The following is a 94,333-nucleotide window of genomic DNA, read 5'->3' on the forward strand; positions in this document are numbered from 1 at the left end:
CCAGCACGACGGCGACCGGGTCGCCCAGGGCGGGGTTGAACTCTGTCCGCGCCGCGGAGTCGACGAGGTCGCCGATGGCGCCGCGCCAGGATGCCTCGGCGATGAAGCTGGTGTCGGTCGCCGGCACTTCGAGAGAAACGGTTCCGTCGGCGCCCGTGACGCCGGTGGCGATTACCTGCTCGGGGTCGTCTGCGGGGTGCACGCTCACGGTCGTGCCGCCCAGCGGTGCCGAGACCACGTCGTCCGAGATCGTCGTCGTGACGAGCACACTTTCGGCTTCAGCGGCGTTGGCGGTCAACGGCAGCGTCATGAGGACGAGTCCGGTGATCGCTGACAGCGCGCCGAGGGTGCGCACCCGTGGCATCCGGTCGCGACGACGTGGTTCGGTGAGGCGGGGCATGGCGATCCCTTCTGATCGTTCTCCGCCAAGTATGGACTGAGTCCAACCTTGCACACAAGCCAAGTATTGACGAACGTAGGATGGCATCGAGATCGAGGGGCGAGTGATGACCGAAGGGCTCAGAGAGCGCAAGATGCGTATCGCGCGTCGCGCGATGGAAGAAGCGGCGGTCGGGCTCGCCTACGACGAGGGCGTGCAAGCGGTGACGGTCGACCGCGTCTGCGCGATCGCGATGGTCTCGCGCAGCACGTTCTTCAACTACTTCCCGTCGCTCGAACACGCGATCTTCGGGCCCGCGTTGACATACGACCTCGCTCTTACAGAGCGCATCCTCGCGGCTCACGGGGACGATCTCGTGGTCGCGGCCTCATTGATCGTGATGGAGTCCGTACGCGGGCAAGGGGATGACGAACTCCTGCGCAAACGATTCGCGCTCTTCGCGCGTGAGCCGGGAACGACGACGACGGTGTCGTGGGCAGCGGGGACGAGTCGCGCCGGCCTGCAGGACGTGATCAGGAGCTGGCTCGATGAGCATCCGGCATCCGCTCGTCTGGTGGACGCCGATCACGCCACTGAGGCGCGGATGATCGTGAACTTCTCCGTCACGCTCGGCGACGAGGTCATGCGCCTGGTCGGCGAGGACGGAGGGGACTTCCCGTTCGACCCTGCCGTGTTCCGCACCGTGCGAGAGCGGATGCAGGCGCTCAGCGTCCCCGCACGGTGAACGCCCCGCACCGCGAGTAGCGGCACGGGGCGTTCGAAGACCTCGGCTACTTGACCTGCGCCGAGATGATACTCATCACCGCGGTGTCCGCGAGCGTGGTCGTGTCGCCGACCTCGCGGCCCTCGGCCACATCGCGCAGCAGGCGGCGCATGATCTTGCCCGAGCGGGTCTTGGGCAGCTCGCCGACGATGTAGACGTCCCGCGGACGGGCGATCGCCCCGATCTGCTCGCCGACCCACTGCCGCAGCTGAGTGGCGAGGCCGGCGGGGTCGTGTTCGGCGAGGTAGCTCTCCTTGATGATCACGAACGCCACCACCGCCTGGCCGGTGGTCTCGTCGGATGCTCCGACCACAGCCGCCTCGGCGGTCGCCTCGTGCGCGACCAGTGAGGATTCGATCTCAGCGGTGGACAGGCGGTGACCGGAGACGTTCATCACGTCATCCACGCGTCCGAGCAGCCAGAGATCGCCGTCGGCATCCAAGCGGGCGCCGTCGCCGGCGAAGTAGTACCCCTGGTCCTCGAACTTCTCCCAGTAGGTCTCCTTGTAGCGTTCCGGGTCGCCCCAGATGCCGCGGAGCATGGCGGGCCACGGCTCGGTGATCACGAGCAGGCCTCCGTTGCCGTTGCCCACCTCGCTGCCGGTCTCGTCGACCACGTCGATCGAGATGCCGGGCAGTGGCACCTGCGCGGAACCGGGCTTGGCCGCTGTCACGCCGGGCAGCGCGGAGACCATGATCGCGCCGGTCTCGGTCTGCCACCAGGTGTCGACGATGGGCGTCTCACCGGCGCCGATCACCTCGCGGTACCACATCCACGCCTCGGGGTTGATGGGCTCTCCCACCGACCCAAGGAGGCGGATGGATGACAGATCGAACTTCTGCGGCACCGCGCGGCCGGTCTTCATGAACGAGCGGATCGCCGTCGGCGCGGTGTAGAAGATCGTCACGCCGTACTTCTGGATGATCTCCCACCAGCGGCCGGGATGCGGGGTGTCCGGGGTGCCCTCGTACAGCACCTGCGTTGCACCGTTCGCGAGCGGACCGTAGGTGACGTAGCTGTGCCCGGTGACCCAGCCGATGTCGGCCGTGCACCAGAACACGTCCGATTCGGGCTTGAGGTCGAACACGTTCCTGTGCGTGTAGGCGGCCTGCGTCAGGTAGCCGCCGGAGGTGTGCAGGATGCCCTTGGGCTTTCCCGTGGTCCCGGAGGTGTACAGGATGAACAGCGGGTTCTCGGCGGGGAACGCCTGCGCTTCGTGATCGGCGGATGCCGCCGGCACGGCCTCGTGCCACCAGTGGTCGCGTCCCTCCACCCAGTCGACCTCGTTCTCGCCGCGCTTGACGACGAGAACGTGCTCGACGGTCTGCTGTTCTCCGTCGCCGCGGTCGCTGAGCGCCTGATCGACGGCGGGCTTGAGCGCGGAGACGCGGCCCTTTCGGTAGCCGCCGTCCGCCGTGATGACCACCTTGGCGCCCGCGTCGTCGATGCGCGAACGCAGACTGTCGGCGCTGAAACCGCCGAAGACGACCGAGTGGATGGCGCCGAGGCGAGCCACTGCGAGCATCGAGGCCACGGCCTCGGGGATCATCGGCAGGTAGATGGCGACGCGGTCGCCGTGGCCGACGCCGTAGCCGGCCAGGACGTTGGCAACGCGCTTGACCTCGTCGGTGAGCTCGGCGTAGGTGATGCGGCGCTCGTCTCCGGGCTCGCCCTCCCACAGCAGTGCCACACGGTCGCCGTTGCCGGCTTCGACGTGGCGGTCAAGGCAGTTGTACGCCACGTTGAGCTCGCCGTCGTCGAACCACTTCGCGAACGGCGGGGCTGACCAGTCCAGGACATTCGTGAACGGCTTGTGCCAGTGCAGCAGCTCGCGGGCCTGTTCGCCCCAGAATCCCTCGCGGTCGGCGGCTGCGCGCTCGTACAGTTCAGGCTTTGCGACCGCGGAGGCGGCGAAGTCCGCGGACGGCGGGAAGCTCCGGGTCTCGTCGAGGAGATGGTCGATCTGGCTGCTCATGGCACGCGCTCCTTTGCGGTGAACGGGGTCGTGCGCATGACACGACCGTGACACGGTGAATCTAGTCTCGCGCGAAAACGTCAGATACCGCCGAAAGTGAGTAGATCAGTCGTTCTGCACCGTCGCTCCGCGGAGCGACTTGCGCACAGAGCGCGGATTTCTGGCTACGTGACGGATGCTGCTGCGCATAGCTTCGGGGCATGCCACAGCCGTTCATCATCGAGCCGCGCGGGTCCATGACCGTGCTCGACGTCCGCGGTGCGCTGCCGGAAGGTGCGGATGCCGTCCTCGGGCCGCTCGCGGAGCACTGCGCCGACCCGCGTGTGACCGATGTCTTCGTCAACGGCGCGGATGGGCTCTTCGTCGACCGCGGCGACGGGGCCGAGCACGTGTCGGGCTGGGCGGCATCCGAACGCGAGGTGCGCGACCTCGCCGTCGCGCTCGTCGGCGCCGGCGGACGCCATCTCGACGATCAGTCCCCGTGCGTCGATGTGCGGCTGGCGTCCGGCATCCGGGTGCACGCCGTCCTCTCTCCGGTGTCGACCTCGGGAACCGCCGTGTCGGTCCGCATCCCGCGGGTCGGTGCCGCCGATCTCGACGCCCTCGCGGCGCTCGGCGCCTTCGACGCCCGTCGTCGCGCGTGGCTGGAGCAACTCGTCGCCGACCGGGCGAACATCCTCATCACCGGCGGCACCGGCACGGGCAAGACGACGCTGCTGTCGGCGCTGCTCCACGCCGTCCCCTCGCGCGAGCGGATCGTCACGATCGAGGACGTCGCGGAGCTGCGCCCGGGCCACCCGCACCACGTCGCGCTCGAGGCGCGTCAGTCGAATCTGGAGGGCGCCGGTTCCATCACCCTTGCACGGCTGGTCAGGGAGTCGCTGCGCATGCGCCCCGACCGGCTGATCGTGGGGGAGTGCCGCGGTGAGGAGGTGCGGGAGCTGCTGTCGGCGCTGAACACCGGGCACGACGGCGGGGCGGGCACGCTGCACGCCAGTGGTCTGGTCGATGTCCCCGCACGCCTCGAGGCGCTCGGCGCGCTGGCGGGGATGGATGCCACGGCGCTCGCGAGGCAGGCCGTCAGCGCCTTCACCGTGGTCGTGCACCTCGCGCGGAACGCCGACGGCGTGCGGCGGATGGCCCAGGCCGGGCGCTTCCTGCTGCGCGATGAGCGGCTCGATATAGAGGAGGTGCAGCCGTGGTGATCCTCCGACGCCCCGAGACCTCGCATGACGGTGCCGAGGCGGCGGCATCCTCTGTCCGCACACTGGCCGTTTTACTGCAGGCGGGAGCCGCTCCGCTGAACGCGTGGCGTCACCTCGCCGACTCGGGCAACGCGCACGCCGAACGCGTCATCGCGCGCTGCGACGACGGCGTTCCGCTGATCGAGGCGATCGAGGCGGAGGGTGGCGCGTGGAGCGACGTCGCCGCGGCCTGGGATGTCGCCACGGTCGTCGGCGCCCCGCTCGCCGTCGTGCTGAAATCCCTCGCCGAGACCATGCGCGACGCCGCGACGGCCGCCGACGACGTGCGCATCGCGCTCGCTGAACCCGCCGGGACGGCACGGCTGCTGCTGTGGATGCCGCTGGCAGGACTGCTGCTCGGATTCGCGCTCGGGTTCGACACCGTGAGCGTCCTCATCGGCAACCCGATCGGAACCGCGTGCCTGATCGCCGGGCTGCTGCTCGTGCTGGCCGCCCGGCTGTGGACGCGGCGGCTGCTGCGGCGCGCGCAGCCTGACGCCGGGTCACCTGGACTGCACGCCGAGCTCGTCGCGGTCGCGCTCTCGGGAGGCGCATCCATCGCTCGCTCTCTGCAGCTCGTCGAAGACAGCCCCGCCAGGGAGCGCGTGCACGCCGCGCGCACGACCGGGGTGCTCGAGCTGTCTCGTGCGGCTGGCGTTCCGGCCGGTGAACTGCTCCGCGCCGTGGCCGCGCAGGACCGCCACGACGCCAGGGTGCGCGGCAGGCTGCGTGCGGCGAAGCTCTCGTCGCAGCTGCTGATCCCGCTCGGCGTGTGCACGCTGCCCGCGTTCCTGCTGCTCGGCGTCGCGCCGCTGATCCTGTCGGTCCTCTCATCCACCCCGCTGCCGATCTGACGGTGGCACCAGAGAAAGAAGGAACACCATGAACACCCTCCCCGCCCTGACCAGGAGACGCGCCGCGTCCCTGTTCACCGATGAGTCCGGCGCGGCCACTGCCGAATACGCCATCACGACGATGGCCGCAGTCGCCTTCGCCGGCTTGCTGGTCGTCATCATGAGATCGGACGAGGTGCGCGGCATCCTCACCGATCTCGTGCGCCGGGCGTTGACCGTGTCGTGACGACATGACCCGGTCGAGACACGACGCCGAGCGCGGCTCCGTCGCGGCCGAGCTCGCCCTCGCCCTGCCCGCAGTGGCGATCACGCTGCTGCTCGGGGCGGGGGCGCTCGGCGCGGCGGCCCAGCAGGTGTCCCTGCAGGATGCCGCGGCCGACGCCGCACGGCTGCTCGGGCGAGGAGAGAGCGAGGCGACCGCACACGCGACAGTCGCGGCCGCGGTCGACGGGGCGCGTGCGTCCAGCGCATCCCGGGGCGATCTCGTCTGTGTGAGCGCGCGGATCGACGCGCAGATCGGGCGGCTGATCAGCATCCCGCTCTCCGCGTCCAGCTGCGCTCTCAGCGGTGGCCTCTGATGGCCGGCACCGCACTGTCCGCGAGCGTCCTCGCCGTCGCCGCCACCCTGTCAATCGGGCTCGCGGCCGTGGGAGGTGCGGCCGTCACGGCCCAGCGCGCCGCTGGAGCCGCGGATGCCGCGGCGCTCGCCGCAGCGGATGCCGCATCCGGCGCAATCATCACCGACGAGGAGCCGTGCGCGCTCGCCGCCAGGGTGGCCGCGGCATCCGGAGCGACGCTCGTCGCATGCGCGCTGGATGGTCCTCTGGCGACCGTGCGGGTCGAAGCGGCGTACGCTGGTCTTGCTGCCGTCTCCCGAGCCCGTGCAGGGCCACCCGAGGGATTCTGACGGCGACACTCCCAAGATTCCACTCACGGCTCCGCTGTGAACGCGCCACGACAGTGGTGTGTATGGTGTGCTTCGAAGAAAGGACGCACCCTTGGCTGAAGGCAAGAAGCTCGTCATCGTCGAGTCTCCGACGAAGATGCGGTCGATTCAGGGGTACCTCGGCGATGACTACGAGGTGCTCAGCTCCGTCGGCCACATCCGCGACCTGGCAGACAAGAAGGACATCCCCGCGGGCGACAAGGCCGCATACGGGAAGTACTCGATCGACGTGGATAACGGCTTCGACCCGTACTACGTGGTCTCCGATCGCAAGACGAAGACCGTAGCCGAGCTCAAGCGCGCCCTGAAGAACGCCGACGAACTCCTGCTCGCCACTGATGAGGACCGCGAGGGGGAGGCCATCGCCTGGCACCTGCTCGAGACTCTCAAGCCCAAGGTGCCCGTCAAGCGGATGGTGTTCCACGAGATCACCAAGGACGCCATCCAGGCCGCCGTCGGCAACACGCGTGAGCTCGACCTCGCACTCGTCGACGCGCAGGAGACCCGCCGCATCCTCGACCGCCTGTACGGCTGGGACGTCTCGCCCGTGCTCTGGTACAAGGTCAAGACCGGGCTGTCCGCGGGCCGCGTGCAGTCCGCCGCGACGCGCATGATCGTAGAGCGGGAACGCGAGCGCATGGCGTTCGTCTCCGCCGACTACTGGGACGTCGAGGCTTCCGCCGCGTCTGGCAGCGCGTTCAAGGTGCGCCTGGTGCGCGTCGACGGCGGTCAGCTCGCGCGCGGCACCGACTTCGACGACACCGGAAGGCTGAAGAAGGCTGTCGTCGTCCTCTCCGAGAAGGACGCCACCGCACTCGCCGACGCCGTCGACGCCGCAGGCGCCGGCACCGTCACCAAGGTCGAGGCGAAGCCCGGAACCCGCAGCCCGTACGCGCCCTTCACCACCTCCACCCTGCAGCAGGAGGCCGGCCGCAAGCTCTCGATGAGCGCGAAGCAGGCGATGAGCGTCGCACAGCGCCTGTACGAAAAGGGCTTCATCACCTATATGCGTACGGACTCGGTCGCGCTGAGCACCCAGGCGGTGCAGGCGGCGCGCAGCCAGGCCGTCGCACTGTACGGTGACAACGCCGTGCCTCTGAAGCCTCGTGTGTACAAGTCCAAGAGCAAGAACGCGCAGGAGGCGCACGAGGCCATCCGTCCCTCGGGCGAGAACTTCCGCAAGCCGGCATCCGTGTCGGCCGAGCTCGACCGCGAAGAGCTGCGCCTCTACGACCTCATCTGGAAGCGCACCGTCGCCAGCCAGATGGCCGACGCCAAGTACGAGACCACCACCGTGACCATCGCGGTCGACACCGCGGTGGAGCTCAGCGCGAGCGCCGGAAAGCTCGCCGAATTCACGGCATCCGGCACCGTCTACACGTTCAAGGGCTTCCTCGAGGCATACGAGGAGGGCAAGGACGAGAAGCGCGGCGACACCGACGCGGACTCGAACCAGTCCCTGCCCGCCGTCGCCGTCGGCGACGAGCTCGGAATGTCGGATGCCGAGGCGAAGGGCCACAAGACCACACCCAAGCCCCGCTACACCGAGGCTTCTCTGGTCAAGGCGCTCGAGGAGCACGGCATCGGCCGCCCCTCGACGTTCGCCAGCATCATCGGCACCGTGATCGACCGCGGCTATGCGACCAAGCGCGGCCAGGCGCTGGTGCCGACCTGGATGGCGTTCAGTGTCGTCCGGCTGTTGGAGGAGCACTTCGCCGACCTCATCGACTACGACTTCACGGCGGCGCTCGAAGACGACCTCGATGCGATCGCACGCGGTGAGCAGAAGCGCGTCGAATGGCTCAAGTCGTTCTACTTCGGCTCGGATGCTCAGGTCGGGCTCCGCCAGGTCGTCGACAACGTCGGCGAGATCGACGCACGCGCACTGAACTCCACGCGCATCACCGACACCGCCACCCTGCGATTCGGCAAGTACGGCCCGTACCTCGAGGTCATCGATCCGGCAAAGCCGGACGAGCGCGGACGCATCGTCAACGTCCCCGAAGACCTCGCACCGGACGAGCTCACCGCCGAGAAGGCCCAGGAGCTCATCGACGCCCCGGTCGCCGGCGACCGCGTCCTCGGCGAGAACCCCGAGAACGGGCGCGTCATCGTCGTCAAGGACGGCCGCTACGGCCCGTACGTCCAGGAGAACCTGCCGGAGGAGGACCCCGTCATCGACGAGGCCACCGGCGAGGTCGTCGAGACGAAGAAGAAGACCGCGAAGAAGGATGCGCCCAAGCCGCGCACCGGATCGCTGTTCCGCTCCATGTCGGTCGAGGACATCGATCTGGACACCGCGCTGAAGCTGCTCAGCCTTCCTCGCGTCGTCGGTACGGACCCCGAGAGCGGCGACGAGATCACGGCGCAGAACGGCCGGTACGGGCCCTACCTGAAGAAGGGCACCGACTCGCGCTCGCTCGAGAGCGAGCAGCAGATCTTCGACGTCACGCTCGAGCAGGCGCTGGAGATCTACGCGCAGCCGAAGTACGGAGCAGGATCGCGCCGCGCCTCGAGCGCGCTCGCGGAGTTCGAGGCCGACCCGGTCAGCGGCAAGCCGATCCGCGTGCGCGACGGCCGCTTCGGCCCGTACGTCACCGACGGCGAGACCAACGTGACGATCCCGCGCGGGCAGAAGCCCGAAGACATCACCTTCGAGATCGCGGTGCAGATGCTCGCCGACAAGCGCGCGAAGGGCCCGGCCCCGAAGCGCGGAGCGAAGAAGGCCCCTGCCAAGAAGGCGGCTGCGAAGAAGGCTCCGGCGAAGACCGCGGCCAAGAAGGCACCTGCGAAGAAGGCGGCCGCGACGTCGGATGCCGACAAGGCGGCCGCCCGCTCGGCAGCCGCGAAGAAGGCCGCCGCGACCCGGGCCGCCAACGCCAAGAAGAAAGCGAACGCGTGACCGCACGCCCCGCGCTCTGGATCACCCTCGAGGGCGGCGACGGCTCGGGAAAGACCACGCAGGCGGAACTCCTCGAGAGCTGGCTGCGTGACTCCGGTCGCACCGTGCTGCGCACGCGCGAACCTGGCGGCAGCGAGGTCGGTCAGTTGATCCGCGACATCGTGCTGCATCACCGGGGCGACATCGCGCCCCGCGCCGAGGCACTGCTGTACGCGGCCGACCGCGCGCATCACGTCGAGACCGTCGTGCTGCCGGCTCTGGAGCGCGGCGAGATCGTCCTGCAGGATCGCTATCTAGACTCGTCCGTGGCCTACCAGGGGGCCGGGCGGGTGCTCGACGGCGCCCAGGTGCGCGACCTCTCGCTGTGGGCGACGAACGGCGCGCTGCCCGACATCACGGTGCTGCTCGACCTGGATCCCGTGACAGCGCGACAGCGTCTGGACTCGGCGGACAAGCCGTTCGACCGGCTCGAGGCGGAGAAGCAGGACTTCCACGTCAGGGTGCGCGAGGCGTATCTCGCGCTGGCGGATGCCGAGCCCGGCCGTTTCGTGGTGCTGGATGCCGCGGCATCCCCTGACGAGATCGCCGAGGCGATCCGCACGCGCATCGCGCCCCTCCTCTGACCCGCGCCCCGCCTCCCGCTCCGCCCCACCGCGCTCTTCGAGATTGCATTCCGCGGCTGAGATCGCGCGCAATGCGGAGGATCTCGGCCGCGGAATGCAATCTCACGGGCGGAGGAGAGCTGAGCGGGCGTGTCGGCGCCGACGGTTAGGCTGAGTGCATGACCGCGACCCTCGCCCCGTTCCCGTGGACGGACGTGTGGGGACAGGACGATGCGGTGGACGCGCTGCGATCCGCGGCATCCGATCCCGCCTCGCTCTCGCACGCCTGGTTGATCACCGGACCTCCCGGATCAGGGCGCTCCACGCTCGCGTACGCCTTCGCGGCGGCGTTGATCGCGGAGGGACCCGACGACGAGCAGACGATGCGGCAGGTGCTCGCGGGCACCCACCCCGACGTCACGGCGCTGCGCACCGACAAGGTCATCATCACGATCAAAGAGGCGCGGGCGCTCGTCGAGCGGTCCTACTTCGCCCCGTCGGCGGGTCGCTACCGGGTGATCGTGGTCGAGGATGCCGATCGCATGGTCGAGCGCACCTCGAACGTCCTCCTCAAAGCGCTCGAGGAGCCGCCAGAGAAGACCGTCTGGGTGCTCTGCGCGCCCAGCGAGGCCGATCTGCTGCCGACGATCCGCTCCCGCGTGCGTCCGCTGCGACTGCGCGAGCCCGATGTCGACGATGTCGCCCGGCTTATCGTGGAACGCACGGGTGCGGAGCCGTCAGTGGCCGAGCAGGCCGCCCGTCACTCGCAGCGGCATATCGGCATGGCCCAGCGGCTGGCTACCGACGAGTCCGCACGCAGCCGCCGCGACGGCACGCTGCGTTCGGTGCTGTCAGTGCGCGGAGTCGGCAGCGCGGTCGAGGTCGCCGACGAGATCATCCAGGCGGCCACTGACGATGCGAAGGCGCTCACCGCTGAACGCGACGCCGCCGAGCGCGCTTCGCTGCTGCGCACGGTCGGCATCGCAGAAGGACAGGCGGTGCCCCCGGCGCTGCGCGCGCAGATCTCAGCTCTCGAGGACGATCAGAAGAAGCGCGCCACCCGCAGCCTGCGCGACGGCATCGACCGGGTCCTCACCGACTTGCAGTCGATGTTCCGCGATGTCGTCATGCTGCAGTACGGCAGGGCGGGCGACCTGATCAACCGCGAGCTGGGCGAGGAGCTCGGCGCGCTCGCGACCGCATGGCCGGTGGAACGTACGCTGGTGGTGCTCGATCACCTTGCCGAGACCAGGGAGTCACTGGAGCGCAACGTCGCTCCGACGCTGGCCCTGGAGAGTTTGCTCGTGACCGTCGCGAGCGGGAGGAAACCGTGAACACTCGACAGACGTCTCGCCTGCGGCGGGGTGCGGCGATCGTTGCGGGGCTCGCCGCGGCATCCATGATGCTGAGCGGATGCCTGTACGCGATGATCCCGGAGGGGGCAGAGCCGCGCCCCTCCACGACGAACGCCCCTGACACGGAGGGCGTCTCCGCCGAGCTTCTGCCGTTCTACGAGCAGACGCTCGAGTGGGCGGCGTGCGACCGCGGGGGAGCGATGTTCGACTGCACGTCCGTCACGGCCCCGCTGGACTGGGAGAACCCCGCGGCTGGTGAGATCGAACTCGCCGTGGTGCGTCACCAGGCGACCGGCCAGCCGGTGGGATCCCTGCTGACCAACCCCGGCGGGCCCGGAGCCAGCGGACGAGACTTCATCCTCGACAGCGTCGACTACGCCGTCGGCGCCGACCTCATCGAGAGCTACGACGTGATCGGCTTCGACCCGCGCGGTGTCGGCGCATCCACTGCCGTCACCTGCTTCGATGCGGCCGACATGGACTCCTACCTCTACGACATCCCCGCGTCGGCGCGCGGGACGGCGGAGTGGGAAGCCGAGCTCACCGAACGCAACGCGCAGTTCGCCGACGCGTGCGAGGCGAACAGCACCGGCATCCTGCCGCACGTCACGACCGTGAATTCCGCACGCGACATGGACCTGATCCGTGCCGTCCTGGGAGACAAGGAGCTCAACTATCTGGGCTACTCGTACGGCACGTTCCTCGGCGCGACCTACGCGAACCTCTACCCCGAGAAGGCCGGGCGTCTCGTCCTGGACGGCGCGATCGACCCCGCCGTGTCCGGCACCGAAGTCGGCACGACGCAGGCGCTCGGGTTCGAGTCGGCACTGCGCGCCTACATGCAGGACTGCCTCGACACCGACTCCTGTCCGTTCAACGGCACGGTCGACGAGGCGATGGCCGACCTCGGAGCGCTCCTCGCCGCCGTCGACCGTACTCCGCTGAAGAACGACGACGGCCGCCTGCTCGGCGCCGACTCGCTCATGACCGCGATCATCGCCGCGCTGTACTCGGAGGGCAACTGGTCGTACCTGACGCAGGGCCTCGAGGGAGCGCTGCAGGGGGACCCGTACGTCGCCTTCGTCCTCGCGGACTTCTACAACGGCCGCGAGGACGGCGTGTACCTCGACAACTCCACCGAGGCGTTCCGTGCCTACAACTGCATGGACTACCCGGTCGAAGACGACCAGGCCGCACAGGCGGCCGCCGATGCGAAGCTCGCCGAAGGCGCGCCGACGATCGCGCCGTACTGGAACGGTCCGGATCCCTGCGCAGTCTGGGCGCATCCACCCACGGGCACCCGCGGTGAGATCCACGCCGAAGGCGCAGGCCCCATCCTCGTCGTCGGCACGACCAACGACCCGGCGACTCCGTACGAGTGGTCGGTGTCGCTCGCAGAGCAGCTCGAGGAGGGCGTGCTCATCACGCGCGTCGGCGAGGGGCACACCGGCTACAACAAGGGCAACACCTGCGTGGATGACGCGGTCGACGCGTTCTTCCTCGAGGACGCGGTTCCCGACGGCGACCTGAAGTGCGAGTGACCGGCTCCGGCCAGCGGTCCCGCCCGATGCTGGATGACTTCGGCGGGTTCTCCTGCGGCACAGCCGACGGAACTCATCCAGCACGCGCCGGCCGGAACTGATTTCGCGATGCCGACGCGGACAGGGTAATATCGACTCTCGTGCCCGGCACCTCAGGACACGCCCCGATAGCTCAGTGGTAGAGCATCCCACTCGTAATGGGAAGGCCGTCAGTTCAATCCTGACTCGGGGCTCCACCGGCCCGTGACGCGACCAGCGTCACGGGCTTCGTCGTTCCCCCGAAGGATCAGCCGAGGCGCTCGGCGAGGGCGACGATGATCCCTTCCGGGCCGCGGACGTAGGCCATGCGCCACTGATCCTCGTACTCGCCCACTCCACCGTCGAGCCGGTAGCCGTCTGCGGTCAACCGCGACACCATCTCTTCCAGGCCGGTGACCTCGAACGCGATGCTGCGGATCCCCAGCTCGTTCGCCATGGCGTCCGGCCGGCCCGGGCCGGGCGCGGGGCGCTCGAAGCTCGACAGCTCGACTCCGGTCCCGCCGCCGGGAGCCTGCAGCATGACGACGGTCGTCCTGGCATCCGGTATGCCGCACACCGTGTCGAGGAAATCGCCCTCCATGGCCATAGGCGGGCCCTGCAGTTCGAGCCCGAGACCGGTGAAGAACCTCGTCACCGCGTCGAGATCGGAGACGGTGATGCCGACATGGTCGAATCGCTTGATGGCAGACATGCCGCGATTCTCCTCGTCGGCCACGCGAATATCCATGTGTTCGGACTGATCTGAACGCGTACCCTCGAAGCATGAGCAGAGCACTTCTCATCGTCGACGTGCAGAACGACTTCACCGAGGGCGGTGCGCTGGCGGTCATCGGCGGGGATGCCGTGGCATCCGCCGTCTCGGAGTTCCTCGCCGCGCACGCCGCCGAGTACGACGTGATCGTCGCCTCACGCGACTGGCACGACGCCGACGGCGACAACGGCGGGCACTTCGCCGAGAAGCCGGATTTCCGAGGCACCTGGCCGGTGCACTGCGTCGCCGGCACACCCGGCGCCGAGTACGACCCGCTGCTGGCGACGGATGCCGTCACCCACCACGTCCGCAAAGGGCAGGGCGTGCCCGCCTACTCCATGTTCGAAGGCGTCGCCGAGGACGGCGTCACCGTCGCCGCCGTCCTGAGCGAACACGGCGTGCTCATGGCCGATGTCGTCGGTCTCGCGACCGACCACTGCGTACGCGCGTCCGCTCTCGACGCCGTCGCGCACGGCGTGCACGTGCGCGTGATCACCGACCTCGTCGCGGGTGTCGCCGTAGATACGAGCGAGCGCGCCCTCGCAGAGCTCGCTCACGCGGGAGCCGAACTGATCGAGAGTGCCCAGGCCTTCGGCGGCACGAACCCGTGAGCCGCAGCGTTCTGCTCCTACGAGCGGTGAACGTCAGCGGCCGCAACAGCGTCCCGATGGCGCGACTGCGCGAAGCGCTGGCATCCGACACCGACCTGCAGAACGTCTCGACGTACATCGCCAGCGGCAACATCATTTGCGACTCTCCGCCGGATGCCGCCTCCGCCTGTGCGCGGGTGCGGGAGGTGATCGCCGCCGAGTTCGGTGTGGACACCCCGGTCATAGCGCGCACGCATGACGAGCTCACGGTCGCGCTGGCCGCGTACCCGTTCGTCGGCGGTGTGGAGAAGCTGGTCCACGCGATGTTCCTGGAGGGCGAGCCGGCGGACGGAGCGCTCGATGCGCTCCACGAGCGACTGGTGCCCGGGGAGGAGCTCGCTCTCGTCGGCCGGGACCTCTGGATCAGCTACAGCGACAGCGGTGTCCATGCGACGAAGCTCACGAAGGCGGTGCTCGATCGTGCCCTCGGCGTCGCCGGTACCGCACGGAATCTGCGGACCACGCGCAAACTCGTCGAGCTCACGGCATGACCCACCCCGCCACGATCGCCCGCGCCGTGGACCACGAGCTGGTGATCAAGAAGTCGCGATTCATCGCCCACGTCGCGCCCGTCGCGTCGCCGGAGGAGGCGGATGCCGTCATCGCAGCGGTCAGGAAGCGGGCCTGGGATGCCAGGCACAACTGCTCGGCTCAGGTGACCGGCGCGCTCGGAGACCGGGCGCGCTCCTCGGACGACGGCGAGCCGTCCGGCACCGCGGGCGTCCCCATGCTCGAGGTGCTGCGGCGGCGCGAGCTCACGGATGTCGTCGCTGTCGTCACGCGGTACTTCGGCGGCATCAAGCTCGGGGCGGGCGGGCTGGTGCGGGCGTACTCCTCCGCGGTCGCCGAAGCGCTCGATCTCGCGATGGTCGTCGACCGGCACCTGCTCAGCGGTGTCGAGTTGTCGGTGATGCACGCGGATGCCGGGCGGTTCGAGAACCTGCTTCGCGAGTGGGCGCACGGACGCACCGCTGTCCTGGACGCGCCGGCCTATGCTGCACGCGCGACGTTCACCGTGTGGCTGCCGGCCGAGGACATCCCAGCGCTCGCCGCAGAGGTCGCCGCGGCATCGGCCGGAGCAGTGAGCGCCGTCCCGACGGGAGCCAAGCGCCTGATCGACGTGCCACGGGTCTGATCACGGCCGCGGGATGCTGCGGCTGATGCCGGCGGGTGGGAGCTGTGAATCCTGCTGAAGATCGACTCGTCGCGCGGCGCAGCCGGTGCAGCGCACGTAGACCACCGTGCCGTCGCTGGTGCGGTGTCGAGACTCGGCGGTCCAGGCGTGCTCGTGCGCGAGTGCAGGCGCATGGCGGGGGATCGGGCGGGTGTGCAATGCGGTCATGAGACCAGCGTGCTGTAATGGTCTTATGCATCTCAACCCTTACGGCGAGTATGCCGTTCTGCTGGCGGCATCCCTCGCGAACGACTGGCCGGCTAAGCGGCAGGGCATCGAGGAGCGCACGCTGGATCTCGGCATGACGATGACGTTTGCACCCGCCGCTGACGATCATGCGCGAGTGCGCGAGGTCATCGATGACTGGCTGCGGATCGTCGACGAGCCCGACCACCCGAAACGCGCCGAGTTGCTGAACGCGCAGCTCGCGCAGGCTGCGGCATACCCGCGACTCACGAATCACGACGGCGAAGGATGGCACCTGCACTACCGCGACGACGTGCGGTCGCTGCCCTACGTGCTGCGCGCGATCATCAGCGTCGGCACGTCACTGCACCTGGTGACGCGCGGCATGGATCGCCTCGCCCGATGCGCGGCCTCGCCGTGCACGAACGTCGTCGTCGATGTGACCCGCAACGGTCGGCAGCGATTCTGCTCCGTGCGCTGCGCGAACCGCGCCGCCGTGCGCCGTCACCGCGCGCGCTTGTGAGCGTCACACGCTCCGCGACGAAGTAGGCTTGATTGCACGGGCCTGTAGCTCAGTTGGCAGAGCATCGGACTTTTAATCCGCGGGTCGAGGGTTCGAGCCCCTCCGGGCCCACACCGTCTACTCACTCCCTGGCGCCAGCCACGCGCCCGCAGCGACGACGAGCGCGGCGGTTCCTGTCTCCAGGGTCGGCTGCATCACAGGCAGGAACAGCGGTGAGTGGTTGGCCGGAATGGTCGAGAACACGGTGCCGTCGCGCACGGCCTTCGCCCAGGCATCCGGATCCGTCCCGCCGATCGACCAGTAGGTGTACGGCACGCCGAGCGCCCGCGGCACATCGCTGAAATCCTCGCTCGCGGTCTGCAGCTCCATCGGCAGGGAGTCGGCGCCGAAGTGCTCCGCGAATGCCACAGCGACGCGCGCTGTCACGGCGCCGTCGTTCTCGGTGAGTGGAAAGCTGTCGTAGACCTCGATCTCCGGCTCCCGGGGCGATCCGCTCGCGAGGCTCTCGCCGCGCGCGATCCGCTCGATCGAAGCGAGCATGTGCCTCCTGGTCTGCTCGGTGTACGTGCGCAGATTGAGCTCCAGCACCGCTTCGTCCGGGATGATGTTGCTCTTCGACCCCGCCCGGATGCTGCCAACGGTCAGCACGGCCGGCTCGGTCGGCGCGATCTCACGGGCGACGATCGTCTGCAGCCGCACCACGATGAGCGCCGCGAGCACCACCGGATCGACGGTCTTCTGCGGCATCGATCCGTGCCCGCCGCGTCCGTGCACCGTGATCCGCACGCTGTCGGCGCTCGAGAGCACCGGCCCCGGCCGGGTGAGCACGGTTCCGGCCGCACCCGGCAGCACATGCTGGGCGAGTGCGACATCAGGCTTCGGGATGATTCCGGCCAGACCGTCGTCCAGCATCCCTCGCGCCCCGTCGCCGGTTTCTTCCGCAGGCTGGAACAGCGCGACGACGGTCCCTTGCCATGCGTCCCTATGCGACGACAGCAACCGCGCCGCGCCCAGCAGGCACGCGACATGCACGTCGTGCCCGCAGGCGTGCATCACGGCATCCACTGTGCTGGCGTACGCAGCGCCTGTCGCCTCGCCGATCGGCAGCGCATCCATATCGGCGCGCATCAGGACCGTCGCACCGTCGCCGTTGCGCAGGATGCCGACGACTCCGGTGCCGCCGACACCGACGTGCACCTCGAAGCCCCACGCCTTCAGCCGCCGCGCGACCTCGTCCGCGGTGCGGACTTCCTCGTGCGAGAGCTCGGGATGGGCATGCAGGTCGCGATAGAACGCCTCCTGATCCGCGCGGATCGTCTCGTAATCGTTCAGGATGCCGGCGACCGTGCTCATTCGGATGCCCTTCCCATCTTCGGCTGGCCTTTCGCGTGCGGGATGCGCCAGCGGAAGTGCAGCGACAGCACGCGGAACACGAACACGACGATGGCAGCGACGAAAACCGTCACCACGTTCGGGAGCGCGGTGAACCAGACTCCTGCCACGATCGCGGCACCGAGGAACGCGGGTACGGCGTACAGGTCGGACGAGTTGAACAGCTGCGGGTCGCGGTTCGCGACGACGTCCCGGAGCAGCCCGCCTCCGACACCGGTGGTCACCCCGAGCAGCATGGCCGCCACCGGATTCATCCCGGCCTCGAGGGCCTTGACCGTGCCCGTCGTGCAGAACAGGGCCAGGCCGCCGGCGTCGAAGATCAGCAGCGGTCTGGAGTATCGCTCGACACCGCTGGCGAGGAAGAACACCAGCACCGCAGCCGCGACGGGCGCCGCCAGATGCACCGGTTCGGCGAACGCCGTCGGCGGAACGCCGATGATGAGGTCGCGGATCACTCCGCCGCCGAGACCGGTCAGGCTGCCCAGCAACAGAGAGCCGACGATGTCGTAGCCGCGCTGCGCGGCCAGCAGCGAGCCGGAGATCGCGAAGAAGAACGTGCCGAGCAGGTCGAGCGTGAGCGCCCAGTTCATGCGCGCGCGCCGAAGTCTGCCGAGAACCGCATGAGGCAAGGATGCCGCACCACGAAGAGCTCACACTTGGGGCGCGCCGCGCAGCTGCTCCGGCCTGCGCGTAAGGTCTCCGGGCACACGAATGCGGCCGTCAGCTTCCCTCGAGGCTGACGACCGCATCGTGCGGTGCCGTGACTCCCCAGCCCAGCACCCGAGCCAGCCTCACTCAGCCGGCGGCATAAGGACCGAATCGATCAGGTACACCGTCGCGTTGGCAGTCTGGACGCCACCGCAGATCACGTTGGCATCGTTGACCATCCACATGTCGCCCTCGCCGGTGACCTCGAGGTCGGCGCCCTGCACAGTGGTGTGCATGCCGGCGATGTCGGCGGGCTCGATCTGACCGGGAACCACGTGGTAGGTGAGGATCGACGACAGCATCTCGGAGTCGGTCTTCAGGGTCTCGATCGTGGCCGCGTCGATCTTGGCGAAGGCGTCGTCCACCGGTGCGAACACCGTGAACTCGTCACCGTTGAGCGTGTCGACGAGGTTGACGTCGGGGTTGAGCTCACCGCTGACGGCCGAGACCAGCGTCGTGAGAATGGGGTTGTTGGATGCCGCGACCGCCACAGGATCCTGCGACATTCCCTGGATGGAACCTGCGCCGTCCGGGACCTGCTCGGCGTAGGCCTCACAGCCGGGGCCGACGAGGTTCGCGGCCGGGTCCATCGTCTCGGGCGCGGCCTCCGACGTCTCGGGCGTGCTCGGCTCGGCCGGCTCTTCGGCCGTGTCGGTGCCCATGGAGCAGCCGGCCAGCACGAGAACACTCGCGAATCCGAGCGTCAGTGCTGCGGTCATCTTCTTCTTGGTGCTGAACATCTCTACCTCCGGGGTTCGGAGCCGCGACATCTCCGCGGCGTTGACTGATGTTCGGAACCCGGCGCGGATCGGATGGGAGGAATCTCAGAATTCTTCAGGTCAATCCGGAAGCGTCCTCGCGCCGAAGAACTCGCAACAGAAGCGAGGAGCTCATGGACCTGATACTCATCGGCCTGCTGGGAGGGCTCATCACCGGCATCTCGCCGTGCATCCTGCCCGTCCTGCCGGTCATCTTCCTGACCGGAGGCGCGCAGTCCGCCCGTTTCGAGGGCGACGGGGACGTGATTCCCGCGCGGCGCAGCCGCCCGTACCTCGTCATCGCCGGCCTCGTCCTCAGCTTCACGCTGGTCACGCTCGTAGGGTCGCTCATCCTCGGACTCCTCGGCCTCCCGCAGGACGTGCTGCGCTGGGCCGGGATCGTCGTGCTGATCATCATCGGCATCGGCCTGCTCATCCCGCGGTTCGAGCAGCTGCTCGAGAAGCCGTTCCAGTGGCTGCCGCGCAAAGAGGTGAAGAACCGCGGGAGCGGCTTCGGCGTCGGCCTCGCGCTCGGCGCGGTATTCGTGCCGTGCGCCGGCCCCGTGCTCGCCGCGATCATCGTCGCGGGTTCGACCGGGCAGATCGGGCCAGGAACCGTCCTGCTGACCGTGTCGTTCTCCATCGGCGTGGCGATTCCGCTCCTCGCCTTCGCGCTCGCCGGCCGGGGCGTCGTGAACCGCATCCGTGCCTTCCGCACCCGCGAGCGCGGACTGCGCATCGCTGCGGGAATCGCGATGCTGGCGCTCGCCGTGGGTCTCGTCTTCAACGTGCCGCAGGCGTTGCAGCGGCTGCTGCCCGACTACACCGCGCCGCTGCAGCAGGAGCTCACCGAGAACGAGGCCGCAGAGGAGGCCCTCGGCCTGGGCGGTCTCGTCACGGACGAGAACCGCCAACTCGACAACTGCACGAACGGCGCTGAGGAGCTCGAATCCTGCGGCACCGCACCGTCGATCCGCGGAATCGAGCAGTGGCTGAACACCCCGGACGGCGAGGCGATCGACCTGGAAGACCTCCGGGGCCAGGTCGTGCTCATCGATTTCTGGGCGTACTCGTGCATCAACTGCCAGCGGTCGATCCCGCACGTCGTCGGCTGGGATGAGACCTATCGCGACGCAGGGCTGCAGGTCATCGGCATCCACTCGCCGGAGTACGCGTTCGAGAAGGATGCCGGAAACGTCGCGGCCGGCATCCGCGATTTCGGGATCGAGTATCCCGTGGCACTCGACAACAGCCTCTCGACCTGGACCAACTACCGGAACCGCTACTGGCCGGCGCACTACCTGATCGACGCTGAGGGGACCGTGCGGCACATCTCGTTCGGGGAGGGCAACTACGAGGCCACCGAGAAGATGATCCGCGAGCTGCTGGAGGATGCCGATCCCGATGTCCGGCTCCCCGCGGAGTCCGGTGTCGCGGACGAGACGCCGGAGCTCGGCTCCACGACGCCCGAGACGTTCCTGGGCTCATCGAAGGACGTGAACTACGGCGGCGAGGATTCTTACCGCGCAGGTCGGGCGACGTTCGAGTTCCCGCGCGAGCAGGATGCCGACACCTTTGCGCTGGAGGGCGATTGGGAGATCGCCACGCAGTACGCGACTCCCACCGCAGAGGGCGCCGAGGTCCGGCTGAGCTATCGGGCATCCGAGGTGCGGATGGTGCTCGCGGGAGCCGGCGAGATCACCGTGCACACGCCGGACGGCGAGAGCCGGACGATCGAGGTCGACGGAACGCCGCGCTCGTACCAGCTCCTGAAGGGGGCGGCGGGATCGGGCGAGCTGACGGTGGAGATCCCGCCGGGCGTGCAGGCATACTCCTTCACCTTCGGATGACCCGCCTGGCGGCGCGTGAGTGCGGATGAGGGGAGCGGATGCGGCATGCTTGTCGAGATGGTCATCGACGGTGTGGAGACGCCGGAGGACGGCACGGCGGGAGATCGCGTCGCCGAACTCCTCGTCCGCGTGGCCGGTGGAGATCAGGCGTCGTTCGCCGAACTCTACGATCTGCTCTCCTCCCGTGTCTTCGGGCTCATCCTGCGCGTGCTCGTCAATCGTTCGCAGAGCGAAGAGGTGCTCCAGGAGGTCTTCCTGGAGATCTGGCAATCCGCTTCGCGGTTCGCTCCGAACAGAGGACAGGGACGCACCTGGGTTCTCACGATCGCCCACCGCCGCGCGGTCGATCGTGTGAGGGCGTCGCAGTCCAGCACGGATCGGGACGTCCGTGCCGGGATTCGCGACATCGGCGTCGCCCACGACAGCGTCGCCGAGCAGGTGGAGCTGAGCATCGAGGGCGAACGAGTCGTGGCGGCACTGGGTACGCTGCCCGATCCGCAGCGTGAGGCGCTCGTCCTGTCGTACTACGGCGGTTACAGTCAGAGCGAGATCGCCGTGCTGATCGGCGCGCCGCTGGGAACGGTCAAGACGAGGATGCGAGACGGACTCTCGCGCCTGAGGAACGAGATGGGGGTGAACGCATGAACGAGAAGGAATTCGCCGAGCTCGCGGCAGGGCACGCCCTGGGCGCGCTGTCGGATGCCGATGAACGGCGCTTCGCGGACGCCCTCGCCGCGCACCCCGAGTGGCGCGCGCTCGCCGAGTACGACGCGGAGACCGCTTCGCTGCTCGCGGATGCCGTCGCCCCTGTCGCGCCGCCGGCAGATATCCGCGACGCCCTGCTCGCTCAGATCGCGCAGACCCCGCAGTCGGATGCTGTCGCGCCGAGCGCGCGAGGTGCCGAACGCCACGGCGAACACCACGAGGACGAACGCCACGACGGCGCTGCGGCCCGGCCGCGGCGCTGGAGCCGCGGCCTGTTCGCGCTCGCGGCATCGGTGGTGCTGATCGTCGGACTCGGCATCGGTGCGGCCATCCTCGTCCCGCAGCTCACGCAGCCGGCATCCGTCGTCGCGCTCGAGAAGATCGAAGCCGCGTCGGATGCGCAGCAGTCGACCGTGCGGCTGGACGACGGCGCGCAGGCGACGGCCCACTGGTCGGCGTCGGTCGGCAGCGCCGTATTGGTCACGGAAGGGCTCGAGGGTCTCGACGCGGACCGGACGTATCAGCTCTGGCTCGTCCGCGGGAAGGACGCACTGCCCGCCGGTCTCTTCGAGACGGAATCCGGCGAGGCGACGGCGCTCCTGGACGGCTCTATGCACGAGGGCGATGTGATCGCCGTCACGGTCGAGCAGGCGGGCGGATCTCCGACCGGACTGCCCACGACCGAGCCGATCATCGCGATCCCCACCGCCTGAGCGCGAGTACCCTGGACGGATGCCCGAGCAGTTCCACCGCCCCGTCCGCCGTCCCTCCGCGGCATTCGACAACCTCGTCGGCACCGCCGACTCGGCTGAGGCCGTCCGGGTCGCGCACGCCACGGCATCCGCTCTGCTCACGCGGGCGCGCGCCGACGAGAGCGGCGCGAGCGCCGAGCGTCTGATCGCCTTCACTGCGGAGCACGGCATCGACGACATCGCCGAGCTGTGGGCCACGGCACCCGCCGTGTCGCTGCCCGGCGCGCTGTGGCGGCTGTACCTGCTGCAGCTCGCGATCCACAGCGATCCGCAGACCTCCGCACTGCTGTACGAGCGCGGACGGATCGAGCTCGCGTCCGTGGACCCTGTCGTCGCAGGGGCGCCCGTGCCGGCGAGCCCGGAGGAGCTGGTGGCCCTGATCGACACGATCATGCGGGGAGTCTTCCGCGGCGACTTCTCGGTCGCACTCGAGCGTGCCGCGGCGTTCTGCAGGGTGCAGGTGTCGGGGGCGACGCACGTGGCGGACGACTACGAGAGCACCGAGGCGGAGCGCGCTTCGGAGCTGACGACGAGGGCTCGGCGGCTGCACGCCTATGCGAACGATCTGAGCGCGGCGGCGGGACTGTGGCGCGTCGGTGGGCTGAACTGACCTGGACGCAGGTGCGGCACGTGCCGGACATGAAAGGACCGGGCCGCAAGAACGCCTCTCGGCGGAAGGCCGCTCGCAGCGGCAGAAGTTGGAGCCCGGGGTTATGCGGCCCGGCCATTCAAGTGTAACGTCCTCGTGCCTCAGGTATTCCTGAGCATCGAGTGTCGATCGCCTGGTCGTAGGGTGATCTCATGGCACAGCGTTTCGCCCTGATCATCGACCCCGTGGAGGCCTCCGAGCAGCGCGCGGACTTCTCCGACACGTTCACGGTCGTGGATGCTGCCGCGCCGGCGCTCAGCGTCGGGGAGCTGAGCACGCAGCGCGGCGACGGCGTGTTCGAGTCGATCGGCGTGATCGATCGCCATGCGCAGGAGGTCATGCCGCACCTGGAGCGCCTGGCGAACTCCGCGCGGATCTGCGACCTCCCGGCTCCGAACCAGGAGCAGTGGCGGCAGGCGGTGGCTGTGGCTGCCGCTGAGTGCCCGGCGGGCGAGGCGGTCATCAAGCTGATCCTCAGCAGGGGAGTGGAGCACGGGCCGACACCGACCGCCTGGGTGACGGCGGCGCCGGCATCCGATTTCTCGAACGTGCGCCGGGACGGCGTGAAGGTCGTGACCCTCGACCGGGGCTACTCGCTCGACGTCGCCGAACATGCGCCCTGGCTGCTGCTGGGCGCGAAGACGCTGTCGTACGCCGTGAACATGGCGGCGCTGCGCGAGGCGCACCGCCGCGGCGCCGATGACGCGATCTTCCTCTCCAGCGACGGATTCGTGCTCGAGGCGCCGACAGCGTCGCTCATCCTCCGGTTCGGCGACCGCTTCGTCACTCCCGCACCGACCGGCGGCATCCTGCACGGCACGACCCAGTTGAGCGTGTTCGAGTATCTGTCCGAGCGGGGCCTCCAGGTGGGGTACGAGCGGATCCCGGCGACGGATCTGCCTCGCGCCGACGCCGCGTGGCTGGTGTCGAGCGTCCGCCTGGCCGTCCCCATCACCGCCGTCGACGCCCACACCCTCCCCGTCGCCCCTGCTCTGACCACCGACCTGAACCACTACCTCCTCAGCCCGCGCGACTGACCGCCCGCCGCCCCGCTGTGCACAACTTCGGATGACCGCAGCGACTCGCCGTCACCCGAGTGGCTGCAGCGGCGTGTCGGTGCTCCGGTCCGAAGTTGTGCACGGCTCACACGGCAGCGCGGCTGGTCAGAGCCGCCACGATCGCGCGCTCGACGGCCTCCCAGTCGTGGATGATCATCGCGTAGTCGAACCGCAGGGTCGTGTATCCCCACATGGCGGAGTTGGCGTCCCTGGTCAGATCCTTGTGTCTGTGGCCTTCATCGTCATGGTTGGCCTTGCCGTCGGCCTCGATGATGAGCCAGCCGTCGATGAGCAGATCGACCTTGCCGGTGCCGAAGATCCACACCTGGCATTGCACATCCCAACCTTGATGTCTGGTTCGCAGCCTGATCAACGACTCCAGTCCGCTGTCAGCATCATCGCGGGAGAAGTCGACGAGGTCGCGACCACGACGATCGATCGACCGACGCAAGCGGCGGATGGCGGCACCCGAGAGCAGTCCCTTCCGTCGAGCGGATTCCAGTGCGACGAAGAACGACTCTTCGCCGCGGCATCCGTAGATCTGGAGGAGCACTCGTTCGACGGCCGGAGGGCCGAACGCCGAGTTGCTGTCGGCGTGGTCCCAGTGCGGCGTGCAATCGCAATCCGGTTCCACGTGCGGATACTGGTGGCGGTCCGAGCGCATCCAGACGTGTACGCCGTCGACGTCATCCAGAACCCAGAGTCCCAGATGCCGTGCGGCCGTCTCACACGCGAGCGAGCCGCCGTGCGCTGCCGCATCCACGGCGTCGGGGCATGCATCGACGCCCGCATAGACGCCGCGGCGCACGCGTCGCAGGATTCCGACGGCGAACTCCGCCTCGATCTGACGACGGCTCCGGTCGGCACGCAGCTCTGCGTATGTCCAGATCGCCGGCACCGATGTCTCGCACATGACTCAGAGCCTGCGGCATCCGCCGGGACCTTCAGGCCCTCGTTCCCACGTCCTGTGGATCATCCGCCGTTCGCCGGACCTGTGGAGAGCGACTCACTCCGGGCATAACTTCGGAGCCCAACTCCGACACTCCGCGCATCGGAAGGGTTGCACGGCGTGTCGGTCGCGGCATCCGAAGTTGTGCACAGAGCGAGCGCACGCGAGCGCGCGGCTCAGCCGAAGCGGCCGGAGACGTAGTCCTCGGTCGCCTGCACCGACGGGGTGGTGAAGATGGCCGCGGTGTCGTCGTACTCGATGAGCTTGCCCGGCTTGCCGGTGCCGGCGATGTTGAAGAACGCGGTCCTGTCCGACACCCGGCTGGCCTGCTGCATGTTGTGCGTCACGATCACGACCGTGTACTCGTTCTTCAGTTCGCCGATCAGCTCCTCGATCGCGTAGGTCGAGATCGGGTCGAGCGCGGAGCACGGCTCGTCCATCAGGATGACCTGGGGCTCGACGGCGATCGCACGCGCGATGCACAGACGCTGCTGCTGTCCGCCGGAGAGTCCGGAGCCGGGGCGGTCGAGGCGATCCTTGACTTCGTTCCAGAGGTTCGCGCCGGTGAGAGCGCGTTCGACGAGAGCATCCTGATCCGAGCGCGACATGCGGGAGTTGTTCAGCTTCACGCCCGCCAGCACGTTCTCCTTGATCGACATGGTCGGGAACGGGTTCGGGCGCTGGAACACCATGCCCACCTGCCGGCGCACGAGCACCGGGTCGACGCCCGGGCCGTACAGGTCCTTGCCGTCGAGGAGCACTTCGCCCTGAACGCGTGCGCCGGGGATCACCTCGTGCATGCGGTTCAGAGTGCGCAGGAAGGTCGACTTGCCGCAGCCGGAGGGGCCGATGAACGCCGTCACGCTGCGCGGCTGGATGTCGAGGGAGACGCCCTCTACGGCGAGGAAGTCGCCGTAGTAGACGTTGAGGTCGTTGACTTCGATGCTCTTGGACATTCGGGATTCCTTCGGGTAACGGCTCAGCGGCCGGAGGTCTTCGGGGCGAACCACTTCGCGATCAGACGCGCGAGCAGGTTCAGGACCATGACGATCAGGATCAGGGTGAGCGCGGACGCCCAGGCGCGATCGAGCGCGGCCTCGGGGTTCGTGCCCTGGTTCATGTACTGGTTGTAGGCGAACACGGGCAGCGTCATCATCTGACCGTTGAAGATGTTCGTGTTCATGCTCAGCGTGAATCCGGCGGTCAGCAGCAGGGGAGCGGTCTCGCCGATGACGCGCGAGATCGACAGCATCACCGAGGTCATGATCCCGGCGATCGACGTCGGCAGCACGACCTTGAGGATCGTCAGCCACTTCGGCACGCCGAGCGCATATGCGGCCTCGCGCAGCTCGTTCGGAACGATGCGCAGCAGCTCCTCGCTGCCGCGCACGACGACCGGCGTCATGAGCACCGCCAGCGCGAGAGCACCCATGATGCCCATCGAGATGCCCGGTCGGATGAGCAGCGAGAACACGGCGTAGATGAACAGACCGGCGACGATCGAGGGGATGCCGGTCATGACGTCGACGAAGAACGTGATGCCCTTGGCGAGCTTGCCGCGGCCGTACTCCACCAGGTAGATCGAGGTCATCAGGCCGATCGGCACCGAGATGACCGCGGCCGTGAGCGTGACCAGGACGGTGCCCCAGATCGCGTGCACGATGCCGCCGCCCTCGCCGACGATGTTGCGCATCGAGAAGCTGAAGAACTCGGCGTCGAATCGGTGGATGCCGTTGACTGCGACGGTCCACAGCAGTGAGACGAGCGGCATCAGGGCGATGAGGAACGCCGTCGCCACCAGAGCCGTCATCAGCCGGTCGACGGCCTTGCGCCGGCTCTCCGCGATCGCGGAGATGACGGTGATCAGCACCATGTAGAGCAGGATGCCGACGATCGACGCCCCCACGATGTTGAAGTCGACGAGATCCTCGCCGATGCTCGTGACGGCGAAGACCGCGTACGAGATCGCGAAGGATGCCAGCAGCAGGGCCCATGGCGCCCACTTGGGCAGCTTCCCTGAGGTCAGGGACGGGGCGGGCGAAGTGAGAACGGTCATGTCAGTTCGCCCCCGAGAACTCGGCGCGACGCGCGACGATCCAGCGCGCCAGCGCATTGACCGCGAAGGTCACGACGAACAGGATGAGGCCGGTCGCGACGAGCGTGTTGACTCCGGTGCCGTGCGCTTCGGGGAAGGCGAGCGCGATGTTCGCGGGAATCGGCGTGGGGTTCGTGGCGGTGAGCACCAGGAAGCTCACCACGGCGGACGGAGAGAGCACCATCGTGACGGCCATCGTCTCGCCGAGGGCGCGGCCGAGGGCGAGCATCGCCGCGGAGACCATGCCGCCGCGGGCGAAGGGCAGCACGGCCATGCGCACCATCTCCCAGCGCGTGGCGCCGAGGGCGAGCGCCGCCTCTTCGTGAAGCTTCGGCGTCTGCAGGAAGACCTCGCGGCAGATCGCCGTCATGATCGGGATGCACATGACGGCGAGCACGAGGGCGGCGGTCATGATCGTCTTGCCGGTCGAGGAGACCTGCCCCTGGAAGAACGGGATCCAGTCCGCGTTCTCGTTCAGCCACGCGTAGATCGGCTGCAGGAGCGGGGCGAGCACCAGGCCGCCCCACAGGCCGAAGACCACCGAGGGGACCGCGGCGAGCAGATCGATGATGTACCCGAGGAACGAGGCGAGCCTGCGCGGTGCGTAGTGGGAGATGAACAGCGCGATGCCGATGGAGATCGGGGCGGCGATGACCAGCGCCATGAATGAGGCCCACAGCGTGCCGAACACGAGCGGCCAGACGTAGGTCCAGAACGACTCGCCGTTCAGGATGTGGTTGTCGCTCGTGTCGAGCTGGAACGCCGGGACGCTCTGGATGACGAGGAACGTGGCGACCGCCGCGAGCACGATGAGGATGACGATGCCGGCGCCGAGAGCGGTGCCGGAGAAGACGCGGTCGCCCAGTCGCTGTTTGGCCTTGATCGGTGCGGGCGGCGCTTGTGACGCCTGCTCGGTCGGTGCCTGTTCGGTCGTGGTCATGATCTCCCTGTTTCGGGCCGAGGAGTCGGGTGGAACGGTTTCTGACTCGTCGATGCCCCCGCGCCCGTCAGGACGCGAGGGCATCGACGTCAGAGATCAGCCATCTGGCTGGTCTCAGCCGACCTGGATGAGGTCGATGGCGGCATTGACCTTCTCGCGCAGGCCGTCCGAGATGGGCGCGTTGCCGGCGTTCTCCGCGGCCGCGTCCTGGCCCTCGGCGCTGGCGACGTAGGTGAAGTACTCCTTGACGAGTTCGGCGACGCTCGCGTCCTCGTACTGCTCGCAGCCGATCAGGTAGCTGACCAGGGCGATCGGGTAGGCGCCGTCTGCGGCGGCAGCGGGATCGACGTCGAACGCGAGGTCGCCCTCGCCGCGGCCGTCCTCGAGCGTTGCGCCCTCGACGAGCTGCGACGCGGCCTCGGCCGAGTACGGGACGAACTCGCCGCCGACGCCGACGTGCACCTGGCCGAGGTCACCGACCTGCGAGGCGTCGGCGAAGCCGATCGCGCCGTTGCCTGCGGTGATGGCCTGGACGACACCGGACGTGCCCTGAGCGGCTTCGCCGCCCTGGATGGGCCACTCGTCCGAGACCTCGTAGGTCCAGATCTCGGGGGCGGTCGCCGCGAGGTAGTTGGTGAAGGTCTCCTGCGTGCCGGACGGGTCCGAGCGGTGGACCGGCGAGATCGCCAGGTCGGGGAGCGTGGCGTCGGGGTTGAGCGTCGCGATCGCGGAGTCGTTCCAGTTGGTGATCGTGCCGGCGAAGATGCTCGCGATGGTGGCGGCATCCAGGTTCAGCGTGTCGACGCCCTCGAGGTTGAACGCCACGGCGACCGGCGAGATGTACACGGGAATCTCGACGATGTCGTCGGTGGTGCAGGCGCCGAAGCCGCCTGCGGCGATCTCATCGGCGTTGAACGCGCGGTCGGAGCCGATGAAGTTGCTGCCGCCCTCGAGGAAGTTCTCACGGCCCGTGCCGGAGCCGGTCGGCTCGTAGTTGATGGTCACGTCGGGGTTGGCAGTCTGGAACCCGGCGACCCAGGCCTCCTGCGCGGCAGTCTGCGACGACGCACCGGTGGCGTCGAGCGTGCCGGACAGGGTGGACGTGGTGGGCTCCTCGGAGGAGCCGCCGGCGCCGCCTTCGTTTGCGGCACAGCCGGCGAGAGCGAGAGCGGCGACGGCGCCGATGGCGCCGATTCGAGCGATTCGGGAGATCTTCACTGTGGATCCTTCGATCGTGGTTTGGGTTCGGGCCCGGTGCAGGGCACACAGTGACGCTAAGCGCGGCGGTTAACGAGAATCGCCCCCGCAGGTAAACGGCAGGTGAACGGGAACCGTCCCCTTGGATGCCTCAGGAACGCGAGCGGGGTCAGACCTTGGGGACGTGCGTCTCGATCGAGATGATTCCGGACCCCGGATTGGTCGCCGACAGATGCACGACGGAGAATGCGCCGACCTCGAGAGCGGACGCGCTGCCGAGGTACGAGCCGTGCATCGTCCCGGTGGCGAGCGCGAGCTCGGACAGGATGCCGGGGAGAACCGGCCCATGGCTGCAGATGACCGCCGGCTTGCCGGAGCGCACGCGCTTTCCCACGACGGTCCGCTCATCGGAGGCGCCGTCCTCCCAGGCATCCTGACTGACCAGCGCGGTCTCGACCGGCGTGCGTCCGAGGGCACGTGCGAGCGGGGTGACGGTCTGCACGCAGCGGACCGCATCGCTGGTGATGATCTTCCGGATGCCGAACGCGCGCAGCGGCGCGACGATCGCATCGGCCTGCCGGAGCCCGCGCGCGGTGAGCGGACGCGTGGCATCCGAGCCGTTCCAGTCGGTCCGGGACACGGCCTTCCCGTGTCGCAGCGCCACGATCGGGAACGTGCGCAGCACCCCGTCGCCGACGAGCCTCTCGAACTCGTCGAGGATCTCCAGATCGACGGGATAGCTGAGGTTCTTGCGCGCCTTCTTCAGGCTCACCCACTCCAGCGCTGCGATCTCGCGGTTGGGCACGAACGCGGATTTGCGGATCGCGTCGTCGGTCGCCTCGGCCGCCCAGTAGTGCACGATCTTCTGCCTCTTGGGGCGCATGAAGTAGCGGCTGACGCCGACGGGCACCCCGAGATTCACCCGGATGCCGGTCTCCTCGTGAACCTCGCGCACCGCGGTCTGTGCGAGCATCTCGCCAGGGTCGACCTTGCCCTTGGGCAGGGTGACGTCGCGGTACTTGGTGCGGTGGATGAGGAGGATCCGCAGTTTGCCCTCGGCGATCCGCCACACGACGGCGCCGGCGGCGTACACCGCCTTGTCATCGTGCACGACGTCGACAGCTTCCTGCGTCATCGCACCGACCGCGAACGGCGCCGGCGGCGTACCTGGTTCATGGTCCGATCCTGCAGATCCACGAGCGGCTTGCCATCGGCGTCGACGGAGTGACGCTCCCAGACGCCGCCGGCACCGAGATGCCAGCTGCTCGTCCCGTCGTCCATGGCCAGGTCGAAGAAGTCGAGCAGCTCCTTGACATGTCGTTCGTCCGTGACCCGCACCAGAGCCTCGACGCGGCGGTCGAGGTTGCGGTGCATCATGTCGGCGCTGCCGATGAACACCTGCGGGTCGCCGTCGTTCTCGAAGGTGAAGATCCGGGAGTGTTCGAGATAGCGGCCCAGGATGCTGCGGACCGTGATGTTGTCGCTCACGCCGGGTAGGTCGGTCTTGATGCTGCAGATGCCGCGCACCCAGATGTCGACCTTCACACCCGCCTGGCTGGCGCGGTAGAGGGCGTCGATGATCTCCTCGTCGACCATCGAGTTCACCTTGATGCGGATGTGCGCTGGGCGACCGGCCTCTGCGATCTTGCGCTCGGCGTTGATGAGGCGCAGCAGCCCCTTGCGCAGGTGCAGCGGCGCGACCAGCAGACGCTTGAACTTCTTCTCGATCGCATAGCCGGACAGCTCGTTGAACAGGCGGGTGAGGTCCTTGCCGACCTGCGCGTCTGCGGTGAACAGACCGAAGTCCTCGTACACGCGGCTGGTCTTGGGGTTGTAGTTGCCCGTGCCGACGTGCGAGTAGTGGCGCAGCATCCCCTCCTCCTCGCGGATGACGAGGGCGAGCTTGCAGTGCGTCTTGAGCCCCACCAGGCCGTACACGACGTGCACGCCGGCCTTCTCGAGCTTGCGCGCCCAGACGATGTTGTTCGCCTCGTCGAAACGCGCCTTCACCTCGACCAGCGCGAGGACCTGTTTGCCCGCCTCCGCCGCGTCGATCAGCGCCTGGACCACGGGGCTGTCGCCCGAGGTGCGGTACAGGGTCTGCTTGATCGCGAGCACGTGCGGGTCGCGCGCGGCCTGCTCGAGGAACGCCTGAACGCTCGTCGCGAAGGACTCGTAGGGGTGGTGCACCAGCACGTCGTTCTTGCGGATCGCCGCGAAGATGTCGGCCCTGCTGCTCGAACCGGTCGGCTGGAAGGCGACCGCGGTGGTCGGCAGGTGCGGGGGATAACGCAGATCGGGGCGGTTCACCTTCGACAGGGAGAACAGGCCCCGCAGATCCAGCGGGCTCGGCAGCCGGTACACCTCCTGATCGGTGATGTCGAGCTCTTTGATGAGCAGATCCAGGGTGACGTCATCCATGTCGTCGGCGATCTCGAGGCGGATCGGCGGGCCGAACCTTCTCCGCAGCAGCTCGGCCTCGAGCGCCTGGATGAGGTTCTCGCTCTCGTCCTCCTCGATCTCGACGTCTTCGTTGCGGGTCAGGCGGAACGCGTGATGATCGAGCACTTCCATTCCAGGGAAGAGGTCGTCCAGGTGGTTCGAGATCAGGTCCTCGAGCGGCAGGTAGCGCACGATCTCGCTGGTCCCCGGCACCGCAACGAGCCGCGGCAGCATCGGCGGCACCTTCAGACGCGCGAACTCCTGCCGGCCGGTGCGGGCGTTGCGGATGCGGATCGCGAGGTTCAGCGAGAGGCCGGAGATGTACGGGAAGGGGTGCGCGGGGTCGACGGCGAGCGGCATGAGCACGGGGAACACGTGCAGCTGGAAGTACTCGGTCAGAGCGGCCTGCTCCGATTCGCCGAGCTGATCCCAGTCGGTGATCTCGATGCCGGCGTCGGCGAGTGCAGGACGCACCAGATCGGTCCAGGCCTGCGCGTGCCGCAGCTGCAGGGCGTGCGCCTCGCGCGAGATGTCTGCGAGCACGTCCGATGGCGCGCGACCCACATTGGTCGGCACGGCGAGGCCGGTGACGATGCGGCGCTTGAGGCCTGCCACTCGGACCATGAAGAACTCGTCGAGATTGCTGGCGAAGATCGCCAGGAAGTTCGATCGCTCCAGCTCCGGCAGCGTCGGATCCTCGGCCAGTTCGAGCACGCGCTGGTTGAACGCCAGCCAGCTGATCTCCCGGTCGTGATACCGGTGATCGGGCAGCAGCGAGTCGGGGGCCTCGACGGCGTCGAAGTCGTCGTCCTCTGCATCGCCAAGGCCGGCGTCGGTGATTGCGGCATCGATCATGGAGTACATCTTCGCACCGCAGGATGACGCGTGCATGAACGAAGTGGGAGCATCAGTGCTCCACTGCGGCGAGCTGCTCTTCGTCGTAGACGTTGAACCGGTATCCGACGTTGCGCACGGTCCCGATGATCTGCTCCTGATCGCCGAGCTTGGCGCGCAGACGCCGCACGTGCACGTCGACCGTGCGGGTGCCGCCGAAGTAGTCGTAGCCCCACACCTCGCTGAGCAGCTGCTCGCGGGTGAACACCCGAGAGGGGTGGGTCGCCAGGAAGTGCAGCAGCTGGAACTCCTTGTAGGTCAGATCCAGCGGACGGCCGTGCAGCTTCGCCGAGTAGGACTGCTCGTCGATCGTGATCCCGGATGCCTGCACCCGAGTGGGCGCGGCGGTCGACTCGGCGCGCGCGATGGCCAGGCGGATCCGTGCGTCGGTCTCGGCCGGACCCGCATCGGAGAGGAGCACGTCGTCGATTCCCCAGTCGCCGGACACCGCGGTCATGCCGCCCTCGGTCACCACCAGCAGGAGCGGCGAATCCTGTCCGGTGGTGCGCAGCAGCTTGCACAACGACTTGGCGCCTGCGAGGTCGAGCCGGGCGTCGATGATGACGACGTCGCACTCGGGGGCGGTGACCAGCTGGGCCGGTTCTGCGGGGATCTGACGCACCTGGTGGCTGAGAAGTTCCAGCGCGGGCAGCACCTGCTCGGTGGGAGCAGGAGTCAGAACCAGGATCGATGCCACACGCATTCCTTCCGGGCGTCGGGGTCGTCCGCCCTGAGCGGCGACCGGAGACGCCGTGGGGCAATGATACCGAGCGCGACGCGATGCTGTGACGCGGCAGACGACAGGCGCCGGTCTGATGCGTAACAATGGAGGCATGTCCGAACCGGCTCTGGCCCCACGCAACGCGCTCGTCGGCGTCGGCATCGTCTGGGCTGCGGCACTCGTCGCGTCCATCGCGATCGGACTGTTCGTCCCCGAAGACTGGCGTCTGCCGTGGCTGCTCGTCGGCGTGGGCGCTGCCGTGCTCGTGTCGTTCGCACTGCAGCTCTGGTACGGGCAGACGAAGGGCTTCATCTTCCGGGTCGCGATGAGCGGGATCGGCGCGCTGCTGCTGTTCGGGATCGTCTCGGCGGGCTTCGGCCTCGCCGCCCTGATCCCGGCGTGACGGCTCGCGCTGCCTGCGAACGGCCGGGGTAGAGTGGTGCCATGGACCTCGTCGCACTCGAATTCTTCTTCATCGGTCTGCTCGGCCTCGCGAGTCTTGCGATCGCGTTCGTCGCCGGCACCGTGCTGTGGAACCTGTTCCGCGGCCAGCGCTGATCCCAGCGCCCTGACGGCATAGCAGCATGCTCGAGCTCCCCACCGATCTCCCCGCCGATCTCGCACCGCTGAGCTGGCTCATCGGCGTGTGGGAGGGCACCGGTGTCATCGAGTACACCGCCGGCGACCACCGTTTCCAAGGCGAGTTCACGCATCGCGTGAGCTTCAGCCACGACGGTGCCGGCTATCTGAACTACGCCGCGACCGGCTGGATGGCCGCCGCGGAAGGCGAGGCATCCATCCCTCTCGTCGCGGAGACCGGGTTCTGGCGGCTGTCGCGCCCGGCCACGGCATCCGACCCGGGGCCGGCGCTGCTGCCGCCCACCGAGCCGGCTGCAGAGCGCACCGTCGACGATGTCGAGGAGCTGCGCGCGGCATCCGGCGGGTTCCCGATCGAGGTCTCGCTCGCGCACTCCGATGGCGCACTCGAGCTCTACCTCGGAGAGATCAACGGCCCGCGCATCGACATCGCGACCGATACCATCGTCCGCGGCGCAGGCGGCAAGTCCTACGGAGCGGCGAGCCGCATGTACGGGCTGGTCGACGGACACCTGCTGTGGGCGTGGGACATCGCGGCGCTCGGTGCGGAGATGTCGTCGCATGCCTCCGCACGTCTGGCGCGGGTCTGACCGTGTCAGCCCTCAGTGACGCGTTCGCCGCTCGGCCGGGAGCGGTCGTCGACGACGGCCTGATCTCCCACTTCGGCGACCCGATGCGCGAACAGCGCGCGCTCGCCGCCGGTACCGCAGCAGCCCCCCTCGCCGATCGCGTCGTGATCGAGGTCGCGGGGGAGGACCGGCTCAGCTGGCTGGACTCGATCACCTCGCAGGCGGTTTCCGGGCTCCGCGCCGGCGACAGCTCCGAACTGCTCGTCCTCGATCCTCAGGGACGCGTGGAGCATGCCGCGGGTGTGCTCGAGGATGGGTCGTCGGTGTGGCTCATCGCGGATGCCGCCGACGCCGAACCGCTCGCCACCTGGCTGCAGCGCATGGTCTTCCGCTCGCGGGTGACCGTCGCCGTTCGCAGCGATCTGGAGCTGGTCGGCTTCTTCGCCGGCGGGGACGCCGAGACCGCAGTGCGCGCGATCGCCGCCGCGCCGCACGGGGCGCCGCTGGTGTGGTCCGACCCGTGGACGGCCGTCCAGGCCGGTGGATACCAGTACTCGCTCATTGCCGATCACCCCTCGGCGGACTACGCATGGCGGGTCGCGATCGTCGAGGCGGATGCCGCGGCACCCGCCGAGCTCGAAGCCGCCGGCGTCCTCGCCGCCGAGTCGCTGCGCATCGCAGCCTGGCGGCCCCGCTGGTCCGGCGAGGTCGATGAGCGTTCGCTGCCGCACGAGTCGGACTGGATCCGCAGTGCCGTGCACCTGAGCAAGGGCTGCTACCGCGGCCAGGAGACCGTCGCGAAGGTGCACAATCTCGGGCACCCGCCGCGGCGTCTCGCAGCGCTCCACCTCGACGGGAGCGACGACGTCCTGCCGCCCGCCGGTGCCCCCGTGTTCGCCGGTGACGACGAGGTGGGTCATGTCACCTCGGTCGCACGCCACTTCGAGGACGGACCGATCGCGCTGGCGATCCTGTCGCGCAGGGCACCGATCGGGGATCTGGTCGTGCGCGCCGATGGAATCGACATCGCGGCCGCGCAGCAGGTGATCGTCCCGGCGGATGCCGGCGCCACCGCCGACGTGCCGCGCCTGACGCGGCTCTCCCGCCGTCCGGCCGGACAGGACCCGCGCAAGGCATAAGGGCCAGGTGGGGCACAGGCCTATCTCGGGGCGACCGACTCCCACGGAACGGTGAGCTCGCCCAATCGCCAGCGACCGCGGTTGCCGAGGACCGGCCGACCCTGGTCCTTCAGCGCCGTGACCGCGGCGAGAAACCGTTGCGTCGCCCCGAACGCCGACAGCGGTGCCGCACGATCCCACTCGCGGTCCAGCGCGACCAGCAGATCGTGGATGCCCTCGCCGGGGACGTTGCGGTGGATCAGCGCCTTCGGCAGTCGCTCCGCGACGATGCCCGGGCGCTCCAGCTCCGCCAGGCGCAGTGAGATCGTGAAGCGCATCGGCGTTCCGGTCGGTGCGACGTCGATCCAGCTCGCGATGCGGCCGATCTCGTCACAGGTGCCTTCGACCAGCATCCCGTCGGGCGCCAGGCGGGCCGTCATCGACCGCCACGCCGCGGGAACGTCGTCCTCGTCGTACTGGCGCAGCACGTTCATGGCGCGGATCACTGCTGGCCGCCGGTCGCCGGCGAGGGGCACCTCGAAGCCGCCGCGGGCGAATGACACGCGAAGGTCGGGCGGGAACGTCGTGCGGCCTGCGCGCACAGCGTCGAGCTGTGCGCGGGCGGCGATCACGCGTTCCGGATCCAGCTCGAAGCCCATCACCTCGACGTCGAGGCGGATCTTCGCGAGTCGCGCGGCGAGTTCGAAGGCGGTCACCCCGCTCGCGCCGTAGCCGAGGTCGATGACCAGTGGATCGGCCGCATCGCGGAAGGCGTCGCTCGCCGCGATCCAGCGGTCGTTGCGGCGGAGTCGGTTGGTCCCCGTGGTGCCCCTGGTGGGGCGGCCGAGAGGGGATGACGCCATGGCCCCATTGTCCCATCGTCCTAGACTGGGGTCATGACCCGCACTCTCATCCTGCTCCGCCACGGCCAGAGCGAGTGGAACGAACTGAACCTGTTCACCGGCTGGGTGGACGTCCGCCTCACCGAGCAGGGCAAGACGGAAGCACGCCGCGGCGGCGAGCTGATCGCCGAATCGGGTCTGCTGCCCGATGTGCTGCACACCTCGCTCCTCAGCCGCGCGATCCAGACCGCCGACATCGCCCTGGACTCCGCCGACCGGCTGTGGATCCCGGTCAAGCGCACCTGGCGTCTCAACGAGCGTCACTACGGCGCGCTGCAGGGCAAGGACAAGGCCCAGACCCTCGAGGAGTTCGGCCCAGAGCAGTTCCAGCTGTGGCGTCGTTCGTTCGACGTGCCGCCGCCGCTCCTCGACGATGACAGCGAGTTCAGCCAGGTGAACGACCCCCGCTACGCCGACATCGACGGCGAGGTGCCCCGCACCGAGTCGCTCAAGATCGTCATCGACCGCATGCTGCCGTACTGGGAGAGCGAGATCGTCCCCGACCTCGAGGCCGGCAAGACGGTTCTCGTCGCCGCGCACGGCAACTCGTTGCGCGGTCTGGTCAAGCACCTCGACGGCATCAGCGATGACGACATCGCAGCCCTCAACATCCCCACCGGCATCCCGCTGGTCTACGAGCTCGACGACAACAACGTGCCGACCGGTCCCGGCCGCTACCTCGACCCCGAGGCCGCAGCCGCCGGTGCCGCCGCGGTCGCATCGCAGGGCAAGAAGTAGCGCCGAGCCCCCGCTTTCACGCCGAGACCCCGTCGCGCTGACGTCAGCACGACGGGGTCTTGACGTGAAGAGGGGGTGTCAGGCCTCGTCCGGGTGCGCGGCAGGCTCGCTCAGGGCGGCCGCGGCGTGCGCCTCGGCCGCGAGGGCGATGTCCTCTTCGCCGGCAGCCCAGTCGCCGGTCGCGAGGTAGACGACCTTCTTCGCGATGGCGACGGCGTGGTCGGCGAAGCGCTCGTGGTAGCGGCTGGCCAGGGTCGCGTCGACGGTCGCCCCCGCCTCGCCCTTCCAGTTGTCGCTGAGCACCTTCTCGAAGACCTTGGCGTGCAGCTCGTCGATCTCGTCGTCAGCATTGCGGATGTCGTCGGCCAGCCGCAGATCCTGCGTGCGCAGCAGCGCCGACAGGGTGCGTGCGACCTCGACGTCGCGCTCGCCCATCTTCGAGAAGGTGCCCTTCAGGCCCTTCGGGATGGCGCGCTCGGGGAAGCGGAGGCGCGCGAGCTGCGCGATGTGCTCGGCCATGTCGCCCATGCGCTCCAGTGAGGCGCTGACGCGGAGGGCGAACACGACGATGCGCAGGTCACGTGCGACCGGCTGCTGGCGGGCGAGGACCTCGATGGCGAGTTCGTCGAGGCTGATGGTCAGCTCGTCGATGTGGGCGTCGTCGGCGATCACCTCTTCGGCCAGACCCACGTCGCTGTTCGCGAAGGCGCGGGTGGCCTTGTCGATGGCCACCGCGACGAGATCGGTGATCTCCACGAGGCGGGTCTGGATATCCTCGAGGGACTGATGGAAGACTTCGCGCATGAGCGTCGCAACCTTTCGTTCGGGGCTCGGGCCGCCCGGCCCGCCGATGGTGGCGCGGCACGGTTCGCACGCCCACCGAGATTGTGTTCGCCGAAGGTTAACAAATGGTGCCGGATAGGTGAATACTACTTCTTCGCCACCCGGGAAGCCCCGGATTCCGGCGTGAGACGAGGTGAACGAGCCCTACGCTGAGATCATGACCTCGCCGAACACCGCGCTCATCGCCCTGGCCGTCGGCCTGGTGATCGGCATCGGCCTCTCGGCGCTGGTCGCATGGGCGTACCGGGCGCGCGCGCGGGTCGTCGAAGCGGCGTCGTCGGTCGTTCCGCAGGGGACCGCGGATGTGCTCGACAGCATGGACGACGCAGCGTGCGTCGTCGATGCATCCGGACTGGTGCTGGCGATCTCGCATGCCGCCGCCCGGTTCGGCATCGGCGTAGGTTCGACCCTCGACAACCAGGAGCTGCGGCAGCTGGTGCGAACGGTGCGCTCGACGGGAGCGTCCGCCACAGAGACGATGCGCATCACCCGCTCGGGCGCAGCCCTCGACCCGCGCCTGGTGTCGGCGCGGGCGAGCGCGCTGGGCGGGCAGCTCACGCTGCTCATCATCCGTGACGTGACCGAGCAGGAGCGCCTGGACCAGGTGCGCCGCGACTTCGTCGCCAACACCAGCCACGAGCTCAAGACGCCGGTGGGCGCGGTGAGCCTGCTCGCCGAGGCGATCGAATCCGCCGCCGACGACCCGGCGCAGGTTCGGATCTTCGCCTCTCGCATCTCCGCGGAGGCCGCCCGTCTCGGGCAGCTCACCGGCAGGATCATGAGCCTGTCGCGGTTGCAGGCGGCCGACGGCATCACCGACTTCGACACCGTCGCGATCGACGAGGTCATCGCCTCATCCATCGAGGGGCACACGGTGCAGGCCGACTCCGCCGGCGTCGGACTCGCCCGCGGCGGCGACCGTGGCGCGTACGTGCGCGGAGACGCCCAGATCCTCATCGAGGCCGTCGGGAATCTCATCGCGAACGCGATCGTGTACTCGCCGAAGGGCTCGCGCGTCGGCGTGGGCGTGAAGGTGGATGCCGCGACCGTCGAGATCGCCGTGTCGGATCAGGGCATCGGGATCGCCGACGCCGACCGCGATCGCATCTTCGAGCGCTTCTACCGCGCGGATGAGGCGCGATCGCGCCGTACCGGAGGCACCGGGCTCGGACTGTCGATCGTCAAGCACGCGACGCAGCGGCACGGCGGCGAGGTGCGGGTCTGGTCCCGGCCCGGCCGCGGATCGACATTCACGATCGTTCTCCCGCGCCTCGACGTGCCGGTGCCGGAGACAGCCCGGAAGATCAAGAAGACGAAGCGCGCGCGGAAGGCCGACAAGGCCGCCGATCCCACGCGCATCCGAAACGGAGAGAACGCATGACCCGCATCCTTCTCGTCGAGGACGAGCCCGATCTCGCAGACCCGCTCGCGTATCTGCTGCGCCGCGAAGGCTACGAAGTGGAGATCGCCGAGGACGGCCCCGGCGCACTGACGTCCTTCCGAGAGCGCGGTGCCGACATCGTGCTGCTGGATCTCATGCTCCCGGGGATGCCGGGAACCGAGGTGTGCCGGCAGATCCGCTCGAGCTCGGCTGTGCCGATCATCATGCTCACCGCGAAGGACTCCGAGGTCGACATCGTCGTGGGGCTCGAGCTCGGGGCCGACGACTACATCACCAAGCCCTATTCGTCGCGCGAGCTGCTTGCCCGCATGCGCGCGGTGCTGCGCAGGATCGCTCAGGCCGACAGCGACCTGGACGAGCGCGTGCTCGAGGGCGGTCGCGTCGCACTCGACATCGACCGCCACACGGTCACGGTCGACGGCTCCGAGATCAACATGCCGTTGAAGGAGTTCGAGCTGCTCGAGGTGCTGATGCGCAACTCCGGCCGCGTCCTGACCCGCGGCCAGCTCATCGACCGGGTCTGGGGCAGCGACTACTTCGGCGACACCAAGACGCTGGACGTGCACATCAAGCGCATCCGCTCGCGGATCGAGCAGAACCCGGGTGAGCCGGTCATGCTCGTGACCGTTCGCGGGCTCGGCTATCGCTTCGAGGGCTGAGAGCCGCCGAGTTCCGCGCCTGACAGACGCAGAAGAGGCCGGCATCCGCTCGGATGCCGGCCTCTTCTGATGCGAGAGGTCAGTTCTCTACGGGGGCGAGGTCCGAGTAGTAGGGGAGCGTGCCGTCCAGGACCGGGAGCTCGGCCGCGGAGCCGGTGGCGTCACCGGACTGGAAGTAGACCTCGACCGTGGCACCCGGCATCGTGTCCAGGTCATCGATGCGCAGCGGCTCGGCATTCGCGCCGAGGCTCAGAGTGTCACCAGCGCCGACGCGCACCGTCAGCGGCTCGGCGCCCTCGAGCTCGACCGTGAGAACCTCCGCCTGCTTGGTGGGGTTCACGATCGCGGCGACGAGGTTGCCGGTCGAGCCGTCCTCGGTCGCGATGATCATCGCGTTGCGGATCTGGAGAGGACCGTCGGAGTCGGGGATGTTGATGCCGTCGGATGCCGAGTACTGGATCTCGGTCGACTGCGGGGTGATGAACGTGCATCCGGTCGCACCGAGCAGAACGAGGGCGCTGACGGCGGCTGACGCAACAAGGCGCGATTTCACGGATCCTCCTGGAGCTGTGGGACGTCCTGTCCATTCTATGGGTATCGACCGGGCTCGCAGGGACGATGAGGGAGCAAACCTTAGCGCATATCCCCTGTGGTATTCTGGAGGTTGCCGAAAGGACACGATTTATGCTTTTTGAGGTTGGCGAGACGGTCGTCTATCCGCACCACGGGGCCGCGACGATCATCGAGGTCAAGGATCGCGTCATCAAGGGCGAGACGAAGAAATATCTGAAGCTCAATGTCACGCAGGGCGACCTGATCATCGAGGTGCCTGCAGAGAACGTCGACCTGGTCGGCGTGCGCGATGTGATCGGCCAGGAGGGTCTCGATCACGTCTTCGAGGTGCTCCGCGCGCCGTTCACGGAAGAGCCGACGAACTGGTCGCGTCGTTACAAGGCGAACCTTGAGAAGCTCGCCTCCGGCGACGTGATCAAGGTCAGCGAGGTCGTCCGCGACCTGTGGCGTCGTGATCAGGACCGCGGTCTTTCCGCAGGGGAGAAGCGCATGCTCGCCAAGGCGCGCCAGATCCTCATCTCCGAGCTCGCGCTGGCTGAGAAGTGCGACGAGGAGAAGGCCGGCGCACTGCTCGACGAGGTTCTCGCGTCCTGACGAACGACGAGGCATGCTCGCCTCGCTAGGGTGAGATCGTGACTCTCATACCCGTTCCGACGACGGCGATCATCATCGTCGCGGCCGGTTCCGGTACGCGCCTCGGCGCGACAGCGCCGAAGGCGTTCGTCGGAATCGACGAGCGATCCGTGTTGCGCCATGCGCTCGACGGCGTCTTCGCCGCGTCGCCTGCGCAGGTGATCGTCGTCGCGCCCGCTGGACACGAGGGGGATGCCGAGAGCGAGCTCCTCGCCGCAGCCGGCGACCGCAGTGATCTTGGGCGAGTCGTCGTCGGCGGCGAGACCCGGCAGCAGTCGGTCGCCGCCGGCCTGAGGGCGCTGTGGGGAGACATCACGACGGTGCTCGTGCACGACGCCGCGCGCGCGCTGACCCCGCCCACGCAGATCGACGCCGTCGCGGAGGCCGTGACCGCCGACACCGGCGTCATCCCCGTGCTGCCGGTCATCGACACGATCAAGCGCGTGGACGAGGAGCGCATCGTCGCCGCCGTCAACCGTTCCGAGCTCGCGGCCGCCCAGACGCCGCAGGGCTTCCCGCGTGCGCTGCTCGAGAGCGCGTACGCGCTCGCCGACGAGGTCGAGTACACCGACGACGCCGCGCTGTTCGCCGCAGCCGGCCATCCCGTCCGTCACATCACCGGCTCCGCACGTGCCTTCAAGATCACGACGGCCGATGATCTCGAACGCGCGCGGCAGCTGCTGGCGGACATGCCTGGAACCGTGCGCCCTCGTGGGCACCACGGCATCCCCGGCATCGCGGCCATCCCGCGCATCGGGATCGGCACCGACGTCCACGCGTTCGGCGGGGAGGGGAACCTGTGGCTCGCAGGGCTGGAATGGCCGGGGGAGCCGGCGCTGTCCGGGCACTCCGACGGGGATGCCGTCGCCCACGCCATCGTCGACGCGCTCCTGGGAGCCGCGGGGCTCGGCGACATCGGGCAGCACTTCGGCACCTCGCATCCCGAATACGCCGACGCGCACGCCGACGTCTTCCTCTCCCGCACACGCGAACTGCTCGGAGAGGCCGGCCACGTCATCGGCAACGTCTCGGTGCAGTTCCAGGGCAACCGTCCCCGGTTCAGCAGCCGGCGCGCCGAGGCCGAGGAGGCGCTGTCGGCCGCGCTCGGCGGGGCAGCGGTCTCGGTGTCCGCGACCACCACGGACGGCCTGGGGTTCACCGGCCGGGGTGAGGGCATCGCCGTCACAGCCGTCGCCCTGGTGCTGCCGCAGTCCTGACCCCGCCGTCATTCCGCGGAAACATGCACGTGCGAGCATTGGCCCATGTGGGAGTTCCGCGATGACGATCTGACCGGCGCGCAGACTCGCGCGTTCGTGTCGTACCACCTCGCGCAGATGCATGCTCAGTCGCCTGCCGAGAGCGTGCATGCGCTGGACGTGGATGCGCTGCGTTCACCCGAGATCCGATTCGTCACCGCATGGCGTGGCGATGAGGTGTGCGGGATGGGCGCCTACCGGCGGATGCCGGTGCACGAAGCCGAGGTGAAGTCGATGCGGATCGCCGAAGCCATACGTGGCCTCGGCCTCGGGAGACTGCTGTTGCGTCACCTGATCGACGGGGCGCGCAGCGAGGGCATCGGCGTCCTCTGGCTCGAGACCGGATCGTCGGCGGACTTCCGCGCGGCCCGAGGTCTGTACCTCTCCGAGGGGTTCGTCCGGTGCGACCCGTTCGGCTCGTACCGGGAGGATCCGGAGTCGGTGTTCTTCCGCCGCGAGATCTGACCGCGGGACTCATACGGGATTCCCGCTGGTGCCGCCGGGTACGCTGGAGCAGTGACACTCCGCCTCTACGACACCCGCGCACAGCAGCTGCGCGATTTCGTGCCTCTCGACCCCGAGAACGTCACGATGTACGTGTGCGGACCCACGGTGCAGTCCGGCCCGCACATCGGTCATGTCCGCGCGGCGCTGAGCTTCGACATCCTGCGTCGCTGGCTGGCCCACCGCTACGGGCGCGTCACCTTCGTGCGCAACGTCACCGACATCGACGACAAGGTCCTCGTGAATGCGACGGATGCCGAGCCGTGGTGGGCCCTGGCGTATCGGATGGAGCAGGAGTTCACGGCCGCGTACGCCGGCATCGGCATCCTCCCGCCGACGTACGAGCCGCGGGCGACGGCATCCATTCCTCAGATGCAGGAGCTCATCACCGCCCTGATCGAGCGCGGGCACGCGTACCCGGCTCCGGACGGCTCGGGGGACGTGTACTTCGACGTGCGCTCGTGGAACGAGTACGGCGCGCTCACGCATCAGTCGATCGACGCCATGGAGGCCGCAGAGGACGCGGATCCGCGCGGCAAGCGAAACCCGCAGGACTTCGCGCTCTGGAAGGGCAGCAAGCCCGGCGAACCGGCGGATGCCACGTGGGCATCCCCATGGGGCGCGGGGCGCCCCGGCTGGCACATCGAGTGCTCCGCGATGGCGAAGCGCTACCTGGGGTCCGAGTTCGACATTCACGGCGGCGGTCTGGACCTGCGCTTCCCGCATCACGAGAACGAGCTCGCCCAGTCGACTGCAGCCGGCGACGGCTTCGCCCGCTACTGGGTGCACAACGGGCTGGTGACCGTCGGCGGACAGAAGATGTCGAAGTCGCTCGGCAACTTCACCCTCGCCGCAGACGTGCTCGCCGAGCACGACCCTCTCGTGGTGCGCTACGCGCTCGCCGCCGCGCACTACCGCTCGAGCCTCGATCTGTCGGCGTCCTCCTTCAGCGAAGCGGAGGCGGCGCTCGACCGCATCGAGACCTTCCGCGAGCGCGCGCTGCGCGCGGCGGACGCTGATCCTGCCGTTCTCGTGCCCGGTGATGTGCCCGATGCCTTCAGCGTGGCGATGAACGACGACCTCGGCGTGCCGCAGGCGCTCGCGGTCGTGCACGACGCCGTGCGCGCGGGAAACTCGGCGCTGGATGCCGGCGACACGTCAGCGGCGATCGATGCCGCTCGATCACTCGCGGCGATGCTCGACGTGCTCGGCCTCGGCGCCGGAGCATCCGATGCCACGGCGGGAGGCGCCGCAGCATCCGCTCTCGATGCGCTGGTGCGCACGATGATCGACCAGCGCGCACAGGCGCGCGCCGACAAGGACTGGGCTGCGGCGGATCGCATCAGAGATGCCATCGCCGCGGCAGGAATCACGCTGGAGGACACTCCGGCCGGAACTCATTGGAGTATCGATGGCTAAGCCAGGACGCCCGGGAGCGGGCAACAGCAAGAAGAAGGGCGCCCTCAAGGGCACCGGCGGACTCGGACGCAAGTCACTGGAGGGTCGCGGCCCGACGCCTAAGGCCGAGGATCGTGCCTGGCACGTCGCCGGCAAGCGCAAGGCCGCGAACGAGCGGTACGCCGCCGCCGGCGGCAAGGGACGTCCCGGCGGACGCCCGGCCACGGGCAGCAACCCGAACCGATCGCCCAAGGCCAAGGCGGGCGACGACACCGAGAACGTGACGGGTCGCAACTCCGTTCTGGAGGCCCTGCGCGCCAAGATCCCCGCGACGGCGTTCTACATCGCCCAGCGCGTGGAGATGGACGACCGCGTCAAGGAGATGCTGTCGATCGCGACCCACCGAAACATCCCGGTGCTCGAGGTCACCCGCCAGGAGCTCGACCGCATGGCCGGCTTCGACGGCGTGCACCAGGGCGTCGCGCTCAAGGTGCCGCCGTACGAGTACGCGCACCCGCAGGACCTGCTGGAGCAGGTGATCGACCGCGGCGAGATGCCGCTGTTCGTCGCACTCGACGGCATCACCGACCCGCGCAACCTCGGCGCCATCATCCGCTCGACCGCAGCGTTCGGCGGCCACGGCATCATCCTGCCGCAGCGCCGCTCCGCCGGCGTGAACTCCGCGGCGTGGAAGACGAGCGCGGGAGCCGCCGCGCGCATCCCCGTGGCGATGGCGACCAACCTGACGACCCAGCTGAAGGAGTTCAAGAAGCAGGGCGTCTTCGTGATCGGTCTCGACGGCGGCGGCGATGTCTCCCTTCCCGAGCTCGCACTCGCCGACCGCCCGGTCGTGATCGTGGTCGGCTCCGAGGGCAAGGGGCTCTCTCGTCTGGTGACGGAGAACTGCGACCAGATCGTCTCGATCCCGATCTCGGCAGCGACAGAGTCCCTCAACGCCGGCATCGCGGCATCCGTCGCGCTGTATCAGGTGGCGACTTCGCGGGCGAGCGCGCGGGACTGAGCTCGTCGCGGAATACTTGCCGCGGCACGTTGTTTCAGTTCGACAGGACGCCTTTTCGCGTCCGTCGTCCACGAAGGGAATCACATGTCACGCATCGCCGTCATCGGAGGCACCGGCTACGCCGGGTCGAACATCGTCGCAGAGGCCGTTTCCCGCGGCCACTCGGTGATCTCGATCGCCCGCTCGATCCCCACCGAGCGCGTCGAGGGCGCGGTGTACCTGGAGGGCAACATTCTCGACGTCCCGAGCCTGCTCGAGCAGATCGACGAGGCGGATGTCGTCATCCAGGCGATCTCGCCCCGCGGTGACATGGTCGGCAAGGTGCGTCCCGCGACGGCCGAGCTGTTCGAGGCGCTTCCCGAGAACGTGCGTCTCGGCGTCGTCGGCGGCGCCGGCGGCAGTCTGGTCGCCCCCGACGGTCCGCGTCTGGTGGATGCCGGATTCCCGGAGGAATTCAAGGCCGAGGCGCTCGAGGCGATCGGCGTCCTGGAGGACCTCCGCGCCGACACCAGCGGCCGGGACTGGTTCTTCGTCCACCCCGCCGGCGGCTTCGGCAACTGGGCGCCGGGGGAGCGCACCGGAACGTACCGCGACGGCGGTCCCGTCCTCGTCACCGACGACAACGGCGACTCGTACATCTCGGGCCGCGACCTGGGGGTCGCGTTCGTCGACGAGATCGAGAACCCGAAGCACTCCCGCGAGAACTTCGCCGTCGGCTACTGATCCCCCGAGATTGCATTCCGCGGCCGAGATACCGGGAATTTCCGTGCGTCTCAGCCGCGGAATGCAATCTCACACAAGGTCGCGCCAGTCGACCTCGGCGTCGTCGTCCGGCACCGGAAGCGTGCCCGTCACCACCGGCAGGCTCATCGTCTCGGTCGGCGGCCCCATGATGGTCGCTTCGTCGCGGCGATGACGCAGCACGTCATTGATGTACGAGGTCAGCACCTCGGCCAGCGGAATCGACCGCCCGTTCGCCTGTGACAGGTACCACCGGTGCTCCAGCACCTGGTGGAAGACCTCCGCGGGCTCCAGCTTCGCTCGCAGCTCGTAGGGGATCGCACGTACAACCGGCTCGAACACGCGAGTGAGCCATTCGTGCGCGTACATCTCCTCGTCGGCCCACTCCTTCTTCGAGCGGGCGCGGAACTCGTCCAGGTCGTTCAGCAGCCGCCGGGCCTGGTTCTCCTCCACATCGAGTCCGGTCAACCGGATGAGTCGGCGCTGGTGGTGCCCCGCGTCGACGACCTTCGGCTGGATCTGCACGACCGTGCCGTCGACGGTCGTCGTCATCGACATCTCGTCGATGTCGAAACCGAGGGCGTTCAGACGCTCGACGCGTTCGGTGATGCGCCAGGTCTCGTTCGCGGAGAAGGACTCCTCTGCGGTCAGTGCCGCCCACAGCGAGTGGTACGAAGAGACGATGCCGTCGGCGATGGCGACGGCATCCACGCCATGCTCCAGCCGCCCACCGGCGGCGAGGTCCATGATCTCGCCGGCGATGTTCGTGCGGGCGAGGTCCAGGTCGTACAGCCGCTGACCCTCGGTGAGACCCTCCTCGTGAAGCTCACCCGTCTCGGCATCCACCAGGTACGCGGCGAAGGCGCCCGCGTCACGGCGGAACAGCGTGTTCGACAGCGACACATCGCCCCAGTAGAAACCCACGTTGTGCAGGCGGACCAGCAGCAGCGCCAGCGCATCGACGAGGCGCGTGGCGGTGTCGGGGCGCAGCACCCTCGTGAACAGCGCCCGGTACGGCATCGAGAACCGCAGATGCGCAGTCACCAGCACTGCGGGCAGCGCCGTGCCGTCGGCATCTGTGCGTCCGGCGATGACCGCCACCCGGTCCACGCACGGGACATCGAGCCGGGCGAGGTTGCCGAGCATGTCGTACTCGCGCTGCGCCATCTCGGCCGTCGTCTCCTTCACCGCGACGACGCGGCCGGACAGATCGGCGAACCGCACCAGGTGACGGGAGAGGCCCTTGGGCAGGGACACGATGCGCTCGGACGGCCACTTCGCCAGCGGAGTCGACCACGGCAGCGCGAGCAATTCGGGGTTGACCTTGCTGGCGGTTATTCGAAGTGCGTTCTGCATGATGCCCCTCGGGAAACGACGCGGCGCGGGCGACCAGATGGTCAGCCCGCGCCGCGCGATGGAACTTATCAGGCCGAGACGACCGGCTTGTCGTTCAGTCGCAGGCCCGACTCGATGTCGAACGCGTGGATGTGTCCGGCGTTCGCTGCGAGGGTGACGGTCTCGCCCGCGTTCGGGTGGCTGCGACCGTCGACGCGCGCGACGATGTCGGTGCGCTTGCCGTTGATGTCGGTGTGGCCGTAGAGGTAGCCGTCTGCACCGAGCTCTTCGACCAGATCGACGGTGACGGAGAGGCCCTTGCCGTCGGCCGGTCCGACCGTGATGTCCTCGGGGCGGACGCCGACGGTGACCTGGCTGCCGTTGGCGCGGCCGACCGTGTCGCGGTCGAGCGGAACGACCTCGGTGCCGAACTGCACGCCGCCCTCGGCGAGGTCCGCCGAGAAGAGGTTCATGGCAGGCGAGCCGATGAAGCCGGCGACGAACACGTTCTCAGGCTTCTCGTACAGGTCGCGCGGGGTGCCGACCTGCTGCAGGAGGCCGTCCTTGAGGACCGCGATGCGGTCGCCCATGGTCAGTGCCTCGGTCTGGTCGTGGGTGACGTAGACCGTGGTGACGCCGAGGCGGCGCTGCAGCGATGCGATCTGCGTGCGGGTCTGCACACGGAGCTTGGCGTCGAGGTTCGACAGCGGCTCGTCCATGAGGAACACCTGCGGCTGACGGACGATCGCGCGGCCCATCGCTACACGCTGACGCTGACCACCCGAGAGGGCCTTCGGCTTGCGGGTGAGGTACTCCTCGAGGTCGAGCAGCTTGGCGGCCTCGAGCACGCGAGCGGCACGCTCCTCCTTGCCGACGCCGGCGATCTTGAGCGCGAAGCCCATGTTCTCGGCGACGGTCATGTGCGGGTACAGCGCGTAGTTCTGGAAGACCATCGCGATGTCGCGGTCCTTCGGCGGGACGTCGGTGACGTCGCGGTCGCCGATCAGGATGCGACCCTCGTTGACCTCTTCGAGGCCGGCGAGCATGCGCAGGGAGGTCGACTTTCCACAGCCGGAAGGGCCGACCAGGACGAGGAACTCGCCATCGGCGACCTCGAGATTCAGCTTGTCGACGGCCGGGCGGGTTCCGCCGGGGTACAGCCGAGTGGCGTCGTCGAACGTTACAGATGCCATTGTTTCTCCTTCACCGGCAGGTACGTGCCGGACGATCCGTTGTGATGGAAGCGGTGAGGATGCCTCGCCGTGGCCCGCCATCGGGCCGGTTTCAGTATGGCACGAACGAGACCGCCTGGGTATTTCCCAGCCTGGCTCGTTAACATCGAGTGTGGTCCTGCTTCTTCAGCGGACACCGGGGAACCCGTCCCCACCAGACTTTCAAGAGGAACGATGTCGAGCGACGAAACGCCGAATGTCCCCTCCCCTCGCAATTCCCGTGAGGCGGTTCGGGAGAAGGCCCAGCAGGTGCACGCCAAGCAGTCGAGGGCGCGCATCATGCGACGCGTCATCATCGGTGCCGTGGCGATCGTCGCCGTCGGCGCGATCGGCACTGCCGTGACCCTGGCGGTCACGTCCAGCGTGTCCGAGCCGTCCCTGGATCCGCAGGGTCTTGCCGGTGACGGCATCGAGGTCAACAGCATCTCCGACGGCGACATCGAGACCGTGCCGTCGACTCCTGCTCCGGATGAATCCGCCGCAGGGACCGAGGAGCCCGCCGAACCGACGCCGGATCCGACGGCAGCGCCCGCGGCCGACGTGCACGTCTACGTCGATTACCTCTCGCCGGGATCCGGTGAGTTCGAGCGCGCGAACAGCCGGCAGCTCGCCGGTTGGATCGACGAGAACGCGGCGACCGTGACCTATCACCCCGTGTCGATGCTCACGGCGAGCTCGAACGGCACCAAGTACTCGCTGCGTTCCGCCGCCGCGGCGGCCTGCGTCGCCACCCACTCACCGGACAAGTTCTACGCGTACAACCACGAACTGCTCGTCGACCAGCCCGACGTCGACAGCAGCGGTCGCAGCGACGTCGAACTGGCCGACCTCGCGGTCGCGGTCGGTGTGGACACTCCGAAGGTGGTCCGCTCCTGCATCGAGGGCCAGGACTTCGTCACCTGGGCGAAGGAGGCCACCTCCCGCGCTCTTGCCGGTCCGCTCGACGGCTCGGATGACCTCGTGCTCACCAGCGCGCCGATGATCGTGGTCAACGGCGAGGTGTACGTCGGTGCACTCGACGACCCCGCCGAGTTCTCGCAGTTCGTGCTGACCGTCGCCAGCGAGACCGAGCCGACCGCCACGCCCACGCCGACGCCGACCGCGACGCCGACGCCGTAGTTTCCGACGCGTCCGCGCGGCTCGCTAAGCTGTAGGACGTTCGCCGACTTAGCTCAGCTGGTAGAGCACCTGTCTTGTAAACAGGATGTCACGGGTTCGAATCCCGTAGTCGGCTCCACATTTCAGTCGTCCTTCTTGCCATTGTTCGACTTCTCGGAGTTGCCCGAGTTGTTGCCGGGACCCTTGTTGGGGTTGGCGACCTTGTCGGAATTGCCCTGATTGCTCTGCTCGTCATCGACGGTCGTCGTGTTCGTCGTCTCCTGTGGCGTCGACGCGTCGGGTTCGGGTTCGGTCTCGGCGTCGGCAGGTTCGGGCTGCGGGTCGAGGGAGACGAACGTCGCCACGCGCGCGGGGGAATCGTTCGGCGTGCCGGTCGCCCACATCCCGGTCAGGACGATGCTCGCCACGGCGAGGGCACCGGCGCCGGCGAGCATCCCGGCGCGGATCCTGCGCCCCCGGCTGCGCGGCGCAGGGGACTCGGCGGTGTACGCCCTGGTTGCCGCAGTGGATTCGCCCGCGGCCGCCGCCGCTGCGGTGAGCGGTGCAGTCATCGGCGCAGTGCCCGCCTCGACACGCATTGCCGACACACTCTCCGCGACCTCCGCCGCTGTGGGACGTTCATCGGGTCGGGTGCGTGTCATCCGCGTGAGGAGATCCGTCCATTCGGATCCGAGGCCCTCGGGGATCTCGGGCGAGGCGGTCAGACGCCGCAGCGCCGTCTGCACCTGCCCTGCCACAGGGAATGCGGGCTGTCCGGTGAGCGCCTCGAGAAGCACCAGGCCCAACGAGTACACGTCCACCGCAGGGGTGAGTTCGGACGCCTCCACCTGTTCCGGAGCCATATAAGCAGCCGTGCCGATGGCGACGCCGGGAGACGTCAGGCGCGCATCATCGGGCCCGAATGCGATGCCGAAGTCGGTGAGCTTCGGAGTCCACGTGCCCGCGCGGCGCCCGGGCGCCAGCAGCACGTTCGAGGGCTTGACGTCACGATGGATGATCCCCGCCTCGTGGACGACCTCCAGCGCCTGGGCGAGGTTCAGCGCCAGGAGCGCCGCCTCCGTTCGCGACAGCGCACCGCGGGAGAGCCGGGTGGCGAGCGTCGGCCCGTCGACGTACTCCATCGCCAGATACCGCGGATGCTCCGGATCCAGCCGTGCGTCGTAGAGGGTGACCAGCGCAGGATGGTTCAGGCTCGCGAGGACGGCGCTCTCGGTGCGCGCCCGGTCGGCGGATGCCGTCTGCTCATCGGGCCCACGGAGCAGCTTGATCGCCACAGTCCGTCCGAGCACCATGTCTTCTGCGCGGTACACGGTGGCGGTTGCGCCGCGTCCGATGTGCTCGCCCAGGCTGTACCTGCCGTCGAGGACGGCCTCGGTCGGTTCGTCGCAGACCGTGTTCATTCGATCCTCCTGATGCGCGGGTCGGGAGCCCGCGGATCGGGATGAATCTATGGCGCCGATCGGTTCGCGTCTGCGGCCTTGACCAACCGGCGCGAACGTGCAAGCCGGTGCGTCAGTTGGCGCTGCCCGGCCGGCGTCCGCGCCGCGGCCGGTTGTGCCATGCCTCGATCGCCTCGGGCGTGAGGTCATCGCGATCCCACAGGTAGCCCGAGACGTTGCCGATCGGATCGATGAACGCGTCGCTGGCCGCGGACGCCTCACCGGCATCCCGGCGGCGCATCGTCTGCCGCAGCGACACCGGCGTGACGCCGAGGAGGGCTGCGACTTCGTCGATCGTCGCGTACCGGGCGGCGAACCGCGACTCCGTGGTGCCGTCGCGCAGCGCGCGCGGACGTGCCTTCTTCTCGTCGGTCATGCTCGCCTCCCACTCGTGCGCCCCACGATAGCCGACGCCCGTGCCGACGCGGATAGCATGGCGGCATCGACGACCTCGTCTCCCGCCTCGACGTGCCGGGCACGCACAACTTCCGCGAGGTCGCCCCCGGGATGCTGACGCCCGGTCGCCTGTACCGGTCCGACGCGTTGCACCGGCTCACGCGCGACGGACGACGCACGCTGAAGGAACTCGGCATCGGGCAGGTCATCGATCTGCGCTCGGCGTTCGACCGCCGCATCGGCGGCCGAGACAGGCTGCGCGGCACGGGAGCCGCTTACCTCTCCGTCCCGATCGACGGCACCCCGCCCGATCGCAGTCGCTTCGATCCGAACACGTTGACGCTGTTCGACGTGTATCGGGCCGTCCTGACCCGCCATCAGGAGCACCTCGGGCTCGTGATTCGCGCGATCGCATCGGCGGATGGCGCCGTGGTGGTGCACTGCACCGCGGGCAAGGACCGCACCGGTCTGGTCGCGGCCCTGGTCCTCGCGGCGGTCGGCATCGAGCGGGACGTCATCGTCGCCGACTATGCCGCCACCGCGGCGAACCTGTCGGGGGAGTGGACCGAGCGGATGCTCCGCAAGGTGCGGCGCTTCCGCGTCCCGATCACCGACAACCTGATCGAGATCCTCTCCGGGTCGCCGCCGGCGATGCTCATCGACACCTTCGACTGGCTCGACAGCGAGCACGGGGGAGTCCTGGCCTACCTCGAGGCGGCCGGGGTCGACGGAGCCGCTCGCGATCGCCTGCGGAGGTCACTGCTTCCGGCAGGCTGACGGTCAGAACAGCTGATCCGCATCGCCCTTCGCCGCCGCATCCGTCTCGCGGGCGGTCGCCGTGACCCGCTCGTCGAGAGATGCCGCGGCCAGCAGCGCCTCGTCGATGATCTCGCGGTCGGCCTCGGCATTCAGCCAGTCGTGCGCGAACGCGGTCGGGATGAGGACCGGCATCCGATCATGGAGTTCGGCGAGGTGCTCGGGCGCTGGACGCATCACGATCGAGTAGCACGTGACCCATTCGCCATCGGGCGTGCGCCCGCGCTGGGCCACCGCCGCCATGCCGAACAGCACCCCCTTGCCGAGGGTGAACTCGTGCCAGACCCGCTCGGGCTTGCGCATCTCGAACCAGCCGGTCGTAGGGACGATCGCGCGCGTCCTGAGCCCGCCAGGACGCTGCTGCAGGCGCTCGGAGCGCGTGTTGATCGAGGGGAACTTCGCCGGCTGGCCGTCCACCAGGTAGCCCCACCAGGCGGCTTCCAGCGCCGCCTCCCCATCGCCGGAGACGATCAGCGGGTTGAGGTTGCGCAGGTTCTTCCCGGTCGGACGCAGCGTCTCGCCGTCGTTCTGCTGCGCCCAGTCGCGCAGCCCGGCGAGAATCTCGGCGTCGGCCTCGGCCAGCAGCTCGGCGTCGGTGAACCGGGGATCGAGTCCGTAGCTCGCGCACATGCTCAGAGAGTACCGCCGGGCGCCGACATGCGCAGGAGGGGACCGCCTGCTCGGATAGTGTTCTCTGGTGACCCAGACGCGCCTGCCCGCCCCGGTCGCGCTGGGCGGCGCGGTCTCGATCGGCGCGATGACGGCGATCCAGGCCCGCATCAACGGTGTTCTCGGCGTCCGAATCGACGACGGCATCGTCGCCGGGCTCATCTCGTTCGGTGTCGGCCTGGTGATCCTCATCATCGTCACGGTCCTTCTTCCGTCGGCACGTGCCGGGGCCGGCCGGCTGTGGCACGGCGTGCGATCGCGCCGCATTCCGCCCTGGATGCTGCTCGGCGGCGCATGCGGAGCGCTCACGGTGTCCACGCAGGGACTGACGGCAGGCGTGCTCGGCGTCTCGCTCTTCTCGGTCGGCGTCGTCGCGGGCCAGACCGTGAACGGCCTGCTGCTCGACCGGCTGGGCGTGGGGCCGGCTGGAGTCGTCGCGGTGACCCCGGGACGCGTGCTGGGCGGCGCGTTCGCGCTCGCCGCGGTCGCGATCTCGCTGAGCGGCGACGCCATCGCGACCACACCGCTGTGGCTGCTGCTGCTTCCGTTCGCCGCCGGGGTCGGCATCGCGTGGCAGTCCGCCGCTAACGGACGGCTGGCGCAGCGCGTGCAGTCACCCATGACGGCGACCCTGATGAGCTTCGTCGCCGGCACAGCGGTGCTCGCGGTCGCGGCGGCGATCAGCGTGGCTGTGGGCGGGATTCCGGCGGCGCTGCCGACCGAACCGTGGGTGTATCTGGGCGGACTGCTCGGATTCGTCTACATCCTGCTCGGGGCGACGATCGTGGCGCACACGGGCGTGCTGCTGCTCGGACTCGGGTCTGTGCTCGGGCAGCTGCTGACCTCGGTCGTCATCGACCTGCTGTGGCCGGCGGCCTCGGTGCCTGCGGTGTGGCAGCTGCTGACGATGGTCGCGGTGGCCGTGGCATCCGTCCTTGTGGCGCTGCCGTGGCGGCGCCGGCGACGCTGAGGCCGGTCACTCCTCCGGCGGCATGCGGGTCAGCAGCGCTTCGGCATCGACCGCCTTGCGCCGGCTCGGCTTCTTGCCCGCGGGCTTGCCGCCCACGTAGAGCCAACCGAGCAGCTCTTCGCGCTTCTTCAGGCCGTGCGCCTTGGCGACCGCCTTGGTGCGGGTGTATCCGCCGGTGCGCCAGAACACACCCCAGCCGGCCTCATCCAGCAGCAGACTGAGCGTGTGCGCGACACCGGAGGCCACCGCCTCCTGCTCCCAGCGCGGCACCTTCCCGCTCTTGCGGAAGCTTGCGACGACGGCGATCAGCAGGGGAGCGCGCAGCGGCTTCGAGGACGGCTCTGACGAGCCGTCCGCCTTCGCGATCGCCTTCGCGAGTCGCAGACGGTCGTCGCCGCGCAGCTCGATAAGCCGCCATGGCCGCAGTGACGAATGGTCGGCGACGCGACCGGCCGCCGCCACCAGAGGCAGCAGCTCCTCATGCGTCGGCGCCTCGTCGGTGACCTTCGACCAAGACTGCCGCGCCAGCGCGGCGTCGAACGCGCTCACGCCGGTCAGTCTGCTTCGGGGGTGAAGTTCAGCGCCAGCGAGTTCATGCAGTAGCGGTCGCCGGTCGGCGTGCCGAAACCGTCGGGGAACACGTGGCCGAGGTGCGAGCCGCAGTTCGCGCAGCGGACCTCGGTGCGCTGCATGCCAAGGGTGTTGTCCTCGAGCAGCTGCACGGCATCCGGGCGGACCGACTCGTAGAAGCTCGGCCATCCGCATCCAGAATCGAACTTCGTGCCGCTCTTGAACAGCTCCGCGCCGCACGCGCCGCAGGTGTACAGGCCCGCGCGGGCCTCGTCGAGCAGCTCGCCCGTCCAGGCACGCTCGGTGGCTGCCTCGCGCAGCACCGCGAACTGCTCATCGCCGAGTTCCGCGCGCCACTGCTCGTCGGTCTTCTTCACGCTGTAGTCCATCAGTCCTCCTGGCCGTTGTCGGGCGAAGCCTCTTCCATTCTCCACCGTGTGGAATGCACGCGGGTCATCATGACGTGAGGAGACAATGGACGCATGACGGATGCCGTGCGGGAACGCTACGACCGGTTCGCGACAGAGGAAGCACCCGGACGGTCGGCCGTGTACGAGGACTGGGCACGCGGCGTGGCATCCAATCCTGATGTCCAAGCGGTGCTCGCGCGGATTCCCGACACACGTCGGCAGCCGCCGCTCGTATTCGCGGTGACGCGGATGCTGGGGGCGCCGCTCGCGGGCTTCGCGCAGTGGCGCCAGTTCGTGCTCGCGCACGCGGACGCCGTCGTCGAGGAGTGCTCCCGGCGGCGCGTGCAGACCAACGAACCGCTCCGACTCGCGCCCCTGCTGCCGGTGCTCTCCGAGATCGACGGACCCATCGCGCTGCTCGAGATCGGAGCCTCAGGCGGACTGTGCCTCTATCCCGATCGCTATTCGTTCCGGTTCGTCGATGAGGACGGGACGCCGCGCACGCACCTCGACCCGGTGGGAGGAGCCTCGACGGTCGTTCTGACGAGCCGGGTGCGTGGCGCGGTGCCGCACGTGCGGATGCCGGAGATCGTGTGGCGGGCGGGCATCGACCTCGACCCGCTCGACGCCCGCGATCCGCGCGACAGGGCGTGGCTGCAGGGACTCGTGTGGCCGGGTGAGACCGGACGCGAGGAGCGGATCGCCGCGGCGCTCGACATCGTGGGCGCCGATCCGCCGCTGATGGTGCGCGGCGACGCCATCGAGAAGGTCGCAGAGGTCGCGGCATCCGCACCACGCGACGCCACGCTCGTGATCACGACGCCCGGAGTGCTCGCCCACATCCCGCGGGTGACGCGCGCTGCGCTCATCGACGCCGTGCGCGCGCTGCCCGCACGATGGATCACGATCGACCCGCCGGGGCTTCACGATGCCTGGCAGCCGCCGGTGGATGCCGCGACCTGGCCCGGCTTCGTCGTCGCGCTCGACGGTCAGGTGCGGGCGGCGGCGGACCCATTGGGGCGCTGGTGGGAGTGGCGCGTCGATTCGGGTCGCACCCGCGCATAACCTGGGGTCATGCTCGGAGACCTCACCGATCGCGATCGCGCGATCCTCGCCCTGGAGGCGGCCTGGCCGCGCCACGGCGGAGCGAAGGAGGAGGCCATCCGCACCAAGTTGGGCATGAGCCCGGCCCGGTACTACCAGCTGCTGTGGCGGCTGATCGATACCGAGCAGGCACTGGAGCACGACCCGCTGCTGGTGCTCCGACTGCGGCGGCTCCGCGACAACCGGAGCGACAAGCGCGTTGCGCGGATGCGCGGGTTCGCCGGGTAACATCGACGCGTGCCCCAGCCCGTCAGAGACCGCTTCGACGATATCCGCCATACCTCCGGACGCATCGGCGCCCACCGCGCGGAGCAGCCCGGGATGAACGGCTGGGTCGTACTGCTGTGGTCGTTCGTCGCGGCACTCGTCCTCATCGTCGCCGGGATCTTCGTCGCCCTCGTGATGATGGGACGCATCACCCTGTTCCCCGCGGCGGAAGAGGTGATCACCCCCGCTCCGGTCGAGACCGGGATCGTCGACACCAGCTATTCGGTGCTCGTGCTCAACGCCACACCGGAGGAGGGGCTCGACGTCCAGCTGCGCGACACCCTGATCAACGCGCAGTGGCCTGCCGACCTCATCAACTACGGCGACGCCGGCACACAGGATTTCGCTGAGACGACCGTCTACTACGTGTCGGAGGCGGATCAGGACGCCGCACTGGGACTGGCGAACCTGATCGGCGGAGCGCAGGTCGAGCAGAGCGATTTCTACGCCGACCCGAACGACCCGGAGCAGAAGCAGCTCGTCGTCATCATCGGACTCGACCGGGCGAGCGCCGCTCCCGCGGAATAGGCGGCATCCGGCGGCTTGCACTCGAAGGGGGCGAGTGCCAGAATGGGCGTTAGCACTCTCTTACTGTGAGTGCTAATCAGAACGTCTACGTCCAGGAGGGACGACAAAACTCATGGCAAAGATCATCGCTTTCGATGAGGAGGCCCGCCGCGGCCTCGAGCGTGGCCTGAACATCCTCGCCGACGCTGTCAAGGTGACCCTCGGCCCGCGCGGTCGCAACGTCGTGCTCGAGAAGAAGTGGGGCGCCCCCACGATCACGAACGACGGTGTCTCGATCGCCAAGGAGATCGAGCTGGACGACCCTTACGAGAAGATCGGCGCGGAGCTCGTCAAGGAGGTCGCCAAGAAGACCGACGACGTCGCAGGTGACGGAACCACCACCGCGACCGTTCTCGCCCAGGCGCTCGTCCGCGAGGGCCTGCGCAACGTCGCCGCCGGCGCCGACCCGATCTCGCTCAAGCGCGGCATCGAGAAGGCCGTCGCCTCGATCACCGATGAGCTGCTCGCCAGCGCCAAGGAGATCGACTCGAAGGAGCAGATCGCCGCTACGGCATCCATCTCCGCCGCTGACTCCGAGATCGGCGAGCTGATCGCCGAGGCGATCGACAAGGTCGGCAAGGAAGGCGTCGTCACGGTCGAGGAGTCGCAGACCTTCGGCACCGAGCTCGAGCTCACCGAGGGCATGCGCTTCGACAAGGGCTACCTGAACCCGTACTTCGTCACGGATGCAGATCGCCAGGAGGCCGTGTTCGAGGAGCCTTACATCCTCATCGCGAACTCGAAGATCTCGAACATCAAGGATCTTCTCCCGGTCGTCGACAAGGTGATCCAGGACGGCAAGGAACTCGTCATCATCGCCGAGGACGTCGAGGGCGAAGCTCTTGCGACCCTCGTGCTGAACAAGATCCGCGGCATCTTCAAGTCGGCTGCCGTCAAGGCTCCCGGCTTCGGCGACCGTCGCAAGGCTCAGCTGCAGGACATCGCGATCCTCACCGGTGGTCAGGTCATCACCGAAGAGGTCGGCCTCAAGCTCGAGAACACCACGCTCGACCTGCTGGGTCGTGCACGCAAGGTCATCATCACCAAGGACGAGACCACCATCGTCGAGGGTGCCGGCGAGACCGAGCAGATCGAGGGTCGCGTCACGCAGATCCGTCGCGAGATCGAGAACACCGACAGCGACTACGACCGCGAGAAGCTCCAGGAGCGTCTGGCCAAGCTCGCCGGTGGCGTTGCCGTCATCAAGGCGGGTGCCGCGACCGAGGTCGAGCTCAAGGAGCGCAAGCACCGCATCGAGGACGCCGTCCGCAACGCGAAGGCAGCCGTCGAAGAGGGCATCGTCCCCGGTGGTGGCGTCGCGCTCATCCAGTCCGGCACCAAGGCGCTCGACGCTCTCGAGCTCGTCGGTGACGAGGCAACGGGTGCGAACATCGTCCGCGTCGCGATCGAGGCTCCGCTGAAGCAGATCGCCCTCAACGCCGGCCTCGAGCCGGGCGTCGTCGCGCACAAGGTCGCCGAGCTGCCGACCGGTCAGGGCCTCAACGCCGCGACCGGCGAGTACGTCGACATGTTCGGCGCTGGCATCATCGACCCCGCCAAGGTGACGCGCTCGGCGCTGCAGAACGCAGCCTCGATCGCCGGTCTCTTCCTCACGACTGAGGCCGTCGTCGCCGACAAGCCCGAGAAGGTTGCGGCTCCGGCCGGCGACCCCACGGGTGGCATGGACTTCTGAGTCCAGATCCACATCGGGAAGGCCCTCGAACCGCAAGGTTCGGGGGCCTTCCTCGTGCTTCGACAGGCTCAGCAGTCGGAATGCGGTCGCTGAGCCTGTCGAAGCGTCCGCAACCTCACTGCCGGAACAGGCTGGCAGAGTACTGATCAGCGTCCGAGTACTGCGTCGCGGCGGACCCGAGCGCGACGCCGATCGAATCCAGCACCTGTTCCACGTGCAGCTGCGCCGCGGCCCACTGATCGTTGCAGCCCTGGAACGCCGCGGATGCGGCGCCGGTCCAGGAGGACTGCAGCTGCGTGAGCTGCGCCTTCAGCGCCTGCGATTCGCTGCGCAGCCGCTCGATCGTGCCTCTGGTCGCACCGTGTGCGGCGAATACGGCCTCGGTGTCGACGGTGTAGACGGACATGGGGACTCCTCTCGTCGGAGTTCACACGTTAGGCGGCGCCGCCGGCTCCCGAACCGCACGGAACCGGCATCCGTGGACGACGCCGGAGATTCCCGATCCGTGCAGAACGGGTCACATGTCGTCGAGGTCGATCCGCTCGAGCGGCTGAGTCTCCTCGAGCAGATGCTCCGGCGTCGCCTGCGCCGGTGCCAGCGGAAGAGTCACGGTGAAGGTCGCGCCGCCGCCGGGGGTCTCATCCACCCGTACCTTGCCGTGCAGAGCCGTGACGATCGAGGCGACGATCGCCAGTCCCAGGCCGGATCCGCCGGTCTCACGAGCGCGAGAGGTGTCTGCCCGCCAGAAGCGTTCGAAGATCTGCTCCCGGATCTGCGGCGGGATGCCCTCCCCGTGATCGACCACCGAGATGCTGCCGGTGCCCGCCGCCCGATCCGAATCGACGACGAGTTCGATCGGCGCTTCGTCCGTGGAGAAGCGTCGTGCATTGCCGAGCAGATTCGCGACGACCTGGCGCACCTTGTTCTCGTCGCCGAGGACGATCGGCGGCGTGCGGACGGGGGTGTCCTCCGCCTCGCTGAAGTCGATCTGGGGCATCTGTTCTGTGTTGCGCGACCGGCGGCGCAACCGGGCGAGCGCACTCGGCCGGGGTTTGGCTGCCGGAGCCTTCAGCGCCGGCAGCGTCGGCATCGGACGCGTCATGGGGGCGGCTTCCGCCGTGCGGTCGATGACCGTGATCGTGCGCCCGGGGGCTGCAGCGCGCACGTCCAATGCGGCGTCACGCGCGATCGGCCGCAGATCCAGCGGCACGAGGTGCAGCTCGGGTTCTTCGTCGAGCCGTGCGAGATCGAGCAGATCCTCGACGAGCACGCCCATCCGGATCGCCTCCTTCTCGATGCGCTCCATCGCCCGTGCGGTGTCCTCCTCGCCGCGGATGGCGCCGATCCGGTACAGCTCGGCGTATCCGCGCACGCTCACCAGGGGAGTGCGCAGCTCGTGGCTCGCGTCGCCGATGAACCGTCGCATGTGCTGCACGGTCCTGTCGCGCTGCGCGAGTGAGCGATCGATGCGCTCGAGCATCGTGTTGATCGCGAAGTTGAGCCGGCCGACCTCTGTGCTGGGTTCGAGGTCGGTGAGGCGCTGGCTGAAATCGCCGGAGGCGATGAGCATGGCTGTCGATTCGACCTGGCCGAGGCGGCGGAACGTGAGTGTCACCAGACCCCGGGTGAGCAGGGCCGCCACCAGGATCGTGACCAGGGCGACCGTCGTGTACACGGCCAGGTACTGGCTGATGACGGTGTCGGCCTCTTCCAGCGGCAGCGCGACGAACTGCGTGTAGAGGGTGCCGTCGTCGCCCGGCACCACCGCGACGGCGCCGTGGAAGTCGCGGCCGTCCGCACTGCTGAGCGGGATGGTCTGTCCCTCCAGTGCGTGCGCCTGGTCGAGGGCGAGCGAGGAGTGGAACGCGGGCGCGGATGCGCCGGTCGCCCCTCCGGCCTGTGCGAGGAAGGAGCCGTCGGCCGCGTACACGGCGAAGCTGTAGTCGGCGGAGCGCGGGGCGCTCTCGGACATCACGAGTCGCTGCGTGCCGTCGACGGTCTCGACGTCGAACCACCGGCTGACCAGATCGCTGGCGGCGAGAGAGGGCAGCTGCGCGTCGATGTTCCGGATCAGCGAATCGCGCAGCAGCGGCACAGTGCCGATACCGGCGGCCACGAGTCCGAGCGCGAGTACGGCGACGGTGACACCGGTGACCTTGGCGCGCAGGCTGATGCGTCGCCACCAGCTGGTGACCGCGTCAGGCTTCTGCGCCATGCGCGCTCCCTTCGCGGACTACTTGCCCACCTTGAGCATGTAGCCGAAGCCGCGCTTGGTCTGGATGACCGACTCCTCGGTGAACGGGTCGATCTTGCGCCGCAGGTACGAGATGTAGCTCTCGACGATGCCGGCATCGCCGTTGAAGTCGTACTCCCAGACGTGATCGAGGATCTGGGCCTTCGAGAGCACACGGTTGGGGTTGAGCATCAGGTAGCGCAGCAGCTTGAACTCGGTCGGGCTGAGCTCGATCGGCTCCTTGCCGACGAAGACGTCGTGGGTGTCCTGGTCCATCGAGAGCTCGCCGGCACGAATGATGGACTCCTCGTCGGCCTGCATCGTGCGCCGCAGGATGGCCTGCGCGCGGGCGACGATCTCGTCGAGCGCGAACGGCTTGGTGACGTAGTCGTCGCCTCCGGCGTTCAGCCCCTCGATCTTGTCCTGCGTGTCATCCTTCGCCGTGAGGAAGAGGATCGGGGCGGTGAATCCCGCGCCGCGCAGACGCTTGGTGACGCTGAACCCGTTCATGTCGGGCAGCATCACGTCGAGGATGATGAGGTCGGGCTCCTCCTCGAGCACGGCGGAAATGGTGGCCGCGCCGTTCGCGACGGTCTTGACCTGGTACCCGGCGAAGCTCAGACCGGTGGACAGCAGGTCACGGATGTTCGGCTCGTCATCGACGACCAGGATGCGTGCATCAGTCATGACCCCATTATGGTGACTTCAGCCATGCGGCGGCTGATCATCTTGCGGAGCGCCCGGATTGTCGCCCACGGCGGATGCTACGGCGAGGGCGATCGCCGCGGACACGGATGCTGCCGGATCGACGGTCAGGCGATGCAGCAGCAGTCCGTCGCATGTCGCCATCACGAAGCGGGTGTGCTGCTCGGCCGCGTCCCCGCCGAGGGCGAACAGGGTCGTCCCGATCCAGCTCTCGAAACCGCGTCGCTGCGCGTGCAGGGGAGCCGCGGCATCCGGGTCCGCCTCCAGGAACAGGGCGTACCGGGCGCGAGTGCGCGTCGCGTAGGCACCGGACTGCAGCTCGACCATGCTCGTCAGCGCGGATGCCAGTTCAGCCGCCGTGCGGATCTCGGGGATGCCGGCGTCGGCGCGCTCCTGCTCGGCGATCCAGGTGATGACACCGGCGACCAGCGCCGCCCTGGTGCGGAAGTGATTCGACGTCGATCCGCGGGGGAGGCCGGCCGCGGCATCCACCCGTGCGTGGGTCAGCGCGCGAACGCCGTCGCTGCCGACCACATCGATCGCGGCATCCAGCGCGCGCAGACGGGTGCTCATGACGTGATCCTAGCGGGCAGACTACTTCTCTAGTGACATAACACTATGAACGTAGTAAAATCGAGGCCACGAGGGGACAGCACAACGAAGTGGAGGTCTCACGATGAACGCATTCGCACCCCGCGGCGAACCGACCGGCACGACGACCTGGTCGCCGCCGCTGCCGGACGCACCCGGATTCGAGCACTCGATGATCGAGACGCCAGGGCTGCGCACGCACGTGGCGTCCATCGGCGAGGGCGATCCGGTGGTGATGCTGCACGGGTTCCCGCAGCACTGGTGGGAGTGGCGCCGGGTCGCTCCTGTGATCGCCGCGGAAGGCCACCGCGTGATCTGTCCCGATCTGCGAGGTTCGGGGTGGACGTACGCGGCTAACCCCGGATTCGGTCCGGAGACGCAGATGGTCGATGTCGTGGCCGTCCTCGACGCACTCGGCGTGGAGCGCGCGCATTTCCTGTGCCACGACATGGGAGCGATCTCCGGAATGCAGCTGTCCTACCGGCATCCGGAACGCGTGCGCACGATGGTGCAGCTGTCCGTGCCGCCGGGTTTCATGGAGTTCACGCCCAAGATCATGCCGGCTTTCGCCCACATGCCCGCGCTGATCATGCACCGCGAGGGCAGATCGCTGCGCGGCCTGTTCGGACCGCGTTACGCCGCCCGACCGATGAGCGATGCGACCGTGGATGCGTACCTCGCAGTGCACGGGCGTCCGGAGGTCGCTCGAAGCGTCGCCTCGATGTACCGCGGAATGGTCGTTCCGATGTCGATGCGACTCATGACCGGCGTGTACAAGCGCATGCGACTGCTCCCGCCCACACTGGTCGTCTTCGGCCGCGCCGACGGTCCGTTCGCCGAGCCGACCGCCCGGCGCATCTGTCGCAACAGCGACGCGCACGCCGACCGGTTCGAGCTGGCGTTCGTGGAGGACGCGGCGCACTTCGTCGTCGACGACGCACCGGATGCCGTCACCGCACTCGCTCTCGACTGGTTCGCGAGCGAGGGGTAGGGGGTCAGGCGGCTAGGGCGTCGGCGTCCAAGATTGTGTAGCTGTAGCCCTGTTCGGCGAGGAAGCGCTGGCGGTTCTGCGCGTAGTCCTGGTCGACCGTGTCGCGGGCGATGAGCGTGTAGAAGCTCGCCGTGTGGCCGGACTGCTTCGGCCGCAGCAGGCGTCCGAGGCGCTGGGCCTCCTCCTGCCTGGATCCGAACGACCCCGACACCTGGATCGCCACGGAGGCCTCCGGCAGGTCGATGGAGAAGTTCGCCACCTTCGAGACCACGAGCAGCTCGATCTCGCCCTCGCGGAACTGCCGGTACAACTCCTCGCGCTCGTCGACCGGCGTCGCGCCGGTGATCTGCGGAGCGTCCAGTGCGTCCGAGAGCGTCTCGAGCTGGTCGAGGTACTGACCGATCACGAGGATGCGCTCGCCGGGGTGCTTGGCGATCAGCTCGCGCACGGCGTCGATCTTCGCGGGAGCGGATGCCGCGAGCCGATACCGCTCGTCGTCGGTGGCCGCGGCGTACTCCAGCCGGTCGTCCGCCGGGAGGTCGACTCGGACCTCATAGCAGGCGGCTGGGGAGATGAACCCCTGCGCCTCGATCTGCTTCCACGGCGCGTCGAACCGCTTGGGGCCGATGAGGCTGAAGACGTCGCCTTCCCGGCCGTCCTCGCGCACGAGGGTCGCGGTGAGGCCGATGCGGCGGCGGGCCTGCAGGTCGGCGGTGAGCTTGAACACGGGGGCCGGCAGCAGATGCACCTCGTCGTAGACGATGAGGCCCCAGTCCAGGGCGTCCAGCAGCGCCAGGTGGGCGTACTCGCCCTTCCGCTTCGCCGTGAGGATCTGGTAGGTGGCGATCGTGACCGGCTTGATCTCCTTGGACTGGCCGGAGTACTCGCCGATCTCCTCAGGGGTGAGCGATGTGCGCTTGAGCAGCTCGTCGCGCCACTGACGCGCCGAGACCGTGTTCGTCACGAGGATCAGCGTCGTCGTCTTGGTCGCGGCCATGGCGCCGGCGCCGACGATGGTCTTGCCGGCTCCGCAGGGGAGCACGACGACGCCGGAGCCGTCCTTGGAGAAGGCATCCACGGCATCCTGCTGGTACGGACGGATCTGCCAGGTGTCCTCGGCGAGCTCGATCTCGTGCGGCGTGCCGGGGGTGTAGCCGGCGAGGTCCTCTGCGGGCCAGCCGATCTTCAGCAGCTCCTGCTTGATCTGACCGCGCGCCCACGCGTCGACCACGAACGCGTCGGGGGCCGGGTGACCGATCAACAGCGGCTGGATGCGCTTGTTGTTCGCCACCTGCGCGAGCACCGCGGGGTCGGTGGAGCGCAGGATCAGGGTGCCCTCGTCATCGCGCTCGATCACGAGACGCCCGTAGCGGTCGACGGTCTCGCGCAGATCCACCGAGACGGACGGCGGCACGGGGAAGCGCGACCAGCGGTCGAGCACCTCGAGCATGTCATCGGCGGTGTGTCCGGCGGCACGGGCGTTCCACAGGCCGAGCCGCGTGATCCGGTAGGTGTGGATGTGCTCGGGCGCCCGCTCGAGCTCGGCGAAGATCGCCAGCTCGTGGCGGGCCGTCTCGGCGTCGGCGTGCGCGACTTCGAGCAGCACGGTGCGGTCGCTCTGGACGATCAGTGGGCCATCAGACATAGCGATCCAGTTTACCGGTCTCTACTCGGAAGCGGGGTCGACGACGCGGGCGGAGCGGATGCTCCTGACCGGAAGCGTCCGTTCGACATCTGCCGCGCGGTCCCTTCCGCGCAGCCTGCCGCCGCCCAGGCCGCTGGCCTCGAGCTGCAGTTCGCGCGTCGAGCCGTCCGGCATGAGGATCTCAACGTGCAGCACGGCCTTCGCGCGCACGGCGGCCTCGAGTTCGCGGTCCAGCCAGGCCGCGTCGGCGTCCGGCCCCTGCTGTGCCCGCAGCCGTGCGATCAGCGCGCCGTAGCCGTGCGCGGCGGGCGGTTCGGATGCCGGGACCGGGTTGCGGTCGACGACGAGGGGCTGCCCGTCGGCGCCGACGATCATCGCCGGGTACCGCGCGTCGGTCAGCGTCCAGAAGACGGTGTCGCGGCCGACGCGCGAGCTGAGGCCCTCGGCATCCCGTGACAGCGCGAGCGGACGCAGGGACTGGTCGACGCCCATCGCATCGAGAAGCGTGGCATCCGCGCTCGACACGCGCGTGCTGCCCGACCAGTCGGTGAACACGCGCACCAGCCCGTGACGCTGCGCGGTCTGCATGACGAGGTATTCGAGCGGCTGCGGGATGCCGGTGAGCGAGATCTCGCCGAGGAAGTCGAGGACCGACGCCGCGGTCTCGCCCGTGGTCAGGGCGTGCGCGATCGACTCGGCCGTGAATCGGTACGACGAGGCCTGCGCCGCCGACTCGCGCGCGGCGATCCCGCGCAGACGCACGTCCAGCGCGGGCTTGAGGGGGCCCGGTGCGATCGCGGTGAGGTCGTTCTGCAGGAAGATCTTGTCGACCTCTGTCGGCAGCATCCGCTCGAGCCCGGTGGCATCCGCACGCTGCCCGAGTCGCAGCGGGACGGCCCACTGCGGTTCGGTGCCGTCTGCGGTCACGAGGCCGAGCAGGGTGGCGCGGGCCCGGATCGCTGCGCATCGCTCGCCCCACGCCGGATCCCACGGGTGCTGCCGGGGCCAGCGGGAGAGCGGCAGCCAGCCGCCGTCCTCGGTTCGCAGGCCGCGGGGGAGGGAGGCTCGGAAGGCTTCGGCCAGGGCGGTCCATCGATCGGATGCCGCGAGCCGCAGCCAGGCCTCGCCGGCAGCGGTCTGGCGGAGCTTGCGGTCGCCGGTGGCGAGGATGCCGGCAGCGACGGCGATCGCGACGAGATCGTCGAGGATCTCGGCGGGCGTGCCCGCCTCGGCGATGCGGCGCTTCTCGCCCGCAGCGAGGTTGCCGCCGGTGAGCAGCGACAGCGGTGTCTCGGCGGCGAGCAGCACGAGATCGGCGATGGCCCCGACGCTCGTGAAGGCGCGTTCTGCGGCGCGCGCCTCCGACCGCTCGTCCGCGGGGAGCGGATCTGTGAGATCGTCCTCTGCGGGCAGTTCTCGTGCGGCGACGACGTCGGCGACCGGGGGCTGCGGGGTGCCGTCCGGGCGCAGCAGTGCGAGGGCGAGGAGAGCGGCTGCCTCCGTGCCGGGATCCTCTCCCTCGACCGCTCCACGCAGGGCGCGTGCTTCGGCCAGGGTCAGACGCGGCAGCATCCGCTCGATCGAGCCGGTGTCGAGCAGGGCTTCTGCCGCGTCGAAGAAGTCCGCCCATGGGGCGTCTTCGCGCACGCCGCGCGCTTCGAAGAGCGCGGCCAGCTGCGCGTCGGGCGCAGCGGCCAGCCACACGGCGAGCGGGCGGGCGTGCGTGCTCATGTCAGCGGCGCTTGGCGGCGCTGCCCTTCCGCACGAAACTCATGATGAGCAGGGCGATGATCATGACGAAGGCGGCCGGAAGGCCCCACAGCGGGACTGCGGCGACGATCGGCCAGAGGTCCTCGCCGAAGGCATCCTGACTCATTCCGGTGGCGCTGCCGATGATGATCGCGAAGAAGCAGATCACCGAGAGCGCGGCGAGCGTCAGCGCCGCGAAAGCGAGGAAGCGATCCAGCCGACGGACGGGAACATCGGGGCCGGAATTCTGCGTGCTCATCCGTCTCAGCCTAGTCCCTGGAACACCGGTAGGCTGGGGTGGGGCGCGAATGCGCGCGCCTCATTTCGGCTCCATCACACAGCGAGGTTCTCCCATGCCCACCGGCAAGGTCAGGTTCTACGACGACGAGAAGGGTTTCGGCTTCATCGCCAGCGATGACGGCCAGGACGTCTTCCTGCACGCCTCTGCCCTGCCCGCCGGCGCCACGGTCAAGTCCGGCGCCCGCGTGGAGTTCGGCGTCGCCGACGGCAAGCGCGGACTGCAGGCACTCTCGGTGCGCGTCCTCGATGCCCCGGTCAGCCTTTCGAAGGCGAAGCGCAAGCCCGCCGACGACATGGCGATCATCATCGAGGATCTCGTGAGGCTTCTCGACGACATCGGCGGCGACCTCCGTCGTGGCCGCTACCCGTCCAGCAGCCACGGCCGCAAGGTCGCCGCTGTGCTCCGCAAGGTCGCCGATGACCTCGACGCCTGAGCCCGATGAGCGCCTGATCGGCGCGCACGATGTCGCGCTCGCGGCGCTGCAGGAGATCACCCCTGCCGCCACGATCGGTCCTGCTGCCGGTTACCTGGTCGAAGAGGACGGATCGGTGTCGCTGCGGTTCGAGAACCGCCTCCCCGGATACCCGGGCTGGTACTGGACCGTCACTGTGGCGCGCGTCGAGGATGCCGAACCCACGGTTCTCGAGGTCGAACTGCTCCCCAACGAGGGTGCCCTTCTCGCGCCCGAGTGGGTGCCGTGGGCCGAGCGTCTCGCCGAGTACCGTGCGCATCAGGCCGAGCTCGCGGAGCAGGCTGCCGCTGCCGAAGAGGAGTCGGGTGAAGGTGTCGACGCCGATTCCGACGATGCCGACGAGGACGAGTCCGACGACGACGATCTCGATGAGGACGACGACGCGGACGAGCCGGACATCCTGCACGCCGGTGATCTGGACGGCGTCGACATCGACGAGCTCGATGACTCCGCCGTCGATGATGAGGATGCCGACGAAGACTCTGATGAGGACGTCGACGAGGACGAGTCCGAAGGCGATGATTCGGACGACGCCGAAGAGGAGTAGTGCGCGCTGCTCATTCCTGCGTCGCGCTGCTCGTTCCTGATGCGCGCTGCTGATTCCTGTCGGCGCTGCTGATAATCACGCAGCGCGAGCAGGAAGTGACAGCGCGACAATCTGTGGCATCCGCTACATCGATCGATGGCGCGGATGCCACGAAGTGCAGCGCTCAGGCGCCGCTGTTCTCCAGCGCGTAGTCGATCGAACGGATCAGCTGGCGGACGTCATCCGGCTCGATCGAGACGAAGGTCGCGACCCGCAGCTGGTTGCGTCCGAGCTTGCGGTACGGCTCGGTGTCGACGATGCCGTTGGAGCGCAGCGTCTTGGCGATGCCGGCCGCGTCGATGCTCTCGTCGAAGTCGATCGTGACGACGACGGGGGAGCGGTGCGCAGGGTCGGTGACGAACGGCGTCGCGACCGAGGATGCCTCGGCCCAGTCGTACAGCGCCTGCGACGACTCCGCGGTGCGGGCGCCGGCCCAGGCGAGACCGCCGTTGTCGTTGATCCATCGCAGCTGAGAGTCCAGCAGGTGGAGCGTCGCGAGAGCGGGCGTGTTCAGTGTCTGGTTCAGGCGCGAGTTGTCGACCGCGTTCTTGAGGCTGAGGAACTCCGGAATGTAACGACCGGATGCCGCGATGCGCTCGATCCGCTCGATGGCGGCGGGCGACACGGCGGCGACCCAGAGGCCGCCGTCGGAGCCGAGGTTCTTCTGCGGTGCGAAGTAGTAGACGTCGGCCTGGGTGATGTCGAAGTCGATGCCGCCCGCGGCGCTGGTCGCGTCGACCACCGTCAGCGCGCCCTCGGCGGCAACGCGCTGCACGGGGGCTGCGACGCCGGTGGAGGTCTCGTTGTGCGGCCAGGCGTACACGTCGACGCCATCGATCACCTCGGCGGCCACGAGGGAGCCGGGTTCGGCGCTGCGCACGTCCGGCGCCTCGAGCCACGGGGCGGCGGCGGCCTTGGCGAACTTGCCGCCGAACTCGCCGAACGTGAGGTTCTGGCTGCGACGTTCGATGAGGCCGAAGGCCGCGGCATCCCAGAACGCGGTCGATCCGCCGTTGCCGACGATGATCTCGTATCCGTCGGGAAGGCGGAACAGGTTCGCGAACTGCTCGCGGACGCTGCCGACGAGGTTCTTCACCGGGGCCTGACGGTGCGAGGTGCCCAGGATGCTGGCGCCGGCCGTCACGAGGGCCTCGAGCTGCGCGGGGCGCACCTTCGAGGGGCCGCAGCCGAAACGGCCGTCGACGGGCAGGAGGTCACGGGGAATCTCGATCGCCATGCGTCGATTCTAGGCGCGCGTCGCGTCCGCGAAATCCACTGTTTCCCCGTCTGACGTCGCCCGGGGAATGTAGGCTTGCCTAAGAAGACCCGGAGGGCCCAGATGACGGACTTGATCGATACGACGGAGATGTATCTCCGCACCATCCTCGAACTCGAGGAGGAGAACATCGTTCCCCTGCGGGCGCGCATCTCCGAACGCCTCGGGCATTCCGGGCCCACCGTCTCGCAGACGGTCGGCCGCATGGAACGCGATGGTCTCGTCGTCGTCTCAGAGGATCGCACGCTCGAGCTCACGGATGCCGGGCGCCGCAAGGCCGTCGACGTCATGCGCAAGCACCGGCTCGCCGAGCGTCTGCTGTCCGATGTGATCGGTTTGGACTGGGCGTTCGTGCATGAAGAGGCCTGCCGCTGGGAGCACGTCATGAGCGAGCAGGTCGAGCGTCGCCTCGTCGAGCTTCTCGGGCACCCCACGGAGTCGCCGTACGGCAACCCGATTCCCGGACTCGACCAGCTGGGCGACGTGCCTGCGCGCACGTTCGACGAGGGCGTCGTCGGACTGGTCAAGAAGCTGAATGATGCTGAAGAGCCCATCGAGGGCACGGTGCGTCGTCTCGCAGAGCCAGCGCAGGTCGACCCCGAGCTGCTGCAGCAGCTGCGCGAGGCCGGCGTGGTTCCCGGAGCGCGCGGCAACTACCGCTACAGCGAGGGCTACGTGCTGATCCAGATGGACGGCAACGACGAGGGGCTCGAGCTCCCCGTCGAGCTGGCATCGCACATCTTCCTCATCGGCGAACCCGCCTGATCTCAGGCGCCGGCGCCCTTCCCGGAGGATTGTCAGGCTGCCAGGGTGACATGATCGTTATCTTCCGGTAACCTCGGTCAGGTCGTCAGCGAAGAAGCCCGCCGTCGACAACCCCGTGAAGATTGCCTCTCCGGCTCGTCGTCTCCGCGGTCAGATCGCACAAAGTACCCCGAGTAGTGCCCCGAGAAGCAGAGTGCCGACGAGCCAGCGCACCCGAGCGCCGAGGCGCAGGAGGATCACCTTTTGGCCGCAGACATCGAACCGACCACGACATCTGAAAAGACCCTGAAGCGCAAGCGCATCGTTGTGCCGCGCGACGCCGCTCGCAAGATGGTCAAGCCGATCCGCTCGATCGCGATCTTCGGTGCCGTCGGAGCTCTTGTCGCAGCCGTCGCGCTTCCCGCATACGCCGCTTCGTCCAGCCCGCTGGACGCGACCGCGACGCTGCAGCAGGTCGCCGCTGACGACGCGCAGTCCCTGGTCGTGGCATCCGAGGCCACGGCCGCTCCGATGCAGCGCTCCACCTACAGCGCCACCACGCCCGAAGAGATCGAGAAGAAGAAGGCCGAAGAAGCCGCTGCCGCTGCCGCCGCCGCGGCTGCCGCTGCGGCCACAGCCTCGGCCTCGTCCCCGATCGACGTCAGCAACTACGCGATGACCGCGGCCGGCTCGGGCGAGGTCCGCTATCCGCTTCCGCAGGGTTCCTACATTCAGGGCCGCACGGTCGGCTCCGGCCACCAGGGGGCCGACATGCTCGCACCGGCCCGCACTCCGATCTACGCCGCTACGTCTGGCGTCGTGCGCGTCTCGAGCGAGAGCTACTCCGGCTACGGCGTCGGCGTCGCGATCGACGGGGTCGTCGGCGGGCAGAGCGTCTCGACCGTGTACGGCCACATGACCTACGGATCGCGACAGGTCCAGGCCGGACAGCACGTCGAAGCAGGGCAGCTCATCGGACTCGTCGGCAGTACCGGACGATCGACGGCCAACCACCTGCACTTCGAGGTGCACATCGGCGGCGGCCTGTACGAGCCGTACGCATGGCTGGCAGCCAACGCCGGCTGACTCTTTCTCGGCATCCGACACACGCCTGAGTGTTCACCCGTCGTTTCACCATCCTTCGGCGGGATGGGCTAACCTGATCCCGTCGTCGCACGGACGGGAGAAGCCGATGGAACGAACACCGGGCATCCGCACCATGGATGCACTCGGTCGTTACGTCCTTCGGCATTGCCCGCAGGGATGCACTGAGCTTGTCGTGTGCAAAAGGCGCTGTCCGTAGGACGGCGCCTTTCTTCGTTTCTGCGTATCGTCTGTCGTCTGCGCGGCGTCGTGTGAGTCGAGAGTGCCGGGAAGCCGTCCCGGCGGATCGAGAGGATGACGATGCGCACACTTGTTCTGAACGCCGGGTACGAGCCGCTCGCGGTGGTGTCCTTCAAACGAGCTCTGGTGCTCGTGATGAACGACAAGGCCACCGTGGTCGAACGCGTGGAGGGCGATCCGGTCTGGGCAGCAGCCGGGGCCTTCGACCGTCCTGCCGTCATCATCCTGTCGAGATACGTCCGCGTGCCGATGAGCAGACGCGTACCCGTCACCAGGCGCGGGGTGCTGCGCCGGGACAACCACCGCTGCGGATACTGCGGCAAAGCGGCATCCACGATCGATCACGTGCTGCCTCGCTCGCGTGGGGGAGCGGACTCGTGGGAGAACCTCGTGGCCTGCTGCCTGCGATGCAACAACGTCAAGAGCAACCGGACCCCGCAGGAGATGCGCTGGGAGCTGCGGTTCATTCCGCGTCCGCCGCACGGCGGCAGCTGGACTGTACGAGGCACCGAACGCAGCGACCCCTGCTGGGAGCCGTACCTCGCCCTGGCGGCGTGACGACCAGGGCAGAATGGTCCGCATGACCAGGGGTCTCATCGTGATCGACATGCAGCGCGGCTTCGACGACCTCGATTTCTGGGGGCCGACGTCCAACCCGGACTGCGAGGAGAACGTCGCACGTCTCATCGGCGAGTGGCAGCGCACTGGCGAGCCGATCGTCATCGTGCGGCACGATTCGGAGTCGCTTGCCTCTCCGTTGCACCCGGAGAATCCAGGCAACGCGCTGGTGGATGCCGTCGCCGCTGCGGATCCGGCGCTGTTCGTCGTCAAGAGCGTCAACTCCGCGTTCTACGGATCGCCGGATCTGGGCGGGTGGCTCAGGGCGGAGTCGATCGACGAGCTCGTGATCTGCGGCATCCAGACGAACATGTGCGTGGAGACGACGGCTCGGATGGCGGGAAACCTGGGCTTCTCGACGACGGTGGTGCTGGATGCCACGCGTACGTTCGATCTGTCCGGCGAAGTGGTCGGGGTCGGTGTGGTGCAACGTACGGCAGAGGAGCTGATGGCGAACACTGCGCTCGTGCTGCAGGAGGGCGGATTCGCGAAGATCGCCGCGACCTCCGACGTCATCGGGGCCGACGCGCCTGGGTAGACTGGTCGGGCCAGCCTCTGTAGCTCAATGGAAGAGCAGTTGCGTCCTAAGCAAACGGTTGGGGGTTCGAGTCCCTCCAGGGGCACCTTCGATCCTGCCTGCGGACCAGGTTCCGAGAATCCACATAAGCACTGTTCCGGCGATCACCCTCTGTGGGAGGATCATGCCGTGGCCATTCGTGTGAATGCTGACAACTTCGTCCGTGCCGAGACGGATCGGATGTTCCATGACCTGCAGGAAAGTGCGGGCGGGATCAACCAGTTCCTGCATAATCGCGAACCAGCAGCGATCGACAGGCAGACCGTTATCCGGTTGAACCGCGACACCCTCTACAGCTTTGCCGTCGTCGACGTGGGTGGTGACACCACCCTTTCGCTTCCGGACCCGGGCGAGCGGTACCTGTCGGCGATGGTCGTCAACGAAGACCACTTCGTTGAGGCGGTCTTCCACAGTCCCGGCGCACATGACCTTCGTGCCGACGAACTGGGGAGTCGGTACGTGCTCGTCGCCGTTCGGATCCTCGTCGACCCCGCCGACACGGAAGACATCGCGGACGTGGTGGCGCTTCAGGACCAGATCACGCTGACGAGCCGTTCGGCGGTGCCCTTCGAGCATCCGGAGTACGACACCGCGTCCTTCGATGAGACCCGTGACGCGTTGTTGTCCCTTGCCCGCAACTTGACCGGCTTTGATCGCATGTTCGGAACGAAGGACGATGTTCATCCCGTGCGGCATCTCATCGGGACGGCGGCCGGGTGGGGCGGCCTGCCGACGAGCGAGGCCGCTTATGTCGGCGTCGATCCTCACCTGCCCGTCGGGCAGTACGAACTCACCGTGGCCGATGTCCCCGTCGACGGATTTTGGTCCGTCTCGGTCTATAACGCGAAGGGCTTCTTCGAACCGAACGCCCGAGACGCCTATACCGTCAACAACATCACCGCAGTCAAGAACGCTGACGGATCGACGACGGTCCGTTTCGGCGACTATCCGGCGGATACGCCCAACGCGATCCCGATCACGGAAGGGTGGAACTACCTCGTCAGGCTCTACCGTCCGCGCCCCGAGATCACGAACGGCAGTTGGGAGTTCCCCCGGATCGACGCGCTGAGCTGACACGCCCCGGCTCCTTGCCCGCAGCCGGCCGCTGCCACAGGATGAGCACGTGACTTCCTACGTGCGCCCCTCGATCGACGTGCCGGTGTTTCGTGATGTCGATGGTCAGGTCATCGACTACGGCAGCAGGTGGAACGGGTCGCCACCGGAAGACACCTACTCGGTTGGCACTCATCCAGAACGCTTCGCGCCGCTTCACCTCATCGCCGACACGCTCATCACCCACCTGCGCGAGACCTACGACGTTGAAGTCACCGAAAGAGTTGAGGTGGCAGCCGATCTGATCCACCCCGCGTACCACGACGTGGTGCGCGCCGTACGGATACAGCCGAACGATCAGACGCGCGCATCGCTGACACTCGTCCTCACCGCCTACCCCGGCGTCTACATGCACGCGGGCCTGCTCCACGACTTCCACTACCCCGTCTGCGGCTGCGACGCCTGCGACTCGACTTGGGAGGGGGAAGCCGATGATCTCGAGCGGCAGGTGCTCGCCGTCGTCACCGGCAACTACCGCGAGCGCATCGAACGCGGTCGCCATCCATGGGTCGACTACGTGTTCACTCATCCCGATGGCGCGAGCTCGGGACGATCTCGCGCCCAGGACCTGCCGGCGGATCGCCTCAAAGCCGCGAGATCCATCCTCGGCGACCTCTCCGACGGATGGACTGCCTGGCCGCGTTCGGCTTCGGTCTCGTGATCACTCGCACAGGCACGCCACGTTCGATCAGAACGGCCAGATGAGCGGCACGAAGAGCACCGAGACTGCCAGGTAGAGCACGGCGAGCGGGAGCCCGAGCTTCCAGTAGTCCCCGAAGCGGTAGCCCGCCGGCTCCATGATCATCATGTTCGCCGGAGTCGCGATCGGAGTGAAGAGCGCAGCGGCCCCCGTCACGGTGAGGGCCATGAGGAACGGCAGAGCCGAGACATGCAGGTCGGCGGCGAGAGCGAGGGCGACCGGGATCATGATGAGCACGGTCGCGGTGTTGCTGATGAGCTGACCGAGGATCAGCGTGATGACGCAGATGAGCAGCAGCGCGAGGTGCGGGCCGGCGCCTCCCAGCATCCTGAGCAGCCCGTCGGCGAGCAGGTCGGCCGCTCCCGTGCTCGTGAACGCGGTGGACAGCGGGATCATGCCCGCCACGAGCACCACGGTCGTCCACGAGATCGCCCGGTAGGTCTCCCTGACGTTCAGAACCCGGGTGAGAACGACGGCGAGTCCTGCCAGGAGTGCGGCGACCGCGGGCGGGACGACGCCCGTCGCCAGCAGAATCACCATCGCGGCCAGGATGACGATGGTCCGGCGTGCACCGCGCCCGAGCGGGACGGTGCGACGCAGTTCGTCCGGCGTGTCCACGACGATCACGTCCGGCCCCGACGTGTGCCTTCTGAGGTCCTCCCAGCTCCCGCTCAACAGGAGCTGATCGCCCGCCTCGAGCGTGGTCGACCGGCCCCGCAGGATCTCCCCGCCCCGACGGGCGGCGACGATGACGAGGTCACCGCTGGGGGAGACCATCCCGGGGAAGACATGCGTGCCGATCAAAGACGATCGTGGGGCGACGAGGACTTCGGTCACCCCGTTCGCCGTTCCGACGAGGGGAACCTCGCCCGTCGCGAGGTCGTAGTGCTTCTTGAGCAACTGCGCGTGGCCGCTCAGATCCGGGGCGAGAGCGCTCGGCACCCGCTCCGGGACGAGCCGGTTGCCGAAGAGCATCACGATCAGCAGAGTTCCGACCACGAGCGGAACACCGACGATCGTGAACTCGAAGAACCCGAACGGTCGCCCTGCCGCATCGTTCGCCGCCTCCGAGACGATGATGTTGACCGGCGTTCCCGTCAGGGCGAGCATCGAACCCGCATGGGCGGCGAACGCGAGCGGAAGCAGCAGTCGCGAAGGCGCGATGCCGCTCCGAACCGCGACCACGACCACCAGCGGGATGAGCGCCGCCACGGATCCGTTGACGCTGATGAGAGCGGTGAGCGCGGCGACGAGCAACATGATCATGATCAGCAGCCGACGCGGTGACGGCCCCGCCCGACCGATGACCTGGTGCGCCGCCCATGTCGTCACTCCCGTTGCATCGAGCGCCTCGCTCACGACGAACAGCGCTGCGATGAACAGCACCGTCGGGTCGCCGAAACCGGCGAGCGCATCGACCAGATCGAGCACGCCTGTCGCCCAGAGCGCGATCGCGACGCCGATCGCCACCGCTCCCAGTGGCACACGGTTGCTCAGGAAGGCGATCACTGCGAGCGCGAGGATGCCCAGCGTCGCAGCGATCGGATCCATATGCGTGCCTTCTGCCTGTGTCAGCGCTCAGAAGAGCGCGGCGACCACGAGGATGACGATCGTGACTCCGGCCAGGATGCCCATCAGTGGCAGCACGAAGCGCCCGTACTTGTTGTAGCCGACGCCGGCGAGTGCGATGCCTCCCATCAGGACGGCGTTCGTTGGGATGATCATCCGCATCCACCCGGCTCCCGTCGCCCACGAGGTGATGACGAGGTCGTGCCCGACGCCGGCGAGATCTCCCAGCGGAGCGAGCAGCGGCATCGCGAGCGCCGCGTGCCCGGATGACGAGGGCACGAGCGCTGCGAGACCGGCGTTGACGACGAACACGAGGCCCGCGAACACCCCCTCGGACGCGCCGACGACGGCGTTCTCCATCGCGTTGAGCAGCGTGTCGATCGTGTCGGTGTTGTTGAGGATGACCGTCACGCCGCGTGCGAGCATGACGACGATGGCAGGGCCGATGAAGTCGCCGGCACCCTTGGCGATGGCCTGGCTGATGCCCTTCTCGCCGAGCCCGCCGACCAGTCCGACGAGGATCGTGCCGATGATGAACAGCGCTGTCAGCTCGGGGAACCACCAGCCCAGCTCCCACGCGAAGGGGTAGTCCTGCTCGACGGGCAGCACGCTCGACCACGGGATCACCGAGAAGATCATGACGAGGAACACGAGCGCGGTCACCACGAGCGTCCACTTCTGCCGCGTGGTGAGCGGTTCCGGGGTCGTGGGGCCCTCCACCCCATCCGTCTCACGCTCGAGGATGGAGCGGGACGGGTCGGCCTTGACGCGCTCCGCGTAGCGGATCACGTACAGGATGGTGATGGCGGTGAGCACGACCCAGAGGATGACGCGCAGCACGATGCCGACAGCCAGTCGCCGAGCCGGAACGTCACTCCCGTCCGCGACAGCCCCTCACCGATCACGAAGAGCGCCGCGATGAGAACGACGTTCGGATCGGCGAAGCCGGCAAGGGTCTCCGGCACCGTCAGCACGCTGATCAGCGGCAGTGCGACGATCACCAGCAGCGCGACGGCATCCATGCGAGGCCGCCCGATGGCGAACAGCGCGATCGTCACCGCCAACAGCACCAGGACCACGATCAGGTCCACGCTCATCAGAACCTCCACCTCGACCGGCATACGGCGGGCAACTGTGCGCAGCATGCTATCGCGATGCGATCGCGCTGTGTTCTGGTGACCGGCGCCCGTACTCCCTGGCCCTCGCATCGCGCAAGCCCCTCCGCGCGGCACGTGCGCACCTCATAGCCTGCTCTCATGGGCCGGGACGACGATCACACCAGCACATACGTCGAGATCGACGGCAGAGAGTACCTTTTGGGGCACGATCAAGACCGAGGCGACGTCATGTCGCGGATCGCGGAAGCGGCGCGATCCGAGCCCGCTTTCGTCGACCTCTCCGATGGTGGCCGCCGAGTCTCCGTCCTCGTCTCGCACCAGTCGAGGGTCGTCATCACGGTACGGCACGACTCGGCGGTACATGCCGAGCACGATCCTCTGGATGCTTCGATCGCCGACTGGGACCTCTAGCTGGACGAAGAAGCGCTCGTCTCACCACTGATGAACCCGCCCACAGCCGCGGCGACCGCGGGAGCGGCTTCTTCAGCCATGTGGTGGCCGCTGTCGATTCCGAAACCGGTGACGGAGTGCGCCCAGTCGCTCCAGATCATCAGCGGATCGCCGTAGAGCGATTCCAGATCATCCCGGAGGGACCAGAGAATCAGCACTGGCGACTCGATCTTCCGTCCCATGCGGCGATCCGCCTCCTCGTGGTCCCGATCGATGCTCAGCCCGGCCCGGTAGTCCTCTAGCATCGACCGCACCACGCTCGGCGTGCGCACGGCATCCATGAGTTCGGCGTGGTTCTCGGCGCCCATCGTCGCCGCGTCGGCCTTGGGCCGGTACCACCCCTCCGGATCGGCGTTGATCACCCGTTCAGGGATCTCCGGCTGCGCGAAGAAGAACCAGTGCCACCATGCCGTGGCGAAGCGGGCGTCGACGCGTCGAAGATGCTCGCTGATCGGGATGCAGTCCATCAGGACGAGCCGGTCCACGGACGCGGGCTGGTCGAGAGCAAGCCGCAGGGCGACGTAGCTTCCGCGATCATGGCCGACGAGGTGGAACCGCTCGTGGCCGAGATGGCGGGCGACAGCCAGGATGTCGTCCGCCATCTCGCGCTTGGACTGCTGGGAATGATCGTCTCGCGGCGATGGGCCGATCGACCTGCCGTATCCGCGCAGATCCGGGCAGATCACCTGATATCCCCGATCGACGAGGAGCGGCGCGACGCGGTGCCATGTCGCGGACGTGCGAGGGTGCCCGTGCAACAGCACCACCGGTGCACCCGCACCTTTGTGCCGCACGAAGATCTGCGCCGTGCCGGTGTCGACGACTGTCGTGGAGAACCCGTCGAACACGGTCACCCGCTACTCGGGATCGGCTACGGCATCCGGTTCGACCTGCGGGCGTCCGATGATGCCGATGCCGACCGCCTCGTGACTGGGCTCTGGCTCCTCCCGCGACGGTGCCTTCGGCTCCTCGCCCGGATCCTTCTCGGTGCTCGGCTCCTTCATCTCCTCGGCATCCGGCATCTGCTCGGCATCGGGAGGCGTCGGCTCGTCCGGGCTCTGATCGGTGGTCTCTGCCGAATCACTCATGGTCTGTTCCTTTCGTCGAGCGGCGATCAGGGGTTCAGGACGACCTTGATGCAGCCGTCCTCCTTGCGCTGGAAGGTCGAGTAGAGGCCCGGTGCGTCCTCGAGCGGAGCGTGATGAGTCGCGAGATCCATGACGCCGATCGGGTCGGCCGGATCCTCCACGAGGGGGAGGAGATCGTCGATCCAGCGCTTCACGTTGCACTGGCCCATGCGCAGGCTCAGCTGCTTGTCGAACATCGTCTTCATCGGGAGGACGTCGGCGTCGCCGGCATAGACGCCGCTGAGCGAGACCGTCCCGCCGCGACGCACGGCATCGATCGCGGCATACACCGCGGTGAGGCGGTCCACTCCCGCCTTGTCGAGTGCCACCCTCGCCACGGCATCCGGCAGCAGCCCGACAGCCTGCTGAGCGAACTTCACACCCGGCGCGCCGTGCGCTTCGAGGCCGACGGCATCCACGACCGAGTCCGCACCGCGTCCCTCCGTGAGATCGCGCAGCTCGTCGACGATCGTGTCCGTGAGGTCATAGGTGAGGATGCCATGACGCTCGGCCATCGCACGACGCTCCGGCACCGGATCCACTGCGAGCACGCGGTATCCGCGGTGCACGCCGATGCGCGACGCGAGCTGTCCCACCGGTCCGAGCCCGAGAACCGCGAGGGTGCCTCCCTCCGGGACCTGTGCATACTCCACGCCCTGCCACGCCGTCGGCAGGATGTCGCTGAGGTATAGATAGCGATCGTCGGGAAGTTCACGTCCCACCCGAACGTGGTTGTAGTCGGCCAGCGGCACGCGAAGATACTCGGCCTGTCCGCCCGGGACCTGACCGTAGAGCTTCGTGTACCCGAAGAGCGCCGCGCCGCTGCCGTACTCGCGCACCTGGGTGGTCTCGCACTGGGACTGCAGACCGCGGCGGCACATGAAGCAGTGGCCGCAGGAGATGTTGAACGGGATGACCACCCGATCTCCGACGGCGAGCTCGGCGACCTCGGAGCCGACCTCCACGACCTCGCCCATGGGCTCGTGGCCGAGGATGTCGCCGCGATCGAGGAACGGTCCCAGCAACTCGTAGAGGTGCAGATCCGAGCCGCAGATCGCCGATGACGTCACGCGGATGATCGCATCCGTCGGCTCCTCGATCCTCGGATCCTCGACCTCGTCGACTCGGACATCGCGCTTTCCCTGCCAGGTGAGTGCCTTCATGCGTTCACCCTCGCTCACACCATCGGCTGACCGAACCGGGTTGACAAACCACGAGCGGTGTCCAAGGACGCGGTGTCAAGGGGAGTGCTGCGGAGGTCGCGACGCGGCACACTCGTCTGGAGAGCGAGGAGAGCACGATGACGGCTGAAGAAACCGCCAAGCCCCACACGCCGATGGCGGTCGAGGGCCGGTCCTGGAAGTTCGCGGTGCGTCGTACGCTGCGTGCGTTCGGAGCCGACCAGTGCACCGACGTCGCTGCAAGCCTGACGTTCTACGCCGTTCTCGCCCTCGTCCCCGCCGCGATGGTCTCCTTCTCGGCACTGAGCCTGCTCGGCCGCGGCGAGGAGACCGGGCGCATCGTGATCGATGTCGTGCACGCCTGGGCGCCGGATGCCTCGACCGCGGCGTTGCAGGATGCCGTCTCGCAGATCGCCGAAGCGCGGTTGTCGGGCATCCTCCTCGTCTTCGCGCTCGCCCTGACCCTGTGGGCGGTCGCGCGCTACGTGGCCGCTCTCGGCCGCGGAATGAACCGCCTCTACGGTGTCGCCGAGGGCCGTATCCTCTGGCGACTCAAGGTAGGGCAGCTCCTGATCGCGCTGGTCATCATCGTGTGCACCGCTCTGGTCGCGGCACTTCTGACCGTCTCCGGTGGCGTCGCCGAAGCCGTCGGAGAGTCGCTGGGCCTCGGGGAGACCGCTCTGTTCGTCTGGCGGATCGTGCGCTGGCCGCTGCTGGCTGCGGTTGTGGTGTTCCTGCTCGCGTTCCTCTACTACTTCGCTCCGAACGTGAAGCCGACAGGCTTCCGCTGGATGAGCCTCGGTGCCGCCGTGGCCCTGGTCGTCCTGCTGCTCGCGTCGCTCGGCTTCTGGCTTTACGTGTCGAACCTCGCGGACTATGACCGCATCTACGGAGCGTTCGCCGGCGTCATCATCTTCGGGTTGTGGCTGTGGATCGCGAACATGGCGATCCTGGTGGGCGCGGAGTTCGACGCGGAGGTGGAGCGCGTGCGACAGCTGCAGGCGGGAATCCCCGCCGAGACCCAGGTGCAGGTACCGCTGCGAGATGCCCGCCGCATCGCGAAGGACGTGCGGCGCGACCGCAAGGAAGAGGCACAGGCCAGGCGGATCCGGCGCTGACGGGCGGTTGTCAAGCCCTGTGCCCGCTGGTGCGGCTGGTCGCTATATTCGCACGATGACCGACGACTCTCAGGCCCCGTCCCGCCTGCGCCGCGCCATCACCGGACCGCTGCTGTTCGCGTTCATCCTCGGTGACGTCCTGGGCGCCGGGATCTACGCGCTGATGGGCGTGCTCTCCGCTGAGGTCGGCGGGATGCTGTGGGCGCCGCTCCTGCTCGCGCTGCTGCTGGCGCTGCTGACCGCTGGATCCTACGCGGAGCTCGTGACGAAGTACCCGCGTGCCGGGGGAGCGGCGGTGTTCGCCGAACGCGCGTTCCACAGCCGCATCGTGTCGTTCCTCGTCGGCTTCAGCATGATGGCCGCCGGAGTCGTCAGTGCCGCCGGACTCGCGATCGCCTTCGCGGGCCAGTACCTGCAGACATTCTTCGCACTGCCGGTGATCCCGGTCGCCATGCTCTTCCTGCTGATCGTGGCGGCGCTCAATGCCCGCGGCATCCGGGAATCGATGGGCGCGAACCTCGTCATGACCGCGATCGAGGTCAGCGGACTGGTGATCGTCATCGTCGTCGTCGCAATGTTCGTCGCCGGCGGTGGCGGCGACGTGTCACGCGTCACCCAGGCTCCGGAGGGGACGAGCGTCGCGGTCGCCGTTCTCGGCGGCGCGATCATCGCCTACTACTCGTTCGTCGGATTCGAGACCTCCGCCAACGTGATCGAGGAGGTGAAGAACCCGACCAAGATGTACCCGAAGGCTCTGTTCGCCGCACTCATCACGGCCGGGGTCGTCTACGTCCTGGTCGGACTCGCCAGCTCGATCGCGCTTCCGCCGGAGGAACTGGAGGATTCCACCGGGCCGCTGCTCGCGGTGGTCGAGGCGACCGGGATCGGCGTTCCCTCGTGGCTGTTCAGCCTGATCGCCCTCATCGCCGTGGCGAATGGCGCGCTCCTGACGATGATCATGGCCAGCCGCCTCGCGTACGGGATGGCCGAGCAGGGGTTGCTGCCCGACGTTCTCGCGCGTGTGCTGCCGCGCCGGAAGACACCGTGGGTCGCGATCGTCGCCACCACTGTCGTCGCGATGCTGCTCACCCTCATCGGTGACCTCGCGACCCTGGCCGAGACCGTCGTCCTGCTGCTGCTTTTCGTGTTCATGAGCGCCAACGTCTCGGTGCTCGTGCTGCGCCGCGACCGGGTGGAGCACGAGCACTTCCGCGTGTGGACGTTCGTTCCAGTGCTCGGCATCGCGTCGTGCATCCTGCTGCTCACCCAGCAGCGTCCGATGGTGTGGCTGTTCGGGGCGATCCTGCTGGCCGTGGGGTTCGTCCTCTACCTGCTCGCGCAGTGGGGACGCCGCCGGAACAAGGACGTCAGCGCGCCGGATCTGCCTCGTCAGGAAGACGATCTGACGGCACGATGACGACATCCTGGACCTTCCAGTCCATGGCGGCGATGCTCTCGGATGCCTGATCGACCTGCTTGAGCGTCACCCGGCGCCTGCGCGGAACGACGAACGCCTCGACATGGAAGACATGCCCCTCATCGCGCATGCGCACAGCGGCGTCGGCCACCCACGGCAACCTCCGCAGCATATGGACGATCTCGGATGCCAGCGGGTGCGGCTCCTTGTTGTCGTAGGTGGTCGCGCGCTGATCCATGAGATCGACGACGGCCGCTTTCGTGTTGCGGAAGCCGTCGAGGATGATGCCGAGCGAGATGAACAGCGCGGCAACGCCGTCGAGCCACCACAGGCCGACGCCGATTCCGAGGACGCCGATGATCGAAGCGGCATTGGTGTGCCAGTCCGCCTTCGCCATGTCGGCGTCGGTGTAGAGCAGCTTGTTGTGCAGCACAGGGGCGAGCTTCTTCTTCGCCGGTCCGTAGATGAACACCGGACCGATGACGATGGGAACCATGACGGCGACCATCAGCCATCCGAGCCAGATCGTCTGCCCGAACAGCTGCACCGTACCGATCGTCGGATGTTCCGCCGCGACCAGACCTGACACCGCTTCGAACGCGAGGTTGAGGCCCACGACGAGCAGGGCGACCCCGGCGACGAGATGTCCGACGCCCATCGCCCGGTGCATCCCGTACGGATGCTTCCTGTCGGGACGGCGGCGCACGAAGATCAGCGCGATGAGGAACGCGACCTGCGGAATGAGGGAGAGCATGTCCTCGATCCACGCCGTGCGCATCGCCTGCGAGTTGCCGACGACGAATGCCACCACGATGATCGTGCAGATTGTGTAGCCGATCGTGAACCACTCCCAGAAGATGGCCTTCTTCAGCGCATCCTTCTGCTCCTGCGGAAGGTCGGCGCGACCGAACTGGTGGATGGCGGTCATGATCCGACCTCCTCGTCGAGGAATGCTTCGAGCTCGGAGAGGAACGCATTCTCGCCGAGAGGCACGAGGAACACGAGGCTGCGCCCGTCGGCGCCCTCGATGCTCTTGTAGCCCCGGGTGACGCCGGCGCGGTCGCTCCACGGGGTCTGATCCGTGAAACCGCCGATCGCCAGATCCAGGTCGCCGGCCTCGAGCCCGCCGACCAGCGTCTCCTCAGCGCCGACGGTCCATTCGATGCGCGCGTCGATCGATGCGGCGAACTCCTCGGTGAGATCGACGAGCGGCCCGGTCGGCTCCGGACCGCTGTCGTTCACAAGGCCCGGCTCGGGCGAGACCCCCACACGCATCGTCCCGCCTGTCACGGAATCCAGCGTGCCGTCCGGGTCGGTCGGCACGGTGAGGCCGCACGCCGAGACGAGCACTGCGACGAATGCGAGCATGACGGCGGCAGCCGTGGCCCTGAGGCGGGCACGCAGATCGCCGCGTTTCCGCGGGGTGATCGTGGTCATGAGAGCAGTGTGCCTCCGCGTCGTCGACGCGGCAACACGCTTGACCCCCGACCCCATCGCGGGTATGGCATTCGGAGCATGAATCCTGGGCTAATCTCCGAGATAGGCACCCGCATCGGAGAAGGAGTGAGCAGGATGCTGTCCACACTGCGCTTCGAGTCGAAAGACGTCACGCGCGTCGAAGAGACCTGGAAGCAGTTCGTCCCGTCGGCGGTGCTCCAGAACGTCGACCCTCAGCGTTTCCGCTTCGAGTGGCGCTCGGCGGAACTCGCGGACATGTCGGTGGTGGAGTACGCGCTCGCCGCAGACATCCGTTCCGTGGTCGAACCGGAGGACCAGCTTCTGGTCTGCCGGGTTGAGTCGGAACACGTCGAGCTCGGTTCCGGGCACGTCGACATCGACGGCAGTCGTCCGTGGTTGACCGAGGGCCGCCAGGTATGGGGGCGGTGGGAGGACGACGCGAAGGTCCGGGCGCTGATCTTCGACCGCGTGGCGGCGCAGACGCTCGCGCGGCGCATGAGCGGGAACGACGCGTATCGCGTCCGGATCACGGGCCTGGCACCGACCGGCCGGAGCGCCGCCGAACAATGGGAGCGATCCTTCGCGTACCTCTCGGCGTCGTTCGCACAGGCGGGGCCCGAGGACGAGCTGATCCTCGCCGGACTTCGACGGCACGCCCTGTGGGTGACGCTCACATCGTTCGAGACCGGATTCCGCGAGGCGCTCGAAGGCGCGGTGCAGCTGCGCCCCGCGACGACAACTCTGCGCAGGGCGATCGACTTCATCGACGAGAACGCACACCACCCCATCACGATCGACGACATCGCGAGCGCCGTGCACATGTCCACGCGGGGGTTGCAGTACGCGTTCCGCCGCTCGCTGGACACGACGCCGGCCGACCAGCTCCGCAGGGCGCGGCTGGACGGCGCTCATCGGGAGCTGCTGCACGGCCGCGCCGAGACGGTCGGCCAGGTCGCGCGGCGCTGGGGTTTCGCGCATCCCTCCCGGTTCGCCGCTGCCTACCGGCTGGCGTACGGCGTCGCGCCGTCCGCGACTCTGCGTCGCGGAAGGGATGACTGAGCGCGCACTGGTTGTGCGCAGGATGCACCCGCATCGCGCCCAGGTCGGTGCCCTCGGTTCTGGTCGATTAGATTCATGAGTGGCGCAGGGCCCCTTCGGGCCGGCAGATGTGCAGCGCCGTTGGACTGTGAGGAGAGCCACGAGACATGGGGAGCCTCTACTACGGCGATTCCGCCGAACCGATCAACATCGAGGACCGCGCGCTGGCGCATCTCAAGATCGTCATCGCGACCAAGTTGCGGCGCAACGAGAGCTTCACGCTCTCATGGCGTCACCCGGATGCCGACGACAGCGGCCGCAGCACGATCTGGCTGCACCCGTCGATCCCGCTGCGCTTCGTCTTCGATTCGCCCGAGGCGCCGGCGATCAGTCGACAGTGGGTCGAGGACCTGGCGAACTCCGCGAGCTCCAGCGGGGGAGTGACGCTCGTCGACGAGCACGTCGAAGCGGCTACGGCCTAGGTTTACCCGGACCCACCCCGGGCTCGTCGTTCATCTCCGAGGTGTCGGGGATCTCGGCGTCGTCATCGGGGTCGATGCGCACGGCATCCGCCGAGCCCGAGTCCGCGCCGGCCCGCCCTGCGGGCACCTGCTCGGTCTCCTGATTCTCGTCGGTGTCGTCGGCCGGTGCTTTGTCGACCCCGGGAGGGCGCATGCCCTGATCCTCGATGCCGCTCACAGCGTGTCTCCGTCGCTGTCCGCGCCGGAGGCCAGCCGGTCCGCGTCCGCGCTGTCGATCTGAGCGTCATCGACGTCGGGATCCACGGTGCGCTCGCCATCCTCTTCCACGGTCGGATCGATTCCGGGCTCGGCGGTGCCGTCTGCTGCGACGCGATCGTCGTCGGGAAGCGGCACGGGGGGAATGAGTGGATTCGACATGGCTCAACCTTTCGTCGTTTCCGGGATGCTAAGGCGCAGCGCCCCGAAACTCAGACCCGGTTGACCTCGCCGATGGCGCGGGTTATAGGGTTCTCGACTTCTAGACTGAGCGCGTGGATCTGATCGACACTTTCGCCCTGGTGGGGGAGGTCGTGTCGTGGATCGGACTGGGATTCGGCATCCCGCTCCTCGTCATCGCCGGCATGATCGCGCTCGCGGAAGGCCGCTGGGATCGTGTCGACATCGCGGTCATCGAGCGCGCAGACGAGACGATCGTGCGCTGGTTCGCCGGCGGCGACTTCCATGAGCGGCCGCTTGCACCTCGCGAAGACATCGGGGACGGCTGGCATCGAGGATACGTGAGCGCCCGCAACCCGGGTCACGCCCGCGTGAATCCTCCGGTGCTGCGCAGGCTCTTCACCACCCTCGGCGTTGTCTTCGCCGGGATCGGCGCCATCGGGTTCGTCGTATCGATGATCCCCGCGTTCGTCTGACCGGCGGCGCCCCTGTCGCTCAGCGCTCGCCGCGCCCCAGCTTCGACGGCCACCAGATCGCCCGGCCTATGTCGTACGACAGGGCGGGAACCAGCAGCGACCTCACGATGAAGGTGTCCAGCAGCACGCCGAAGGCGACGATGAACGCCAGCTGCACGAGGAACAGGATCGGAATCACCGACAGCGCCGCGAAAGTGGCTGCGAGCACGAGGCCGGCCGAGGTGATCACACCGCCCGTGACGGAGAGACCACGCAGGATGCCCTGACGGGTGCCGTGCTTGAGCGACTCCTCGCGCACCCGCGTCATCAGGAAGATGTTGTAATCGATGCCGAGCGCGACGAGGAACACGAAGCCGTAGAGCGGCACTGCCGGGTCGGCGCCGGGGAAGTCGAAGATCCCGTTGAACACCAGCGCGGAGACTCCCATCGCGGTGCCGAAGGACAGCACGGTCGTCAGGATCAGCAGCACCGGTGCGAGGACCGAGCGCAGCAGCAGCATCAGGATCACCAGGATGACGGCGAGGATGATCGGGATGATCAGGTTCCTGTCGTGGATGGACGCATCGTTCGTGTCCACCGACGTCGCCGTCACCCCGCCCACCAGGGCGTCGAGGTCGGCCAGGTCCGTGCGCAGATCGCGCACCGTCGTGGCCGCCGCATCGGAATCCGCGGCATCCGTCAGCGTGCCCTGCAGCATGACGTCGCCGTCGACGACCGTCGGCTCGGGCGCCGGCGTTCCCGGAGGGCCGAACGCGGCGATGCCGTCCGCTGTCACGCTCGCCGTGCCACTCGGGGAATCAGCCGCGGTGACAGCCACGGAGTCGATCCCGTCGTTGTCGAGGAGCACGTCGGCAGCATCCTGCAGCGCGTCCTCGGCGACGACGACGTACACCGGGCTGCCCGAACCGCCGGGGAAGTGCTCGCCCAGCGCCACCTGGCCGTCCCGTGCCGCCGATTCGCCGAGCACCAGATCGGACTGCGGGACGCCGGACGCGTTGAGCTGTGTGGCCCCCGCCGCGCCTGCGACCAGCACGAGCGTGGTCACGATCCAGATCAGACGCGGGCGGCGCTTGATGCCGGACGCGAGACGCGCCCAGAGCCCCTTGATCGCCATGCCGTTCTCGGCCTCGACGGCTTCCGGCTCGTACTTCGGACGCCGCGGCCAGAACACCGCGCGACCGAACGCGAACAGCAGCGCCGGCAGCAGCGTGAGCGCTGAGAGCATGGCGAAGATGATGCCGATGGATGCCACCGGTCCGAGCGTGCTGTTGGATTTCAGGTCGCTCAGCAGGAGGCAGAGAAGGCCGGCGATCACTGTGCCGCCGGAAGCGGCGATCGGTTCGATCGACCCCTTCCACGAGGCCATGATCGCGGCACCCTTGTCCTTGGTGGAGCGCAGTTCCTCTCGGAACCTCGCGACGAACAGCAGGGAGTAGTCCGTCGCCGCGCCGATCACCAGGATGAACAGGATGCCCTGGGTCTGGCCGCTCAGCAGCAGGATCTCCCACTTCGCCAGCCACCACACGACCAGCAGTGCGACGCACAGTGCGAACATGCTCGTGGACAGGACCACGATCGGCAGCAGCAACGACCGGTAAACCAGGATGAGGATCAGGAAAACGGCGAGCAGAGCGACGCCGAGCAGCAGCCCATCGATTCCCGCGAAGCCGGCCACCAGGTCGGCCGAGAACCCGGCGGGTCCGGTGACGTACACGGTCACACCAGAGGGGGCGGCGTCGCGCAGTTCGTCATCCAGGGCGGCGACGGCGTCGCCGAGGTCGGCATCGCTCGAGATCGGGACGAAGGCCTGCACGGCTCGCCCGTCCTCGGAGGGGATCGCGGGGGACACCTCGTCTGCGATTCCCTCGACGTCCACGGTCCCGGCGATCGCATCGTCGATCGCTGCGAGCTGCTCCTCATCGAGCTCGGCGTCGCCGACGAAGACGACGATGGCCGGAATCGCGTCGGAGTCGTTGAACTCGCCGAGCAGTTCTTGAACCTTGGTCGCATCGGCCGATGACGGCAGGTAGCTGGTTTGGTCGTTGGAGGAGACCTCGCCGACCTTGCCGAACAGGGGGCCGCCGAGGCCCGCGCCGACGAGCCAGGCGATGATGAGGACGGCGGGGATGAGCACACGAGCCCAGGATCGGCGACGCACGCGCACACGGGTTTCGGAAGTGCTCTTCGACATGTGTTCCCTCGTTTATCTAGCCAGGCTAGATGAAACCCTAGCATGAAGTATTAGTAGGAGTAGCATCGTCAGCATGCCCGAAGTCCCCTCGGATCCTGAGCCCCTTGACGGCGGCGCGCAGCACCCGTTCTCGTCAGGATCGGCGATCTATGACGTGGATGTCAGCGACCCCGATGGCGAGCTCATCGACCGCGGTTCGCTGGCGGCATCGGATATCCGTCAGATCAGCGCGCTCATGCGAGCGATGGGCGGGATGCGGGATGCCGAGCAGAAGCTCTCGGAAGCGTCGCTGCGCTATATGAAGCTCAATCAGACCGACATGCGCGCGCTGCACTTCCTCATCGCGTGCGAGAACAGCGGGGCGGTCGCGACTCCGGGGGCGATCACCGCCCACCTCGGCATCTCCACGGCATCCACCACGAAGCTCCTGGACCGCCTCGAACGCGGCGGCCACATCACAAGGTCCCCGCACCCGTCTGATCGACGGGCGCTCGCGATCGCCATCACGCCGACCACGCGGCGGTCGGCGATCGAGACGGTAGGGCGTCAGCACGCCCGCAGGTTCACCGCTGCGGCACGGCTGTCGCCGGCGGAGCGCGAGATCGTCATCCGGTTCCTCGCCGACGTCACGACGGAGATCGCCATCGGCGATGAACCGTGGGCGAACTCCGAAGACGAGTGATCTGAGTCAGTGCGCGGCGCGATAGGCCTCGACGACGGTCGCCGGAATACGACCGCGCTCTGAGACCTTGTGGCCGTTCTCATTGGCCCATTCGCGGATCGCCGCGGTCTCGGGAGAAGAAGCGGAGCGCTTTCGCGATGATCCGCCGCGGGCGGGCGAAGCGGAGGCGCGCCGGGCCCCCGCGATGTAAGGCTCGAGCGCCTTTCGGAATGCATCTGCATTCTCGGTGGTCAGGTCGATTTCGTACGCGGTGCTGTTCAGAGAGAAATGAACGGTCTCTCCCTCACCGATTCCGAGAATCGTTCCGTCGATGTCATCAACCAGCTGGTGCACAATTCGTCGGGCCATTCCGCCAGCATACGCATTCCGGCGGCAATCATCACGTAATAGCGTGAAGGCTGCCGGCGGGAATTCAGGGGAGAATTCCCCAGCGCCGTGCGCGTGCGACGGCCGCGTGCCTGGTCGATGCATCCAGCTTCGCCATGGCGGTTCCGAGATAGGCCTTCACTGTTCCCTCGCGCAGGCCGAGCCTGGAGGCGATTTCGGCATTGGTACTGCCGAGGGCGGCGCACGAGAGCACATCCAGTTCCCGCGGGGACAGGCGGATCGTGGGGTTCGGCCGCGTGATCGGGCCGGTCGCGGGCTCTGGGACGTCGCCGGCGAATGCGAGAAGACGCCGTTCGAGCTGACCGAGCCGCGTCCGCAGCTGGGAGTCGGTGATCTCGGCGGAGATGCTGCGCAGCTCGGCGAAGCTCTCTCGCAGGTCCTCGCGGTCTGCGGGCGTGACCGACTGCGCCTGGGGGGCGAGCGCGCGCATCCGGCGCGCGACCTCGTCGCGGATCCGCAATTCGGATGCGACGGCCTCCGCGACGGCCATCGCCGGTGCAGTGGTCACGCCTCCGACCGGAGCCTCCTGCCATGCGCCGGCGTAGATTACGCCTCGGGAGCGGCCCTCGACAATGATCGGCAACGCCAGCAGCGTGCGCAGTCCCTCGCCGAGGACGAAGCCGTCGTAGTCGTGCGTGATGTGCTGCGAGGAGCCGTAATCGCTCGTCATGCGGGGGCGCAGCTCGGTCATCGCCCGGCCGCCCAGGCCGCGGTCGGGCCGGACCTTGAGTCCCTCGATGCTGCGGGTGCGCGCACCGATGATGCTGGTGACCGAGACGGCGCCGTCCTCGAACAGGCCACCGAACGCCACCGGAAAGCGGGTGCGCTGAGCCAACTCGCGCACTGCCTGTGCGACGAGGTCAGCGTCCGGGTCAAGCGCGATCGTTGGGCTCCTCGGGTACCTACTTTCGGGGGTGATGGCAACGTCCCCCGTTTCGTAGCGTCGACCCTACCACTCGCGCGGCCCCCGTCGCGTGGGGATCCCACATGAGGCAAGGAGGCCCCATGACTGACCGAATCACCGATGAATCGGCGGGTGCAATCGACTACGTCGCGGTCGAAGAATCCGCACGATTCCAAACGCTGAAGAGAACACAGCGCTCGTTCATCTTCCCTTTGGCCGCGCTGTTCCTGATCTGGTATTTCGTCTATGTCCTGCTCGGCGCCTATGCGACCGAATTCATGGGCCAGCGCGTATGGGGTGACATCACCGTCGGGCTTCTGCTCGGGCTCGGACAATTCGTCACCACTTTCGCGATCACGATGGCGTATGTGGCTTTCGCGAACCGAAAGCTCGATCCGAAGGCGCAGGAGATCCGTGAAGAACTCGAGAAGGTGCAGGCAGGCGCATGAATGTCGTTCACATGGCCGCAGCGCCCGCCGGTGAGAACAATCCGGTCCTGAACATCTCGATCTTCGCGGCATTCGTCGCGGTGACGCTGTTCATCGTGATCCGCGCCAGCCGCAACAACAAGACGGCGGCCGATTACTACGCGGCAGGACGTTCGTTCACCGGTCCGCAGAACGGCTTCGCCATTGCCGGCGATTACCTGTCGGCGGCATCGTTCCTCGGAATCTGCGGTGCCATCGCGGTCAACGGATATGACGGATTCCTCTACTCGATCGGGTTCCTCGTCGCGTGGCTGGTCGCCCTGCTGCTGGTCGCGGAGCTGATGCGCAACACCGGCAAGTTCACGATGGCCGATGTGCTGTCGTTCCGATTGAAGCAGCGCCCTGTCCGGATGGCGGCAGCCATCACGACCCTGGCCGTCTGCTTCTTCTACCTGCTCGCGCAGATGGCCGGCGCCGGTGGTCTGGTCTCGCTGCTGATGGGCATCGACGGCCGCATCGGCCAGTCGATCGTCATCGCCGTGGTCGGCGTCCTGATGATCGTCTACGTCCTGATCGGCGGGATGAAGGGCACCACCTGGGTACAGATCGTGAAGGCGTTCCTGCTCATCGGCGGCGCCATCGTGATGACGATCTGGGTGCTGGCGATCAACGGGTTCAACCTGAACACGCTGCTCGAGTCCGCCGTCGAGGCCTCCCCGCAGGGCGAGGCGATCCTCGCACCGGGACTCCAGTACGGAGCCAACCCGCTGGACTTCGTGTCTCTGGGGCTGGCGCTGGTGCTCGGAACGGCGGGTCTGCCGCACGTGCTGATGCGCTTCTACACCGTGCCGACGGCCAAGGAAGCACGCCGCTCGGTGGTGTGGGCGATCTGGCTGATCGGCGGGTTCTACCTGCTCACCCTGGTGCTCGGCTACGGCGCGGGTGCGCTCGTCGGCCCAGAGGTGATCCAGGCGGCACCCGGAGGCGTGAACTCCGCCGCACCGCTGCTGGCGCAGTATCTCGGCGGTCCGCTGCTGCTCGGGTTCATCTCGGCGGTCGCATTCGCCACGATCCTGGCCGTCGTGGCTGGGCTCACGATCACGGCTGCAGCATCGTTCGCACACGACATCTATGCGAACGTCATCCAGAAGGGCCGCAAGAAGGCAGACGGGTCGCCGGTGGATGCCGACCCCAACGCCGAGGTGAAGGTCGCGCGCCGCACGGTGATCGTGATCGGCATCCTGGCGATCGTCGGCGGCATCGGCGCGCAGGGCCAGAACATCGCGTTCCTGGTCGCGCTCGCCTTCGCCGTGGCGGCGTCGGCGAACCTGCCGACGATCCTGTACTCGCTCTTCTGGCGCCGGTTCAACACCCGCGGTGCGGTGTGGAGCATGTACGGCGGGCTGGCTTCGGCGATCATCCTGATCGTGCTGTCGCCGGTGTTCTCGGGTTCGGAGACCTCCATGATCCCGACGATCGACATCGCGATCTGGCCGCTGAACAACCCCGGCATCGTCTCGATCCCGCTCGGGTTCATCCTGGGATGGCTGGGAACGATCACCAGCCGTGCGGCGGAATCGCGACAGCTCGCCGCCGAGATGGAGGTGCGCTCGCTCACCGGGTTCGGAGCCGAGAAGGCGGTCGAGCACTGAGCGAGGCGAAGATCGCTCCCTTGATCGGGGTGATGATCGCTCCCTGAGCCTGTCGAAGGGCACGAGGACCCCGGCGGCCCACTCGCCGGGGTCCTCGTCGTCTATGTCGCCGCGACGCGCTTCGCGGGGTCCTTCTCGAGGTCGAGCAGGTATCGCTTGTGCTCCGGGTGCGCCCCGTACTGACCCGGGGTGCCGTCCGAACGCACCACGCGGTGCACGGGCACGATGATCGAGAACGGTGTCAGCCGGCACGCGGTGCCCACGGCGCGCGCGGCCCCTGGACTCCCCGCGAGCACGGCCACCTCGCCGTAGCTCATCGTCTCGCCCCATTCGATCGTGGTGATGGCCTGCAGCGCCGACCGGTGGAAGCCCTCCACCAGTCGCCAGTCGAGACTCAGATGGTCGGCGAAGCGCACGGGCACGCCGGCGAAGTAGTCGTCCAGAAGGTGCGCGAGCTCATCGGCGGCTCCCGGATCGGCGAGCGGCACCTCGTGCAGTCGCGCCGAGATGTCCTCGAGCAGCCACGGCACCGAAGGGTCGGCCGATTCGGACAGGTCGAGGCGGACGATGCCTTCGTCGGAGAACACCACCAGCGCATCGCCGAAGGGCGTGGGTGCGAAGTCGTAGCGGAATGTCATGAGTCCATCCTGGAACCTCTGCGGATCGCGCGAACGCCGGGAATCCACGAGTGGGGGAGAAGCCGCGAAACGCCCGCCGATGTGCAGGAAAAGTGGGCCAATCCCGTGAAACCCGCCCAGGATACAGGGTGGGCGGTTGTCCGGAGCCTAGTCTGTGTATGTGTGGCGACGTGAAGACAAAGCTGCGGATGCCGCAGCAGCGGAAGCCGCGATGACGCTCGATGATCGGCAGGACGATCCCGGCGCCGTCGTCGTGGCACACATCGCCGACGCCGAGCGCACTCGTCTGCGCGCCGAAGCCGCCGATCTGGGCGGCCGTTCGCCGCTGGTGACCTACCGCGACACCGTCGAGGGCGGCATCGACATCTCCAAGGCGCACCCCGGGAGCCTGCCGCAGTTCATCACCGGCAAGTCGACACTGCTGTCGAATCTGTTCCGTGACGAGGTGGGCCTTCGCACCGCACGCCTGGCGGCAGAACGCATCACCGCGAAGAACACCGAACTGCGCACAGTGCGCGGCATCGACGCCGTCCACCTCGCGGTCGGACTCGCCGGCTGGCGCATCGGCGGCGCAGACTTCGCCGCTCCCGTGCTGCTGCGTCCGCTCGCGATCCGGCGGCATCACACCGACTACGAACTGAAGCTGCACGGCGCGTTCGTGGTGAACCCCGAGCTCGTGCGCGTGGCCAGGGAGCACTTCGGGATCACGATCGACGCCGAGGCCCTGGCATCCCTCGCCTACGACGGCGGCATCTTCAAACCGCAGCCGGTCATCGACCGCCTGCGTGCGGCGACCCAGTCCATCGACACGTTCGCTGTGCTCCCCAGGCTGGTCGTCTCGACGTTCGCCGACGTCGGCGCCTCGATGGCCCGCGACAGCAGCACTCTCGACCACCAGCTGCTCAACGCCCTCGCCGGCCACGCCGCCGACCGCGAGCAGGTCACGGCGGCGCGCGCGCAGCCGCCCGTCACCAGCCCGGACGACCGTGCCCCGGCATCCGACACGCTGCTGCTCGACGCCGACGCGGAGCAGGAATCCGTGCTCGCGCGCATCTCGGCCGGGCATTCTGTCGTCGTCGCGACGCTGCCGGGAACCGGCGGGACGCAGACGGTGATCAACGCTCTCGGCGAGCTGGTGCGTGCCGGAAAGCGCGTGCTGGTGGTCTCGGCGCGGCGCTCGACTCTGGAGGGCGTCCGTCACCGCCTCAGCGGCATCGGCCTCGACAGTCTGGCGGTCTCGCCGGGCAGCATCCGTCGCGATCTCGTGCGCGCCATCGGCCGCAACGAGAAGGCGACCGCGCCGAAGATCAGCGATGTCGACGACGCACTCGTGCGCCTGCGCAGCGTGCTCATCGACTACCGCAAGGCGCTCACGGCACCC

The 94,333-nt window shown here is 68.2% G+C and carries 104 protein-coding genes and 4 tRNA genes; 61 read left to right on the plus strand and 47 right to left on the minus strand.

Features of this window, described 5'->3' with window-relative positions; all coding sequences use genetic code 11:
- Nucleotides 1-400, minus strand: a 400-nt coding sequence (locus MAE01_RS11745) for a hypothetical protein (RefSeq protein WP_147039753.1), incomplete at its 3' end; no start/stop codon positions are given.
- A 106-nt stretch (nt 401-506) separates the two neighbouring features.
- On the opposite strand from MAE01_RS11745, the gene MAE01_RS11750 reads away from it, so the two are divergent.
- A complete protein-coding gene (locus MAE01_RS11750; protein WP_147039754.1) occupies nt 507-1,124 on the plus strand; it encodes a TetR family transcriptional regulator in 618 nt (205 codons plus the stop codon).
- A 46-nt stretch (nt 1,125-1,170) separates the two neighbouring features.
- Here MAE01_RS11750 and acs read toward each other — a convergent pair whose 3' ends face one another.
- Entirely contained in the window at nt 1,171-3,138 is a 1,968-nt protein-coding gene (gene acs / locus MAE01_RS11755; RefSeq protein ID WP_147039755.1) for an acetate--CoA ligase, read from the minus strand.
- A 200-nt stretch (nt 3,139-3,338) separates the two neighbouring features.
- Here acs and MAE01_RS11760 point away from each other — a divergent pair, with 200 nt between their 5' ends.
- From MAE01_RS11760 to MAE01_RS11805, 10 genes are all read left to right on the plus strand, one after another.
- A complete protein-coding gene (locus MAE01_RS11760) occupies nt 3,339-4,343 on the plus strand; it encodes a TadA family conjugal transfer-associated ATPase (protein ID WP_147039756.1) in 1,005 nt (334 codons plus the stop codon).
- A complete protein-coding gene (locus MAE01_RS11765; protein ID WP_229718274.1) occupies nt 4,337-5,236 on the plus strand; it encodes a type II secretion system F family protein in 900 nt (299 codons plus the stop codon). The genes MAE01_RS11760 and MAE01_RS11765 overlap by 7 nt, the downstream gene beginning before the upstream one ends.
- A gap of 28 nt (nt 5,237-5,264) precedes the next feature.
- Nucleotides 5,265-5,462: a DUF4244 domain-containing protein gene (locus tag MAE01_RS11770; protein ID WP_147039757.1), complete on the plus strand. Its 198-nt coding sequence runs from the start codon at nt 5,265-5,267 to the stop codon at nt 5,460-5,462.
- 4 nt (nt 5,463-5,466) lie between these two features.
- Complete coding sequence (locus tag MAE01_RS11775) at nt 5,467-5,814, plus strand: TadE family type IV pilus minor pilin (RefSeq protein WP_147039758.1); 348 nt, start codon at nt 5,467-5,469, stop codon at nt 5,812-5,814.
- Nucleotides 5,814-6,143: an Rv3654c family TadE-like protein gene (locus tag MAE01_RS11780; protein ID WP_147039759.1), complete on the plus strand. Its 330-nt coding sequence runs from the start codon at nt 5,814-5,816 to the stop codon at nt 6,141-6,143. The genes MAE01_RS11775 and MAE01_RS11780 overlap by 1 nt, the downstream gene beginning before the upstream one ends.
- A 91-nt stretch (nt 6,144-6,234) precedes the next feature.
- On the plus strand, nt 6,235-9,084 hold the full coding sequence (topA, locus tag MAE01_RS11785; protein WP_147039760.1) for a type I DNA topoisomerase: 2,850 nt from the start codon (nt 6,235-6,237) through the stop codon (nt 9,082-9,084).
- Entirely contained in the window at nt 9,081-9,707 is a 627-nt protein-coding gene (gene tmk, locus MAE01_RS11790; protein WP_147039761.1) for a dTMP kinase, read from the plus strand. Before topA ends, tmk begins: the two co-directional genes overlap by 4 nt.
- A 158-nt stretch (nt 9,708-9,865) precedes the next feature.
- The gene (locus MAE01_RS11795) at nt 9,866-11,020 is read left to right on the plus strand and encodes a DNA polymerase III subunit delta' (protein WP_147039762.1); all 1,155 of its coding nucleotides are present in this window, start codon (nt 9,866-9,868) and stop codon (nt 11,018-11,020) included.
- Nucleotides 11,017-12,582 (plus strand): alpha/beta hydrolase, encoded by a 1,566-nt coding sequence (locus MAE01_RS11800; protein ID WP_229718275.1) that lies wholly within the window; start codon nt 11,017-11,019, stop codon nt 12,580-12,582. The genes MAE01_RS11795 and MAE01_RS11800 overlap by 4 nt, the downstream gene beginning before the upstream one ends.
- Nucleotides 12,583-12,743: 161 nt before the next feature.
- A tRNA-Thr gene (locus MAE01_RS11805) sits at nt 12,744-12,818 on the plus strand.
- Nucleotides 12,819-12,868: 50 nt separating this feature from the next.
- On the opposite strand, the gene MAE01_RS11810 is transcribed toward MAE01_RS11805, so the two are convergent.
- A complete protein-coding gene (locus tag MAE01_RS11810) occupies nt 12,869-13,312 on the minus strand; it encodes a VOC family protein (protein ID WP_147039763.1) in 444 nt (147 codons plus the stop codon).
- 71 nt (nt 13,313-13,383) lie between these two features.
- Between MAE01_RS11810 and MAE01_RS11815 the strand changes: the two genes are divergently transcribed.
- Genes MAE01_RS11815 through MAE01_RS11825 form a run of 3 tightly spaced genes read left to right on the plus strand, consistent with a single transcriptional unit; the run spans nt 13,384 to nt 15,157 of the window.
- Entirely contained in the window at nt 13,384-13,983 is a 600-nt protein-coding gene (locus tag MAE01_RS11815; RefSeq protein WP_147039764.1) for an isochorismatase family protein, read from the plus strand.
- Entirely contained in the window at nt 13,980-14,513 is a 534-nt protein-coding gene (locus tag MAE01_RS11820; RefSeq protein ID WP_147039765.1) for a DUF1697 domain-containing protein, read from the plus strand. Before MAE01_RS11815 ends, MAE01_RS11820 begins: the two co-directional genes overlap by 4 nt.
- Nucleotides 14,510-15,157, plus strand: coding sequence for an IMPACT family protein (locus tag MAE01_RS11825; RefSeq protein WP_147039766.1), 648 nt, complete (start codon nt 14,510-14,512; stop codon nt 15,155-15,157). The genes MAE01_RS11820 and MAE01_RS11825 overlap by 4 nt, the downstream gene beginning before the upstream one ends.
- Here MAE01_RS11825 and MAE01_RS11830 read toward each other — a convergent pair whose 3' ends face one another.
- Nucleotides 15,158-15,364, minus strand: a complete 207-nt coding sequence (locus tag MAE01_RS11830) for a hypothetical protein (RefSeq protein WP_147039767.1) — start codon at nt 15,362-15,364, stop codon at nt 15,158-15,160.
- A gap of 25 nt (nt 15,365-15,389) precedes the next feature.
- Here MAE01_RS11830 and MAE01_RS11835 point away from each other — a divergent pair, with 25 nt between their 5' ends.
- Together MAE01_RS11835 and MAE01_RS11840 are read left to right on the plus strand one after the other, a co-directional pair.
- A complete protein-coding gene (locus MAE01_RS11835) occupies nt 15,390-15,905 on the plus strand; it encodes a CGNR zinc finger domain-containing protein (RefSeq protein ID WP_147039768.1) in 516 nt (171 codons plus the stop codon).
- Between the two features lie 38 nt (nt 15,906-15,943).
- Nucleotides 15,944-16,016: transfer RNA gene (locus MAE01_RS11840), tRNA-Lys, on the plus strand.
- A 6-nt stretch (nt 16,017-16,022) separates the two neighbouring features.
- Here the strand turns inward: MAE01_RS11840 and MAE01_RS11845 are convergent.
- The 3 genes from MAE01_RS11845 to MAE01_RS11855 all read right to left on the minus strand — a co-directional run bounded on the left by MAE01_RS11845 (nt 16,023) and on the right by MAE01_RS11855 (nt 18,745).
- A complete protein-coding gene (locus MAE01_RS11845) occupies nt 16,023-17,258 on the minus strand; it encodes an amidohydrolase (RefSeq protein WP_147039769.1) in 1,236 nt (411 codons plus the stop codon).
- A complete protein-coding gene (locus MAE01_RS11850) occupies nt 17,255-17,887 on the minus strand; it encodes a trimeric intracellular cation channel family protein (RefSeq protein ID WP_147039770.1) in 633 nt (210 codons plus the stop codon). The genes MAE01_RS11845 and MAE01_RS11850 overlap by 4 nt, the downstream gene beginning before the upstream one ends.
- A 201-nt stretch (nt 17,888-18,088) precedes the next feature.
- Nucleotides 18,089-18,745 (minus strand): fasciclin domain-containing protein, encoded by a 657-nt coding sequence (locus MAE01_RS11855; RefSeq protein WP_147039771.1) that lies wholly within the window; start codon nt 18,743-18,745, stop codon nt 18,089-18,091.
- Nucleotides 18,746-18,897: 152 nt separating this feature from the next.
- Here MAE01_RS11855 and MAE01_RS11860 point away from each other — a divergent pair, with 152 nt between their 5' ends.
- The 5 genes from MAE01_RS11860 to MAE01_RS11880 all read left to right on the plus strand — a co-directional run bounded on the left by MAE01_RS11860 (nt 18,898) and on the right by MAE01_RS11880 (nt 23,756).
- Nucleotides 18,898-20,613 carry a cytochrome c biogenesis protein DipZ gene (locus MAE01_RS11860; RefSeq protein ID WP_147039772.1) on the plus strand — a complete coding sequence of 572 codons (1,716 nt, stop codon included), beginning with the start codon at nt 18,898-18,900 and terminating at the stop codon, nt 20,611-20,613.
- Nucleotides 20,614-20,658: 45 nt separating this feature from the next.
- On the plus strand, nt 20,659-21,258 hold the full coding sequence (sigK, locus tag MAE01_RS11865; RefSeq protein ID WP_186806227.1) for an ECF RNA polymerase sigma factor SigK: 600 nt from the start codon (nt 20,659-20,661) through the stop codon (nt 21,256-21,258).
- Nucleotides 21,255-22,031, plus strand: coding sequence for an anti-sigma factor (locus MAE01_RS11870; protein ID WP_147039773.1), 777 nt, complete (start codon nt 21,255-21,257; stop codon nt 22,029-22,031). The genes sigK and MAE01_RS11870 overlap by 4 nt, the downstream gene beginning before the upstream one ends.
- 19 nt (nt 22,032-22,050) lie before the next feature.
- Nucleotides 22,051-22,680 (plus strand): DNA-directed RNA polymerase subunit beta, encoded by a 630-nt coding sequence (locus MAE01_RS11875; protein ID WP_147039774.1) that lies wholly within the window; start codon nt 22,051-22,053, stop codon nt 22,678-22,680.
- A gap of 191 nt (nt 22,681-22,871) precedes the next feature.
- Nucleotides 22,872-23,756: an aminodeoxychorismate lyase gene (locus MAE01_RS11880; RefSeq protein WP_147039775.1), complete on the plus strand. Its 885-nt coding sequence runs from the start codon at nt 22,872-22,874 to the stop codon at nt 23,754-23,756.
- Nucleotides 23,757-23,862: 106 nt separating this feature from the next.
- Here the strand turns inward: MAE01_RS11880 and MAE01_RS11885 are convergent, their stop codons facing one another.
- The 8 genes from MAE01_RS11885 to MAE01_RS11920 form a co-directional block, all read right to left on the minus strand.
- Nucleotides 23,863-24,690, minus strand: coding sequence for an endonuclease domain-containing protein (locus MAE01_RS11885; protein WP_147039776.1), 828 nt, complete (start codon nt 24,688-24,690; stop codon nt 23,863-23,865).
- A gap of 212 nt (nt 24,691-24,902) precedes the next feature.
- Nucleotides 24,903-25,682 (minus strand): phosphate ABC transporter ATP-binding protein PstB, encoded by a 780-nt coding sequence (gene pstB, locus MAE01_RS11890; RefSeq protein WP_147039777.1) that lies wholly within the window; start codon nt 25,680-25,682, stop codon nt 24,903-24,905.
- 23 nt (nt 25,683-25,705) lie between these two features.
- Complete coding sequence (gene pstA, locus MAE01_RS11895; RefSeq protein ID WP_147039778.1) at nt 25,706-26,782, minus strand: phosphate ABC transporter permease PstA; 1,077 nt, start codon at nt 26,780-26,782, stop codon at nt 25,706-25,708.
- 1 nt (nt 26,783) lies between these two features.
- Entirely contained in the window at nt 26,784-27,761 is a 978-nt protein-coding gene (gene pstC, locus MAE01_RS11900) for a phosphate ABC transporter permease subunit PstC (protein ID WP_147039779.1), read from the minus strand.
- Nucleotides 27,762-27,875: 114 nt separating this feature from the next.
- On the minus strand, nt 27,876-28,979 hold the full coding sequence (locus MAE01_RS11905) for a phosphate ABC transporter substrate-binding protein PstS (RefSeq protein ID WP_147039780.1): 1,104 nt from the start codon (nt 28,977-28,979) through the stop codon (nt 27,876-27,878).
- Nucleotides 28,980-29,127: 148 nt separating this feature from the next.
- On the minus strand, nt 29,128-30,093 hold the full coding sequence (locus MAE01_RS11910; protein ID WP_147039781.1) for an NUDIX hydrolase: 966 nt from the start codon (nt 30,091-30,093) through the stop codon (nt 29,128-29,130).
- On the minus strand, nt 30,090-32,255 hold the full coding sequence (locus MAE01_RS11915; protein ID WP_147039782.1) for an RNA degradosome polyphosphate kinase: 2,166 nt from the start codon (nt 32,253-32,255) through the stop codon (nt 30,090-30,092). Before MAE01_RS11915 ends, MAE01_RS11910 begins: the two co-directional genes overlap by 4 nt.
- A 52-nt stretch (nt 32,256-32,307) precedes the next feature.
- On the minus strand, nt 32,308-32,991 hold the full coding sequence (locus tag MAE01_RS11920; protein ID WP_186806228.1) for a winged helix-turn-helix transcriptional regulator: 684 nt from the start codon (nt 32,989-32,991) through the stop codon (nt 32,308-32,310).
- Between the two features lie 136 nt (nt 32,992-33,127).
- Between MAE01_RS11920 and MAE01_RS11925 the strand changes: the two genes are divergently transcribed.
- The 3 genes from MAE01_RS11925 (at nt 33,128) to ygfZ (ending at nt 35,320) form a co-directional block, all read left to right on the plus strand.
- Nucleotides 33,128-33,418, plus strand: a complete 291-nt coding sequence (locus tag MAE01_RS11925) for a hypothetical protein (RefSeq protein ID WP_186806229.1) — start codon at nt 33,128-33,130, stop codon at nt 33,416-33,418.
- A gap of 181 nt (nt 33,419-33,599) precedes the next feature.
- Entirely contained in the window at nt 33,600-34,202 is a 603-nt protein-coding gene (locus MAE01_RS11930; RefSeq protein WP_147039785.1) for a heme-binding beta-barrel domain-containing protein, read from the plus strand.
- A gap of 2 nt (nt 34,203-34,204) precedes the next feature.
- On the plus strand, nt 34,205-35,320 hold the full coding sequence (gene ygfZ / locus MAE01_RS11935) for a CAF17-like 4Fe-4S cluster assembly/insertion protein YgfZ (protein ID WP_229718276.1): 1,116 nt from the start codon (nt 34,205-34,207) through the stop codon (nt 35,318-35,320).
- A gap of 20 nt (nt 35,321-35,340) precedes the next feature.
- Here the strand turns inward: ygfZ and MAE01_RS11940 are convergent, their stop codons facing one another.
- Nucleotides 35,341-36,162 carry a class I SAM-dependent methyltransferase gene (locus MAE01_RS11940; protein ID WP_147039786.1) on the minus strand — a complete coding sequence of 274 codons (822 nt, stop codon included), beginning with the start codon at nt 36,160-36,162 and terminating at the stop codon, nt 35,341-35,343.
- Between the two features lie 33 nt (nt 36,163-36,195).
- Here MAE01_RS11940 and MAE01_RS11945 point away from each other — a divergent pair, with 33 nt between their 5' ends.
- Nucleotides 36,196-36,939, plus strand: coding sequence for a phosphoglyceromutase (locus MAE01_RS11945; protein WP_147039787.1), 744 nt, complete (start codon nt 36,196-36,198; stop codon nt 36,937-36,939).
- A gap of 78 nt (nt 36,940-37,017) precedes the next feature.
- On the opposite strand, the gene phoU is transcribed toward MAE01_RS11945, so the two are convergent.
- On the minus strand, nt 37,018-37,743 hold the full coding sequence (phoU, locus tag MAE01_RS11950; RefSeq protein WP_147039788.1) for a phosphate signaling complex protein PhoU: 726 nt from the start codon (nt 37,741-37,743) through the stop codon (nt 37,018-37,020).
- 196 nt (nt 37,744-37,939) lie between these two features.
- On the opposite strand from phoU, the gene MAE01_RS11955 reads away from it, so the two are divergent.
- Both MAE01_RS11955 and MAE01_RS11960 read left to right on the plus strand, forming a co-directional pair.
- Complete coding sequence (locus MAE01_RS11955; protein ID WP_147039789.1) at nt 37,940-39,163, plus strand: sensor histidine kinase; 1,224 nt, start codon at nt 37,940-37,942, stop codon at nt 39,161-39,163.
- Entirely contained in the window at nt 39,160-39,843 is a 684-nt protein-coding gene (locus tag MAE01_RS11960) for a response regulator (RefSeq protein ID WP_147039790.1), read from the plus strand. The genes MAE01_RS11955 and MAE01_RS11960 overlap by 4 nt, the downstream gene beginning before the upstream one ends.
- 79 nt (nt 39,844-39,922) lie before the next feature.
- On the opposite strand, the gene MAE01_RS11965 is transcribed toward MAE01_RS11960, so the two are convergent.
- Complete coding sequence (locus MAE01_RS11965; protein ID WP_147039791.1) at nt 39,923-40,396, minus strand: DNA modification methylase; 474 nt, start codon at nt 40,394-40,396, stop codon at nt 39,923-39,925.
- Nucleotides 40,397-40,527: 131 nt separating this feature from the next.
- On the opposite strand from MAE01_RS11965, the gene MAE01_RS11970 reads away from it, so the two are divergent.
- The 6 genes from MAE01_RS11970 to MAE01_RS11995 all read left to right on the plus strand — a co-directional run bounded on the left by MAE01_RS11970 (nt 40,528) and on the right by MAE01_RS11995 (nt 45,951).
- Nucleotides 40,528-41,010, plus strand: a complete 483-nt coding sequence (locus MAE01_RS11970) for a CarD family transcriptional regulator (protein ID WP_147039792.1) — start codon at nt 40,528-40,530, stop codon at nt 41,008-41,010.
- Nucleotides 41,011-41,048: 38 nt separating this feature from the next.
- Nucleotides 41,049-42,266 (plus strand): 2-C-methyl-D-erythritol 4-phosphate cytidylyltransferase, encoded by a 1,218-nt coding sequence (ispD, locus tag MAE01_RS11975; RefSeq protein ID WP_147039793.1) that lies wholly within the window; start codon nt 41,049-41,051, stop codon nt 42,264-42,266.
- A gap of 45 nt (nt 42,267-42,311) precedes the next feature.
- Nucleotides 42,312-42,770 carry a GNAT family N-acetyltransferase gene (locus tag MAE01_RS11980; protein ID WP_147039794.1) on the plus strand — a complete coding sequence of 153 codons (459 nt, stop codon included), beginning with the start codon at nt 42,312-42,314 and terminating at the stop codon, nt 42,768-42,770.
- A 51-nt stretch (nt 42,771-42,821) separates the two neighbouring features.
- Nucleotides 42,822-44,228 (plus strand): cysteine--tRNA ligase, encoded by a 1,407-nt coding sequence (gene cysS, locus MAE01_RS11985; protein WP_147039795.1) that lies wholly within the window; start codon nt 42,822-42,824, stop codon nt 44,226-44,228.
- Nucleotides 44,221-45,228: a 23S rRNA (guanosine(2251)-2'-O)-methyltransferase RlmB gene (gene rlmB / locus MAE01_RS11990; protein WP_147039796.1), complete on the plus strand. Its 1,008-nt coding sequence runs from the start codon at nt 44,221-44,223 to the stop codon at nt 45,226-45,228. The genes cysS and rlmB overlap by 8 nt, the downstream gene beginning before the upstream one ends.
- Nucleotides 45,229-45,312: 84 nt before the next feature.
- Nucleotides 45,313-45,951, plus strand: a complete 639-nt coding sequence (locus MAE01_RS11995) for an NAD(P)-dependent oxidoreductase (protein WP_147039797.1) — start codon at nt 45,313-45,315, stop codon at nt 45,949-45,951.
- A 69-nt stretch (nt 45,952-46,020) separates the two neighbouring features.
- Here MAE01_RS11995 and MAE01_RS12000 read toward each other — a convergent pair whose 3' ends face one another.
- Nucleotides 46,021-47,325, minus strand: a complete 1,305-nt coding sequence (locus tag MAE01_RS12000; protein WP_147039798.1) for a DUF4032 domain-containing protein — start codon at nt 47,323-47,325, stop codon at nt 46,021-46,023.
- A gap of 68 nt (nt 47,326-47,393) precedes the next feature.
- The gene (locus tag MAE01_RS12005) at nt 47,394-48,497 is read right to left on the minus strand and encodes an ABC transporter ATP-binding protein (protein ID WP_147039799.1); all 1,104 of its coding nucleotides are present in this window, start codon (nt 48,495-48,497) and stop codon (nt 47,394-47,396) included.
- 213 nt (nt 48,498-48,710) lie between these two features.
- Here MAE01_RS12005 and MAE01_RS12010 point away from each other — a divergent pair, with 213 nt between their 5' ends.
- Together MAE01_RS12010 and MAE01_RS12015 are read left to right on the plus strand one after the other, a co-directional pair.
- Complete coding sequence (locus tag MAE01_RS12010) at nt 48,711-49,655, plus strand: DsbA family protein (RefSeq protein ID WP_147039800.1); 945 nt, start codon at nt 48,711-48,713, stop codon at nt 49,653-49,655.
- A gap of 42 nt (nt 49,656-49,697) precedes the next feature.
- Nucleotides 49,698-49,773: transfer RNA gene (locus MAE01_RS12015), tRNA-Thr, on the plus strand.
- Nucleotides 49,774-49,777: 4 nt separating this feature from the next.
- Here the strand turns inward: MAE01_RS12015 and MAE01_RS12020 are convergent.
- Nucleotides 49,778-51,055, minus strand: coding sequence for a serine/threonine-protein kinase (locus MAE01_RS12020; protein ID WP_186806230.1), 1,278 nt, complete (start codon nt 51,053-51,055; stop codon nt 49,778-49,780).
- Between the two features lie 112 nt (nt 51,056-51,167).
- Nucleotides 51,168-51,470, minus strand: a complete 303-nt coding sequence (locus tag MAE01_RS16005; RefSeq protein WP_186806231.1) for a hypothetical protein — start codon at nt 51,468-51,470, stop codon at nt 51,168-51,170.
- Nucleotides 51,471-51,562: 92 nt separating this feature from the next.
- Between MAE01_RS16005 and MAE01_RS12025 the strand changes: the two genes are divergently transcribed.
- The gene (locus tag MAE01_RS12025; protein ID WP_147039802.1) at nt 51,563-52,267 is read left to right on the plus strand and encodes a tyrosine-protein phosphatase; all 705 of its coding nucleotides are present in this window, start codon (nt 51,563-51,565) and stop codon (nt 52,265-52,267) included.
- A gap of 3 nt (nt 52,268-52,270) precedes the next feature.
- Here the strand turns inward: MAE01_RS12025 and MAE01_RS12030 are convergent, their stop codons facing one another.
- The gene (locus MAE01_RS12030) at nt 52,271-52,936 is read right to left on the minus strand and encodes an SOS response-associated peptidase family protein (RefSeq protein ID WP_147039803.1); all 666 of its coding nucleotides are present in this window, start codon (nt 52,934-52,936) and stop codon (nt 52,271-52,273) included.
- 67 nt (nt 52,937-53,003) lie between these two features.
- On the opposite strand from MAE01_RS12030, the gene MAE01_RS12035 reads away from it, so the two are divergent.
- A complete protein-coding gene (locus tag MAE01_RS12035) occupies nt 53,004-53,945 on the plus strand; it encodes a DMT family transporter (protein ID WP_147039804.1) in 942 nt (313 codons plus the stop codon).
- A gap of 6 nt (nt 53,946-53,951) precedes the next feature.
- On the opposite strand, the gene MAE01_RS12040 is transcribed toward MAE01_RS12035, so the two are convergent.
- Together MAE01_RS12040 and msrB are read right to left on the minus strand one after the other, a co-directional pair.
- Nucleotides 53,952-54,494: a nitroreductase family protein gene (locus MAE01_RS12040; RefSeq protein ID WP_147039805.1), complete on the minus strand. Its 543-nt coding sequence runs from the start codon at nt 54,492-54,494 to the stop codon at nt 53,952-53,954.
- 5 nt (nt 54,495-54,499) lie between these two features.
- Complete coding sequence (msrB, locus tag MAE01_RS12045) at nt 54,500-54,904, minus strand: peptide-methionine (R)-S-oxide reductase MsrB (RefSeq protein ID WP_147039806.1); 405 nt, start codon at nt 54,902-54,904, stop codon at nt 54,500-54,502.
- A 93-nt stretch (nt 54,905-54,997) separates the two neighbouring features.
- Here msrB and MAE01_RS12050 point away from each other — a divergent pair, with 93 nt between their 5' ends.
- The 4 genes from MAE01_RS12050 to groL all read left to right on the plus strand — a co-directional run bounded on the left by MAE01_RS12050 (nt 54,998) and on the right by groL (nt 58,556).
- Nucleotides 54,998-55,990, plus strand: a complete 993-nt coding sequence (locus tag MAE01_RS12050; RefSeq protein ID WP_147039807.1) for a DUF2332 domain-containing protein — start codon at nt 54,998-55,000, stop codon at nt 55,988-55,990.
- A gap of 9 nt (nt 55,991-55,999) precedes the next feature.
- Nucleotides 56,000-56,257: a DUF3263 domain-containing protein gene (locus MAE01_RS12055; protein ID WP_147039808.1), complete on the plus strand. Its 258-nt coding sequence runs from the start codon at nt 56,000-56,002 to the stop codon at nt 56,255-56,257.
- 9 nt (nt 56,258-56,266) lie between these two features.
- Complete coding sequence (locus tag MAE01_RS12060; protein ID WP_229718277.1) at nt 56,267-56,824, plus strand: LytR C-terminal domain-containing protein; 558 nt, start codon at nt 56,267-56,269, stop codon at nt 56,822-56,824.
- 112 nt (nt 56,825-56,936) lie between these two features.
- The gene (groL, locus tag MAE01_RS12065; protein WP_147039809.1) at nt 56,937-58,556 is read left to right on the plus strand and encodes a chaperonin GroEL; all 1,620 of its coding nucleotides are present in this window, start codon (nt 56,937-56,939) and stop codon (nt 58,554-58,556) included.
- 115 nt (nt 58,557-58,671) lie between these two features.
- Here the strand turns inward: groL and MAE01_RS12070 are convergent, their stop codons facing one another.
- The 4 genes from MAE01_RS12070 to MAE01_RS12085 form a co-directional block, all read right to left on the minus strand.
- Nucleotides 58,672-58,962: a WXG100 family type VII secretion target gene (locus MAE01_RS12070; protein ID WP_147039810.1), complete on the minus strand. Its 291-nt coding sequence runs from the start codon at nt 58,960-58,962 to the stop codon at nt 58,672-58,674.
- 111 nt (nt 58,963-59,073) lie between these two features.
- Entirely contained in the window at nt 59,074-60,771 is a 1,698-nt protein-coding gene (locus tag MAE01_RS12075; protein ID WP_147039811.1) for a sensor histidine kinase, read from the minus strand.
- A gap of 18 nt (nt 60,772-60,789) precedes the next feature.
- Entirely contained in the window at nt 60,790-61,476 is a 687-nt protein-coding gene (locus MAE01_RS12080; RefSeq protein WP_147039812.1) for a response regulator transcription factor, read from the minus strand.
- 18 nt (nt 61,477-61,494) lie between these two features.
- Nucleotides 61,495-62,067, minus strand: coding sequence for a TetR/AcrR family transcriptional regulator (locus tag MAE01_RS12085; protein WP_147039813.1), 573 nt, complete (start codon nt 62,065-62,067; stop codon nt 61,495-61,497).
- Between the two features lie 103 nt (nt 62,068-62,170).
- On the opposite strand from MAE01_RS12085, the gene MAE01_RS12090 reads away from it, so the two are divergent.
- Nucleotides 62,171-63,076, plus strand: coding sequence for an alpha/beta fold hydrolase (locus MAE01_RS12090; RefSeq protein WP_147039814.1), 906 nt, complete (start codon nt 62,171-62,173; stop codon nt 63,074-63,076).
- A 4-nt stretch (nt 63,077-63,080) separates the two neighbouring features.
- Here the strand turns inward: MAE01_RS12090 and MAE01_RS12095 are convergent, their stop codons facing one another.
- From MAE01_RS12095 to MAE01_RS12105, 3 genes are read right to left on the minus strand one after another with little or no spacing between them, the layout of a single operon-like run.
- Nucleotides 63,081-64,721 carry a DNA repair helicase XPB gene (locus tag MAE01_RS12095; protein ID WP_147039815.1) on the minus strand — a complete coding sequence of 547 codons (1,641 nt, stop codon included), beginning with the start codon at nt 64,719-64,721 and terminating at the stop codon, nt 63,081-63,083.
- Between the two features lie 21 nt (nt 64,722-64,742).
- Nucleotides 64,743-66,452 carry a helicase-associated domain-containing protein gene (locus MAE01_RS12100; RefSeq protein ID WP_147039816.1) on the minus strand — a complete coding sequence of 570 codons (1,710 nt, stop codon included), beginning with the start codon at nt 66,450-66,452 and terminating at the stop codon, nt 64,743-64,745.
- 1 nt (nt 66,453) lies between these two features.
- On the minus strand, nt 66,454-66,729 hold the full coding sequence (locus tag MAE01_RS12105; RefSeq protein WP_147039817.1) for a multidrug ABC transporter ATPase: 276 nt from the start codon (nt 66,727-66,729) through the stop codon (nt 66,454-66,456).
- A 94-nt stretch (nt 66,730-66,823) separates the two neighbouring features.
- Between MAE01_RS12105 and MAE01_RS12110 the strand changes: the two genes are divergently transcribed.
- Nucleotides 66,824-67,204 (plus strand): cold-shock protein, encoded by a 381-nt coding sequence (locus MAE01_RS12110; protein ID WP_147039818.1) that lies wholly within the window; start codon nt 66,824-66,826, stop codon nt 67,202-67,204.
- Nucleotides 67,188-67,790 (plus strand): DUF3027 domain-containing protein, encoded by a 603-nt coding sequence (locus tag MAE01_RS12115; RefSeq protein ID WP_147039819.1) that lies wholly within the window; start codon nt 67,188-67,190, stop codon nt 67,788-67,790. Before MAE01_RS12110 ends, MAE01_RS12115 begins: the two co-directional genes overlap by 17 nt.
- Before the next feature lie 163 nt (nt 67,791-67,953).
- Here the strand turns inward: MAE01_RS12115 and serC are convergent, their stop codons facing one another.
- Entirely contained in the window at nt 67,954-69,066 is a 1,113-nt protein-coding gene (serC, locus tag MAE01_RS12120) for a phosphoserine transaminase (RefSeq protein WP_147039820.1), read from the minus strand.
- Between the two features lie 102 nt (nt 69,067-69,168).
- Between serC and MAE01_RS12125 the strand changes: the two genes are divergently transcribed.
- The 7 genes from MAE01_RS12125 to MAE01_RS12155 all read left to right on the plus strand — a co-directional run bounded on the left by MAE01_RS12125 (nt 69,169) and on the right by MAE01_RS12155 (nt 74,162).
- Entirely contained in the window at nt 69,169-69,870 is a 702-nt protein-coding gene (locus MAE01_RS12125; RefSeq protein WP_147039821.1) for an iron-dependent transcriptional repressor DtxR, read from the plus strand.
- Between the two features lie 243 nt (nt 69,871-70,113).
- Nucleotides 70,114-70,935, plus strand: a complete 822-nt coding sequence (locus tag MAE01_RS12130) for a M23 family metallopeptidase (protein ID WP_229718278.1) — start codon at nt 70,114-70,116, stop codon at nt 70,933-70,935.
- Between the two features lie 318 nt (nt 70,936-71,253).
- The gene (locus MAE01_RS12135) at nt 71,254-71,751 is read left to right on the plus strand and encodes an HNH endonuclease (protein WP_147039822.1); all 498 of its coding nucleotides are present in this window, start codon (nt 71,254-71,256) and stop codon (nt 71,749-71,751) included.
- 22 nt (nt 71,752-71,773) lie between these two features.
- Nucleotides 71,774-72,349 carry a cysteine hydrolase family protein gene (locus MAE01_RS12140; RefSeq protein ID WP_147039823.1) on the plus strand — a complete coding sequence of 192 codons (576 nt, stop codon included), beginning with the start codon at nt 71,774-71,776 and terminating at the stop codon, nt 72,347-72,349.
- 13 nt (nt 72,350-72,362) lie between these two features.
- Nucleotides 72,363-72,434: transfer RNA gene (locus MAE01_RS12145), tRNA-Arg, on the plus strand.
- Nucleotides 72,435-72,517: 83 nt separating this feature from the next.
- Nucleotides 72,518-73,462 (plus strand): DUF1214 domain-containing protein, encoded by a 945-nt coding sequence (locus MAE01_RS12150; protein ID WP_229718279.1) that lies wholly within the window; start codon nt 72,518-72,520, stop codon nt 73,460-73,462.
- Nucleotides 73,463-73,511: 49 nt separating this feature from the next.
- Nucleotides 73,512-74,162, plus strand: a complete 651-nt coding sequence (locus MAE01_RS12155; RefSeq protein WP_147039824.1) for a DUF6226 family protein — start codon at nt 73,512-73,514, stop codon at nt 74,160-74,162.
- A 27-nt stretch (nt 74,163-74,189) separates the two neighbouring features.
- On the opposite strand, the gene MAE01_RS12160 is transcribed toward MAE01_RS12155, so the two are convergent.
- The 3 genes from MAE01_RS12160 to MAE01_RS12170 are packed head-to-tail and all read right to left on the minus strand — an operon-like array spanning nt 74,190 to nt 76,867.
- Nucleotides 74,190-75,752 (minus strand): SLC13 family permease, encoded by a 1,563-nt coding sequence (locus tag MAE01_RS12160; protein WP_147039825.1) that lies wholly within the window; start codon nt 75,750-75,752, stop codon nt 74,190-74,192.
- A gap of 27 nt (nt 75,753-75,779) precedes the next feature.
- Complete coding sequence (locus MAE01_RS12165; protein ID WP_186806232.1) at nt 75,780-76,586, minus strand: YfcC family protein; 807 nt, start codon at nt 76,584-76,586, stop codon at nt 75,780-75,782.
- Nucleotides 76,556-76,867: an SLC13 family permease gene (locus MAE01_RS12170; protein ID WP_147039827.1), complete on the minus strand. Its 312-nt coding sequence runs from the start codon at nt 76,865-76,867 to the stop codon at nt 76,556-76,558. The genes MAE01_RS12165 and MAE01_RS12170 overlap by 31 nt, the downstream gene beginning before the upstream one ends.
- Nucleotides 76,868-77,026: 159 nt before the next feature.
- Between MAE01_RS12170 and MAE01_RS12175 the strand changes: the two genes are divergently transcribed.
- A complete protein-coding gene (locus tag MAE01_RS12175; RefSeq protein WP_147039828.1) occupies nt 77,027-77,299 on the plus strand; it encodes a hypothetical protein in 273 nt (90 codons plus the stop codon).
- Here MAE01_RS12175 and MAE01_RS12180 read toward each other — a convergent pair.
- From MAE01_RS12180 to MAE01_RS12190, 3 genes are read right to left on the minus strand one after another with little or no spacing between them, the layout of a single operon-like run.
- Nucleotides 77,296-78,192, minus strand: a complete 897-nt coding sequence (locus tag MAE01_RS12180; RefSeq protein WP_229718280.1) for an alpha/beta hydrolase — start codon at nt 78,190-78,192, stop codon at nt 77,296-77,298. The genes MAE01_RS12175 and MAE01_RS12180 overlap by 4 nt on opposite strands.
- 3 nt (nt 78,193-78,195) lie before the next feature.
- A complete protein-coding gene (locus MAE01_RS12185; RefSeq protein WP_147039829.1) occupies nt 78,196-78,426 on the minus strand; it encodes a hypothetical protein in 231 nt (76 codons plus the stop codon).
- 26 nt (nt 78,427-78,452) lie between these two features.
- Entirely contained in the window at nt 78,453-79,628 is a 1,176-nt protein-coding gene (locus MAE01_RS12190) for a zinc-dependent alcohol dehydrogenase (RefSeq protein ID WP_147039830.1), read from the minus strand.
- A 137-nt stretch (nt 79,629-79,765) separates the two neighbouring features.
- Here MAE01_RS12190 and MAE01_RS12195 point away from each other — a divergent pair, with 137 nt between their 5' ends.
- Both MAE01_RS12195 and MAE01_RS12200 read left to right on the plus strand, forming a co-directional pair.
- On the plus strand, nt 79,766-80,764 hold the full coding sequence (locus MAE01_RS12195; protein ID WP_147039831.1) for a YihY/virulence factor BrkB family protein: 999 nt from the start codon (nt 79,766-79,768) through the stop codon (nt 80,762-80,764).
- 55 nt (nt 80,765-80,819) lie between these two features.
- Nucleotides 80,820-82,181 carry an APC family permease gene (locus tag MAE01_RS12200; RefSeq protein ID WP_147039832.1) on the plus strand — a complete coding sequence of 454 codons (1,362 nt, stop codon included), beginning with the start codon at nt 80,820-80,822 and terminating at the stop codon, nt 82,179-82,181.
- Here MAE01_RS12200 and MAE01_RS12205 read toward each other — a convergent pair.
- Together MAE01_RS12205 and MAE01_RS12210 are read right to left on the minus strand one after the other, a co-directional pair.
- Nucleotides 82,132-83,109, minus strand: coding sequence for a cation diffusion facilitator family transporter (locus tag MAE01_RS12205; RefSeq protein WP_147039833.1), 978 nt, complete (start codon nt 83,107-83,109; stop codon nt 82,132-82,134). The two genes, MAE01_RS12200 and MAE01_RS12205, sit on opposite strands and share 50 nt — an antisense overlap.
- A complete protein-coding gene (locus tag MAE01_RS12210; protein ID WP_307723764.1) occupies nt 83,106-83,618 on the minus strand; it encodes a transglycosylase SLT domain-containing protein in 513 nt (170 codons plus the stop codon). Before MAE01_RS12210 ends, MAE01_RS12205 begins: the two co-directional genes overlap by 4 nt.
- A gap of 135 nt (nt 83,619-83,753) precedes the next feature.
- On the opposite strand from MAE01_RS12210, the gene MAE01_RS12215 reads away from it, so the two are divergent.
- Together MAE01_RS12215 and MAE01_RS12220 are read left to right on the plus strand one after the other, a co-directional pair.
- Complete coding sequence (locus tag MAE01_RS12215; RefSeq protein WP_229718281.1) at nt 83,754-84,698, plus strand: helix-turn-helix transcriptional regulator; 945 nt, start codon at nt 83,754-83,756, stop codon at nt 84,696-84,698.
- A 146-nt stretch (nt 84,699-84,844) separates the two neighbouring features.
- Nucleotides 84,845-85,159: a DUF7882 family protein gene (locus MAE01_RS12220; protein ID WP_147039834.1), complete on the plus strand. Its 315-nt coding sequence runs from the start codon at nt 84,845-84,847 to the stop codon at nt 85,157-85,159.
- On the opposite strand, the gene MAE01_RS12225 is transcribed toward MAE01_RS12220, so the two are convergent.
- Entirely contained in the window at nt 85,149-85,352 is a 204-nt protein-coding gene (locus tag MAE01_RS12225) for a hypothetical protein (RefSeq protein WP_147039835.1), read from the minus strand. The genes MAE01_RS12220 and MAE01_RS12225 overlap by 11 nt on opposite strands.
- Nucleotides 85,353-85,372: 20 nt before the next feature.
- Nucleotides 85,373-85,576 (minus strand): hypothetical protein, encoded by a 204-nt coding sequence (locus tag MAE01_RS12230; RefSeq protein WP_147039836.1) that lies wholly within the window; start codon nt 85,574-85,576, stop codon nt 85,373-85,375.
- A gap of 113 nt (nt 85,577-85,689) precedes the next feature.
- Between MAE01_RS12230 and MAE01_RS12235 the strand changes: the two genes are divergently transcribed.
- Nucleotides 85,690-86,070 carry a hypothetical protein gene (locus MAE01_RS12235; protein WP_147039837.1) on the plus strand — a complete coding sequence of 127 codons (381 nt, stop codon included), beginning with the start codon at nt 85,690-85,692 and terminating at the stop codon, nt 86,068-86,070.
- A 19-nt stretch (nt 86,071-86,089) separates the two neighbouring features.
- Here MAE01_RS12235 and MAE01_RS12240 read toward each other — a convergent pair whose 3' ends face one another.
- A complete protein-coding gene (locus MAE01_RS12240) occupies nt 86,090-88,261 on the minus strand; it encodes an MMPL family transporter (RefSeq protein WP_147039838.1) in 2,172 nt (723 codons plus the stop codon).
- Nucleotides 88,262-88,334: 73 nt separating this feature from the next.
- Between MAE01_RS12240 and MAE01_RS12245 the strand changes: the two genes are divergently transcribed.
- Complete coding sequence (locus MAE01_RS12245) at nt 88,335-88,943, plus strand: MarR family winged helix-turn-helix transcriptional regulator (protein WP_147039839.1); 609 nt, start codon at nt 88,335-88,337, stop codon at nt 88,941-88,943.
- 6 nt (nt 88,944-88,949) lie between these two features.
- Here MAE01_RS12245 and MAE01_RS12250 read toward each other — a convergent pair whose 3' ends face one another.
- Together MAE01_RS12250 and MAE01_RS12255 are read right to left on the minus strand one after the other, a co-directional pair.
- The gene (locus MAE01_RS12250; protein ID WP_147039853.1) at nt 88,950-89,291 is read right to left on the minus strand and encodes a histone-like nucleoid-structuring protein Lsr2; all 342 of its coding nucleotides are present in this window, start codon (nt 89,289-89,291) and stop codon (nt 88,950-88,952) included.
- Nucleotides 89,292-89,355: 64 nt separating this feature from the next.
- Nucleotides 89,356-90,174, minus strand: a complete 819-nt coding sequence (locus MAE01_RS12255) for a LuxR C-terminal-related transcriptional regulator (RefSeq protein WP_307723766.1) — start codon at nt 90,172-90,174, stop codon at nt 89,356-89,358.
- Nucleotides 90,175-90,335: 161 nt separating this feature from the next.
- On the opposite strand from MAE01_RS12255, the gene MAE01_RS12260 reads away from it, so the two are divergent.
- Nucleotides 90,336-90,683, plus strand: a complete 348-nt coding sequence (locus MAE01_RS12260) for a DUF485 domain-containing protein (RefSeq protein ID WP_147039854.1) — start codon at nt 90,336-90,338, stop codon at nt 90,681-90,683.
- Entirely contained in the window at nt 90,680-92,314 is a 1,635-nt protein-coding gene (locus MAE01_RS12265) for a monocarboxylic acid transporter (RefSeq protein WP_147039841.1), read from the plus strand. Before MAE01_RS12260 ends, MAE01_RS12265 begins: the two co-directional genes overlap by 4 nt.
- A gap of 101 nt (nt 92,315-92,415) precedes the next feature.
- On the opposite strand, the gene MAE01_RS12270 is transcribed toward MAE01_RS12265, so the two are convergent.
- On the minus strand, nt 92,416-92,952 hold the full coding sequence (locus MAE01_RS12270) for a methylated-DNA--[protein]-cysteine S-methyltransferase (protein WP_147039842.1): 537 nt from the start codon (nt 92,950-92,952) through the stop codon (nt 92,416-92,418).
- Between the two features lie 211 nt (nt 92,953-93,163).
- Here MAE01_RS12270 and MAE01_RS12275 point away from each other — a divergent pair.
- The coding region (locus MAE01_RS12275; RefSeq protein WP_503826054.1) for a DEAD/DEAH box helicase family protein at nt 93,164-94,333 on the plus strand (1,170 nt) is incomplete at its 3' end.

It is taken from the genome of Microbacterium aerolatum (genome assembly GCF_007988825.1).
In the GTDB taxonomy this organism is placed as follows: Bacteria; Actinomycetota; Actinomycetes; order Actinomycetales; family Microbacteriaceae; genus Microbacterium; species Microbacterium aerolatum.

Coding starts and splice junctions, on each gene's coding strand:
- MAE01_RS11750 (WP_147039754.1), top strand. CDS start 507: ATGACCGAAGGGCTCAGAGAGCGCAAGATGCGTATCGCGCGTCGCGCG.
- acs (WP_147039755.1), bottom strand. CDS start 3,138: ATGAGCAGCCAGATCGACCATCTCCTCGACGAGACCCGGAGCTTCCCG.
- MAE01_RS11760 (WP_147039756.1), top strand. CDS start 3,339: ATGCCACAGCCGTTCATCATCGAGCCGCGCGGGTCCATGACCGTGCTC.
- MAE01_RS11770 (WP_147039757.1), top strand. CDS start 5,265: ATGAACACCCTCCCCGCCCTGACCAGGAGACGCGCCGCGTCCCTGTTC.
- MAE01_RS11775 (WP_147039758.1), top strand. CDS start 5,467: ATGACCCGGTCGAGACACGACGCCGAGCGCGGCTCCGTCGCGGCCGAG.
- MAE01_RS11780 (WP_147039759.1), top strand. CDS start 5,814: ATGGCCGGCACCGCACTGTCCGCGAGCGTCCTCGCCGTCGCCGCCACC.
- MAE01_RS11795 (WP_147039762.1), top strand. CDS start 9,866: ATGACCGCGACCCTCGCCCCGTTCCCGTGGACGGACGTGTGGGGACAG.
- MAE01_RS11810 (WP_147039763.1), bottom strand. CDS start 13,312: ATGTCTGCCATCAAGCGATTCGACCATGTCGGCATCACCGTCTCCGAT.
- MAE01_RS11815 (WP_147039764.1), top strand. CDS start 13,384: ATGAGCAGAGCACTTCTCATCGTCGACGTGCAGAACGACTTCACCGAG.
- MAE01_RS11825 (WP_147039766.1), top strand. CDS start 14,510: ATGACCCACCCCGCCACGATCGCCCGCGCCGTGGACCACGAGCTGGTG.
- MAE01_RS11830 (WP_147039767.1), bottom strand. CDS start 15,364: ATGACCGCATTGCACACCCGCCCGATCCCCCGCCATGCGCCTGCACTC.
- MAE01_RS11835 (WP_147039768.1), top strand. CDS start 15,390: ATGCATCTCAACCCTTACGGCGAGTATGCCGTTCTGCTGGCGGCATCC.
- MAE01_RS11845 (WP_147039769.1), bottom strand. CDS start 17,258: ATGAGCACGGTCGCCGGCATCCTGAACGATTACGAGACGATCCGCGCG.
- MAE01_RS11850 (WP_147039770.1), bottom strand. CDS start 17,887: ATGAACTGGGCGCTCACGCTCGACCTGCTCGGCACGTTCTTCTTCGCG.
- MAE01_RS11855 (WP_147039771.1), bottom strand. CDS start 18,745: ATGTTCAGCACCAAGAAGAAGATGACCGCAGCACTGACGCTCGGATTC.
- MAE01_RS11860 (WP_147039772.1), top strand. CDS start 18,898: ATGGACCTGATACTCATCGGCCTGCTGGGAGGGCTCATCACCGGCATC.
- sigK (WP_186806227.1), top strand. CDS start 20,659: ATGCTTGTCGAGATGGTCATCGACGGTGTGGAGACGCCGGAGGACGGC.
- MAE01_RS11870 (WP_147039773.1), top strand. CDS start 21,255: ATGAACGAGAAGGAATTCGCCGAGCTCGCGGCAGGGCACGCCCTGGGC.
- MAE01_RS11875 (WP_147039774.1), top strand. CDS start 22,051: ATGCCCGAGCAGTTCCACCGCCCCGTCCGCCGTCCCTCCGCGGCATTC.
- MAE01_RS11880 (WP_147039775.1), top strand. CDS start 22,872: ATGGCACAGCGTTTCGCCCTGATCATCGACCCCGTGGAGGCCTCCGAG.
- MAE01_RS11885 (WP_147039776.1), bottom strand. CDS start 24,690: ATGTGCGAGACATCGGTGCCGGCGATCTGGACATACGCAGAGCTGCGT.
- pstB (WP_147039777.1), bottom strand. CDS start 25,682: ATGTCCAAGAGCATCGAAGTCAACGACCTCAACGTCTACTACGGCGAC.
- pstA (WP_147039778.1), bottom strand. CDS start 26,782: ATGACCGTTCTCACTTCGCCCGCCCCGTCCCTGACCTCAGGGAAGCTG.
- pstC (WP_147039779.1), bottom strand. CDS start 27,761: ATGACCACGACCGAACAGGCACCGACCGAGCAGGCGTCACAAGCGCCG.
- MAE01_RS11910 (WP_147039781.1), bottom strand. CDS start 30,093: ATGACGCAGGAAGCTGTCGACGTCGTGCACGATGACAAGGCGGTGTAC.
- MAE01_RS11915 (WP_147039782.1), bottom strand. CDS start 32,255: ATGATCGATGCCGCAATCACCGACGCCGGCCTTGGCGATGCAGAGGAC.
- MAE01_RS11925 (WP_186806229.1), top strand. CDS start 33,128: ATGTCCGAACCGGCTCTGGCCCCACGCAACGCGCTCGTCGGCGTCGGC.
- MAE01_RS11930 (WP_147039785.1), top strand. CDS start 33,600: ATGCTCGAGCTCCCCACCGATCTCCCCGCCGATCTCGCACCGCTGAGC.
- MAE01_RS11940 (WP_147039786.1), bottom strand. CDS start 36,162: ATGGCGTCATCCCCTCTCGGCCGCCCCACCAGGGGCACCACGGGGACC.
- MAE01_RS11945 (WP_147039787.1), top strand. CDS start 36,196: ATGACCCGCACTCTCATCCTGCTCCGCCACGGCCAGAGCGAGTGGAAC.
- phoU (WP_147039788.1), bottom strand. CDS start 37,743: ATGCGCGAAGTCTTCCATCAGTCCCTCGAGGATATCCAGACCCGCCTC.
- MAE01_RS11955 (WP_147039789.1), top strand. CDS start 37,940: ATGACCTCGCCGAACACCGCGCTCATCGCCCTGGCCGTCGGCCTGGTG.
- MAE01_RS11960 (WP_147039790.1), top strand. CDS start 39,160: ATGACCCGCATCCTTCTCGTCGAGGACGAGCCCGATCTCGCAGACCCG.
- MAE01_RS11970 (WP_147039792.1), top strand. CDS start 40,528: ATGCTTTTTGAGGTTGGCGAGACGGTCGTCTATCCGCACCACGGGGCC.
- MAE01_RS11980 (WP_147039794.1), top strand. CDS start 42,312: ATGTGGGAGTTCCGCGATGACGATCTGACCGGCGCGCAGACTCGCGCG.
- rlmB (WP_147039796.1), top strand. CDS start 44,221: ATGGCTAAGCCAGGACGCCCGGGAGCGGGCAACAGCAAGAAGAAGGGC.
- MAE01_RS11995 (WP_147039797.1), top strand. CDS start 45,313: ATGTCACGCATCGCCGTCATCGGAGGCACCGGCTACGCCGGGTCGAAC.
- MAE01_RS12000 (WP_147039798.1), bottom strand. CDS start 47,325: ATGCAGAACGCACTTCGAATAACCGCCAGCAAGGTCAACCCCGAATTG.
- MAE01_RS12005 (WP_147039799.1), bottom strand. CDS start 48,497: ATGGCATCTGTAACGTTCGACGACGCCACTCGGCTGTACCCCGGCGGA.
- MAE01_RS12010 (WP_147039800.1), top strand. CDS start 48,711: ATGTCGAGCGACGAAACGCCGAATGTCCCCTCCCCTCGCAATTCCCGT.
- MAE01_RS12020 (WP_186806230.1), bottom strand. CDS start 51,055: ATGAACACGGTCTGCGACGAACCGACCGAGGCCGTCCTCGACGGCAGG.
- MAE01_RS16005 (WP_186806231.1), bottom strand. CDS start 51,470: ATGACCGACGAGAAGAAGGCACGTCCGCGCGCGCTGCGCGACGGCACC.
- MAE01_RS12030 (WP_147039803.1), bottom strand. CDS start 52,936: ATGTGCGCGAGCTACGGACTCGATCCCCGGTTCACCGACGCCGAGCTG.
- msrB (WP_147039806.1), bottom strand. CDS start 54,904: ATGGACTACAGCGTGAAGAAGACCGACGAGCAGTGGCGCGCGGAACTC.
- MAE01_RS12050 (WP_147039807.1), top strand. CDS start 54,998: ATGACGGATGCCGTGCGGGAACGCTACGACCGGTTCGCGACAGAGGAA.
- MAE01_RS12055 (WP_147039808.1), top strand. CDS start 56,000: ATGCTCGGAGACCTCACCGATCGCGATCGCGCGATCCTCGCCCTGGAG.
- groL (WP_147039809.1), top strand. CDS start 56,937: ATGGCAAAGATCATCGCTTTCGATGAGGAGGCCCGCCGCGGCCTCGAG.
- MAE01_RS12070 (WP_147039810.1), bottom strand. CDS start 58,962: ATGTCCGTCTACACCGTCGACACCGAGGCCGTATTCGCCGCACACGGT.
- MAE01_RS12075 (WP_147039811.1), bottom strand. CDS start 60,771: ATGGCGCAGAAGCCTGACGCGGTCACCAGCTGGTGGCGACGCATCAGC.
- MAE01_RS12080 (WP_147039812.1), bottom strand. CDS start 61,476: ATGACTGATGCACGCATCCTGGTCGTCGATGACGAGCCGAACATCCGT.
- MAE01_RS12085 (WP_147039813.1), bottom strand. CDS start 62,067: ATGAGCACCCGTCTGCGCGCGCTGGATGCCGCGATCGATGTGGTCGGC.
- MAE01_RS12090 (WP_147039814.1), top strand. CDS start 62,171: ATGAACGCATTCGCACCCCGCGGCGAACCGACCGGCACGACGACCTGG.
- MAE01_RS12095 (WP_147039815.1), bottom strand. CDS start 64,721: ATGTCTGATGGCCCACTGATCGTCCAGAGCGACCGCACCGTGCTGCTC.
- MAE01_RS12100 (WP_147039816.1), bottom strand. CDS start 66,452: ATGAGCACGCACGCCCGCCCGCTCGCCGTGTGGCTGGCCGCTGCGCCC.
- MAE01_RS12105 (WP_147039817.1), bottom strand. CDS start 66,729: ATGAGCACGCAGAATTCCGGCCCCGATGTTCCCGTCCGTCGGCTGGAT.
- MAE01_RS12110 (WP_147039818.1), top strand. CDS start 66,824: ATGCCCACCGGCAAGGTCAGGTTCTACGACGACGAGAAGGGTTTCGGC.
- MAE01_RS12115 (WP_147039819.1), top strand. CDS start 67,188: ATGACCTCGACGCCTGAGCCCGATGAGCGCCTGATCGGCGCGCACGAT.
- serC (WP_147039820.1), bottom strand. CDS start 69,066: ATGGCGATCGAGATTCCCCGTGACCTCCTGCCCGTCGACGGCCGTTTC.
- MAE01_RS12125 (WP_147039821.1), top strand. CDS start 69,169: ATGACGGACTTGATCGATACGACGGAGATGTATCTCCGCACCATCCTC.
- MAE01_RS12135 (WP_147039822.1), top strand. CDS start 71,254: ATGCGCACACTTGTTCTGAACGCCGGGTACGAGCCGCTCGCGGTGGTG.
- MAE01_RS12140 (WP_147039823.1), top strand. CDS start 71,774: ATGACCAGGGGTCTCATCGTGATCGACATGCAGCGCGGCTTCGACGAC.
- MAE01_RS12160 (WP_147039825.1), bottom strand. CDS start 75,752: ATGGATCCGATCGCTGCGACGCTGGGCATCCTCGCGCTCGCAGTGATC.
- MAE01_RS12170 (WP_147039827.1), bottom strand. CDS start 76,867: ATGAGCGTGGACCTGATCGTGGTCCTGGTGCTGTTGGCGGTGACGATC.
- MAE01_RS12175 (WP_147039828.1), top strand. CDS start 77,027: ATGGGCCGGGACGACGATCACACCAGCACATACGTCGAGATCGACGGC.
- MAE01_RS12185 (WP_147039829.1), bottom strand. CDS start 78,426: ATGAGTGATTCGGCAGAGACCACCGATCAGAGCCCGGACGAGCCGACG.
- MAE01_RS12190 (WP_147039830.1), bottom strand. CDS start 79,628: ATGAAGGCACTCACCTGGCAGGGAAAGCGCGATGTCCGAGTCGACGAG.
- MAE01_RS12195 (WP_147039831.1), top strand. CDS start 79,766: ATGACGGCTGAAGAAACCGCCAAGCCCCACACGCCGATGGCGGTCGAG.
- MAE01_RS12200 (WP_147039832.1), top strand. CDS start 80,820: ATGACCGACGACTCTCAGGCCCCGTCCCGCCTGCGCCGCGCCATCACC.
- MAE01_RS12205 (WP_147039833.1), bottom strand. CDS start 83,109: ATGACCGCCATCCACCAGTTCGGTCGCGCCGACCTTCCGCAGGAGCAG.
- MAE01_RS12210 (WP_307723764.1), bottom strand. CDS start 83,618: ATGACCACGATCACCCCGCGGAAACGCGGCGATCTGCGTGCCCGCCTC.
- MAE01_RS12215 (WP_229718281.1), top strand. CDS start 83,754: ATGCTGTCCACACTGCGCTTCGAGTCGAAAGACGTCACGCGCGTCGAA.
- MAE01_RS12220 (WP_147039834.1), top strand. CDS start 84,845: ATGGGGAGCCTCTACTACGGCGATTCCGCCGAACCGATCAACATCGAG.
- MAE01_RS12225 (WP_147039835.1), bottom strand. CDS start 85,352: ATGCGCCCTCCCGGGGTCGACAAAGCACCGGCCGACGACACCGACGAG.
- MAE01_RS12230 (WP_147039836.1), bottom strand. CDS start 85,576: ATGTCGAATCCACTCATTCCCCCCGTGCCGCTTCCCGACGACGATCGC.
- MAE01_RS12240 (WP_147039838.1), bottom strand. CDS start 88,261: ATGTCGAAGAGCACTTCCGAAACCCGTGTGCGCGTGCGTCGCCGATCC.
- MAE01_RS12245 (WP_147039839.1), top strand. CDS start 88,335: ATGCCCGAAGTCCCCTCGGATCCTGAGCCCCTTGACGGCGGCGCGCAG.
- MAE01_RS12250 (WP_147039853.1), bottom strand. CDS start 89,291: ATGGCCCGACGAATTGTGCACCAGCTGGTTGATGACATCGACGGAACG.
- MAE01_RS12260 (WP_147039854.1), top strand. CDS start 90,336: ATGACTGACCGAATCACCGATGAATCGGCGGGTGCAATCGACTACGTC.
- MAE01_RS12265 (WP_147039841.1), top strand. CDS start 90,680: ATGAATGTCGTTCACATGGCCGCAGCGCCCGCCGGTGAGAACAATCCG.
- MAE01_RS12270 (WP_147039842.1), bottom strand. CDS start 92,952: ATGACATTCCGCTACGACTTCGCACCCACGCCCTTCGGCGATGCGCTG.